Origin of the sequence: Shewanella sp. P1-14-1 (genome assembly GCF_001401775.1) — a bacterium.
Lineage (GTDB): Bacteria > Pseudomonadota > Gammaproteobacteria > Enterobacterales > Shewanellaceae > Shewanella > Shewanella japonica.
In genome coordinates this window covers 1-86,311 of record NZ_LKTL01000024.1, presented here as the reverse complement: position 1 = coordinate 86,311, position 86,311 = coordinate 1, and the positions used below count along the sequence as shown (strand labels likewise).

Sequence of the window (86,311 nt, the reverse complement as noted above, 5' to 3'; positions counted from 1 at the left end):
GCGCAGCGAACTCAATCACTCGATACGTAGAAGACGTTTGAGCAGCTACGCTGCAATGTCGCTACGCTCCATTATCTTGATTGCTTGATACATTCCAATAAACGTAATGATGCGCAGCATCGTGAGCGCAGCGAACTCAATCACTCGATACGTAGAAGACGTTTGAGCAGCTACGCTGCAATGTCGCTACGCTCCATTAATTATTTAATAGATTTAAACGTGAATAGCCACTGAGTTACTTAAAGTATTGTATCTCGACCAGCATGACCACTGCGTTTCAAGAGTCAAAGTGTCGTAAAAAGAGACCAAAGTGTCGCAAAACAATAATTGTTTTACTCTTGTTTTTGAATGTACTAAATAGAGATATGTAAGAAATTCAGTTTGTTTATAAGGCTATTTTATTGTGTTAAAATAGACTTGTAGCAAACACCTCAAGACGCTTTATAAGCGCTACTACCATCGTGTAGTAAATCCCCTGCAAATAAACTTTCGTATACTTTGAGTTGAGTTCTCTCAACACTGAATCTGTATTCAGAGCACATGTTTGGCAACAGTGCTCAACTCAAAGTATACGACCGCATGCCAAGGCGGAATAGTTTCCAATACAGATTTTTAAAATGAAAACCCTTTTTATAAACATAGGTAAGGTCAATGAAGACTATTGCCTTATTCGCTCGTTTGTCATTAAAAACGAGAAGACAAATCAAAACTTTCAAATCACAGAAAGTACTTTAAAGCAGCAGCTAAAAGATATTGGTTTTACTGCTAAAAACGGACTTAAAAACCGTCGCGATTCTCTCATGCGACAAACCAACAAATACATAGCCAAGTGGCATATCAACTTAGAAGATTATCTGTGTCATGCGAACATTACTGGTGGGCTTGTGAGTATCTATTTGGTAGAGCATAAGCGTGAATTTATTCGAGGGCATTATGGTGTGGTCGGCTCTGTAATACACATACAGGAAGTGAAGAAAGCTAAACAGTTCGAGTACCACATCAAGACAGATAATTTTCAGAAAGAGATTTTTACTATGAATAACAAAAACAGCCTAGTTCATAAAATTGACTTCGAGCGCATTGAGAATCGTGGTGGTTTGCGAGCAAGCGTTGGTCAGAAAGTTAAGGCTATCACTGTTGATACTGACCAGAATGTAAAAGATAGTTTGATGGAGATAGCGACCGTTACAGATATACAGGAAATGGTGATTCAAACTCAGCAAGATGAACTACAAGAACTAAAGGCGAGACTGGAAAAGCTTGAAGGTCGAGCAGCGGCTTGATTGGTGAGGTTAATTAGCGCTTTGAGGGGTATGATTACAGTCGATTATAAAAAAATATGTCTTTTCCCGGCTGGTAGCCCTCTTAATAAGTGGCGGTAATAAGTGACCTGTTTTATTGGTAGTTAATGCATTGAGGTCTATTTAATTTGGTTGATATTGTTTACGCCTTAATGTACTCGGTCGTAATATTCGAAAAGGCTGGCTATCTATGTCAATGATTTGGTGGTATTTATTTGTAATTCTGTTTGCTGTTTATTGGGTGCGTTATGAGTGGAACTGAAAAGGCTGATGTCACAGAAAAAATAAAGCGCTCAATAGAGCTTGTTAGCCCTGATGAGTTAACGAGCGAAATTGTGGGTTTTAATGAGCTTCTTGCTGCTCAACATCAATCTTATGGAGGTTGGGAGCTACCTACTATTTTTAGTGGTGTTTTCGACTCGGATGTTGATATTGGAGTCATTAGAAATCTGGAAGAGAAGTTAGAGGTTGCTAACTATTCACTTCATTCGCTCGACGGCGAGAATCTCATTTTTTTTTGAAGAGCCAGTTTTATTATCTAAACAGGAACTAATTAGACAAAGCACTAAGGGCGTCCGATGAAGTAATAGACTTAAAACGAAATATTAAGATTGAACTGTTGATGAAAGTGTTTAATCCGAAAGAAACTTCTGCGGCTGTCGACGAAAGTAAGCAAATAGATTTAATAGCTAAGATAGTCGATATTATCAAGCCGAAGTAATAAGCACTTGGTGTACTTTAAGGCGCTCATAATGAGCGCCTTTTGTTAGATAGTATACTTGTGAGTAATAGACTCTGTACTTATAAAGGGAGATTTTCGTCCTTTTTCATCAACCATTCAGCAAACGCTTTTTCATCATCAGCAACACTTTGCTTTAATCGCTTTAACTCCAAGCTCCATTTCTCAGTATCAGACTCACTAAGTATAAAGTCATTACCAAATCCACGTTGCTGCTCCACAATAAAAAGCTTCTGATGTCCATTGATTTGCGAAACTCGAATAACCCATTTGTTTCCTTTTTTCATGGGTTTGTGCTCAACAATAATTTTCTTTAGTAACAATCTGAGCTTTGCATTCTGTTCGGGTATTGGTAAATCAAATACGTTTTTGAAATCAAACGACGGTCTTTTTATTCCGTCCTTCGCTTTCTCTGCCGCAAGCTCTGTTTCAAGTGATGCTCTACGGCTGTATAAGTGCACCAGTCCTTCAATATTACCAGACTTATACATTGATTCTTCAATTGCATAATTCATGTCTATTTGCGCTTGTATAGCTGGTGCGCCGCTGATTCTGGTACTTTCTGAATAAACTAGCGTCCTGAGCAGTCCTGAAATTATTTTGTCAGCATCACGCATGGCGTGCTTTTGAGTGCATCGACCTTCGATTGATGCAATGCACTTGCGATACACCATTTTCCGTTCTTTGTAGGTGGTGGTCTTTTGAACCATGCCTCCGCCGCATTCATGGCATTTAAGTAGATTGCTGAACGGTGATATTTGAGAAACACGACCTGATGATTTCTGCTGAACGCTGTTAAAATCTGATTCAGTCACTATTGCTGGAAACTTGTTAGCAACGACTTTTTCCAGATTCATTTTTTTACCATTAGTAGTGTAATAAGCTTTTGCACCGTAAATTGCATGATTCTGGTAAACGATTCTGATTGCGGATGCATTCCACTGGCGGCCAGTTGCTGAAGGAATGCTGTCGTTGTTCAGTCCACGAGCAATGCTCTGATTGCTGATTCCTTTCTGTTTTTGCTCAACAACACGACTTACAATAAAAGCTTTATCATTGAGTATTATTCCATTGTCCTCTCGAGACAACCAGAATGGTAGCTTGCCTGTTAAGGTTTCTTCATCGCGTCTGCGTTTTCGGCTTGCACGTATTAATTCAGATTTTCGTTCGGACTCCATGTAAGCGCGGTCGGCATCGAGTAAGAGCGGAAGCATTGGAGCAAGGCTCATGTTAGTCGAATGTTCAATAACCTGACCAGTCGATATAATCACAAGTTTTACACCTAGACCGATAATTTCTTTCACAAGACTATTTGCATGGTCGTACCCACGGCGAGTGATGCGGTCGGTGTTCTCAAATAGTATATATGAATTCTTGGCTATTTTACCGTCTCGAATAGCGTTGATTAAGTCGGCAAGTGCGGGACGTTTACCGCCTTCAACAAAAGCAGACACGCCTAAATCTTGGAAAGTATCACTACTTAGTTCCACATTGTTTTGCTCAGCCCACCGGCGAGCAGCTGACTCTTGGCGTCTTATACTATCGCCTTGCTCTTGCGGCCGACTGCTGAAACGTATATAAGCAAATGCTGTTATTGTCATATTTAAACTTATTAGATTCGATAGAGAACTTTTATGACATGCCAACCAAATTTGGTTTTAACAAGGTGAGGTGTGATGAGTTCACCTGTAAAGCACACTTTATCAAACTGAGGTACCATTTGACCTTTTTTGAACTCACCTAAGTTACCGCCATTTTTACCCGATGGACACGAAGAGTGTTTTTTGGCGAGCACATCAAACTTGGCGCCTTTCTCGAGTTGTTTGATTAAATCTTCTGCTTGTTGCTTATGTTTAACGAGAATGTGCAAAGCAGCCGCTGTTCTGGCCATGATAAATACTCATTTTGACGGGGTGGAGATGAATGACGGGATTATAGCGTGATTTGCCTATGAGCGGCTACAAATGGCGTTACACTTTAACCTTGTCCGTTATGTTGTAGATAGAGCAAGGATATTTTAAGCTCGAGAACTATCCCTTATAAACTGATAATTAAGCGTGTTTTATGACTTCTGATACCACAAAACTTAAATATGTGTACGACCCTATGTGTAGTTGGTGCTGGGGGTATCGACCCGCTTGGATAGCACTCAAACAGTTAATCGCAGAGAATGGTAACGATATCGACATTGAGTATTGTCTAGGGGGATTAGCAGCAGATTCTGACGTACCCATGCCTGATGAGATGCAGGGCTTTTTGAGCCAAACTTGGCATAAAATTGCAGCGCAATTAGGCACTGAGTTCAATCACGATTTTTGGCAAGTGTGTCGCCCTAGACGTTCAACCTATCCTGCATGTCGCGCCTGTATCGTTGCCAGAGACTATGGCCTTGAGCAGCAAATGATACTGGCAATTCAAACAGCCTATTATTTAGAAGCAAAAAATCCATCAGATATTGATACTTTAGTGGAGGCTGCGGTCAGTATTGGCATTGAAAGCGCAGCCTTTAGCAAAGCAATCATGTCAGATGAAGTAAATCAAAGGTTGATGGTAGAGCTCACCGCAGTGCATCAACTGCCAATAAGAGGCTTTCCATCATTAGTGCTCGAATATAAAGGGCGAAATTACCCTATTGCGCTCGATTATCGGGAAGCGCAAGTGACCTTTAATGAAATTAAGGCATTGATGGCCTAGACAAGGGGGGAGCTTGATGTACTGGTTAAGGCCTGCTTAAATTGGGGATATAAAAAAACCAGCTGAGCAATCAACTGGTTTTTATTCTCTTACAGAGATAACACTTGATTTAGTGAACGAGCAACGTCAAATCTGGTAAAAGACAGTTGCTGTAAATCAAGGTTTATACGAGATTAAAGCTCGTGACAATCAGCACATTCAGTGATTGTTAGGTCAGGAGTGTGCAAGTCTGCATCTAACTCATGAGCGTCAGCAAAGCTGTGACAATCATTACAAGTTTCGATGTTTGCTTCCATCTCAGCATGCTCTTCAACGTTGATTTTTTCGTGACAATCTACACAATCAACAGCAAAAGCAGAACTAGCGAAAACTAGTGTAGCGATCATAGCTAAATATTTCATAGTAACTCCATCATCAGTTAAGGGGCTTTATCGCCCGTGCTAAGTGCCAAATTCGGCCTTAACAAATCGCGCATAATCAATGTACAACTATCTTAATGAAAATAAATCCGTTACTTCAAAACTAAGAACACTGAAAATTGGTTAGCACATTTTAATTTATTGTTTAAAGCAATCTAATAAAATGAAAAAAGGCTGATTTCTGTCCAGAATCTTAAGCGCTTTCTTAAATTCCAAGTACTTTACTCAGCTACCATCTTATTGATTTAACTTAATTGAAACTTAAAATGGCCTGCAAAGCCAGTATTTTGCATTTTCTAGCATACTTATTTCTCAAGGTTGTGATCTGCTTAATAAAATTCTACATTTTTTAAATGTGTTTTGAGTAATGGTTGGGCTTCAAATTTGTGTTGAATCAGTGATTTTAATCCAATGTTCAGGCAATGGATTGATGAGTTCAGATAGATTGTCGACTGGCTGAGTTAGCCAATGATTTATCTGAGTTGAGGCGATAAATAAGGGCATTCTGTGGTGATACTGAGCACACTTAGTATTGGGTTTAATCGTTAACGTTACGACTTGTTGCTGATCGGGATACATCACGCCAGCCATGAATAATGGCTTATTTCCCGCATGAGAAAAGCGGTATTTGTGCTTTTGTTGCTGACTTGAAATAGGGGGAGTATCAGCGCCGTTTGCCAGTTCTTGGTCAAGACTCAATAAGTCTGTTGTCGGTTCTTGTCGCCACTCAAACCAACCACTGCAAGGAATAATGCAGCGATGCTGAGCAAATGCGCTAGAAAACGTTGGCTTTTGTGAAACGGTTTCAGCTTGAGCATTGATAATCAGTTTTTTCGTCCAGTCAGGCTGTATTCCCCATCGCTGCTGGCTAGAAATGATTTTACCTTGTTGGTGACTAAGTGTCGTAATGGGATCGGTGGGACGTAAATCAAGGTTATCTTGAATCGTCAGCGGCTGCTCGAATAGATTGTCTAAGGTCGACTGCATTCCACTTAGTAACACTTCAATTCTACCGCACATTGGCTGTCTCCTTAGTCCCCATACTTTGGCATGCTATCACTGTAAGCTGCTGTTGGTTATTTTTCCAATCAATTTCGGCGATGTATGCAAGGTTTGCGTTAATCTCATCGACAGGGCTCATTGCGTATTGTTCAAATTTAATCGCGTCATTGAGTCAATAATTCTTCCTATTTTTGACTCGCTATTTTGAAATGTCTCAGCCTAAATAGCATCGTTTTTGCTTAAAAAATGCAAAAATTCAAACGAGCGTATAAATTTTTTAATTTTTTTTCATTTCAGCGTACATGTGTAAGTCTATGAAAAGTTGGTAATTATTTTTGTTAGCTGCTTTGTTACTGTAAATAAAGGCTTTATTTTTGAATTAGAATATTTGATCTAATTTGTTTTTTGTGACGTAATGCACACTATTATTCTGGTCTGATGAGTATGAACTATGAGCATAAGAACAACATTTAAAAAAGTACTGCCGAGTATTTCAACGACTGAACAAGAAGCGTTAGATGCTGGTGACGTGTGGCTTGAAGGCTCTATCTATCAAGGTATTCCTGATTTTGCTGCATTGCGTGACATTCCTAATGCGACCCTGTCGGCGGAAGAGCAAGCTTTCTTAGATGGCCCTGTGCAAACCTTAATTGAAATGGTCGATGATTTCGATATTCAAAACGGGAAGCATTTGCCTGAAGACGTACTCACTTTCCTAAAAGAAAATAAATTCTTCTCTCTGATTATTCCAAAATCATACGGTGGACTTGAGTTTAGTCCATATGCTAACTCAACCATTGTTGCGACAATAGCGGCGAAAAGCTCGGCTGTTGCAGTAACAGTAATGGTACCTAACTCCCTAGGCCCAGGTGAGTTGTTAATGCATTACGGTTTAGATAGCCAACGTGACTTTTGGTTGCCTCGTTTAGCTAACGGGCAAGAAATCCCTTGTTTTGCATTAACAAGTCCAGAAGCAGGTTCTGATGCCGGTGGTATACCAGATATAGGTACTGTCACTATGGGCGAGTACGAAGGTAAAGAAGTACTTGGCTTATCGGTAACTTGGGACAAACGTTATATTACCCTAGCACCCATTGCGACAGTATTAGGCTTAGCATTTAAAGTTGAAGATCCTCAAGGTCTATTAGGCGGTAAAGAGCAACTTGGTATTACTTGTGCGTTGATCCCAAAGGCACATCCAGGTGTGCAATTAGGTAATCGTCACGATCCAATGGGTTGTCGTTTTTATAACGGTACGACACGTGGTGAAAATGTATTCATTCCAATGGACTTTATTATTGGCGGCCAAGACAATATTGGTCGTGGCTGGCAGATGCTTGTGAGCTGTTTAGGTGCGGGCCGTGGTATTTCGTTGCCTGCATTAGGTGTATCAGTGAGCCAATGTTCATTTAAATCGTCTGCTGAATATGCTGCGGTACGTGAACAATTCGGTTTATCAATCGGTAAGTTTGAAGGTATTCAAGAAAAGCTTGCTGATATTGCTGGTAAAACATACTTGCAAGAAGCGATGCGAGTGCTGACAACGGAAGGCTTAGGTCTTGGATTAAAGCCATCTGTAGTCACCGCGATTGCGAAATACCATATGACTGAGTTAGGCCGTGATATTTTAGATTCAGCGATGGACATTCAAGCGGGTAAAGCGATTCAACGTGGCCCTCAAAATACGCTAGCATCTGGTTATGTTGCACAACCAATTGCGATTACGGTCGAAGGCGCTAACATCCTAACCCGTAATTTGATGATTTTTGGTCAAGGTGTGATGCGTTGTCATCCTCATTTACAAAGCATGGTTGAGTCTATTCACAGTGATGCAAGCGATGCGGATAAAACCTTTAATCGTATCTTCAGACAAACCATTGGTTACAGTGTTGGAAACAGCCTACGTGCATTTAAATTAGGTTTATTACCATTTACTGCGCCAGCTCAATCAACGCTTCCTGAGGTTGTTGGTTACGAAAAGTCGGTACATAAGCTGGCATCTAAACTCGCTGTATATGCCGATTTCTCGTTACTTGTATTAGGCGGTAAGCTGAAACAAGCTGAAATGCTGTCAGCACGCTTAGGCGATGTGATGAGTTATTTATACGCTGCAATGGCATCAATTCGTTTTTACGAGCAAAAAGTGACAACTGATGAACGTAACGAAGCAAAGCCTTACTTTGAATACGCAACGCGTTGGGCATTATGCAAAGCGGAAGAAGCATTATTGTCTTTCCTTGAGAACTTCCCATCGAAGCCAACACGCCAGTTTATGCGTTTAATTACCATGACTTACTCTGGCAAAATGGTTAAAGTGAACGATGATTTAGTACGCGAATTAGCTGAACAAGCTCAACTAGATACTGCTTTCAAAAAGCAGCTGACGCATCTTGTTAAACCAGTTGCTGGTGATGGTAATTATATTAATGAGCAAGCTTACCTTGCTAAAATGACCTGTTTACCATTGCTTGCTAAAGTCAAAAAAGCACTTAAACAACGTGTATTTAAAGCGGGTGTTCGTTTTTCAATTACCCTTGATAATGCATTAGATGCCAAAGTCATTAGTGCAGACGAGCATAAGTTGCTGCAAGATTACAACTTAAAACGTGAACGTGCGATCCGTGTTGACGAGTTTGATTTTGATTTAAATCTTATCTCTGATAAAGCGGATTTAAAAATCGCTAATTAATTGTTCGTTTCATTACGTTGAAATAAAAAGCCGCTAATTAGCGGCTTTTTTGTTGGCTCCAACTGTGCGCTGAATGAGTTTGTTGTTGATATTTATTTGTTTGTTTTTTAACCTGATCACAGTTTGGATATCTAGTTTCTCTATTTTAAAAACAAGCTTACAAAGTTTGATCTAGCTTACGTTCCCATTACCAATAATAAGTGATGATTAATTAAGGTATCACTGAAATGGGAGGGCGTATGGCGGCAAAAAAGCTCATTAAAAGTCTGGCTATATTGTCTTTATTCCCGCAGTTTTCTTATGGTGCTGATAAGATTATTGGTGGGGTTGTCGGTTATCATTATGCAGAGTTGTCAACATTTTCAGCCTTGCCGTCTAATGTAAATGATATCCAATTAGGTGGGATTAACTACCAGTTACGAAACGGTGTCGCCTTTGACCAAGCGAGTCGGCTATACGGCACTTACTCATTTAGTTCTGATGATTTAAGTCATCATCAAGGGGTTTTAGTTTCCTATGATTGGTTATTTCCCTTTGATAATGCCGGGCTGGTTAGTTTATTTGTTGGGGCTTCTGCAGGGTTAAGTAGTCAAGAGACCCAATACACAGATAGTGAACAAAGCTATTTTGATACTCGTAGTAGCTATGTTTTTGGCGGACAAACTGGTGTTGTCTTTGAGCTGAGTGATCAGTTTACATCAGAGGTGGGTTTTAGGTATTTGATGCATAACTTTACTTCGTCAGGGGACAATGTGTCATCTCTGTCGGTAAATGATGCTGAACAAGTTTATTTGGGCATTGATTATATGTTCTAACGCGTAAAAGCGAGTTTCAAGATCGTTTCGTTCATAAAAAGCCACGTTAATTAACGTGGCTTTTGAGTCTTTACGGATAAAACAAGATTAGCTTGCTTTAATCGCACGACCTTGTGAGTCTTTAAAGTTACCAACTGCAATAATAATGAAGTCGATTAACGTCCAAATACCTAAACCGCCAAGGGTTAACAGCATCAAGATCCCAGTACCAATTTTACCTGTGTAAAAACGGTGCACACCTAGAGAGCCTAGGAAAAAACACAACAGAAGAGTAGGTACAAAACCTTTCTCACTTAGTTCTACTGGTGTTTCAGCTGTTTGTACTTCTGACATAATTAAAATCCCTTAGTTATAATTTTTGTCCCGGATAGGTGATTAACTTACCTTGTCCGTCTCTGTAGCTTCCAACTAGAAGCATAAATGTCACTACGACTGTATGAATGACATCAATAAAAATAAGACCTGCACCGATCAGGGTGAGCGTAACGTCTTCAAACTGCAATAACGTAATGCCAACAATGGCTAGTGTTAAATCAAAAAAACCATGCAAAACTCGGCCACAATAGAAATGGTGAACTCCAAAAATCCCGAAAATTCCCGATAAAATAACTGCAGTCGCATAATTTTTGTCAGATTTGACAGATTCAGTCACTTTCAACCTCCCTGATGAAAATCTTAAATCTTTTATATAGCAAAGGCTTAGGTTAATCAAATACAAATGTTAAATTTACCTATGTAATGTGCTCGAGATCTAGCGAATTGGGTTAACTTGGTTTGCAATTGAGTAAGGTTTGGTCGATGCGTTAGTGCTGGGTTAGTTTGAGGTTATAGCTTGTTGCGGAGCTTGATGGTAAATAAAAGTTGTTAAGCAAGATTGTAAAGCGCCCTTAAGTTAGGCATGTTAATAGCTTAGGACAATGAAACACATTCAGGGATTAATATGCCTCAAACAACGCGTAACGCTTCTATTTTAACGAGCTTGAAATCAACGCTTAAGGGTTATAAAAAAGCGACTAGCAAGGCAACTATGTTGCTATTGACCATAGGGATGTCTTCAGCAGCTTTTGCTGCCGACTACAAAGTGATTCATGCCGGTGAACTATTAACTGTAGCTGGTAAATCCACACTGAAAGCACATTCGGTTGTGGTTAAAGATGGCAAAATCTCTACCGTCGAAAAAGGCTTTATACAAATAAACGACAATGAATTAACAGCAGCTGACACGATTGAGTATGTCGATTTAAAGCAGCAATTTGTAATGGCTGGCTTGATGGATATGCATGTGCATCTTCAAGGTGAACTTGGACCCAATAATGACAGTGAATCTTTAAGGATGTCTGATGCCGACGTGGCGATGAGAAGTGCTTATTTTGCTAATAAAACCTTGATGGCTGGATTTACCACCGTACGAGATTTAGGTGCAAAACCTGAACAGATTTATGCGCTTAGAGATGCCATTAATAAAGGATGGTTAGCAGGACCTCGTATTATTGCTTCTGGTGGTGTTTCGGTGACTGGCGGCCATGGTGATGTAGATGGTAAAAGTCCTGATCTGTTGGATATGCTGACATCTAAAACCATTTGTGATGGCCCATTTGATTGTCGCCGAGCAACTCGTCGGGCAATTAAATATGGCGCAGATGTCATTAAAATCACCTCTACTGGCGGCGTTCTTTCCGATACCAATACAGGTACAGGTCAGCAGATGGCAAATGATGAACTAAAAGAAGTCATCGATGCGGCTCATGCTCTGGGAAGAAAGGTTGCCAGCCACGCCCATGCTGCAGAAGGGATTAATGCTGCTCTACGTGCTGGTGTAGACAGTATTGAACACGGCAGTTACGCCAATAAAGAATCAATTAAGCTGTTTAAGAAGTCTGGTGCATATTTGGTTCCCACTTTATTAGCTGGTGATACGGTCGTACAAATGGCTAACTCCAGCGGTAACTTTATGTCGGAAGCAATTAAAGCCAAAGCTATTCGTGTGGGCAATGACATGCAAAACAACTTCGGAAATGCTTACAAAGCGGGTGTTAATATCGCTTTTGGTACTGATAGTGGCGTATCAAAGCATGGCCAGAATGCCAAAGAAGCCATACTGATGCATCAAGCTGGCATGTCTAATCAAGATATTCTTATTTCAGCCACGATTAATGCGGCTGACCTTTTGGGAATGTCAGATGATATAGGCACGTTAGAGCCAGGTAAACAAGCAGATATTATTGCACTTAACACCAGTCCAGTAGAGCAAATAGACGCCTTACTGGATGTACCTTTTGTGATGAAGTCTGGAGTCATTCATAAACGCTAACCCCCGTTGATACAGATAAACGAATGGCTAACCTTGTAATGAGAGTTAGCCATTTTTATTCTGAGCTGTTGTTTATGTTTTGGCTTAGCTTAATGGCTTAGATTAAAGGCTTAGAGCAGGTAAAGATAAGGTCGCAATGCAGCCTCTTGGGTCGTTTGATTTTAGGGTAAATTGCCAGTTATATCGATGGCATAAAGTATCAATAATTACTAAACCTAAACCGTGGCCTGACATATCGCTTTGTTGCTGACCTTTCTCAATATTAGATAAACCCTGTCCGTTATCTTCTATCACTATTTGATTGTCTAAAATGGTAATCTTAATCCAGCTCGTTTCATCGTCAGGCAAATTATCACCGCGAGCATTAATTGCGTTATTCAGCAAATTGCTAAGTAACATTTTAATCACGGCTGAATTGGGCTGCACATATGGGTTACCTTGCCAGTTAACCGTCACTTCAATGTGCTGTTTTTTAGCTAAGTTCACTGCTGTTTCAATGGTTTGGTTGAGCTCTTGTTCAGTCAATTGACGTGGTGGATTACTATTGTCAGACTTTTCCTGCTTAACAATATTCAATAAGGCGTCTACTGTATTTTGCATGTCTTGGGCTGCACGAGTGATGCGCTCTTGCTGGCGCAACTGAAAATCAGCATCGGGCTTTTTAGAAAGCAATTTAGCCGCGCCAACAACGATACTCAATGGGGTGCGTAACTCATGACTGGCATACCTGGCAAAGGCTTGTTCTTGTTTGATTAAGGTTTCATTTTGCTGACGATAACTATTTAAGCTATCGGTTAGAATACCAAACTCTTTGGCTGCACTCGTATTGACGCTAAATGTGGTTGGCAAAGGTTGCTTCGCGAGCTGTTTGCTTAAGTCATTGATGGGTTCAATTAAGCGTTTTGATAATTTGATCAGCGCATAACCAAGTAAAATTAATAGTCCTAATGTGAATAGCAATGAGAAGGTACTAATACTTTTCCATTGGGCGTTAGAAAGTTCAACATTGTCAGCTGGCATAGTCAGGTATAACTGAACGACTTCTCCATCCAGTAAAAACTCATCTCGATGCAAAAACAGCTCATGAGAATCATCATTAATTTCACCATTAAAGCCAAGTGGATAGTTTTGGAGCTGGCCATACTTTTTCGGAATAAAATTGGTACTGTAAAAGGCGGTAATATTAGGCGGCAATACCAAAGGTTCTGGGGTACCTGATTGAAATTGCTTTACCACATACGGGGCGCTTTCTCTGAGGTTATTTAAGCTTACTTCATCCTCAACCCATTGCAGTATGAAAATCATCGTGACATAAATGATCCCAGCAGCCAAAACACCAATGAATGCAAAGTAGACGCTTAGCCTACCAACAAAAGATCGCGCAGTGGTATTACTTGTGCTGGTACGACTTACTTTGGGTTGATTTAGCATACTTGTATTCACTCGGTTAAATTCGTATCAGTAGAACCTTGGTCGAGGCGTAGACCGACTTTGGGGACTGTCACTAGCATAGGTTGACCAAACGGCTTATCGAGTTGATTACGAAGCTGATATACATGACTGCGCAAAATATCTTTTCCTGGTGGGTGTTGGCCCCAAAGCTCGTCGATAAGTTGCTCCCTTGTGACAACATTTGGTGCATTCTTAATGAGCAAACGCAGTATTTGATAGGTGGTGGGAGTGAGTGGCAATATCATACCTTGGCGTGTGACTTGGTGACGTGCCGTGTCAACTTCAAGATCGCCAAAGCGCAGCTTAGCTTGAGCCACATTTCCACGGTGGCGTTTAATCAACGCCTTGATTCGTACATCCAGCTCATCTAAATCAAAGGGTTTACCTAAGTAGTCGTCAGCACCACTGTCAAATCCGGTCATTAAATCCGCTTTATTGTCTAAGGCTGTTAGCATAAGTACTGGTGTAGAGCACCCTTGTTCTCGCAGGGCTTTACACAGAGTGAGTCCATCCATTTTAGGCAGCATTAAATCTAAAATAATAGCGTCAAAATCGTCAGCGAGAGCCAGAGATAGCCCAAGCTCACCATTCGTTGCAAAGTCAATTTCAGCATCTTGAGCTTCAAAGAAATCGCCTAAGATCCCTGCCACATCGTGGTTGTCTTCAATGATAAGTAGTTTCATTTGTTGCTCGTTGCCTTCGAAATGGAGGCTTATTATCAGTCATTTTTTGTCGAAAAAATGTCAATGACATTTCTTACACTCGCTATCATTCAAGATGTTGGCATATTTTGATTCACAGGAATAGTCCATGCGTCATCAATCCTCAGCCAGCCAGCAATCGGAAGTCTGCTTATCGATCATTATCCCAATGTTTAATGAGGCGCAAAGCCTTGATGTGTTGATGCAGCGCCTTGACAGAGTGCTCTCAACCATGCCCGAGCATTGCGAGTTAGTGTTTATTGATGACGGAAGTACCGACAACACTTGGGCGCTATTACAGCAATTACGCATGAGTCATGGTGAGCATCAATGCATTAAACTCAGCAGAAACTTTGGTAAAGAGGCTGCGCTTTCTGCGGGCCTTGCTCAAGCAAGAGGCCTTGCGGTTATTTTGCTTGATGCAGATTTGCAAGACCCACCAGAGCTTATTCCACAGATGTTAGCCACTTGGCGTGAAGGCTATGAAGTGGTGAATATGCGCCGAAAAAAACGGTTGGGCGAAACCTGGTTTAAGCGCTTTTCAGCAGGCTGTTTTTATCGATTAATGAATGTGATGTCAGACTCTCCTGTGCCTGAAAATGTTGGCGATTTTAGGTTGCTAAGTCGTCAGGTGGTTGATCATATTAATGCAATGCCAGAACGTAATCGCTTTATGAAAGGCATTTTAAGCTGGCCAGGCTTTACCCAAACTACGATTGAGTTTGATCGAGATCCTCGCAGTGTAGGGGAAACCAAATGGAATTACGGCAAGCTGATTGGTTTAGCGATGGATGGAATTACCTCGTTTAGTTTTAAACCCCTTCGTTTAGCCACCTGGTTTGGAGTCACCATTGGTTTAAGTTCGTTGATTTATGGTGTGTGGGTGGTATTGAAAACCTTGGTATTTGGTGAAGCTGTCGCGGGATATGCATCAATGATGGTGGTGCAATTATTTTTAGCGGGAATTCAGTTACTGGCGATTGGTTTAATTGGCGAGTATCTGGGACGGGTGTTTATGGAGGTGAAGCAGCGCCCAGTATTTATTGTAGAAGAGGTATATCACCAACAAAGTATTCCTAATACGGTTGTGAGTTTTAAAAAGCCGCTCACGTCAATGACCAAAGCAACGACTCATAGCAAGCAAGCGCTAAAGCGTGCTAAGTCGACATCTATAAACCATGTAAATCAATTCAGTAACTGTGATTTGCAAGCGAGTGTTCTGCAAGGGAGCCATTTGCAACAAGCATTTTTTGTACAACCAACAAGTTACAAGCAAACCTACAATTATGGTGGAAATGTCTAAATGAATGCGCTGCAATTACCTTCACATAAATCTAACTCATTGGGAACGAACCTATTATGGCTTTTAATGGGTGTGTTATTAGTGCGATTAGTATCATTAGCTTTATACCCGTTAATGGATACGACAGAGGCTCGCTATGGTGAAATGGCAAGGCTTATGGCAGAAACAGGAAATTGGCTCACACCTCAATTTGATTATGGTGTTCCATTTTGGGGAAAACCGCCTTTGCAAAATTGGATGAGTGCCAGCTTTATCGAGCTGTTCGCCAATAATGAGTTCTTTTTACGTTTACCGCATTTCATTGTCGGTGTGCTGAGCCTAGCCTTGGTGGTTAAATTTGCGAAACGATTTTCAATCAATGGCTTAACCGTTGCCATCATCTATGCGACCACCACCGTTTTTTATGTGTGCTTAGGCACAGTTATGACGGATATGGGCTTATTACTCGGGTTAACGTTAGCATTTATTGGTTTTTATTTAGCATGGCAAGGTGAGTATTTTTGGGGATACGCAGGCTTCGCTGGATTGGCCATAGGCCTAATGGCCAAGGGCCCTGTTGTGATTGCGATATTTGGCATCGGTGTTTCTTTGTGGATGCTTTGGGCAGTAGGCCCTATCAACATGTGGCGCGAGTTATGGCAAAAAGTCCCCTTGTTATCAGGCCTGACTTTGATGCTGAGCTTAGTGTTACCTTGGTACGTGATGGCCGAGCAGGCTACCCCAGGCTTTATTCAATACTTTATTGTTGGCGAGCATTGGTCAAGGTTTGTTGATAGCGGCTGGAAAGGCGATTTATACGGCACTGCCCATGATGAAGCACGTGGTACGATTTGGATTTATTTTGCCGTAGCGTGTTTACCTTGGTCATTTTTCTTGCCACGTGGCCTCTATCGTTTATATCAAAATAACAGTGGGTCAAATACTGAGGTTAGCCAGCAAAACAAAGGGTTTGATTCTTTCACTAAATTTCTGATGTGCTGGATGATATCGCCTATGGTGTTATTCACTTTAGCGGGAAACATTCTACCTGCTTATGTGTTACCCGCAGCGCCAGCATTAGCATTACTTATTGCTTATGCTTGGAAAGATGATGTGATTAAACGGTTTGTGACGATCGCAACTTCTATTCCCTTATTGCTTATGGTTGTCGTTGGGGTACTTAATACTGGTGTCAGTAAAGAAAAAAGTGATAAGTGGTTGTTAGAACAACGCTTATATGACTTACCAGTGTATTACTGGCTACAGCAACCATTTTCGTCTCGTTATTACAGTGAGGGTAAAGCGGTCGTGGTCAATGATGAAGAACAGCTAATTCGTCTTCAAAATACTCCTTATTATATTGTTGTGACTCAAACACAACTGACAAAATACGATAGTTTTGCCACCTGTAAGTTAGAAGTCGAAAATAAGAAAAAAGTGCTAATGTTGTGTGGTGAAAGCTAATGCCGCGCACACTGATGTTATCCCAACCAGCCCAAGCTATGCCTGTGTTTAATCGGCAAAAACTTAAAACCGTGAGCTGCTTTTTACTGGTAGGTGGTGGGAGTTTTTTAGTCGACTTAATGCTCTTTTTAAGCCTATTACATTTAGCTAAATGGCCTGTTTTATTGGCGAGGTTTGCCGGATTTAGTATTGGATTAGGGCTAACTTGGTGGGGGCATAGGTGTGTGACATTTAGCCACCGCAAGCAGCTACAAACCCGTGCACAAATGAAATGGGTGGTTGCGGTAGCGATAGTCGCAGGAATGGCTAATTTACTGAGTTTTAGTCTCATCAGAACTTGGTTACCAACTTCGATTAGTTTTGAGGTATTTAGTGTTGCATTTGGGGTGCTGATTGGACTGATTGTTAATGGGTTAGGGGCTAATTATCTGACATATCGTTCACAACCCGATGGAGACTAATATGATTTATATTCAATATCGGCTTTATCTGGTTCAAGTGATCTTAAATACCGCGCTCTGGCAGTATTACGTCACTCATCGCTCGTGAGTATTGTTGCTCGTAAATAATGTAGCTCGTAAGTACCGTTGCTCGAGAGTACCGTTACTCGTGAGTATCTTGACTCTTGAATAAAATATAAAGCCTTAACTATTACAGTAAGGCTTTATGTTTAACTCGCTATTTTCCGCACTAGTCGACCCAATGTAATACATCCTTTATGACTGACCATCTTGGCTGCTTAGGCTGGGCGTTTTCTCCTAAAATCCAGTAACTATAGAGTGTGTCTACATAACCGGATGATTGCTGAATTGCCAACCAGCTATTTAAAAAGGTGTGCAATGAGGTATTCCCTTTTGCAACAGCGTAGGATGCTGGGAAAGATTTAATTTCTTCACGGTTATATAGGGTCGTGTATTCAGGGTATAAAATGGTCCAAGTTTGACCTGCTTCAAGGCTAATAAGCAGTCCGTCCCAGGTTTTGCCATCATCTTCAAAAAAGAGTTTGTCAGAGTCGATTGAAGTAAATTCAATGTTATCGAACTTCTCTTTTAGGTAAGGGATAATTGAATATTCTCCCACAGACGCAACTCTGATTTTATCGGCTTGATGTATAAGTTCATCAGTTTTAAATTCATCAGCACGGTAATCTTTAACAACAAAAGAATAGTGAAGATCGAGCACTGGGTTAGTGAAGTCGACTAAACCGATTCGAGTCGTGGTCATTTGTAAGCCTGAGACTGTGATATCAAACAAGCCACTGTTGATTGACTCTAAGGCATTTTCGCTTGAATAAGGGATAAATGCGATTTGTAAATCAAGTTCAGCAGCCAGCTTTTTCATCAATTCGATATCAAACCCGACAAGTTCATGCTCGGCATTAAAAAATGAAAAGGGGACTTGAACAGGATTATATCCGACTCTTAACGTCCCGCTTTGCTTAATTTGTTCCACAGAGCGGGGGCCATTAACAACTAATTCTTTTGACCAATTAAAGGTTGTCACATCTTCAGGTACTTCTGCAGCAGAGCTCATTTGTGCTACCACTTCATCCATATTGTATTCAGTATCAACAATACTATTAAGCAGCCAGCTGGTTCCCAGTAAAGTGATGCCAAAAACAATCGGTGTCAGGGCGCTGCACATTATCAGTTTTTTCATGCTGACTTTTGCGATACCAGCCAGCATCGCTGTACCGCCAATCGCTAAAATAAAGATATTCATTGCAGCGAGTAATGAGGTAAAACGGCTAGTGAATAAACTCGACACCATATACAGCTGGAATAAATCCGAAGACAGCTCTAACGAATCCAATAGCATAGGAATGGTTAAATAGACGCTGCCAAATAAACTGATTAAGCCATTAACAGACATCGGAAAATAACTAATAAAATCGAGCTCTTTGCCTGAAAACCAAGCGGCAAATAACACAAAAACGATGGTTAACAACTTGCCCAAATTAGGAAAGCTAAACACCACAGGAATAATAATATTGGCGTAATCATCGGTTTGCGCATTACCAATCTTGTATTTGTGGAATAGCTCCTTGGTGCGTTGAATAAGCAATGGCAAGATTATAAAAATATTACCGGCTGCAAATGCTGTAATCATGGCATCTTTCGCGATACCAGTAATGTCACGATAGGAGAATGGTGTGATCACCATAATGATGGCGGGTAAAACCCAGTAAGTGAGTAATATTGTCATCACCACATGAGCGATAAAATAAACCTGTAATTTTTGAAACTCATCAAAATCCATCGTGCCAGCTGTCGCCGCTGTCATGGCAAAAATACCAATTGGCATCAGCATGACAATACTTTGTGTGACCTTATTAAAGGAGGCGCCAAGTAACTGCAATGGGCGCATTAATGACTCTTTATCATCAATGGATATCAGCGCAATGCCCGTGGCAACACAAAAAAGTACAATTGCAGGAATATAACTATTAGACAGTGAGAAAAACGGGTTAGAAGGGATATATAAATCCAAAAGGTTGACCGAATTAGGATCTTGTAATGCCGTTAAACTAAAGAATTCACCTGCTTGCCACTCAGGGAAGGTGTACTTGATCAAGTACATACTTAACAGACCGAAAAGCCATATCACTAGCATCAATTTACCGACTTTTACACCTAATGACTTGGCTTGTTCTAAGGTTAAACTGCCTAAACTAGAGATTAACGATACGATAATGTAAGGAATGATGGTCATCTGTAATAACTTGATAAACGCATCGCCGATGACCGACATCCACGCCAGCATTTCACCGAAAAACAATCCTGCAATAATACCGCCTGCAAATGACAGTAATACCCAACTCGACATACTGATTTTTTTATCTTTCTTAACCGGTGCTGATTGATTTTGTTGTTCGGTGTCCGTTTGCGTGCTGGCATTAGCCATATGATTCCCTTTTACTTATTGTTTTTGTCGACTTTCATGGACGTTGCTGACATGAGTTAAGATGCCAGCATTACTGCTATAGCAATAACAAGCGTTAAATCGCTTAACTTGCGACAGCTGAGCGGCTAAATCTAGCTAAGGTCTGGCGGTAACAGTCAACGTATTGTTTGATTTTATTGTCGCAATTAAAGTGCGTTATGGCTCGCTCACGCCCAGCTTGACCGAGTCGTTGCTGTATTGAACTATCCGAGAGAATATGGCTAATTGCAGCTGCCATACTAGTTGAATTTTCAGGGGGAAATGAGTAACCCGTTACGCCTTCATCAACGACTTCGGGAATACCATCAACATTACTGCTAACTGTCGGAACCGCACACGACATGGCTTCTAAAATCACCATGCAGAATGATTCCCTAAAGCTAGGTTGGATAAGGCAGTCAGCATTGGCAATATAACGTTCAACCTTATTAACTGAACCGGTAAAAGTGACACGGTCGAGTATGTTTAATTGCTGGCATTGCTGTTTAATCTTTCCAATATCAGGGCCATCGCCCACTAATACTAACCTTACAGGCTCACTGCAGGTTAGTTGGCTAAAGGCGTCGACGACTGTTGAGGTGTTTTTAAGGGGTCTAAAATTAGAGACATGCATTAAGATTTTTTCGTCATCTTGAGCTAACGTCGCTCTTAACGTTTCATCTTGAAGTGCTGGGGTGAAATCGTCTGCATCAATAAAGTTATGCACTACGTTAATCGGTTGCTGAATATCGAACTCTTGCAGCATGTATTGACGCTGAAATTCAGAAACTGTCGTTAATAAGGCACTTTGATTCATGCTAAATGTATTTAAGCGCTTAATCGCATCGTCTTGGCCAACGATAGTGACATCCGTGCCATGAATTGTAGTGACAATTGGGAAGGGATAACGAGCAATATTACTGGCTAAATGGGCGCAAAGTGAGTGTGGAATAGCATAGTGAGCATGCACAATATCTAACTGGTATTCTTCCGCAACTTCAACAATTTTTGCCGTTAACGAATAGGTGTGTAGCGGGCCTTCAAATAAGGGATAGTTCACTTCATCTACGCAATGAAAGACAACATTCTCTATGTCTTCAGGTAATTTAAACGGGCGCTTGTGTGCAATGATATGCACTTCATGGCCAAATTTTGCCAAGCCTAATCCCAATTGGGTGGCAACCAAGCCTGAACCGCCAATACTGGGGTGACACACAATACCTATACGTAACTTATTCATCATTCTTCACTAGTATCCTTACTAATTGGAGCGCTAAATATCAACGAGGTGTTTAACAAAAATGCTACAGTTATTTTTAGGTTAACTTTACAAGGTTTGCAATATTTTTAATCGTTTTCAATCTATTGATTGTCAACTGATAGAAGGCAATAAATTCACAATTTATGGCAACCAGCATAGCGTTATACTGTAGTCGGTGAATATGACAGTTTTAGGTAGGCTTAATTGCCGTAAACTTAGTGACAAAATGAAGTGAATATAAACATAAAGCCTAACAAGCAGATTTGTTAGGCTTTATGTTTTTGGGATTGAGGCATATTATTCAAACTAAATAATACTCAAACTAAATAGTGTTAAATCACCAGCTTTGAGGTACTAAACGGGTTAATCAACCCAATGCAGTACATCACGAATGATTGACCATCGAGGCTGCGGTGTCGTGGCGCCTTTACCTAGCATCCAGTAATCATAAAACTCCTGTTGGTGACCATCGACTTTGCGAAGCTTTTGCCAGTTATTGATGTAATTCAATAATGATTGATTAGTTTGAGCAACAGCATAAGCAACTGGGTATCGATTTTTACCTTCTAAAATAGCGATACCGTAGCCAGGGAAGAACAATGTCCAAGCCGACCCCGCTTCAGCACTAATGACCACCGCATCATACTTATCGCCTTTCTGTCTAAAGAAGTCTTTGTAGCCATCGATTTTTACAAAGGTTAAGTGCGGTAACACCCGCTTTGCTTCTTTAATTTTGTCATCATGTTCGACGTAAGCAATGGTGGTATTTTCCATTTCTAAAATCGATTGATTCGTTTTAAAGCTATTAACTCTATGGTCTTTGGTGGCAATCGCAACGTTTAGCTCAAGTACAGGATCGCTATAGCTCAAGCTGTCCATTTGCTTAATATCCATTGCGAGTCCCGACATAGCAACATCAAAAAAGCCTGCATCTAGCGAGGCAGATAAGGTCTTTTTACGAAAAGGAATAAACTCTACTTCGACATTTAAATCTTCAGCCAGCTTCGTTGCCATAGCAGAGTCAAAGCCGACTAATTGGCCTGCGTTATTATAATAACTGAATGGCACATTGCTTGGAATGTAACCAACTCGAAGTACGCCACGCTTAATAATGTCTTGTACGCCAGCGATAGGTTGTGAAGGGGTTTTGCCGACTTCAGGAAACTGTCGTTTAACTTTTGTAGGAACCTTATCAGCCACTTGCATATTGGCAATCACGCCGCTGGTAATTTCAGGACTATGAATAAATAAGCCCATGCCGACTCGACATATCAATATCGTCACGACAGTGCTAATCAATAAACCCGCGGACATTTTAATTAATTGAGGGGGACGCAGTTTAAGACTGCCTTGGAATAAGCAAACGGTGAGCAAGGTTAAGGCAAATAGATTCATTACCGCAGCGATTGAGTTAAATTTACCGGTTATAAACCCAGACATCACAAACAGTTGAAATAGATCTGAAGGTAAATGAACCAACTCAAGCATAAACGGAATCGCCACATAAACACTGCCAAATAAAGACAATAAGCCACTGATAGATAATGACGGCATTGCACTCACTTCAACAGGCGTTCCATTAAACCAGCCTGCAAAATAAACAAATAAAATGACGGTCAGTTTGCCAATATTGGGGAAGGTGAAGGCGATTGGTACGAGGATTTCAATTAGAGTTAACCCATCTTCGCTTAGGTTATTATGCTCACGCATGATTTGCTTACATTCTTCAATGATCACAGGGATCACAATAAAGATGTTACCTGTGGCAAATGCAGTGACTAAGCTGGCTTTTGTTATACGCACTGTTTGGGCGTAAGTAATAGGCGTTAATGAGCACACAATCCAAGGTAAAATGACAAACGTGAGCAATAAACACAGTACAAAATAACTGATTAAGTACACCTGCATACTGGCAAATTCATCAACCCCCATCGTGCCTGCTGCTGCCGCTGACATAGCAAAAATACCAATAGGTAAAACTTTGACTAAACCTTGAGTAATACGAGAAAAGGTTTCTGTAATGGTATGCATGAATGACAACACTTGGGTCTTGTTGTCGCCTTCCATACCGATAAGCGCCAGCCCCATTGCAATACTGAACACCACCATTGCTGGTACATAGCCTGCAGCCATTGATTCGAATGGGTTTGAAGGAATATAGAGTTTGAAGTAGTTAATTGGCTCGACAGGTTCAACAATACTGGTACTAAAAAAGGAGGCCGATTCAATAAAGGGAAATGACAGTGGCATTAAAGCAGTAAGCACAATTCCGACGAGCCAAAGCAGCAGCATAATTAAGCCTGCTCGACTAAAAATAAGAATGGCGGTGCTTTTTTGGAGCTTACCTATACCGCCGATAAGTGAGACAACAATGTAAGGTAAGACGGTCATTTGCATTAACAAAATAACGCCATTGCCAATGGTGCTTAACCAGCCAACAGATTCACCAAAGAAAATCCCTACAGCAAAACCCACAAACATAGCGACCAGCATTTGGGTAGAACTGGTCATCGCAAGTAATTTTTTAAACACAATTAATATCCATTTATTCGATTATGCCTGCGGCGATTGAGTGCTATGACTCTGTATGATCTTTCAACCACTTTTGATGAGGTTGCTAAAAGTTTGCTAACCATTAATTGTTAAGTGGTGAAACTGTTAATTTTTATCAATATTAACAGTGTTATTATCGAATAGTCAGGTTTTATGGAATAAATTTATCGTGAACTGTAAGTTAGCAATTGCTAATTAAAAGGTGGGTTGATTGGGGATATGTTAACAAGCAATAGCCAGAACAAAAGCGAACTGGCTATTGCAAAAAATGCACGTTTAAGTCTAATACGACCAACTAAAGCGGTTTTAATTTCCCTTTAGCATCTGCAATGCATTGGTAGTTTTTCGACTTCATAAACTCAGCAAGCTCTGTTTCAATTCGTTCAAAACAGGCCTCGCCTTCTTTTTCAAAACAAGTGGCTATTTGCACCGCATCAGCACCAGCTAATAAGTATTCAAACGCATCAATCCCCGTTTTTATGCCGCCTACGCCAATGATTTGCACATTGTCATCAAGCAGTTCTCGAAAAGCTCTCACATTTGCAAGACCAACAGGTTTGATATAGTCACCGCATAAGCCGCCGAATCCGCCTTTGGGTTTGATTATTGGCTGCTCTGTATAAGGATCAATGATTAAAGTGTTACCGATTGAGTTGATGCAGGTAATAAATTTAACGGGGTATTTTTTAATTACATTTGCGGCGGCGACAAAGTGGGACATATCAAAATAGGGCGCTAACTTAATCCCTATAGGCTTATTTCCTAATGCGGTAATCGCTGCTAATGCCTTATCTGTTTGTTCAAAGTCATAGGCAACTTGTGCTTTACCCGGGATATTAGGGCAAGAAAAGTTCACTTCAATTAAATCAACATCACTTTGCTGAAAAGCCGTCACCATTTCGATGTTATCTTCAACACTAAAACCCGATACGCTTACAATCACAGGTTTTCCTAAGGCTTTCAGTGCTGGGATCATTTCTAGATAAGCTTTGTAGCCTAAGTTTGGTAAACCCATTGACTGAATTGAGCCAAGAGGTAAGTCTTGGTAACGAGGCTCTGGGTTGCCCTCTCTAGGGGCGATGGTACAAGATTTGGTGACCACAGCCGATGAATGAGATTGCGCTATGGTGTGTAATTCTTCCCAAGTGGTGCATTTAGGGCCAGAGGCATTCATCAAATAACTTTCTAGCTTAACGCCTGCAACGTGAGTGGATAAATCGATTTTCATTAATGCGTCCTCTTGACTAAATGAGTATGGATAAACATGACGACCGATTTGAGGAAATAACTGTAGGCTGCATTGTTGCGGTGTAGGGCGCATCTGGCTAGCTGTGAAATTAATCTCCGACAAATTGCGCCATAGTTTATGGAGCAAAACAATGGGGATATTGATTAGAAACAAGAAAACAGCAAAATAATGGTTAAATTGTCAATAGTGTTAAGCTGAGCAGACAAAAAGCGATCATGCTTAAGATGATCGCTGTTTAATATCACAGTGAACTGGCTAGTATTATTTTAAGCGATAAACCACTTCCACACGTTCTTCAACATTAACCTCCCCATATTGATAGCTTTCCATTGTGTCACTTTGCACAGCAGACATTCGCATCATTACAGGTTGTACAGGGTGTTGGGTTAAGTAACGGATCTCCCAAACACCATCTAGCTTACGGTCAAAACCCTGTGCCAAGGATTGGGCTTTTTGTTTAGCATCGTTAATTGCAGCTTGTCTTGCTTGTTCGATTGCTTTGGTTTCATCCGATGATTTAAGGGCAATATTTTGTACACGGTTTATGCCTTCTTCTAGTGCAGAGTCGAGAATGTCGTTGAGCTGGTTAAGCTTCATTACTGTCACTGTTAACTGACGGCTTGCATGATATCCGGTTAACTCTCTAGGCTGCTTTGAAGGATAATGATATTGCGGCTGAATTTGTAAATTAGCGCTTTGTATATCATCGGTGCTTACGCCAGCTTCTTTTAAGCGAGCAATAAATTTAACCACGGCTTCATCAACCGCCGACTTTGCCTCTTTCGCTGTTGTTTTAGTAAGGCTCACTTGCACAGAGATTTCAGCCATGTCTGGCGCTACCTGAACTTGGCTTATGCCGACAGTTTCAAGGTGAGGGAAATCATAATTTGCTGCTATAGCTGATTGACTACCGATACCAAATAATAAGGCTGTACATAATGCTGAGCCAAGAACTTGAGTATTGAATAAAGGTTTTTTAACAGAATAAGTCATGGTGTTCTCCAACAATAAAACAGAAAAATCAATCGGTGTTATTGCTATAAACGAGAACAAATTTGAAAAGGGTTATTTTTTTATTTTTCTTTTATTTTTCTTATTTTTTTCTTATTTTCTGTTACTTATTCTTCCTTGTTTAATGCACTTGTCTAAAGCACTTATTTAATGCACTTATTTAACATGGCGCTAGTTAACATACCTGATGGTTAACCAAACACTGGCTACGAAGATTTTATGGGCTTACTAAAAAAGCCCTTCAATGCTTAAACCAGCTAAAGGGCTCTTCTTAGTATGTGTAAACTTAGTATGTGTAATCTTGATTGATTAATTAATGAACTCGCTTGCCATTGACCCAAGTTTCGTTGACTGTGACTTTCCACATATCTTCATATGGGGTGGTAAAAATATCATTCTCAATCAAAATAAAGTCAGCCTTCATTCCAGGGCGTAGCTCACCAATCATTGATTCTTGATGCGCCGCATAGGCTGCATTAGAAGTAAAACTGGCTAAGGCTTCTGTTAGGTTCATTTTTTCCTTTCGATACCATCCATTAAACGGCTGGTTTTGATGATCTTGTCTGGTGACCGATGCATGTAAACCATAAAATGGATTTGGTGACTCAATAGGAAAGTCAGAACCTGCTGCAATAATCGCACCCGAAGTCATCAACTTTCGCCAAGCATAAGCACCTTGAATACGGGTGTTACCAATTCTATCGACAGCCATGTTTTTGTCGCTGGTGGCGTGGGTCGCTTGCATCGATGCAATCACATTAAGTTCTGCAAATCGAGGAATATCACTTAGCTGCAGTACCTGCGCATGCTCAATGCGGTGACGTAAATGACGTGACTGAGTTGTTGCTATGAGGCGCTGGTATTCATTTAATACAATGTGATTAGCAAGATCGCCAATGGCATGAGTATTGACCTGAAACCCAGATTTCATTGCAATTTCGATAGTATCGATTAAGGCGTCATTAGAATACAGCAGTAACCCTTTATGACCTTTTAAGTCGCTGTAATCTTCAATTAACGCTGCACCTCGGCTACCTAATGCGCCATCGGCTGAAATTTTAACACTATTGATTTGCAGCTTATCTGAACCTGCAGCGATGGGGCCAGCCGTCATTAACTGAGCAAAATTCGGATCTTCGGCATCAATCATCGCATTCACGCGGATAGGTAACTTATTAAAGTTTTCTAGTGTTTGGTATGCCTTGATTGTGTCGGAGCCAACGCCTGCATCATGCACGCTAGTTAACCCCATTGCAGCTAACGCATTTAGTGCTGTCAGCAATACTGTTTGTTGCTCATCACCCGACAAGCTTGGAATATTGTTGGTGATTAAGCTCATGGCATTATCAACAAACACCCCTGTAGGGCGGCCGTCACTGTGGCGTAAAATCTCTCCCCCTTCAGGGCTTATTGTCTTGGCATCTATTCCAGCAATTTGCATGGCTGCCGAGTTGGCCCATCCAGCATGTCCATCGACTCGTACAAGCCATACTGGTGTGTCAGGAAAGGCTTTATCTAACGATGCTGCTGTAGGGAAGGTGTTACTTGGCCATAAGACTTGATTCCAGCCTCTGCCTTGAATCCACTGCATATTGCTGTGTTGTTGACGAAATGCTTTGACCATATTCACCGCATCATTTTCTGATTGGCTAGTACGAAGTTGGGCACGCATTAAACTTAATCCATAGCTCAATACATGCCCATGCGCATCAATTAAACCAGGTAGTAGTGTTTGGCCTTTACCGTCTATTCGAACAATATTAGCTTGGGTGCTGTAAGGTAAAATGTCATGTTCGGTATACACTTCTTCAATGGTGTCGCCGTTAAATTGTAGCGCTTTAAATTGAACAAGTTGTCCATCTTTAATGGTATAGCCGTGGATATTACTTATTAACTGACTTTGTGCAAACAGCGAAAAGCTGCAAAAGCACAAACAAGTAATAACAATCTTTTTGCTGATATTAATCATGTTATTAATCGATCCGTGTTCTTATTATTTATTGTTTGATACTCAAAATGGGTAGTAGGTAAATCAACATCTTCCTGATTGATGTTGACATAATGTTAACTGCTTTTTAGGTGAAACACGAATTGGCTGATTTAAAGGCGAAAAAGTCGCTGACAGCCGCAAGTTAATGGATAACTGCTACACTAAATATGGAGGATTAATGGCACCTTTTTTCGATTTTTCCACTTTACTGTCTGGCACTTAGCTTTGTATTCAGTCAAAACGGCTAAGCATAAAACAAACAGCACTGATACCCACAGGAGTCCACATGGATTTTTTTGCACTTACAATGGTATTACTTGGGCTTGTTGGTCTAGCACTGTCTTTACGACCCGCTTACGACATCTGTGCTTACTCGCAATTTAGTAGTAAAGGTTGGTTGGCTTTACTGATGATGATTGTGCTATTTGTGATTGGTTATTTCAGTTATTTATCTTTATTGCTGCAGCATCAAGACCGCGTTAATTTTATTGAAGTGATTGTGGCAGGTATTTTTTTAGCTGGTGGATGGTTTGTGTTTTTAGTGACCAACTTAAGCAAGCAGACTATTGAGAATTTGGATGACATTTTGCAGCAAAAAGCCCATCAAGCGAGCCATGATATATTAACTGGGCTCCCTAATCGGCAGCAGTTTTATCAGCAACTCGATAGTGCCATTGCACGAAAGCCAGACTCGTTTTATTGCATGATGTTAGATATTGATAACTTCAAAATGATCAATAACACGTTTGGCCATGTCGAAGGTGATAAAGTGCTACAAGTGGTGGCAGACAGGATAAACCAAACCGTCCCTAGTGATGGCGTTATAGCCCGCATTGGTGGCGACCAATTTGCCCTTATCGTACCTGATGTTGAAGCACGAAATATCACTGTCGTTGCTAAAGAAATAGAGCAAGCACTATTGGTCGATATTCCTTGTTCAGGTCATATGATAGTGGTTGGCGTCAGTATCGGTATTTCAAAATACCCTGACAATGCTCAAGATAGAAAAACGCTCATGAAAACCGCAGATAATGCGATGTATCATGCTAAAGAGCATGACATTGCCCATCATTATTATCAGGCCGATATACAATCCTCTCAATATACGAGTTTTGCCGCAGATCCCCATGGCCGTCGCTTTTAGTTTTTGTTATGTATGTGACAAAAAGAGCTAATCGTATATCATGCCGTAACCTATTTAAATTACCGCTTTTATTGCCTTCACATTGTATTTTTTAGTGACTGCGTACATTTGCTATACAAGTGTTAACTCAGCTGTTATACAATGTGGCTAAAATTAATGATATGGGGGTATCATGACAACAGAACAACGTTTATTAAATGCAGCAAAAGACCTCATTCAAGAACATGGGTTAATCAATTTTTCTATGTCTGATGTACCTAGAGCATGTGGGTTATCTCGCGCATGTTGTTATCAAAATTTTAGAGATAAAAATGAAATCCTTGCAGCGCTTTGTATCGAAGAAGTTCAAGCCAATATTAAAGCGATTCAAGAGCAACGATTTTCTGATTTAATTGGCACATTTAGTATGGTGCTTCGCCCGCTTATTTTTAATCATTTAAAAGACAAAGATCGCTTAGCATTAGATCACGTTTTTGCAGAGCTGCTCGCGCTTATCCATGGGCTCCCAGAAAAAAATGAATTCCTCTTTTTAAAGCGTGGTTTCGAGTTCATTGAATTAGAAAGAACTCAAATTAAAGCCAATATCGCTTAACCTTTCATTTTATCTATTGATTCATAACGTTAATGTTGTAAAGAACCTTTAGGTTTTTACAACATTAACTGTTTGCCTATTTTCTACTCCCACTCCAACTCCCACTTTAGCCAAGCGTTAAACATCAGCCCTATATAGCCTTAGACTCGCTTTTCTCATCGGTTAAGGTGTCATTATGTTCATATTTGATGACAACTCTTAATGAGCTAAGTGTATTAAAAATAACCTAATAACCATCTAATGAGTGACAAAGGTCATCATGTTAATTTAAAGTAACGGTTCAAGGAGTCAGAAAGGCTCTTTTTAGATAATCTCTGTAAATTACCGAAAATCAGTAAAATACAAGCGATAGCATATTGAATAGTATCAATAGCAAGGAAGCAACACCTGCATGAGCAAGCAAGATCACAGCGATACTGAAACTTTAGATGAAGCAACAGTTGCACTAGAACAAGCAATAAACCAGCAAGCAGCGCAACAAGCCTCTGATGATGATCACCATCAACACCTACTAGGCCATTGCCATCATCATAATCAAATGCAGCAACATTTAGATGATCAAGCTAATCCTGAAAATGTTGATGATTATTGCTCTGAAAAACCATCTACAGCCAAGTTCACTGCCCAATCAATACAGCCTAGAACCGTAAAATTACCCCTAGTCAATGTGTATGCCAAAGGTGGTTACTGCGTACAAATGCGCCTTGGCAGTGAAGGTAGCTTGGCTAATTTAATTGTTGATACAGGTAGCAGTACGCTTGTAGTAAAAAAGCAGGTGTATCAGCCCCATGAAGACCAATATCTACAATCTAGTCCTTTTGCCCAACAGGTCATATATGGCGCGGGTGGCTGGGATGGCCCATTAGTGCATACCAAGGTGAGTGTGAGTGAAGATGGTCTCAAGCACGACCCATTAGCTCAAGATTCTTTGGATGAAAATACCTCAACCCACGTCCCACATTTAAACTTAGCGCATCAGCCTTTATCACTTAACGATTGTCCTGTCGCGATTGTACCTTCATTACAGCAACAAAAAACGTTCGCCGATGCAGACGGTATTTTAGGGCTGGCGTATTATGGGCTTAATAAAAGCTATGATTTAACAGCCTACATCGAAAAACATAAAATTAAACCCGCCTCGACCTTTCCATGGCCTTTTTCAGAGCCAAATTCTGTGTGCCCAGCCCATTGCGAGCATGATGAAAAGAGCTGTGATGAAGCAGACGAGTCAGAGCGTTTTAGTGGCGAGGATTTAAAGCGTTTCAGAAAATTCTTGAAAAAACAGCCACAGCAGACAGTCGTACCTTATTTTACTCGCCTTAACAAAAATGGCTTAACGCACAATAAATTTGGCTTTTATTCAAAACGCTCGAGCATCCATATTGCTAAACAAGAGTATACCCAAGAGCAAATTGCAGCTGACCCACTTAACAAAGGTTGGTTAATATTGGGTGGGGGCAAAGAGCATACCGAGCTGTATCAGGGAAAGTTCAAAACCATCGATGTGATTCATAATCGTTATTACAACGTCAAACTGTATTCAATGCGAGTGGGTGAACAAGCAGAAGTAGAGGCTCCAGCATTACAAAGTCAGTATGTCGCATCCCATAAAAGTAACGCCATTATTGATACTGGTGTTTCAGGGATTTTACTGACAGACTTGTTATACAAAGCCATGATGACTGGATTTAACAATGTTTCTAGTGACTTTGTAACGTTAGTCGAGCCATTCAAAGATATCAGTTTTCAAGAGAAAGGCATTGATATGGCCGAGCTATTTAAAGGCCGATATATGACAGGCCATCATCCTGATGATTTAAGCCACTGGCCGACACTGCATTTTACATTTGACGGTGAAATCACCAACGAATGCCCTGATTCAGAAAATGAAGTTATCGATAAAGCGATTACTATCAGTTGTAAACCAGAACATTATTGGCAACTCAACTCGCCAAGCCCAGGTAAAGCGTGTTTTAAAATATTGAGCCAGCTACCAAGGTGGCCAAATCAATGCTTATTGGGAACGCCATTATTGAATGATTATTATGTGATTTTTGACCGTTCAGCCCATGAAACGGGAGTGATTCGATTTGCAGAGCAAAGGGATTAGTATGGAAGTGAAAGGGCGACATTCACATGCATGAATTTGAAACTGAAAGATTAACAATGCGCTTACTCGAAGTAAGTGATGAATCGTTATATATCAGTTTGTACACTGATTTTAAGACGATGCGTTGTATTTCTTCTCCTTTTCAAATACAAAAGGCTTGCTCAACATTTAAAACGGCAATAAATTTAAATAATGCCGAGCAAAATACCCAATTAATTTGGTGTATTAGAGAAAAACCTGCTGATAAAGCTTTGGGTATCCAAAGTTTAACCATAAAAGGTGATGTCGCCGAAGTAGGGATCATTTTGTCTAGAGCTGCTCATGGTCGCGGAGTGCCTGAAGAAAGCGTGAAGGGATTGATAGAGTATGGATTTAAGGTGTTAAATCTATCTGTAATCGAAGCAAATAGTCATTATCAAAATTATGCTACTTTGCGAATCATACGAAAGTTGGGCTTTAAAGAAAGTCATTATAGCGACTCTTTTACTCGTCATTTCAGAATTAATCGAAATGGATACAAATTCTAACACTCCTCCTTCGAATCAATGCTTTTACAATTCCAAAACAGATTGATAACTGTTATCGTACGGTCAATTGTGAAAAAATTACAATAATTCAAAGAGAAGACATGACAGGAAGTTTAGCCTGCGTAGGCATTGGCATGACGCTAGGGGCGCACATTTGCCCTTTAAGTAAAAGTTATATTGAACAAGCAGACGTCGTATTTTCAGGTGTGTCGCACGGGATTACTGAAATATGGTTACAGGAAATGCACCCTGATGTGCGTAGCCTACAGAAATACTACCAAGAAGGTAAGAATCGCCAAATTACTTACAATGAAATGGTTGATGCGATGATGACTGAAGTGAGGGCGGGTAAACGAGTAGTTGGCGCTTTTTATGGCCACCCAGGGGTATTTGCCCAAGCGCCGCATAAGTCAATTGCAATGGCAAAAGCTGAAGGCTTTCCAGCACGGATGGTGCCAGGAATTTCAGCTGAAGATTGTTTAATCGCTGACTTAGGTATCGATCCTGGACGCTTTGGTTGCCAACAGTTTGAAGCCAGTCAGTTTATGTTTTATAAACGCCAGTATGATCCCTCTTGTTATCTTATTTTGTGGCAAATAGGTCTCGCGGGTGATAAGTCATTAGCAAAATTCTCAACAGGTGCTGCTCATAGACAAGTTTTGGTAGAACTATTGACTGAAAAGTATTCATTAGATCATCAAGTGATTTTATATGAAGCAGCAGTATTACCGATTGATTCAGTGCGAGAAGAGTGGATTTCTATTTCTGATTTAATTGATGCAGATATTCATATGCATACAACGTTAGTCATTCCACCAAGTCAAAAAATGAAGCCTAATAAAAAGGTTTTAGCTCGTTTGGCTGAAATTGAAAAAAATTTGTCAGCAGTTACGAAACAGTAAATAGTTTAAGTACATATTTTTTCAACATGATAATAAAAGCGCTTTTAAAGCGTAATATAATATAAGGAGATACGATGTCTAGTGTAATCAAACTTTTAGAACGTTTAGGGAAAGATGCAATTTTGTCTGAATCTGCAACAAGCTTTGAAAAAGCAATTTCTGAGTCAGGTTTAACTCCAGAACTTATAACAGCATTGAATAATAAGGATGTTAAGTCATTAGTTAATCAGCTTGATGTATGCCCTGAAATTGTTTGCGCATTACTGCCAGCAGATGAAGATGAAGATGAATCAGAACAAGAAGAAAGTAAAATTACTTCTTTGGCTCAATAAATTTATTGAAAGTAATGATTAAATTTATCAGCATCGCAGTATTTGCATTTCTCTTCATTGGCTCGGCTTGGGCTAATGAAGTAGTGACTAATGCTAGTTTATCCACAGAAGAAATGTTACGCGAAGCTGATAGTTTAAGAACAAAAAAACCTAAAAGGTTTAATACCTTAATTAATGCTTTAAAGGCTAGAGAAGTTGAACTTAACTTAGCACAAAAAGATTACTTCAATTACTTGAAAGGGTACCAGTTAGCATTTAATGGTGAGTACAAAAAGGCTGAGTCAATTTGGGTGGAGCTAAGTGAGTCAAACTCTTCGCTTGAGTTAAGGTTTAGGGCAAATTTATCTTTGATAAATATTTTTGCTTACACCAAAAGGTGGAATGAAGGATTGAAATACTTAGAACAAAATATCTCAAATCTTCATTTGATTAAAGACCAAACTATAAGCAATTTAGGAATATCGGCAGCTTCGATATTTTATAATCAAATAGGTCAGTATGATCTTGGGTTAAGTTATGCGCAAAAATTAGACTCTTTATCTTTACACGGAAGGGATTTATGTGTTGCAAAACATCAAATTGTTGAATCGAAGTATCACCTTGGTCAATTAGATGTAGATTCTGAAGATATTAAATTAGCTATCGAATCTTGTTTTATTAGTGATGAAATCGTATGGCTAAATTTAATAAATATATTTATAGCTAAACAACTCGTTGATGAACAGAAATTTAGGGAGGTAATTGATTTACTGGAATCAAATATTTCAGATATCAAAAGGCTAAAGTATGTGCCCAGTTTATTTCAGTTTTACGCTTTATTGTCTCAATCTTATTATGGAACAGGTCAATTCACTGAAGCTCAAAATTTTGCTAATAAGACTATCGAACTTAGTGTTGGTATGGAGAACACAGAATCGGAGATAGTTGCTTTCGAAGTTTTGTATAAAGTAGCAGTTAAAGAAAATAACTTTGAAGAAGCATTAAAATACTACATTAAGTTTGCTGAGGCAGACAAAGCTTTTTTCGATGACCTAAAAACCAAATATCTTGCCTTCCAGTTAGCACAACACAAAGCGGTTGAGCAAAAAGTCCAAATTGAATTGCTTAACAAACAGAACAAGCTATTACAAGCTAGCCAGCGCCTTGCTGAAAGTGAAACTGAAAATAATCGCTTGTTTATGGCCTTATTGATCATGGTCATAAGCTTATTAAGTTTAGCCTCGATTCGTGCCAAACAAACCCAGAAACGTTTAAAGCGTTTAGCGCAATATGATTCGCTGACTCAGATATTCAACCGTGGTCATTTTACCTCTGCTGCGCAAGAGGCGATTACGGCCTGTCAAAAGAATCAAGATACAATCAGCTGTATTCTATTTGATTTAGATAACTTTAAAGGTATTAACGATAAACATGGTCATGGTTGCGGTGACTGGGTGCTTAAACATGTTGCTAGTACTTGTGATGACTTAAAGCGTAAGCAAGATATATTTGCGCGCATAGGCGGCGAAGAGTTCTGTGTTGTTTTATCGAACTGTAATGCTGAAATGGCGATGAATATTGCTGAAGATTACCGTAAAGCGATAGCAGCATTAGACAGCTCGCCAAGCGGGTATGAGTTCCCAATTAGTGCAAGTTTTGGCGTTACAGATAGCCAGCAGTCTGATTACAGCCTAGAGGCGTTAACCAGCAATGCTGATAGTGCCATGTACCTTGCCAAGCATACTGGCCGTAACCGAGTTTGTAATTATGCCGATGTTGAGTCCGCAAAAGATGCTGACGGTGTGATGATATAAGGGGTTTTCATTATAAGTTGGCAGAAATTTAAAACTAATCATTGTTTATAGATAAAGCGATTGTGCTGAAAAGCATTAATCGCTTTATTTTTGGTTAACAAATTGATTAATGAACTGCTATTCTAGTCACTTATCAAGTTGTTTCGTTACCTCAACCTTTATGTCGCCTTTCGCTTAGGGAGTATTCTTTTGGAAAAATCAGCTTATTTAGATGCAATGGGGGTAACTCGTTGGCGCAGTGCTGATGCGAAAGGAAAACCATATTTAATCATTTATGACAGCGAGGCTGATAATAATGGGGCTGATATTAGCCTGCACCCATTAGTTACAGAGGTGCTATCTTTATTGAATATCGCACTTGCTGATTGTGATTTTGATACCGAAATGGTCAAGGGAATGCAGGTTGTCTGGGATATGCGTAAGTTAAAAGTGCGTCCCCGAGTGGCTTGGTTAGTGTCGTCCCCTTTAGATGAACTGCAGCAAGGTCATCAAGCCAAACGTGAACTGTGGCAGCAGATTTACCAACATTTATCAAAAGCAGCTTAGGTTTTAGCGGTTTTTAATACCTAAACTAAGTCATTCAATTCTCATCATTACCATATGAATCCAACATCTTATGTCTGATAACTCATCGCTACCTGAACATCAAAAAATACCTGCTTCTTTAACGATAACAATCCGTCTACTGGACGTTGAGAACGCTCCTGAGATGTTTAATATTGAACAGCAGGCTCACAGTCACCCTTGGAGCCTTGCAAACTTAGCAGACTGTTTTGGGCGTTTATATCGCGTTTATGGCGCTTATGATGGGCAGATATTAGTTGGGTTTGCCATAGTGCAGCAAATAGTTGATGAACTAACCTTGCTGGATATTTGTATTGTGCCAAATTATCAAGGATTAGGGTTAGGTAAGCAATTACTTGAGCATCTTATGATTGATGCTAGGCAGTATGACGCGGTAGTTGTGATGCTAGAAGTTCGGCAATCAAATCAAGCTGCGATCGGCTTGTATCATAAATTAGGATTCAGTGAGTCTGGTAGGCGTAAGGGCTATTATCCGTGTGATACTGGCCGAGAAGATGCCATATTAATGGATTACTCGATTGAAGCTGCCTGATATGACCTATCATGTTAGGTTGATTTAACTAAGCATTATTGACGTCATTATATAAGAGTAAGAAGTCGCTAGGCTTTTTGAAACACGCAACGGCGATGGCTGTAAGCATTAACTGAGTATGAGAATTAAGTGGATATGAGAGCATCACTAAGAGCCAAAATCATTGAAGTGTGTGATAAAAAAATTGCGGTGAAAGGGGATAATGTTGGCGTGTCATTTTATGCGTTTTTTGCTAATAAAAATGATGACCCTGAGTTGTTGATGGAAGCCGCAACTTGGTGGATTCAAACACATAAGCTCGACCATTTTGTTAAAGCCAAGATAATCAAAAACATGGTTCAACTAGGGCGGTAAAATCAGCTAATGCAAATGAGCTGCCGTTTGCGGGTAAGCTTGCCATTTGCCAGTTAGGTTAACTTATGGCTCATAAAAAACGGCGCGATGCGCCGTTTTTTTGTTTAAATCGACCAGCTTTAACTACTTACTTCACTTCTTTACCTTGAGCTTGTAAGTCTGCATGGTAGCTTGAGCGTACTAACGGACCACAGGCTGCATGGGTAAAGCCAAGTTCATCAGCGAGTGCTTTTAATTCGTCAAATTCAGCTGGCGGTACATAACGTTCAACAGGTAAATGGAACTTAGAAGGCTGTAAATATTGACCTAAAGTTAGCATTTCAACGTCATGAGCACGTAAGTCGCGCAGCACTTGAGCGATTTCTTCGTTAGTTTCACCGAGTCCCATCATTAAACCCGATTTAGTCGGTACATTAGGGTGGCGCTCTTTAAAACGTTTCAATAAATCGAGTGACCATTGATAGTTAGCACCAGGACGCGCTTTACGGTAATGCTTAGGCGCTGTTTCTAAGTTGTGGTTAAACACATCAGGTGGCTCAGTGGCAATGATGTCTAGTGCTGCATCAATACGACCACGGAAATCAGGCACTAAAATCTCAATTTTGATATGCGGATTTAAAATACGGATTTCACGGATACAATCAGCAAAGTGCTGTGCGCCGCCATCACGTAAATCATCACGGTCAACAGAGGTAATAACCACATACTTAAGCTTCATATCCTTGATGGTTTGCGCTAACTTTTTAGGCTCTTCAGCATCAGGTTTTAGCGGACGCCCATGGGCAACGTCACAGAAAGGGCAGCGACGAGTACAAATGGCACCTAAGATCATGAATGTAGCTGTACCATGGTTAAAACATTCAGCAAGGTTTGGGCATGATGCCTCTTCACAGACTGAATGTAAGCCATTTTTACGCAGTGCTGATTTAATTTCAGTAATACGTTGGTTCGATGCTGGTAGCTTCACGCGTAACCAATTAGGTTTGCGCAACATGGTTTCTTTTTCAGAAGGAACCACTTTTACTGGAATACGTGCGACTTTTTCGGCATCACGCAGTTTTACACCAGGTTGTAATCTTTCAGGCCTATTCATATTATTCTGCTAATCCTTGATGATGTACAAGTTCTTGGTAGCCCAATACTTTGCTTAATGTTTGAATCAGTTTTTCGCCAGCTTCAGTTACGGTTTGAGGGCCGCCTAATGCTTTGCATTGCACCATTTCAAGCCCTGCATAACCACACGGGTTGATGCGTTGAAACGGCGCTAAATCCATATCGACATTGAGGGCAAGGCCATGAAAAGAGCAGCCTTTACGAATTCTAAGCCCTAAAGAAGCCACTTTGCGTTCGTCAACGTAAACACCTGGAGCATCAGCTTTAGCGTATGCATTGACATCATAGATAGCCAACATATCGACAATACTTTGTTCGATGTTATTGACCAGTTGCCGTACACCTAGTTTACTGCGCTTGATGTCGATAAGAGGGTATACAACCAGTTGACCTGGACCGTGATAAGTCACTTGACCGCCGCGGTCGACTTGTATGACGGGAATGTCACCAGGGTTGAGGATGTGCTCGCTTTTGCCTGCTTGGCCTTGGGTGAATACGGGCGAGTGTTCAACAATCCATAATTCGTCATTGCTGTCGCTATCACGATTATCGGTATAGGCTTGCATTGCATGCCACACTGATTCGTAATCTTGGCGTCCAAGATGTCTGATATGTAACGCTTGAGTTTGCAAGGGCAACCTCTCCCCTCAAAAAAGATGGCTTATTATACGCACCTAACACTAAAAAGACATTAAAGTGTTAGGTTGATCACGTTTTAAACGCAATTAAAGTACGCGGTTAACGCCTTCAATTGCTGCAAGATCTGTATAAACTTTTTCGATGTGCTCTTTGCTCGTTACAGTAATACGAATAGAAATAGCGTAGTACGTACCTTTGCTTGACGATTTTACTGTTGGGGCGTAATCGCCTGGAGCAAGCTGTTGTGCAACGGCAACAACACGATCGGCTAGCGTATCATCTGCTGCGCCAATGACTTTGAATGGGCAAGAATTCGGGAATTCCATTAATTCGCCAAAGTTTGTATCTATCATGTGTGTGCTCTCTGCGGTTGTGTTTTGTGCTTTGTGTTCTATATGGGGTAATTATACTGTAATACAAGGCTAATGCGGTTAAATAAAGCGGTAAAAAATAAAGTCACCCTAAGGTGACTTTATTTATATGAAGCGAGGTTATGGTTTTTAGCTAGGTTTAGCCAAACCAACTTTCAAACATTTGCTTGAAGTAATCCATAAGTTTACTAAACCAGCTGCCTTCGTTCACTTCATTAAGAGTAACAAGTGGGAACTCAGCAATATCTTTTCCGTTAAGTTGGAAGAAGATACGGCCAACCGTCTCACCTTTAGCTAAAGGCGCAGATAAAGGCTTAGTTAACTCGAAGTTAGCTTGTAAGTTTTTAGCTTGACCACGATTAATGGTAATTGGGGTGTCAGTGACCACGCCTAAATCTACCGTTTCACGATCGCCATACCAGATTTTTTGAGTTACAAAGGTGTCACCCGCTTTATAAGGGGTAATCGTTTCAAAGAAACGGAAACCATAATTAAGTAACTTTTTGCTTTCCGCTTTACGAGCTGACTCACTGCCCGTACCCATCACAACAGTGATTAAACGCATGCCGTCATTGGTTGCTGAAGAGACTAGGTTATACCCAGCGCCTGAAGTGTGGCCTGTTTTAATACCATCAACATTTAAGCTGTTGTCCCATAGCAAGCCATTACGGTTGTACTGTTTAATACCGTTAAAGGTAAATGACTTTTCAGAGTAAACACGGTATTCATCTGGTACATCACGAATTAATGCAGCACCTAATAATGCCATGTCGTATGCAGTTGTTTTGTGGTTGTCAGAATCAAGACCGTGTGAGTTTTCAAAGTAACTTTGGGTCATACCAAGCTGTTTTGACCAAGAGTTCATTAAGTCGACAAAGCCGTCTTCTGTTCCGGCAATATGCTCAGCCATGGCGACACAAGCATCGTTACCCGATTGAATAATAATGCCTCGGTTTAGGTCTTCAACAGTGACTTTTTTACCTACTTCGATAAACATTTTCGACGAATCTGGGAAGTTTTTAGACCATGCTTTTTTACTGATGGTCACTTCGTCATCCAGCGAAATGTTGCCAACTTTAACTTCATGACCAATAACGTAGCTGGTCATCATTTTGGTTAAGCTAGCAGGGTTAAGTGACTCATAGGCATTATTTTCAGCAATAATGCGGCCAGAGTTGTAATCCATTAATACGTAAGCTTTAGCGGCTACCGTTGGCGCATTTGGCATAACCATAGGTGCGTTGGCTGCTTGAGAAGAAAAAGATACAGCGGAAAGCAGCAGCAAAGATTTAAGCGGTGTGTTTACAATTTTCATCATTGAGTTTGCACATCTCTGGTTAGTCATGAAAGAAGTCGAGTCGTTAATCAATATTTAATGATATTACAGCGAGTTAAACATAAAGTAGCTAACTACTTCAGTTGATTTACACACTAAAACGACACAATTAAAACAATTATATCATTAGTCGACCATAAATTGGCATTTAGGTTCATTAACAAGGGTTAATTTACAGTCGGTAATGACAGGTTATTATCGATTTATTTTTTTGTCGGTGTTCTCAGGTAACTTTGTGGGTAACCGTCTTGTTTTATCTGGGTTAATAACTTATTGGCTAGGTAGGTTTGGGCTATCGGTCCTAGCAGTAAGCGGTAAAAGCCATTTGCACTTTCTACTATTGCAGGCACCTTGTATTTGCGCTCAAACTCTTTCGCTAATACGTTAATTCTTATTTGGTCTTTAGAGGCCACAACTTGAATGATATGTACGCTGTCATCTTTTAGCTCATCTAGGGCCATAGATTCAGGTGACTCAATATGAATGGTTTCAATACTTACTTTGGCAGTACCGCTACCTAGCATGTCGAGTTTATAGGCCGCAGCATATGACAAATCAATAATACGCCCTTCGTGAAATGGGCCGCGATCATTGACTCGAACGATAACCTGTTTGTTATTGGCTTCATTGGTCACTTTAACATAGCTAGGTAAAGGCAAAGTCTTGTGCGCCGCAGACATTGAGTACATGTCATAGGTTTCGCCATTTGAGGTTAAATGACCATGAAACTTAGAGCCGTACCAAGAGGCGTAACCACTTTGTCTGAAGTCTTTTGCTGTCGGTAGTACAGTATATGACTTACCACGCACGGTATACGTTCGCTTATTGCCTTGTCGACTGTAGGGCTCATATTTGGGATGGGCATCTTCAACTTTACTGACATCTGGGGCACTTTTCGGAGCCCGATCATTTTTCATTTGATAACGATCATCTTGGCTTGAACCAGAGCTTGAACACGCGCTGAGCAAAGCACATAAACTCACGATGACAAGGCTTAAACGAGTGTTATTTTGCATGATAAGCTGCTTCTAACTGTTGGCTAAACTGGTATACGGCCATAGCATAAAGCGGGCTACGATTATAACGAGTGATGACGTAAAAATTATTTAAACCTAACCAATACTCGTTCATCTCAGGTTGTTCAAGCTTAATTAATAATGCAGCTTGTGATGCATCGATGTCTTTAGATTCTGCCAGACTTAAACTTGGCGCTAAAATGTCTGCAACGGTTTGTGTTGGCTTACCCTTAACCCAAACACTTGCAGCAGGCGCAGTGTCACTGGTGTGGTTTAATTTGAGTGTAACAGGAGCACCTTTTTTCCATCCGTGTTGATGAAAGTAGTTAGCAACACTGCCAATGGCGTCTTCTTTACTATTGAGTAAATCTCGACGTCCATCGCCACTGAAGTCAACAGAGTAATGGCGATAACTTGAAGGAATAAATTGACCATAACCCATTGCGCCAGCGTAAGAGCCTTTTAGATTATCGTTATCTAATTGTTCTTCTTTGATCAGTGACATCAAGTTGCCAAACTCGCTGCGGAAAAAGGTCGCTCTTGGCGGGTAATAAAATCCTAAGGTATATAAAGCATCTTGAACCTTATAGTTACCCATGTAACCGCCGTAGAAAGTTTCAATACCAATAATGGCCACGATAATTTGTGGGTCGACTTGAAATTTTTCAGCTGCCTTTTGAATGGTCTCAGCATTTTCTTGCCAAAATGCGAGGCCTTTTTCTAATCGCTTATCAGTTAAGAAAATGGGGTAATATTGATGCCAAGGTTTGGCTTCCCAAGGTTTTGAAATGGCATCTAATACAGCTTGATTGTGGTTAGCACTGGAAAGAAATTGCTGCACTTCTTGTTCAGTAAACCCTTTACTGACTTGGGTGGCGATAAATTCTTGTTTTAGGGCGAGGACTTCAGCGCTATCGGTCATCGTAGCGCTATCAGTCACTTGCGTATTCACCGTATCTTCAGCTTGAAGGCTGGTGCAGCTCAGTAGCAATGCTAATCCAGCTGCGAGTCTTGTTTTAAAGTGCATTAACAATCCTATTGTTTAATGTTTATTAGCGACTTATTGTAATGCGAGCCTTTGTGTTACGACTCTACGCATAATATACAGCGCAATACTTAACGGTCTATGAATCGTCGATGAGTATGAATACTCATTAAGATGCCAAATCCTATCATCAATGTCATCATCGATGTACCGCCATAGCTGACTAACGGCAGTGGTACGCCCACTACAGGTAAAATGCCGGAAACCATGCCAATATTCACGAAAATATAAACGAAGAAGGTCAGGGTAATACTGCCCGCGAGCAAGCGGGCAAAACTGGTTTGTGCTCGTGAGGCGATAACAAGGCCTCGGCCAATGATATACAAGTACAAGCCTAATAAAATTAAACTACCTATCAAACCAAACTCTTCGCCTATCACGGCAAAAATGAAATCAGTGTGGCGCTCAGGTAAGAATTCTAATTGTGATTGTGAGCCCTGTAGCCAGCCTTTACCCCATAGACCACCAGAACCAATGGCAATTTTGGATTGGATAATATGGTAGCCAGCACCTAGAGGATCACGTTCAGGATCGAATAGGGTCATCACACGTGTGCGTTGATAATCGTGCATTAAAAAGAACCACAGTATTGGCAGAAGCGCCAAAATTGCTGCGACACAACTGCCGACAATAACCCAGCTCATGCCTGATAAAAACAGGACAAATACACCTGATGCGGCAACAAGAATCGAGGTCCCTAAATCCGGTTGTTTGGCAATTAATAACGTTGGGATTAACAGTATGACTAAACCGCCCGCTAAGTGACGTTTTTTAGGCGGCAATGGAAACTTACTGATATACCAAGCCATCGTAATAGGGAAGGCTAATTTGATGAGTTCAGAGGGCTGAAACTCCATAAAACCGAGGTTTAACCAACGTTGTGCGCCTTTATTGATGGTGCCAAAAAAGTGCACTCCCAAGAGCAGTATTATGCCTGCAACGTAGATGGGCAAAGCCCAGCGCCTGAGGATTTCAGGGTTAATTTGTGCAAATACAAACATTACGCCTAGCGACAGTGTTAAGCGAACTAACTGACGCTCCATCATGGCTGCATCTTCGCCACTGGCTGAATAAATCACAAATAAGCCAAATAGCATTAATGCTAATAGGCCCAGTAATAGTGGCAAATCTATGTGAAGTTTTTGCCAGATATTTTTTTTATGTGGGTGGTGAGAAGCATTCATTCTTCTACCTTCCATTCGTCACGTAACATATATTCATCCAATAGAGCACGGGCAACTGGCCCTGCATTAACACCACCCCAGCCTGCATTTTCAAGTACAACTGCTAAGACTATTTTCGGGTTCTCATAAGGGGCATAGGCAATGATTAATGCGTTATCTCGTAAATGCTCTGCAACGGTTTCAGAATCGTATTTGGCATCTTGTGCGACACTGAATACTTGCGCCGTACCGGTTTTCATTGCTGCGGTATAAGTAGCATCGGTAAAGCGAGATTTGTGAGCTGTGCGGCGCATTGCTTCATTGATGATTTCCCAGTTGTTGTCATTATCGAGCACAATTGGGGCTTGCTCATCTATCGGTGTATCAATTTTTGATGTTTCATCTTTAAATGATTTTAACAAATGAGGTGTGAAGCGCTGTCCATGATTGGCTAATATGGTGGCAGCATTCGTTAGCTGTAATGGCGTGGTTGTCCAGTAACCTTGGCCAATTCCCACCGAAATAGTGTCACCAATATACCAAGGTTGGTTATAGCGCATGCGCTTCCAATCTTTCGAAGGCATGATGCCGTTGGCCTCTTCGTAAATATCGATGCCAGTGGATTCACCAAAACCAAATTGGGACATAAACTGGGCAATTTTATCGACACCGACTTTATAGGCGAGATCATAGAAAAACGTGTCGCAGGAATCCATGATTGAACTATACACATCTACCCAACCGTGACCCCAACGTTTCCAATCTCGGTACTTACGCTCAACATTCGGAATTTGCCAAAAGCCAGGATCCCAAATACGGGTTTTCTCGGTAATGGTTTTTTCTTCTAGCCCAAGCAGTGCGACATGGGGTTTAATCGTCGATGCCGGTGAATATTGACCTTGTGTTGCACGGTTAATCAGAGGTCTAGATTTATCATTAAGTAATGCGCTATAGGCTTTAGAACTAATGCCATGTACGAATAAATTAGGGTCGTAAGTTGGGCTAGAAACCATGGCGAGAACACCACCATCTTGCGGGTCAATAGCGACAACAGAGCCACGGCGACCATCGAGTAACTCCATGGCTTTTTGCTGCAGCTTTAAATCTAATGTTAAGTAGATATCTTGACCCGGTGTCGGCGGAGTGACTTTTAAGGTACGGATCACTCGACCACGGTTATTCACTTCTTCTTCTAAGTGGCCAGGTTTACCTAATAATAAGCTTTCGTAGAATTTTTCGATGCCTTGTTTGCCAATGTCATTGGTTGCGGCATAGTTTTTCCATTGTCCTGAGCTTTCAAGTGAAGCACGGTCACGGGCATTAATTTTTCCAACATAACCCAATACATGGGTCATTAAGCCTTCATATGGGTAATGACGTTTAAGACCTGCCTCTACTCTAAAGCCAGGAAATTGGTGTTGGTTAACACTAAATGTGGCAACTTGTTCTTCAGTGAGACGGGATTTAATTGTAAGTGGCTTAAATCGGCGATGGTAACGCAATCTTTCAGTGATGCTTTCTCGTTCATCTGGGGTGAGCGCAATGATCTCATTGAGTTTATCCAGCGACTCAGTTATTCCTTGGGCTTTTTCTGGGATCAGTTCTAACGTATAAAAAGGTTGGTTTTCAGCCAGTAACTGTCCGTGTCTGTCATAAATAAGACCACGACTAGGGGCAACAGGCACCACACGAATACGGTTATCATTGGAACGTGTTTCGTAATCTTGGAAAGAGACAACCTGCAATTGGTATAGATTAGACAGCAGGATACTGATTAGGACAAATACGCACAGGAAGGTAAACAAAGCACGACGTTTGAATAGCGACGCCTCGGCAGCGTGGTCGTGCATGGCAATGCGCTTTTTTGGCGACACTTAAGCTATCTCCGATAGGGGTAAGGCAGAAAAAATTCAGAATAGCTATATTAGCTGAATTAACTTCACTTTTACCAGCGCTTTACCAATTAGGTTTATTCTCTGTGGTAGGGGTGGTTGTTATTTATGCTCCATGCTCGATAAAGGCTTTCTGCCACCAAAACTCGAACTAATGGATGGGGTAAAGTCAGTGCAGATAAACACCAACTTTGGCTTGCTGCTGCTTTACAGTCAGGAGCAAGACCTTCAGGACCGCCAATCAATAAGCTGACATCGCGGCCATCAAGTTGCCATTTACTGAGTTGCTGAGCAAGTTGGGGCGTTTCCCAATTCTTGCCTGGCAAATCTAGGCTTACAATGTGATTGCCTTTGGGCACTGCTGCTAGCATAAGTTCGCCTTCTTTTTGAAGAATGCGTGCTATATCAGCATTTTTACCGCGCTTTCCTGCGGGGATTTCAATCAGTTCTAACGCCATATCGCGAGGAAAGCGACGTTGGTACTCTTCAAATCCGCGGGTGACCCAATCTGGCATCTTAGTGCCAACAGCAATCAGTTGTAACTTCATTATGCGTCGCTATCAGTCCATAGTTTTTCTAGGTCGTAGAATTCGCGTGTTGCTTGCTGCATCACGTGTAAAATTACGCCACCTAAATCAACCAGTACCCATTCGCTGCTGTCACGACCTTCAACACCTAATGGTTGCATGCCTGCAGTTTTAGCTTCGACGATCATATTCTCTGCGATTGCACGAACATGTGTTTTTGATGTACCAGAACAAATTACCATAAAATCAGTAATGTGCGATTGGTTTGCCACGTCTAATACCACAACGTCTTTGGCTTTTAGGTCATCGATCTTATCGACAACAAAATCTTTTAATTCCGTGCTCTGCACGTCACTTACCTCGATCTGTTAAAACAACGGGGCATTATACGCAAAATACCCCTGTTAGCGCAATTGAACTGGCGTGCAAATGAACAGCTTAATTAGCTTGATACAGACTATGTTGGCAAATGTATTGCTGAATGACCTCAGGGAGTAATGCATTTAGCTGTGCATTGTTTGAGTCTTGGCGTTCTTCGACTGTTAAATTGCTCAGCAATTGGCGTATTTGTGTCGAGGAGATATCTTGCGGCTGTACTTCGATAGGGTAGATTTTTCCTGTCAATGCACTGGTACTGACGAGTTGGTTATCTGCTAATACGATTGTCATTGGATGTTCAGCTGTTAACTGCCAACCTGGTCGCTGACACACGACGATATGGCATAAGTCGAATAATGATTGCCAGTGATACCAAGTGGGTAATTGGATAAACGAGTCGGTTCCCATAATGAAGTAAAACTGATGCTGGGGATATTGCTGTTTAAGTAATGCTAACGTTGCTACCGAATATGATGGCGTGTCACGATTAATTTCAATATCACAAAGTGCAAACTCATCATATAGCTCACAGACAGCTTGAGTCATTGCAAGACGATGTTGACTGTTGACTGTCGTTGATTGTTTGTGGGGCGGTATATGATTTGGCATTAACCAAATTTTATCGAGATTTAGCTGATGCAAGACTTCCAATGCGGGCTTGATGTGACCTAAATGAATTGGGTCAAAAGTGCCGCCTAGTAATCCTATTTTCATGTCTGTAGCTCAATATGGGAAAGGCGGCGATGTGCATTTGGATCAAATAGCAAACATAAATGACTCATAGCGGTCCAATCTTCAATACCGTGTTGTTTGAGATTCATTTCCATTTTTGAAGCAAAGGCAAGCATGTGTTCGATTTGGCTTAGGGTTAAGCGAGTTAATGCTGCTTGATAAAGCGGTTTGCGTTTATCCCATATACGGTGCTGCTGCCAAAGACTATTAAGCTGTGCGCCTTCTTCGACCGCCGTTTTTAAACTAAGCAGTACATTAAGTTCTTTAAACAGTGCCCACATTAAAATTGGCATGGCGGTGCCTTCACCATTTAATTGCACCAGCATGTGCTGTGCGTGCTTTTGATGGTTACCTAATAGGGCATCCGTAAGCTGAAATACGGTAAAGCGAGATTGATCTTCAAAATAATCAGTTAAATGATCACTATGAATCGGTTGTTCCGGACTGAGTAATTGCAGTAGCTGTAGTGCTTGCTCTGCTGCTAATAAGTTACCTTCAAACAAATTAAACAGCATGGCTTTGGCATCCATTTGCACTTGCAAATGATAATGATGGATTCGGTTATCTAGCCAGCGCTGAAATTGCTTCCCTTCTGGGGTGGTACAAGGTAAATAAATGCCAGATGCATCGAGGGTCTTAAACCATTTACTTTTAGTTTCAGCGGACAGCTTTGGTCCGTGAATAAGTAAAATAATGTCTGGATTAGGGCTTTGCATCATTGAAATTAATGCAGCTGAGCCTTCTGTGCCGGGTTTAGCTTGTGGCAGGGTTAATTCAATGATCCGTCGACTGGCAAATAAACTCATGGATTGCCATTCCTGAATCAAATCATTCCAGCTGAAACCTGTTTCTTGAGTTAAGTGAACACGTTCATCAAAGCCATGCTTTTTCGCTGCTGCTAAAATCTGTCCTTTGCAATTTTCGATGAGCCATGGGTCATCGCCAAATAACAGGTAGCAACCTTGCGGATTTTTTAAATGCTGGCTTATTTGATCTGGGTAAACCCGCATCAATTCACCTCGATTGAGGCCAACGTTTGAATAATGTTGTCAGCTGCTTGAATACGCATTTCTTTGACCAACATATCCATCTCGCGACTTTTAGCGAGAGCTGTACGAGGATCGTCTTGGTAATCGCGACGTACTTCAGCATGGAAAATTTGTGGTTCAGATTGTGGCAAAGTGACGGAATAATTCACTAAATAAATCAATTCGTATTCGGCAACGTTACCTGTTGGGTATAACGATAATGTCGCTCGCTCTAATGAGTCGTTAATTAACCTTAGTGTTGGCGTTGTATCTGATGCAGGTACTGTTGAGACTGCATGAATACGTAATCTGTCGCTTACCAGTCTTGATAGCTCACTGTATTGATCGCTGGTGCTTAAATGTAATTCTTCAAGCTCAGCTGGAATAGAATAACTGCGTTGTAATTTAAAGCCGCAACCTGCAGTGGTTAAGATAACCAGTGCGATTATTGCCAAGCTAATGCGTTGTATTAGCATCACTGTTATTGGCATCCTTTTAAACGTTGGAGTGGATATTTTGCTAAAGCAAAGTTGAATAATAGATTACAGGGAAATAAGTAAGGTTGCTAATCAATAGCAACCTTACTGTCAGAAAATGCATTATTTCACTGTAGTGAACAGCGTTAATTGTTGAAAATGATTATTTTGCAACAATGTTCAGCAGTTTACCTGGTACGTAAATCACTTTACGCACGGTGACACCGTCAGTGAACTTTTGTACGTTTTCATCCGCTAAGCCTAACGCTTCAACTTCCTCTTTTGATGCATCTGCAGCAACGGTGATTTTAGCGCGCAGTTTACCATTCACTTGAACGATAATAAGTTTGCTGTCTTCAACCAGTGCTGACTCATCAACTGTTGGCCATAAGCTATCTTCAATATCAGTTTGGTTACCTAAAGCAGTCCATAAGCTAAAGCTTGTATGTGGAATGATAGGGTAAAGCAAACGCGTTACTGCAGTTAATGCTTCTTGCATAAGTGCACGGTCTTGCTCGTTAGCAGACGGTGCTTTTTGCAATTTGTTCATTAGCTCCATGATAGCGGCAATAGCAGTGTTGAACATTTGACGACGCTCGATGTCATCACTGACTTTGGCGATAGTCTTATGCAGTTCACGACGAAGTGCTTTTTGATTGTTATCAAGCGCTTTAGGGTCAAGAGCAACAACGTCACCTTGAGCAACATGATCGTGTGCCGTTTTCCATAAACGCTTAATAAAGCGATGTGCACCTTCAACACTTGATTCTTGCCATTCAAGCGTTAGCTCAGGTGGTGCAGCAAACATCATGAATAAACGTACGGTGTCAGCACCGTATTTATCAACCATTTCTTGTGGGTCAATACCGTTATTCTTAGACTTCGACATTTTGCTCATACCGGTGTAAACCAGTTCATGGCCTTCTTTGTCGACAGCCTTAACTACACGGCCTTTGTCGTCAGTTTCTTGAACTGTTACATCAGCTGGTGAAACCCAAACTCGAGCGCCTTTCTCATTGGTGTAGTAGTACGCATCAGCAAGTACCATACCTTGAGTCAATAGACGTTTTGCAGGCTCGTTCGAATCCACTAATCCGATATCGCGAAGTAATTTGTGGAAGAAACGGAAGTAAAGTAAGTGCATACACGCATGTTCGATACCACCAATGTATTGATCCACTGGTAACCAGTAGTTCGCTTTAGCAGGGTCAAGCATTTGATCGGCATGCGGGCTACAGTAACGTGCGTAGTACCAAGATGACTCCATAAAGGTATCGAAGGTATCTGTTTCACGCAGTGCTGGCTGGCCGTTAACTTCAGTCTTAGCCCACTCTTTGTCTGCTTTAATTGGGCTTTGAATACCATCCATTACCACATCTTCAGGTAAGACAACGGGGAGTTGCTCTTCTGGCGTTGGCATGACAGTACCGTCTTCAAGGGTCACCATTGGAATTGGTGCGCCCCAGTAGCGTTGACGAGAAACACCCCAGTCACGTAGACGGAAGTTGACTTGACGCTTACCTTTACCTTCTGCGGCAAGTTTTGCATCAATCGCATCAAAAGCGGCTTGGAATTCAAGACCGTCGAACTCAGCTGAATTAAATAGTACGCCTTTTTCAGTGAAGGCTTCTTCACTAATATCTAGCTCACCATCAACTGGCTTAATTACAGCTTCAATGGCTAAACCATACTTTTTAGCAAATTCGTAATCACGTTGATCATGAGCAGGAACAGACATAACAGCGCCTGTGCCATAGTTCATTAATACAAAGTTTCCGACCCAAATTGGGACTTCTTTACCCGTTAATGGGTGAATGGCATTAAGACCCGTTGCAACGCCTTTTTTCTCCATTGCAGCCATAGCAGCTTCAGTGGTATCAACGTTTTTACATTCTTCAATGAATGCAGCTAACTCTGGGTTATTCAGCGCGGCTTTTTCTGCTAGCGGGTGACCGCTTGCAATCGCAACATACGTCACACCCATAACGGTATCAGGACGTGTTGTGTAGATATCGAACGTCTCGTCACTGTTAGCAACATTAAAGGTCATTTCGATACCTTCACTGCGGCCAATCCAGTTACGCTGCATTGACTTAACCTGTTCAGGCCATTCGTCTAGCTGATCAATATCATTTAATAGCTCTTCAGCGTAATCGGTAATTTTGATGAACCACTGAGGGATTTCTTTTTGAACCACTTCAGTGTCACAGCGCCAGCAGCAGCCGTCTTGTACTTGTTCATTGGCGAGTACGGTTTCATCGTTTGGACACCAGTTTACTGACGCAGTCTTTTTATAGACTAAGCCTTTTTCGTATAACTTGGTGAAGAACCATTGCTCCCACTGGTAGTACTCAGGAGTACAAGTCGCAATTTCACGACTCCAATCATAACCAAAACCTAATAATTTAAGCTGGTTTTTCATGTAGTCGATATTTTCGTATGTCCACGGTGCTGGGGCTGTCTTGTTGTTGATTGCCGCATTTTCAGCAGGTAGGCCGAATGAGTCCCAACCGATAGGTTGTAATACATTTTTACCTTGCAAACGTTGGTAACGAGCAACAACATCACCTATGGTGTAGTTACGGACGTGTCCCATGTGAAGTCGACCAGATGGATAAGGGAACATTGAGAGACAGTAAAATTTCTCTTTGTTTTCATCTTCTGTAACTTCGAAGGTTTTTTTGTCTTCCCAGTGCTTTTGCACTAGGGCTTCAATTTCTGAGGGATTATATTGCTCTTGCATCAATCTATTCCGGCCTATGCCGCCCATTGTTTGATCTAACGCTAAAAAGCGCGAGTGAGATCTGCATAGAATAAACTAGAAGTGATGCATTAAAAAGGTTCAGATGAAGGAGTATTTTTTATGAGTGGAAGAAGTTCAGCATTATTAGGGCTTTATCAGACGCTTTTTGAGCAAGTGAAACAGCGCTATGAAGAAGATAACTCATTGACTGCAAAGAGCCTTTTTGCATCAGTAACCCAGTGTAAAGATTATTTGCAATTGAAGTCAGAAGCTCAAGCAGAGGAGCTCGCTTTAGTAGAAGAATTTTTAAAGCGTGACATCGCAAGCTATGTAAAAGAGGAAAATGCTGAAAATCTCAGTTTTAGTCCTACAGTTATCACTTTAGAAAACACCCTTTGGCATTGGCTAGGTGAAATTACGGATAGAAGCCAAGTTGAATGGCATGAGATTGCCCAAGACTTCAAACACAAGGGCTTTTATATGTCGGGTGAGGTGATAAACCAAGGAAAGGTCATTTGTACTGAATGTAACCATGAAATGAGCATTGAGTTTCCAAGCTTAATTCCTGACTGCCCTCAGTGTGATAATGAAATGTTCACCCGAGAATCTTTAGCACCTTAATGTTTTAGCAAAGGTTAATTGGCTCAGCTGAGCCAATTAACGGTTTAACACCCAGACACCTCGTTGACATAGCCTGGTGGGGTGGTTGCATTAGCAGCTTGGCTATAGAGAAAATAGCATTGGTCATCTTGGACTTTGCCGTCTTGGTTTAGATCGTAACCGATAAAGGTATTTGCAATACCTTGGTACTCAATCACAAAACCATCATCAATAATGAGCCATTTTTCGATATCAGTATTATCTAGGTAACCCCATTTTAGGCGGGTATTAAAACTGCCATCACCTTCTAAATCAATATCTAACAAATCATCACGGCTTCCTACAGCTTGAGTAGAAAAGCTACTCATCTGCGAGCGGGCATAAACAAGATTATTTGCTGTTTTAGCACTGGCATTGAGCTGTGCAAGGCCACTGACTCTCGCTTCAGTAGAGACAGTGATAAATTTAGGTGCTGCCACGATGGCTAAAATAGCCAAAATGATAATGACAACAACGAGCTCAATTAAGGTAAACCCTGTTTGCTTTTGTTTTTGGTTCAATCAGTTTTGCTCTGTTTCCAGATCGACACTTGAATAGCGATGCCAACGAGTAATAGTAACCAGCACAATATCAATAATGGGGTCTGACCTAAATGTTTAAACCAAGTTTCACCGTCATATAAAGCGACATCGGCCACTAATACGCCTTCTTTAAATTGTGGTATTTGGTGGGTAATACGCCCGTGGACATCAACCACAGCTGTCACGCCATTATTGGTTGCTCGAACCAGTGGTCTACCAAGCTCAATTGAGCGCATTTGGGCAATTTCCATGTGCTGTAGGGGGCCAATTGAGTCACCAAACCATGCATCATTTGACACAGTAAGCAGTAAATCAGTATCAGCATGAGTATTGGCGCGAAGCTGTTCTGGAAATACGATTTCATAGCAAAGTGCTGGAGCAATTTGATACCCCATAGCGTTAAGGTTTTGCTGTTGAAAATTTCCCCTAGCAAATGATGACATTGGCAGATTAAAAAACGGTGCCAATGGTCTTAGTAGACTCTCAAACGGGACGAATTCACCGATAGGCAGTAAGTGGTGTTTTTTATAATCATTAGTGCCATTGCCTTGATAATCGCCCATAGGTTGAACGGCTTTATTAGCGTTACCTAGGACAATAAGAGAATTATAAAAATCATTCTTTTGCAGACTGATGATGCCAGTAATAATGGCACTGTCATTCATATTGGCGACTTTATCTGTGTTTCTTAAAAAATCACCCACCATTGATTCTGGTGCTGGAACAGCAGCCTCTGGCCATATGACAATATCAGCATCAAAATTTGGACGGCTTAAGTCCATGTATTTTAGCAGTGTAGGCCATAGTGCATCAGGCTCCCATTTCATGCTTTGTGCAATATTACCTTGCACCAAGGCAACTTTTACAGTCTCATTGCGAGGGGTAATGTCCGATATCATTGGTGCTGCGATTGTGGACGCCAATAGCACTGCAGAAATAATGATGGCACTCATAAAGCGCTTTTTCATGACTAATGCAATAGAGCCACAGAATAGGGCAATGATGTAACTTAATCCAAGTGCGCCAACAATGCTGGCTAACTCAGAAAGCGGCCCTTGGGTTTGGCTGTAGCCAGCCCATAACCACGGGAACCCAGTTAATACCCAGCCTCGCATCCACTCTGTAATAACCCAAAGAGCAGGAAACAAACCTAGATATTGGAAATAACAATGCCAATGCTTAAAGCGTGGGTGTTGACTAAGCTTAGCGGTGAGGTAGCCTGCCAGTGCAGGATAAAGTGCTAGGTAAAGAGCTAATAACCCCATTAATGTCATCGATACAAATAAGGGTAATCCCCCAAAGGTGTCGATGCTGACATGTACCCAGCTTATACCAAAGGCAAAACAGCCAAAGCCGAAACTTAACCAGTGAAAGAAGTTTTCTTTTGGGGGTAATTTACGGCTTTGCCAGAGGACAAATAACATCGCCGCTGGATAGAAGGCCCAAATGGAGTAGGGCGCAAAAGCGAGTGTGGTTGAAGCACCCGCAATAAAAGCGGTCATCATCTTAACTAAAGATGATGCAGAGATATTATTTTTTTTAAACACAGTGTTAGTCGTCGTTGTCTTCTTGAAGTTTAGGATCAGGTAACTTCACACTAAGCTGAATGAGTCGTCGAGTATCAGCGTTAGTGACTTTGAATTCAATGCCTTCGATTAACACGCTTTCATTACGCTCTGGTAAATGACCAAAGGCATGAGACACTAAACCACCGACAGTATCGAACTCTTCGTCGCTGAATTGGGTACCACAAGCTTCATTGAATTCATCAATGGGCGTGCGGGCTTTAATCATAAACGCTGTGTTACTGATCTTCTTGATTTCCGTATCTTCCACTGAGCTATGGTCAAATTCGTCTTCAATTTCGCCGACGATTTCTTCCAAGATATCTTCAATGGTGACTAGACCGGATACGCCACCGTACTCATCAACCACAATGGCCATATGATAACGTTGGGAGCGGAATTCTTTTAGCAGCACATCGACTCGTTTACTTTCTGGGACAACTACAGCAGGTCGAATGACTTGGTGTAATGAGAAAGGTTGGTCAGATTGCTTAAAACCATATTTGAGTAGATCTTTTGCTAACAAAATACCTTCAATATGATCTTTATCTTCGTTGACTACGGGAAAACGAGAGTGCGCTGATTCGATGACTGTTTCAAGTAACTCTTCAACAGTACTATCGATTTGTAATGTGACTATTTGGCTTCGAGGGATCATAATATCGCGAACGCGAAGACCCGATACTTCTAAAACACCATTCATCATTTCGCGAGTATCTTCGGTAATGAGATCACGCTCTTCAGCGCCTGCAATCACATCAACAAGATCTTCACGATTTTGAGGTTCGCCCTGAAACAACTGACCTATTTTGTCAATCCAGTTTTTTTTACGGGCGCTGGTACTCGGTGGGATGTCGTCACTCATAATATTTTACTAAATCGCTGGAGGGCACTTTCATGCAATCCTTTGACTTATTTATGCTTCCTTATACGGATTTGAAAAACCTAAACCTTCAATGAGTTGAGTCTCTAATGACTCCATTTCTTCGGCTTCACTGTCGATAATATGGTCATAACCTAGCAAATGCAAGCAGCCATGAATAACCATATGAGCCCAATGTGCAACAAGGGGCTTATTTTGTTGTTTTGCTTCGAGTTCTACGACCTCAGCAGCAATGATTAAATCACCTAAAAGTGGCAATTCTACCCCTGGTGGGGCATCGAAGGGAAAAGATAAAACATTTGTTGGTTTATCCTTGCCTCGATAAGTATGGTTAAGCTGCTGACTTTCAGTATTTTCGACAATACGAATCGTCAATTCAGCTTGTGCCATTGTGTTACCAATTGCGGTGCGAACCCATAATTCAAACTCTTCTTGTGTCGGAATAGCTTGTGGGTCATTTACCGCAATCTGTAAGTCTACATCTAGCTCCAGTTTCGTGCTTTTCTCAGAGCTCATTTTTAACGACCTCAGTAGCATGATTTTCTTGCGTCATTTGTTCGTTAAATGCTTCTTGTCGCTTTTTGTACTGGCGCTCTTTTTCCGCTTTTATTGCTAGCTCTTTACTGTCGAAGGCATCATAGGCTTCAACAATTCTAGCAACAATTGGGTGACGCACAACATCGTGTGACATGAAAAAGTTAAAGCTGATGTCATTCACTTCGCTGAGCACTTCGATAGCTTGGCGTAGACCAGACTTTTGGCTACGAGGCAAATCTATTTGAGTAATATCACCTGTGATAACAGCGCGAGAATTAAAGCCGATACGGGTTAGGAACATTTTCATTTGTTCAACCGTGGTATTTTGGCTTTCATCCAAAATAACAAACGCATCATTTAGGGTACGGCCTCGCATATAAGCAAGTGGCGCGATTTCAATAATGTTGCGCTCAATCAGTTTTTCAACTTTTTCAAATCCGAGCATTTCAAATAATGCATCATAAAGCGGGCGTAAGTAAGGGTCGACTTTCTGGCTTAAATCACCAGGCAAGAAACCTAACTTTTCACCTGCTTCAACCGCTGGTCGAGTTAGCAAAATACGGCGGACTTCTTGGCGCTCAAGGGCATCAACGGCTGCAGCCACGGCTAAGAAGGTTTTACCCGTACCAGCAGGACCAATACCAAAAGTAATATCATGCTTGGCAATATTGGCCACATAATTGGCTTGGTTTGGATTTCTTGGCTTGATAACACCGCGTTTAGTTTTGATGTGCAGGGCACTGTCTTCACCTGAGCTTTCAGCTTCAAGGTTGATGACTTCTTGTATGGCTAAATGCACGCGCTCAGGTTCAAGATCAGGGGTGCTGCCTTTAACCGTTTGCGTTTCAATATATAACTGCTTGAGCAAATTATTCGCATTAAATGCGTTGCGTGGTAGGCCTACAATCTTGAAATGATTGTTTTTGTGGGCAATCTCAACCCCTAAACGGCGCTCAAGTTGTTTAATGTTGTCATCATAAGGACCACATAATGAGGCCAACCTTCGAGTCTCTGAGGGCTCAAGGTACAAATTCATGGTTGTTACTTTAGTGGACAAAAATATTGCTCCAAAACGAGAGTTTATTAACAATCAATCTACGAGTGTAAACGCTAAAATACCACGCTATGATGGTAAAAGCATAATAAAGGCGGCTCAAGGCCGCCTTTATTAACAAAACATAATCTGATTAATGATTAGTTTGGAGTGAACTGAGTCACACCTAAATCATCATCGGTTTTATGTTTAGCCAAAATATCTGACGGGCGTAAACTACGACGTAAATCCATTTCGTCTTCACCACGGACAAATACGCCACGTAATGAATTCGTGTAAACGTCAACGATTTCAACATCAACAAAGCCACCAATGCACTTTGGATCGCCTTCAAAGTTAACGACACGATTATTTTCAGTACGACCACGAAGCTCCATTGGATTCTTTACAGATGGACCTTCTACCATAATACGTTGCACTGTACCTAGCATTTGACGGCTGTAACGCATCGCTTGTTGAGTAATACGGTCTTGTAAAATCGCTAGTCGCTGTTTTTTCTCTTCCATGGATACATCATCAGGCAAGTCCGCTGCTGGAGTACCAGGACGTGCACTGTAGATAAAGCTGAAGCTGTGATCAAAGCTCACATCTTCAATTAACTTCATGGTGTCTTCAAAGTCTGCTTGAGTTTCACCTGGGAAACCAATAATAAAGTCAGAACTGATGTGAATATCAGGACGGGCTTTACGTAAGCGACGGATGATTGACTTGTATTCAATCGCCATATGGCCACGTTTCATGTTAGTTAAGATGCGATCTGAACCTGACTGAACAGGTAAGTGCAAGAAGCTCACTAATTCAGGTGTATCTTCATAGACATCAATAATGTCTTGTGAAAACTCGATAGGGTGACTCGTGGTAAAGCGAATACGATCGATGCCATCAATAGATGCTACTAAGCGAATGAGCTCTGCAAAGGTGCAGATTTCATCATCGTGAGTTGGGCCACGGAAAGCATTAACGTTTTGGCCAAGTAGGTTTACTTCACGTACACCTTGCTCCGCGAGTTGTGCAACTTCTAAAATCACATCATCGACAGGGCGGCTGACTTCTTCACCACGTGTGTATGGCACAACACAGAAAGAACAATATTTACTGCAACCTTCCATAATGGACACGAACGCCGTTGGACCATCAGCTTTAGGCTCAGGTAAACGGTCAAACTTTTCGATTTCAGGGAAGCTCACATCAATAACGGCTTTATCACCGTTATTGATTTGGGTAATCATTTCAGGAAGACGGTGCAAGGTTTGTGGGCCAAAAATAATATCAACACACTGAGCACGTTCTTTAATTGCTTTACCTTCTTGCGACGCAACACAGCCGCCAACACCGATAATTAAATCAGGTTTTTTATCTTTTAAGGTTTTCCAGCGACCAAGCTGATGAAACACTTTTTCCTGTGCTTTTTCACGAATTGAACATGTGTTTAGTAGCAGTACGTCTGCTTCTTCAGCATCCTCAGTCAAGGTATAACCTTGATAATCGTCCAGCAAATCAGCCATTTTAGATGAATCGTACTCGTTCATCTGACAGCCCCAGGTTTTTATGTGTAGTTTTTTACTCATCAGTTACGCCGTTCTATTACCACAGAAAAATAGCCGAGTATTTTAACTGCACAAAGGCTCGCTGGCTAGCCTTTGTGCACATCTTGTTAGCATTATTCTGAAATGGCGAATACCCCTATTTTTTCAGGGTATTTATCTTGCTGTGCTAACTCATTTGATTGATTAGCAAAAAAGCCAAAATCTTCGGCCATCGCTAAATTATCTAAACGTGCTTGAAGCATGACCTTTTGATTTAAATCAGCATGCAATCTTGATGAATGGGTAAACTCTGCTGCTAAATTGACGAATTCTTGTTCGTCATCAGCAAAAAAACCGTATCTTTTTGCCAAGGTGACATTGTCTTGGCGAGCTTGGGCAATAATTTTCTGGCCTAGCTCTCGATTAAAGCCAGTGAGCATTTCCGTGGTTTGCTGATATAAGGCATAATCAAATGGCGTGCGATAGATGACAGTGACGGTTTCCATTGGTTGTATTTGCGCATGAGATGCAGCAGAAAATAACCCAGTGACGGCCAATATAGCGCTCACTAAAACGCGGGTTATTTTTTTTACATTAAACGCCAATGACGTTGTCGAAAGTTTGGTGCTAATTTTTGTAGAATGTACGTACGTGCTGTTAGTAGACATAGTATCCTCTCTTACCTTGGCATGACAGAAGTGGTGCAAGGTGTTTTCATTAGACAATTTGAGTATAAGAAGAGGTTTACTGGTTAATATGTCACCATTGTAAGCAGGTGTTGCTCAAAGATTGTCTAGCAACATATCGACACGATTAAGCGATTTTAGACACGTTTGCACATATTTAACTACAACAAGTGTGACGTGCGATGAGAAGGGTTTAGTAATGCAAGATGCAGTTCAAAATACGGTTGAAGGCAGTGACCAAAGTCAAGAGATTCAACATGATGTAGTGATTGTTGGTGGCGGGATGGTTGGAGCTGCTGTTGCTGTTGGCTTGGGGCAGTTAGGCTTAAATGTGGCAATGATTGAAGCTTATCAACCCAAGGCCTATGAACCAGAACAAGCGCTGGATCTTCGAGTGTCAGCAATTAGTGTCGCCTCTGAGCAATTGCTCGACCGTCTTGGTGTGATGGACACCTTATTATCATTACGTCATGTGGCATATAAAGGCTTAGAAACTTGGGAGGTGGATGATTGCATCACTCAGTTTCATGCGGACCAAATAGGTGAACCGCATTTAGGTTACTTTTTTGAAAATCGCTTAATTCAACTGTGTCTATGGCAACAAATTGAGACGATGGACAATATCACTTTATATTGCCCCAACAGTGTAAGTCGATTTGAACGAGTTAGCTCAAGTGAAGCTACACAAGTTAAAGTCAGTCTTGATTCTGGTGCTGAGCTGATGGCGACACTGGTTGTGGGGGCCGATGGGGCTAACTCACAAGTCCGTCAGTGGGCAGGTATTGGAATTACAGGTTGGGATTATGCACAATCAGCCATGTTGATTAATGTTGCCACAGCGACTGAGCAACAAGATGTTACATGGCAACAATTTACACCTCATGGCCCACGTTCGCTTTTACCTTTACCAGGTAAAAATGCGTCATTAGTTTGGTATGACAGTCGCAGCCGAATTAAGCAATTAATGCAACTTAACCCTGTGCAACTTGCCGAACAAATCAGACAGCATTTCCCTGAGCGGTTAGATAGTGACTTTACCGTTATCGACAGAGGCAGTTTTCCATTAACACGTCGACATGCGCAATCATATTATCAAGACAATGTGGTCATATTAGGTGATGCAGCACATACCATTAACCCACTTGCGGGGCAGGGGGTGAATATTGGTTTTAAAGATGTTGATGTATTGATTGCGACGATTGCTGATGCAATTGGCAACGATAAACCTTGGTGGACTGGAAGCGTGTTACAGCAATATCAGTGCAAACGTTATAACGATAATTTACTGATGATGTCTGCGATGGATGCATTTTATGCTGGTTTTAGTAATAATTTATTGCCGCTCAAATTATTAAGAAATGGCATGTTAAAGCTAGCAAACCATGACAACCCAATCAAAAAGAAAGTCCTTAAATATGCATTAGGCTTAGCATGACCTATATTGTGACTAGCCATACCCACAGATCTGAATCATTAATTAGATAATGTTGTCGAATGAAGTGCCTGAAAAGTTCAGGCGCTTCTAATTTTAAACATCTATCTTCTCGTTTTCTCCTGCTGTTTTTCTTCTTACTAGGCACAGCCTTTGCGCCAATAGCCAGTTTGTGGCAATAAAATTAAACGCGCTCGTCAGTAAAAGCAGCCGCTTAAAGCCAAGTTATTATCTTGAGTTTAGGTTAATTAGCACAGGGTATTTGTTGAGTTCTGTTTTGAGTGTTAAAATGCCGCGCTTTAGCGCAATCAGATCATTGTCAGTGTGTTTTTGTACTTTGATTTGTTGTTCGCGCGGTATTATTTTCGCTAAAAAATGAGTACTAATGAGTCAAATTAAACTAATTGTCGGCCTTGCAAATCCGGGCGCTGAATACGCGCAAACTCGTCATAATGCAGGTGCATGGTATGTGCAGGAACTCGCACGTTTATGTGGCGCTACTTTAGTACCTGATAGCAAATATTTTGGTTTAACCGCAAGAGTGACCATTGACGGGAAAGATGTCAGGTTATTAATTCCGACAACGTTTATGAATTTAAGCGGTAAGTCAGTGAGTGCATTAGCTAACTTTTTTAGAATTACCCCAGAGCAAATTTTAGTTGCACATGATGAGCTGGATATGGAGCCGGGAGTCGCTAAGTTCAAACTTGGTGGCGGTCACGGTGGCCATAACGGTCTAAAAGACATCATTGCGAAAATGGGCAACGATAAAGGCTTCCATCGTCTTCGTATCGGTATCGGCCATCCTGGTGATAAAAATCGTGTCAGTGGTTATGTGTTGGGTAAAGCACCCGCAGTAGATCAAGAAAAAATGAACGCAGTAATAGATGAAGCAGTGCGTTCAACAGAGATTTTATTTAAGCAAGATATGGCGAAAGCCATGAACAGATTACATACTTTTAAAGCTGAGTAAGGATTAATACCGTATCAACGGGCTAATCGTCATCGGTTTTAAGATGATTATTGATATTCACTGCATCAGTGTTGATGCAGTTCAACATAGATAAAGGTAACAAATATGGGTTTTAAATGCGGCATTGTTGGTTTGCCAAACGTTGGTAAGTCAACACTATTTAATGCGTTAACTAAAGCAGGAATTGAAGCAGCTAACTTCCCGTTTTGTACCATTGAGCCTAACACTGGTGTTGTACCAGTACCGGATTCTCGTTTAGATAAGCTTGCTGCTATTGTTAGCCCTGAGCGTATTTTACCAACGACAATGGAATTTGTTGATATTGCAGGTTTGGTTGCTGGTGCATCTAAAGGTGAAGGCTTAGGAAATAAATTCCTAGCTAACATTCGTGAAACTGATGCGATTGGTCATGTGGTTCGTTGTTTTGAAGACCCAAACATTGTTCACGTTGCTAATAAAGTTGATCCAGCTGGCGATATCGAAGTGATTAACACTGAATTAGCCTTAGCTGACTTAGATAGTTTAGAGCGTGCGATTACACGTCAACAAAAGCGTGCTAAAGGTGGCGATAAAGAGGCTAAGTTTGAAGTTGAAGTGCTTGAGAAAATGCGCCCAACGCTAGATGAAGGCCAAATGCTGCGTTCACTTGAGCTAAGTAAAGAAGAGTTAGCAGCTATTGCTTACCTTAACTTCTTAACACTTAAGCCTACTATGTATATTGCTAACGTGTCTGAAGATGGTTTTGAAAACAACCCACATTTAGATGCAGTAAAAGCGATTGCAGAAACAGAGAATGCTGTCGTTGTTGCTGTTTGTGCGGCGATTGAATCTGAGCTTGCAGAAATGGACGCTGAAGAGCGTGATGAGTTTATGGCAGATCTCGGTTTAGACGAGCCAGGCCTTGATCGCGTTATTCGTGCAGGTTACCAATTACTGGATTTACAAACTTACTTTACCGCTGGTGTAAAAGAAGTGCGTGCTTGGACTGTGCCAGTTGGCGCAAGTGCTCCACAGGCTGCTGGTGTTATTCATACTGACTTTGAGCGTGGCTTCATTCGTGCACAAGTGATGAGCTATGATGACTTCATTGAGTATAAAGGTGAAGCTGGTGCCAAAGATGCGGGTAAATTACGTGTCGAAGGTAAAGGTTATATCGTTAAAGATGGCGATGTAATGCATTTCTTATTCAACGTATAAAAGCGATTTTCAAACTATTATAGTGTGAAGATTGTTTAAAAAAGGGATTGAGGTTAACTTTACTAAGATATTTTGTCGATTTGACGCTCAGTTTGGTGAACTTATAGCCGAACAACAACAATTGATGAAAATAGCTAAAAAAAGCAGTTGACCTCGATACCCTGAATAAGCATAATACGCCCCGTCCTCACGACGAGGGCAAGTAAGAATAAAGTGGCAATGTAGCTCAGCTGGTTAGAGCACAGCACTCATAATGCTGGGGTCGCAGGTTCAAGTCCCGCCATTGCTACCATCTTCTCTAGATGTAAATTAAGAGATTGCTGGTTAGTTAAAGTATGACTTTAGAAATATGACCAGCTACCTTCTCAAGGTTAAATGAGCATCGTGTTCTGGATGATAAACAGAGTCTGTGCGGGAGTGGTGGAATTGGTAGACACGCCAGATTTAGGTTCTGGTGCCGCAAGGTGTGAGAGTTCAAGTCTCTCCTCCCGTACCATTATTAAGAAAATTGGCTAATAGCGAGTTTTCAAAAAGCTTTAGATTGGGATATCGCCAAGTGGTAAGGCACCGGGTTTTGATCTCGGCATTCCCAGGTTCGAATCCTGGTATCCCAGCCATTTTAAAGTAAGTAGTAAAGATTATTGGGATATCGCCAAGTGGTAAGGCACCGGGTTTTGATCTCGGCATTCCCAGGTTCGAATCCTGGTATCCCAGCCATCTTTGGCAATGTAGCTCAGCTGGTTAGAGCACAGCACTCATAATGCTGGGGTCGCAGGTTCAAGTCCCGCCATTGCTACCATATTTAAAAGGTAGAGTAGAGGGAAACCCTAAACTACTTAGTTAGAAAAGAGCAAGAAACAGCGTTTACTCATGATTTAAATGAGTTTACTCTGGTAAAAATTTGATGCGGGAGTGGTGGAATTGGTAGACACGCCAGATTTAGGTTCTGGTGCCGCAAGGTGTGAGAGTTCAAGTCTCTCCTCCCGTACCATCAAATTTTCTTCAATATGTACATCTTCCTAGTTTAAGAGTGACATATCCAAGTTTTTGGGATATCGCCAAGTGGTAAGGCACCGGGTTTTGATCTCGGCATTCCCAGGTTCGAATCCTGGTATCCCAGCCATATTTAACCTTACGGTTAGAGCAAAAGCCCGTCTTATGACGGGCTTTTTGTTGCCTGAAATTTAATATCAGCGTTATGCTTGAAGCACTCTAGTGCTTAACAATGGCGCTTTGATTATTCAGAACCCTAACGGCGTTTGTTATTAGCGAGCTATCTTTAGAGAATGTGATGCAGATAAACAAGATTGAACCATCAATGTGGCAAGCGATTTTTGAGTTACAGTGTGAGGTCTATACTGAGATTGAGCCAGAAAGTTTGCAGGTGTTAAGAGGCAAGTGGCTACATTCGCCTCACTGCTGTTTTGTACTGCAAGATAAAGCGGATAACATCCTTGCTTACTTGCTCGCTCACGAATGGCACGATGAAACGCCTCCTAAGCTTTATCAGCCTCTTTTAAATGAAAATAAAGGGGACAGACTGTTCTTACATGATTTAGCAGTTTCTAAAGCACTTAAAGGCAAAGGCGCTGGTAAAAAAATGGTAACCCAGTTAATTGATATTGCTAAAGCTGGCCATTACCAACACATTCAATTAGTCGCGATTCAACATTCAATGTCATTTTGGCAGAAAATGGGCTTTAGCATTGATGTAAATAATGTCGCCAGTGAGACTTATGGCGACAATGCGCAAGTGATGGTGCTAACCCTATAAAAAATACGGCCTATTGGCCGTATTTTTGTTTGTCGTTAATGCGATTAACTAGCTGGGTAAGAAGTCGATGGCCCAAATTGTCGTCATGGTCGCTACATCCTCAGCAGGAAAGCTGATTGAACGTAAAACAACCTTTAATTGGCGTTCTAATTTCGGGTTATTTAATTGGCTCGATTGAATATCGACACGACTAATGCTGCCGTTTGGTTGAATTTCAATTTCGAACATGACTTTACCTTTAAGAAAAGGATCTTTTCTCAAAGCACGGTTATACAGTGCATACAATCGTGCTTTGTTGGCCTCAAGGGTACGCCTTAACGCCGCTTCAGAACGTTGACCTGCAGAACTTGCCTCACGATCAATTTCTGCATTCGCCCCTGCGACTGCTAATACCTCTTCTTCAGCTAACCGTATTTGCTGGGTATTTTTAGTGCTAATCGCATCAGATACCACGGTTTGCTGCACGGTCGAAGTCGATAAGCTTTCACTTTGTGTATTAGCCGCTGCGGCAAGTAATTTGCGTTTTACTTTCACTTCTTGGGCTTGGTTTTGCTCAAGGTTACTTTGCGCTGCAGGTTTAACATCAAAAGCTTCACGCATCGAAAAAAGCTCATCTTTCATGGCTGCAAGGCCTGACTTTTGTGCTTTCTCTTTTGCTGCCTCTCGAGTTGTTGGTTGCATCTTTGGTGGTTCTTCCACTTTCTCGACAGGTTTTTCTTCGAGTTTTTCTGGTTCGGGTTCTGGGATAGGTTCCTCTTTTGGCTTTTCAGGTACTGGAAGTTGTTTTTCTTTCAGCATGATTTTGGCCAGTTGAGGTGGCAATTGCTCTTTGACTTCCCTTGGCACTTCCACTTGCTCTAAAAAAGGGACACCAATACCAAAGATGACATAAACCACCAGTAACAAAATTAAGATTTGTTTAAATAATCTATCTTGTCTACTTGGTTTAAACATATCACCGATATCAGAAAAGCTATTATCACTGCTATGAGTAAGGCTTGCTGTGGTCATATTAGCCCTCACTCTGTGTTTTACTGGCTTGTCGCTCAACAGCGAGTGACATATTGCGATAGCCTGTTTCAGCACATGCAGCCATAATTTGTTTCAACACTAGGTAAGGCGTGTCAGAGCCTCCTATGATGGTGACCGCTCGTCCTTTTTCCTTTTCGGACTCTGTTAATTCAACACGCTTGCTGGCTTGATAGGTCAGCTCTGTGGTGATAGCGGCAATAAATTGCGCATTTTCTTGTTCGCTAAAATTGGGTTTATCGTCAGAGTTTTGCCACACTGCACGCTCTTGAATGAGCACAGTGTCTGGCAATACAGTGATAACCAGGTTCTCAACAGGCAGTTCTTCGGCAATCGATACTGGCAATTCTATCTTTTCGATATTTTGCAATACCCGCACTTCTGATTGGTTCACAATCAAAAAGAAAACCAAGATTGTGAAAATATCCATTAATGCGACAAGATTAAGTTTACCGCCAGCTTTAAAGCGCTTGTGGTGCTTTGCAAGACGCTTAGCTCTTGAAGATTGCTTCATGGCTGGCCTCCTGCGGTTGTACTGCTTGCACTTTGCTCAAGGCTATTTTCTGGAGCGTCGCCTAATGAAATAAGCGGAAATAACTCAGCATCCACTAAATTGGCGGCAACCACAGCTTTATAAGATCTAACGGTATCCATTGTCGTGACGATGGTTTGGTAATCCACATTGGGTTCAAGCAACAACACGATATCTCTTTTCTCAATGGCTTGTTGTTGAAATGTCAGCTTCAAATCTTGTAAATATACAGATAATGCCTTGAAGTCATAGCCTTCGTCAGTTATTTCAAAACGTTTAAGTAAAATACCCGCTGGGTAGTTAAGGGTTAAGTGATTCGAGGTGATCACCAGCTCAAGTACCTTAGGTTCTTGATCTTCATCAGCTTGCTGAGATTCTGCAGACACAGGTAGTTGCAGATTTAAAATCCGCACTTGTGAAAACACTAAACTAAGCAGCAATACTGGCACTAACACGATCATCAAGTTCATAAACGAAGTGATATCGAGTTCAGCGTCTTCGGTATTGGGGCGACGACGGCGTCTCATAGTATTAGCCTCGATCAGAATCCGTATGCTTATTAAATGACAAAGAGTTAAGTAACTTAATGCCTGCCATTTCAATTGAATCTACAATCGTTGCTGTTTTCGTTTGCAGGGTTGAGTGGAATAAAATCAATGGGATAGCTGTGATCAAGCCAAATGCTGTGGTGTTCATTGCAACTGAGATACTTGATGATAGTAGATTGGCTTTTTCTGCTGGATCGGCACTTGCCACGGCAGAGAATGCCGCGATTAGGCCCATAATGGTACCGAGAAGACCGAGTAAGGTGGCGATATTGGCTAACGTTGCAATGAATGGTGTGCGCTTTTCTAGCCTCAGCATGTATTCCATGATGGTTTCTTCCATCGCATATTCCACATCTTCACGACGATCAGCTTGAGAGATACGAACAATCCCTGATTGGAGGACGTCAAATACTGGCGCTTTATTGTTTTGTGCATGTTGGCTGATGGTTGCAACGTCGCCTTTTTTTAATGCCTCTTTAATCAGTGCAAAGGCTTTTTGATTTGTGCGATGTGCTGAACTTAAATATAACCAGCGTTCAATCGTGATCGCTAAACCTACCACGAGCACTAATGCGATAGGGTAAATGAATGGGCCGCCATTTTGTAAAAATGCAATGATATGGTCGGTAAAACTCATGATATTTTCCTTTTTATTGAGTTGAACGAATAGTTCTTATTAACTCGTCCTAATTGTTTTGAATCGTTAGTTACGTGTTTTCGGGTAAATTTTTATTATTGATTAATCGTTATTGGTCTTACTCTTGTTAAGGCTGAACTCTCTTACTTGTTGCTGAAACTGCTTCGGATGTATCGGGTTAAATTCAGGTAAGGTGACTTGCATGTCAGTATCCTGAATCGCAACTGGATTTGTAATCCCTTGCCAAGGCATGATGTAGAGAACTTTGGGTTGCTCTTGCGTGCCGGTCACCTTGGTTTCAATCAGTACGGGGTTATTGGGCGAGCTAGCAGGTTCGGCCGCATGTGTTTGAATCGCTGATAGGCAAAAAATACAAAACAATCCACCATTACGCAGCATTGAGCTGACAAAGCGCTTGAGTGTTGCTGAAGGAATAAATGTCGACATATTAACTTTCTCCTTCAGGCAAGGTTAAACCTGCACGCTGAATTTTAATTTCTAAGCCTGCCAACCAACGCTGAGCAAGTTGATCATCTGGTTTTAAGCGTAAATAAGATTGGTAATAGTGGCGAGCATCTAGCAATTTGCCTCTATAAAGCTCCAGTAAAACCGCAAGGTTAACTTGCGCTTCTGGGTAATTAGGCCAAATTTCAAGTGCCGTTAAGTAACCTTGTTCAGCTTGTTCAAACTTGCCTTGGGTTTTGGCTATGTTAGCTTTGATTTGATGGGCATAAGGGTTAGTTGGGTTGGCACTAATGGCATTGGCTAAATGTCCGTTAGCTTTATCTAACTGGTTTTGATTGAGGGCAATAATAGCTTGGTTAACATAGGCACCTGACAGTTGTGGTTCTGCGTTAATGATTACAGAAAACATCGCATCCGCTTGTTGCCACTCTTGTTGCTTCATTAACGCTATCGCCTGCTGATATTGCTCTAATACAGAGGCTGGAACGTTTGCCAGCTTTTGCTTAGCCTCTGCTTCATAAGCATTCACTTGGCTTGTTGCTGAGCTTGTTTGTAATGATGACTCTATCGATGCTTGGGCACCATTTGTGGTGTCTACCAGCTCAACTAATGCTGCCGAATCACTTTCTAACTCAGTGATGTTGTCGTTTTGGCTTTCTGCAACTTGAGTGTTGCTACATCCTTGTATTAAAGCAAAAAAGCTTAACCATAGACTTTTTCTAGTCATACAAATAAGCGGCGCTTTAATGAATCGCTTCAATAACATCATGAGTTACCTCCGGTTTGTTATATAAGGCGGGGGATAATTCAGTGAGTGTGGCAAAGCTTTTACCTACCCATTGGTCGTATATATTTTGCCAAGCACGTTGCGAGTTACTGATGTGGATCTCAATCGCTTTTTCTTCAAATGGGTAGGCCAATTCTTCTAACAAGATTTCATATTCTTCTAGTGCCAGTTCATCTAAATCTGATGGGCGCTCAGAGTCCATAACATCGGCCGCCAGTTGACGATACATCTCTGCAAGTTCATAAGTGGCTTGGGGCACATATTGTGCTTGCTGGAAATCTAATACTTGCTGGTAATAGTTAATTGCAAGTTTCATTTCATCTTGTTTACGTTTTAACGTCTTGTTGAGCGGCGCTGTTAGCTTAATGGTTTTAAATGTTTGCTGATGAGCTTTGGCAAGCGAAATTGCAGCAATGGAAGCGATAACGACCTCACGATTGCCAATAGCTAAAGCTTGATGGCGCTGTTTTTTGTCGGCGCTGAGAATTTGGCGATACCAATAGTATTCTTTGTTCGGTTCATTGGATACTTGATAAAACCCACTCATTTTTAGGCGAACTTCTTGGGCTAAATCAAACGGCTCAGGGTAAGTTCTAGCGTAGGTTCTGAAGGTTAAACGGGCTTTTTCGGTATTGCCTGCCTTTAGGTAATACTCTGCAGCTGTGTACTGGGCTTCACGTTTTAATTCTGTTGAGGGCTGATTAGCAACGATAATCAGCAACTGCTCTGCGGCAAGCTCCCATTCTTCTAATGCTTCGTAAGATTGCGCCAATTTAGCGGGGATCGTGGCGCTAAATTCATGGTTTGGATATCGCTGCTGAAAGGGCACTAAGACCTCAATAGCTTGTTGCCATTTTTGTTGGGAAAGCAAAATATTGGCAGCCTCAAATTGGCCGTTTATCGCATATTGTGACTCTGGCACTCTGGTACTGATCCGTTTCAAATCCTTAACTGCTAAAGCTGGGTTTTCCGCCTTATTGGCTTGGGCTTGAAAGTAGATACTGGATGCCAATAAATTGCGCATTTCTGTTTTGGCTTTATGCTGCTGTGGCTTTAGATTTGTGCTGGCATTGAGGTAATTCAGGGCGATGTCGTAAGCCGATTCTGCCTGAATATAGTGTGATAGTTGGTACAAACTATGGGCATACAGTTGGCTGACAACTTGTACTTGTGTTAATGCAACACTTGATAAGGCTTGCCCGTGACGCAAGTGATTACTGACTTGCGAGTTATCGTAACGAATAAGCCTGCTCTCTGGCTCGCTTCCAGCTTGTTGATTTACCGCTAGCGCAGCATGCGCATTTTCTTCGCTGTCATTTTTGTTGCTGGTATTACTATTGCTATTTGCCTGATTAATCACTTTGTGGCGCAGTAATACAAATTGACTGAACTGGATTAAATCATCAAATTGCTTGGCGTTAAATGCATACTGTGCGCCATCGGTAGCAAGCTCTAACGCGCGTTTATCAAGTGGGTGGTTGGCAATAAATAGCTTATCTAAGCGGGTTCGCTCCGAGATGATGGATTGTCTTTTTGACTGACTTATTGGTGTTATTTCATCGCCTTTCACCACTGACTCATCATGTTGTGACAATATGGATCGGATGGTCAACGTGGTCGCAAATGCCGCTTTTTGCTGTAAGGCAAGTTGCTCTGCAGGTAGGGCGATCGCATCTTTTTGTGCATAAGCGATAGCCTCATAACTGATTAAGGCTTGTTTAAATTGCTGCGCTTCATAGTTTGCATCAGCAAATAGATACTCGTCACCGTGAATAGGTTTGGTCAGTAAAGATTGAGCTTGTGGCAACTTAGCAAGTTGTAAGTAAACACTTAAAGCACTTGCAGCGGTTTTAAATCCATCTATGCGAGCTTGCCCTGGTGGAAGTTGTTGTGCACTGGCATACAGGCGACGACTGTGCTCGTCACTGAAGGCTAATAAATGCGGTAACACTTCTTGCTGCTGTGCGGTATTAGCGTGAGTCCAAAATTGGCTAGATAAGCCATATTGTTCAACGTACTGATTTTTAAGACGGTGCATCGAGGCGAACTTGCCTTGCTGTTGATATAAATCCAGCAAAGCTAATGAGTAACGCGCAGCCCAAATGTTATTTTTGTCAAATTCAATATAAGTTTGATAAGTCAGCTCTGCGTCATGCTGTAGCTCTTTTTTAAGTAAAAATTTGGCCAAATTATCAAACAGTACATGTTGATATATCGTCAGGTAAGGGGATGACTTTTGTTGGTTTACCAAGTTAAGCAGTGAGCGAGATTGCTCTTGTTGAGACAATGAAATACTCAGTACGCGTTGCGCATCGATAGCCAGATTTTGGTAGCGGCTTGCTAACTTGTTAAATTCAAAACTGGTTTGGGTTAACTGTTCATTATCAGTACTAATTAATTCTTCGTTTGCCGCAATGATGTTATCAAACACCTGCAAAAATCTTGCATCCGCTTCGGGTAATCGATTGAGCTTAAATAGCGCCCAACCCGACATGTAAATACTATTGATGAGATATTTATCATTGTCGTTTGCCGACTCTACTTGCTGATAAGCTTGAATCGCAGCAGGGTAATCTTGCAAGTTGTAATAAATCTCACCACGGCGGAAGTTGAGTTCTGCTCGATATTGAGTATTAGGGTAGCGAGTCAGTAATGACTCCATTTCGATCAAGCTTGCATCTATCTCACCCTGCACATCGAGTGCTTTCGCAAGTTGGTACTGCAAGTGTTCATTCTCGTCTCGATCTGGGTAACGGTTCAGTAATACTTGGTATTCTGCAATAAGCTTATCGAGCTGTTGATCATTGTGTTTTAGCTGAGTTAACGCCAGCTGCTCAGCTTCTTGCGCCGACATGTCAGACTGCTGACTGGCAACATAATCAAAGGCTTCGCCAAACATTTGTTCTTCTAAATGTTCTGATTTGATTTGAACTAAGCGATATTCAACATGAGTTCGCACTTCTGGATCTGGCTCTAACGTCAGTAGTTGCTGGTAAATTAATGCTAACTTCGCTTTTCGCTGAGCTTGGCTTAATTGCTGTTTTTCATAGTTTACTTGAGGCTGGCTATTGGCTAAATCTGTCAATGTTGGTCGCTGTTGTTTGCTTGACGTTGGCGACTCATCGGTTAGTTGGCAACCCGCTAGACTGATTAACACTAAGCAACTTACCAATCGTGATACACCAAAGCGTTTAGGAAGAGTTAAGGCCACATTGCTACCAAGGCTTGAAACATTGCTAGTGTCAGAGTTGTTGGCTTGTAAAGCGAGTGGGTTAGTGCGCTGCATAATGCTTCTCCACTTGCTCGAAATGAGCAGTCAATGAACTCAATGGAGAATGCTCCTGTTGGGGCATGAGCTTAGTTGTGTTCAAGTTATCAGAGGTAATCGCATTGCTCGGTGTTATATCTTGCTGGCTCATTCTTTCCAGTACCGCTGCCATTTCATGGCGTGAAGTCAGCAATAACTGCGTTAGCTGTTGACGTTGATTTTGGGTAAATAGGCGCAGTTTTTGTTGAATCGTTAGCTGTGTTTTGTGACTTGCTTGCTTGATGTCACGCGTAATATCTTCGATTTGTTTGGCTAAATTCTGCTGACGGATAGCATACTCAGTGGCGCCTTGTTGAGATTGCGAGACTGATTTAAAACGAACATATTGAGCGTTTAATGTTTGTAATTGGGTGTCGATGTCTTTTAATAGTTTTTTGTGTTGCCATAAACGTGGAATAAAAGATTGTTGCAGCTGCCAATTCAGCGCACCTTCTACTCGTGTTAGTCGCAGAAAATCATCTTCTGTGTCACGTGCTGAGGCAATGTTAGTAAGTGCTTGTTTGCTTGATTCAATCCGCTGTAACCATGCTTGTTCGGTACTATTGGCAAATAGTTGCATTTGCTGGAAGGTAATTTCATCGACAGGAACATCAACAGCTTGGATCTGTTTGCTAAGTTGCTGCTTGCGTTCGGTTAGTTGACTAATAAGGTTTTCATAATCGCTTAATTGCTGTTGAGCTAACCTTTTTTCTCTACGCTGCTTATTTAAATCGATAGTCTCAGCGAGCCAGTCACTTTTACGTTGTTGCTGAGTAAGGTTCTGTTCCAATAGGGATAAACTGGCTAATGTCGTAAAGTCATTTTTCAATGCATTGTCTGTTAGCGCTTTTTCAAGCCAAGGGTGCTTTTCGAGTGTTTCAGGACTTAACCCTTGCGGGGTTAATGCGGTTTGCATTATTTGGCTTGTGTTAAAGCGAGTTTCTAGTGCTGCTTCAAAAGCGTCTAATTGTGCTAATTGTTCAAGATAAAGTGTTTCTGCTTCTTGGTAGCTTGTTAGACTTTGTTCAAGGCTTTGTTGCTCACGAACCTGAGCGGCCAGTAATATTGCCGATTGCCAACCCATTAAAGAATAAGGATATTGGCGTTTTAGGAGATCCAATAGCGCTAATGAAATGGGATATTGCTGCAATTGCTGTGCTGAAAATGCATATAAAAATAACGCTGATTCGGTATAAGGACTCTGTTGGGGAAAGTCTTTTAATTGTGTAAATGCTGCTTGATATTGGCCTTGTTTGACATACGTTTGCGCTAATAACAGTTGCGCATAATCATTGATCGCTTGTTGCTGTACTTGCTGATCAGATTCTTGGTCTGTAACGCTTTTTTGGTTGTTTTCGTTATTTTCAGCTGTCATTGGAGCGGTAAGTTCTGAAGGCGTTTTTTCAGTGAACAAGCTTTGCCAAAAGCCCGTTTCAGTTTCAGCCAAAGGCATATTTTTTATTGTAATGAGCAGGGTTTCAGCTTGTTGGTACTGCTTTTGTTCAATGAAATGCAGTGCTTGGTTTAGCATAACGTAAGCCGATAACGATGAAGAAGCTAACTGGTTATCAGCTGGGTTATCGTGATTGATAGAAGCAGATGCATTAACACCACCCGCAATCTTTGCCATTATGGCAGGCTCGTTAGGCCAATAAGCCAGTTGGTTAAGAATATGGTATTGCTCAATATAGCTGTTAGGGACTTGGGTAATACGCTGCAACGTTTGCTGCGCTTGGTATGGCTGACCTTGCTCTATTTGCTGCTCTGATAATTGCAATAATGCAACTAACTTGAGTTCAGCGGGTGAAGTATTTTTTTGAGACTGAGAAGACGTTTGATTGGCTTGGTTTTTGTTGCCAGTTAACGCTTGCTCAATTGCCAATGTTTGCTCAAATGAAGATAAGGTGCGAGTCGCTTTTTGATGAAGACCAACTGATACTTGCAGCCCAGCTTCAAACAATTGACTTTTAGCAGTATCGGCATCAAATCGTTGTCGGTTAATGCTGACTTGCTTTAACGCTGCTTGATAATCGCCTTCAAAGTAGTAATACAAGGCTTGGCGATAAAGTTTATTGCGCAGTACTTGGTTTGCTTGAGTCGTGACTTCAGTATTAGCAGTGGTCACCGTGCTTACTTCAGTTGCTGAAACACTGTTGCTGCAGCCAATAGCGAATGTCATCAGAGACAGTAGCGACAAAAACTTCGTTTTAGCTGGTTTATCTCGCTCTGGATGACGATATTGTTTACTGATATCGGCGGCTTGGGTTCGTTGAAGCACTGGTATCATCTGTTATAAAACCCATTCTTCAACGCTAATATCAGCTCGGTAACTTGATTCGCTGTCTTCAAGCTTTAATTCAACCATGATGGTTTCATCTGTCTTTTCAAAAGGGTGGTTGACTGCTCTTTGTATCGTGCGTCCTTCTGCATCAATGCCGGTGAATATTGCTGTTAATTGATGCTGGCCAGTTTTTAAATTGCCCATATATAATTTTTGAATGCCGCCTTTTTCAAGGGCGCGGCGCTGACGCTGGGTATATAAAAATCCAGCCACATCTTGGTTATTTATTTTTAGCTCGACGCTATCTAAGGTAAAAAAACGTCCAACATCCACGGAGACAAAGACTGCTATTTGCGTGCTGGCAGGGAAAAGTAAATCTTCTTCTAAAATAAACAAATCACGATTGAGTTGAATGACCTGGCTTTTAATATCTTCAAGTTCGCTACCAATACTGCTTTGCGCTTGTGAGGCATCAGCCGCGACGACTGGCGATACTGAGATACATAAGCTCAAAAAGAGCGCGTACAGTGCTCGTTGAGATAAGCTGAAAAGTTGTTGTGTTCGTTTCATATTATTGCCTTGGACGCAGCGTTGAGTTGCGTACTACTAAAAATAAATACTGTAAAAAGCACGAATGACATTGGCTGAAAAGCTATAGAATGGCTCATTACCGACACCACCTTCAGCGGTAGGATCTCTGAAGTTGCTATAGTCAAAGGTAATGTAATCCCATTGCAGGCTGGCCTCTGAGCGGTTATCTCCAAAGGACAGGCTTTCAGGCATTAAATAAGTCACGCCTAAACCTAAGGTTAAGTCATTAAAATCACTAAGCTCTTTATCTCGAGCGAGATAATTCTGGGCATCTTGATAAGGGAACAGATCACTATAAAACTCAGCTTGAGTTTGTTGGTAATAGCGCACTTTAAACTCCAGCTCTAAGTAGTCACCAATCGGGTGACGATAGCCAAGCTCCACATCATTGGCATTGATTTCCCAGCTATCATTAAAGTATCGGTAGTGAAAAAATAGCGCTGCACGATAGGGAAGAAAGTAACTGGCTGACAATTTACTCGAAAAGGAGTTACGGGTTTCAGGGTACACTTCGGATTGATAGCCTACCCCTGAAGGGCTGGTAGTATCGATAAAACGTACTGTTCTATATGGGTTATTAAGGTAGCCTTCATCGGCAATTGCTTCAAAATTAAGTTGTGCAGTTAAGTTACGGGTTAAAATCTGACTGATGCCCGCACGAATTCGATATTGTTGGCTTTGCTCTTCAAATAGGTCATCACCGTTTCGGCGAATTTCATTGTCACCGTATGACACACCGAGACTAAGATTGGTTAAGTCGCCAAAGGTATCTTGCGAAACGTTAATACTAAAAGACTGGGCAAGGTAATCGTCTTCGTCACTTTGCCTAGCATTAAACGTCATTAGGGTTTTGTCATTTAGGTATTCAACACCAATTTGACCTTCATGACGTTTTTCAGTGTAAGGGCTGGCAGTACTGAGTACATCCACTGACGCAGAAGAAATACTGTCTAGATAATAATAACCTGTGAAAGCTAATGACTCGGAGGCCTTCTTTCGCAGCAGCACAGAAGGGCCGTCAATTTTCATCCCGCCGCCTTCGTAACTATGATAAAGCGCATCGGCTCTATCTGGCTCTAAAATAGCTGCCCATGATAAAGGGACATTTATGCTAACGAGCAGCAATGTGATTAGCTTACATACTGTATGGTTCATTATTCTAGTTACAGCCACAACCACCGCCTCCCGTACCTTCAGCGCCTCTTGCTGATTCACGCGCTTCAAGCACATGAGCTACATGCATATTGGCAATTGGGTGGCGACCAAAACGCATAATAGGGTCGGCTAAGTTTTGGCGCTCGTAAGGTTTTACCCAAGGCTCTATATCAAGACTAGAGCAAGCTGAGAGCGTTAATAATGAGCTTAATCCTGCACTTAACATGATGAGCTTTGTCATAGAAGACTTCATAGCGTTACTCTCTGATTAGTTTCTTGATAGCTGCGGCGTACTTTTTCTCATAGCCGTCTTGATAACCTAAGAAGACGTATCGTACGACACCATCACGATCGACCATCACAGTGGTTGGCATAGCTTTCACGTCATAGGTTTCTGAAAGGGAGTTAGTTTCATCAAAAAAGATAGCAAAGCTTAAATCTAAGTCTGCTAGGAAGTCTTTACCGGCTTGGTTTTCTTGCTCGACATTAATCCCCCAAACTGCGACACCTAAGTCTTGGTACTTATCTTGTAATTTTTGCAGTACGGGCATTTCTTTACGGCAAGGTCCACACCAAGAAGCCCAGAAATTAATTAAGATAATATTGCCACGCTGCTCAGACAGCTTTTGGTTTTCACCTTGCATATTTTTAAGGGTGAAATCTGGTGCAACTTGCCCGGTTGTCACCGCATTTGCTTGCGCGGTAAGTCCTAGCGTCGCAGCCAATACTAAGCTTTTTAGGCTTTGATTTAATTTAAACATTAATAATCCTTTATTGTTTTTATTCTGTCTTTCACTGCTTGTTATTGTTCGTTACTCAGTTGCTTATTGCGCTATGTAAACAATAACCTCAGGTTAAAAGTAAACGGCTATGCCGGTTGCAAAGGTCAAGTTATGAGTCGTTTTACTTGAGCCAGTGATTTGGGTGTCAAAAATGTAGTCACTCATGGCCAGATCCCAAGCAACCCAATCAGTTAAAAATACTCGATAGTTAGCAGTTAAGTTGACAGTAAACTGTTCATCACCAGCAAACTCAGTGCTGCCGCCACCTAATTCAAATGAAAAGACACTGTTGAACACTAAGTCTTCACTGAAAAAGATTTCGCCAGGTAAAAAGTTATACCCAATATTCAGCCCGTAATAGCGCATTTCACGTTCTTCATCTGTCAACAGTGGGGCTGTATTAGCTAGCTTTTCAAAACTGGTATCACCGCCTTCAGCTATGGCGTAACGGGCTTTGACATAAAAGTGTTCACTGATGTGGTAGCCTAAATGTGCACTAATCCAAGGGCTATTTTCGAAGTCTTCAATCGACATTAAGCCACCTTGTAAACCGATCTCGAAATTTTCGGTATCTAATACATCGTCCAACACTTCACGACGCTCAACATCGGCTTTAACACCAACACTGTTTGGGTTTTCTTGAGCTAAGGCTCCAGCGCTGAAACTGAGCCCTAGTGCCAGCATGCAATAAGTGAATCGGCTTTTCAAAGCGGTTTTAGCACGGCTTGTTATTGTTGTTTTCATTGCTACCTTCATGACGACTTTGATGTTAATTAATATGTTTAGAAAAATACGCTAAAACCGAGTTGCCAAGATTGCAGTTGCTCATTTTCATCTCGGTCGGTTAATGCCAGAGAAAACTTATATTCAGCCCGTAAAATAAAGTTACGGCCTAAGTGATATTTAAGGCCTGCTGCCGCACTCATTAAGGTGTTTTCACGTGATTGTGAATCTGCAATAACACTGTGAGGGCTAGTTTTAATAATGCCACCGCCAACACCAATATATGGACTAACTACCCATTCAGGAAAAGGATGGCTAATTAACATGGCTTCGAATAAATCACTGTCAGATATACTGCCAAGTGCTTTACCTGCTGATATTTCAGCGCTAAATACAGGGGTAAATACATAGCCGAGTTGGATGGTGTAAAGGTTTGCACCTTCAAAATCGCCGTACATTACCCCGGCTTCCCAATCTCGATTAAGGTATGCATCAGTCCCGAGTTGAGTTTGTTCAACGGCTTGTCCATGTTGACTAAAACCGAACAAATCATCTTCGTGAAACCAACCTTCAACCCCACGTTTGTCACGCACTTTTATCCAAGCCGTTCGCTTGACTAACACGGTCACTTTTTCACTTTGTTCTACCACATGCACTACAGGGTAGCCTGCGCTTGGGCCTGAATGTAGCTCGATAAAAGGCACGTCTATGGTCAATGTTGCCGCTGTATTTGTGTCTTGGTATGAATCGACTGTGGTGTCACGTTCAGGAATGGAAGTAGGCTCAGCCGCAAGGGCATAGCAAGGAAGCATCATTGCCATAGACAATAATATTGGGCTTAACCACTTCATGGTAAATGGATAATTAAACATGGTTTCCTTGTTGTAACATCATCATTCCTTTATGTGCTGTTGTCAGTGTTTACTACTCTTGTGTATAAAAAGGGGTGTTGTAATATTGCGCCCCAATATCTATCCACTCAGCGATTAATTTGAGTTCGTCGGCAGACAGCATGTTTTGATGAGTGACATCATTCATGGTGTCAAAAAAGTTGCTGCTAGCGCTTGCGCCGTTAGTTGACATGATGGCTGGCACATTTACTGTCGTCATAACCGGAATTGGGTTACCTTCAGCATCAAGAATAAGCTCACCTTCGCTATCAACTTGATAGACAATATTGCCATCAGCGTCGAGAACCACGACTAAGCGATCGACGATAATGCCATCAATGTCTTCTTGTTCGACATCATTGAAAAACAATTCTCGATAGCTAGTAAAGTGTGCAGGTTGGTCAGTGGACGGCGTTGCTACTAATTCAAGCTGCCCAGCTGGTACTTGGGCAAGGTTATTGTCATCAACAATGCTATGGCAGCTAGTGCAGGTGTTATCAGCAAGAACTGCTAAAGTCGTTTCATCTATTGCAAGACGCTGCAAATCCCACAATGGCTGTATATGTTCTTCATAGTTAATCTGAATTCGGCAATAAGCATTCCAATTGTTAAAGCATTCACTACCATTTGGCGCTGGTGTAGCAAGGTTTTGGTAGGAATAATCTGTACTGGGATTAACCGTAGATAATGCGGGGTTGGTCCAACGATCTTCGTAGGTTAAGTTAGCCGATAACTCGGCGATACCATTAACCATCGCATCAGCTTGAGCCATGGTTTGTCCTTGAGTGGGAATGATGTTTTGTGTGGCGTTTGTAAAAGCTGCCCCGCCCGTTGCTCCGGGGTTAATGGATTCAGCTTGCGCATCATAACGGCCGTGGGGTAATTGACTGTTTGCAGTATGACAGCCTTTACATTGCAGTGTTTCACCCGGCTTTAAACTAATCCATTGGCTATGACGGCCACCAATACGTTGACCAGATGCATCCAATACGCTGATAGCCAAAGGAACATTAGCTGGGACTTTAATTTTTACAGAGCCATCAGATTGTATTGGCGTGTAACCAATAATTTCACGCATTAGCTGATTGCGACTACGACCAAAATCTGTATTAGGAATATCTCTGACTTCATCTGATGGCATAGGCACGCCACGAACTACTTTCAAAAAACGTGCAGGTAGCTCAGTTGCACGTGTTTGGGTTGGATCGCTGAGTTGGCTAATCCCGCCTAAATTAGCACTACTGTCTTGACCGTCAAAGTCATACACACTGCGAATATCAATGGCTGCTGCCAGCTCTTCGTGTAGTTGCGCATCAAGTTCATTACCGATCACTTTATTGGCTATAAATGTTTTTGGCTGTGAACTCGGTTGCATGACTAAGGCTTCAGTAATCACTTTTCCTTCTTCACTATCAGCGACTAATTGCTGAGTTCCATCGGCATCATTTAATAGCCAAAGCTCGTACAAGGGATCGGCAAGTTCTAGTGTGGGATCCAATAACTGTTCATCAGTTAGCTGCCCGCAAGCACGAATTTGCTCTTCAATCACGACACGACATAAATCCCAACTTAATAAATAGCGCTGACTATTATCAGGTAGTGGCGTTAAATGGGTTAATCGTCCAGAAGGAGAAAGGTTATCTGAGAAGTTAAAATTAAACTCGAAACTGAATGCTAAATCGTTAATGGCACTATCGTTAGCACCAGACGCAAAGGTTGGCTGTTGGTTATCAGTAAACTCTTCGATATTAATCACCACAGGGCGCTTTTGGTAGCTGGTTTCGTCTTGTGAAGAGAGTAAAAGTAAGATCTCACCATTCGGCAGCTGTTGTGGTTTAACAAATTCGATGAGTTCATCTTGCTGATCGAAGGCTATTTGATGTGAATGCCAGCCAAACATCAACTTATTATCGGTGCCATCAGGATTCATTTCATACAGGTTTATGCCCTTATTACCGCCCATATTATCCCAGCGGCTGTACAAAATTTTACCGCTTTGCAGCACTAATGGGTGTGTGTCGTGGCTTAAATTAAAACTCAATTGCTCTATACCGCTACCATCGGCATTCATCACATGAATATTGAAGGTTTCATTATCTCGGCTTTCATCTAGGGCGGTGTATTGGGGCTTACCTTCATCTAATAAAATCGCTCTAGATAAACGCTGGCGAGTCGAAGCAAAAATGATGCGGCCGTCAGGTAAAAACGATGCCATGAGATCGTCACCTTGCTCAGCAGTGGTATCGCTGACAATCACTCGTTCAAGAGTTTGTGTTGCAAGTTGATAACGCCAAATATTCCAACTCGGTTGGTCCATTTCATCCGCATCTTCAATTTCAGGCGCTCGAATTGACACTAAAAATTGTTGGCCATCATCTGAAACTGACAAATCTCGAATATCAATAGCCTGAATGGTGTCAGCAGGTGCATCTTCTGGCAGTAAATCAGCAAATAACTGGGCTGATATGTTAGTAACAGGGGAGTCGCTAAAGGCATTTCGTTTGACGAAAAGCTGAGCGCCGGGATTAAACTGAGCGGGGTGACGAGAATCAAAACTGGCAGGTTGAGCACCTTCATCGCCATCTAAAGCGATAAGATCACGCTGAATATAAATAACAGGGTATTCAACTAAAACAGGATCAGCTTGCTCATCCTTAATGGCTGTATCGGTATTACATCCTGTAAGATAAAAGAAGGCCAGAATGATATAGACGCACTTCCCTGCATAGCCCCAAATTGGCCTCATTTATTACCCTTAATACGCAATTGTTATTATTGTTATTGTTACATAGTAAAAATGTAATAATTCTTGACATTATTGCCGCCTAGTCTCAGTGTTTCAATACTTTTTAGCAAAAATTATTTTGCCAAGTAAAAAATAAAGTTAACAAAATAAAAACAACAAGCTTTATGATTTTAGAATACTCGATCATTGTCTGCGTTTTTATCTTATTGCTACTAAAGCAATTGTTAGCTAAGAACAATGACAAGGAGACAGTATGAAGTTGCAACTTTATACGCTTAAAAGTCGGCATTTTTTGAATGGAATTGATGTATCCCAGCTTAAAGTTCAACAAGGTATTACTCTGCTTTTGTTGTCATGCTTGACTATTTTTTCAGCAAACACCTCTGCTGGTACATTAGAGCAAGCCAAACAGTTACATGACAGAATCGCTGGTGTCCCAGCATCAGAGCAAACACTCAATGAGATGTCTGTATTGCTTAGTGACAGTAAGCCAATTGAAGCGGCTTATTTAGCAATGGAAAACCCCGCTTTTTATTCGACTACGCTTAAATTATTTGCTACTCCATGGACCAATATTGATCAAGATAGCTTTGCACCATTAAATGATTACAGCGCTACTGTGATTGGTGCGGTTCGAGATGATGTGGATTTTAGGCAGTTACTTCAAGCTGATATGGTTTATGTAGGCGATAACAGTCTAAACCTTCCCGCTTATAGCACCCGTGATAATGCTCATTATCAGGCACTTGAAGATCAATTTATTGATTTAAAGTCAGGCCTAGAGCGAACCACTCAATCCAGTGTTAACGGCTTACCTAGCGATGCAACAGCTGGAGTGCTTACAAGTCGCGCCGCGGCAAAAGCATTTTTCTATTTAGGCACTAACAGAGCGATGGTGCGGTTTACCTTGATGAATCACCTTTGTACTGATTTAGAGCCTTTAAAAGATAATACTCGCTCACCTGACAGAATTCGCCAAGATGTGAGCCGCAGCCCTGGTGGTGATAGCCGGTTATTTATCAATAACTGTTTGGCTTGCCATAGTGGAATGGACCCCCTTGCTCAAGGGTTCGCATATTATCAATATGACTTTGATGTTGAGAGCGACCCTGATGGTGATAGTGGGGCCATTACCTATAACCAAAGTGGTCAAATAGATCCTGACACTGGCACCAGAGTACAGGGGAAATACCATATTAACTCCACCAGTTTCCCTTATGGTTACGTAACAGAAGACGATGAATGGCAAAATTATTGGCGTGAAGGTGTTAACCAAAAGCTTGGGTGGGACGAATCACTCAATGGTAAAGGTTTTGGGGCTAAATCATTAGGCCAAGAGTTTGCTAACAGCCAAGCATTTGCCCAATGCCAAGTTAAAAAAGTATTTAAAACCGTATGTTTAAGAGATGCAGAGTCAACTGAAGACATTAATCAGATTGCTGCTACAACTGCATCTTTTCAACAAAACTCATATCAACTCAAGCGTGTGTTTGCTGAAGTTGGCAATTATTGTATGGGAGAATAACGGTGATATTACCTCATAAAAACCTAACCTTACTCTCTGCTATTTGTTTGCTATTAACTTTATCCGCTTGTGGTGGGGGAGATGTCGAAAGCAATCCACCTCAACAGCAAGATCCTGGCTCTGATGTCTACACAGGTCCTGCGCCCGCTACAGAAGACATTCAAAAATATAAAGTGTCGCTGTGGGATAATATTTCAGGGCAAAATCGATGCGGAGCATGTCATACTGAAAGTAATCAAGCGCCGTATTTCGCTAGTCGAGAAAACGTCAATGACGCGTACGCTGCGACTAACCCATTAGTAGACTTAACAGATCCTGCAGCATCTCGTTTAGTTGAAAAAGTCGCTGGTGGCCATAATTGCTGGTTAGACAGTGATAGTGCCTGTGGTGAAACCATGACTTCATGGATCAAGCTGTGGGCTGATGAGCGAGTCAGCAGCGCCAATACCATTGAGCTGACATCACCAGTCATACGAGAACCAGGAGCCAGTAAAAGCTTTCCCGATGATAGCGGCTTATTTAGTCAGCATGTCTACCCTATCGTAAGCCAGTATTGCAGTGACTGTCATAATGAATCAGCAACGTTTGCCCAGTCGCCATTTTTTGCCAGCAATGACATTAATCAAGCTTATGAATCAGCCAAAAATGTCATTAATATTGATGAGCCAACCCAATCACGTTTAGTGGTTCGTTTGGGTAGCGAGTTTCATAATTGCTGGACTAACTGTCAGGAAAATAGCAATGAAATGCTTGCTGGGATTACAGCAATGAGTGATGCCATTGAAGTCGATGAAATTTCACCAGACATGGTGGTATCAAAGTCATTACGTTTAACCGACGGTATTACCGCATCCAGTGGTGGCCGTTTTGAAACTGATGTGATTGCGCTTTATCAATTTAAGACGGGTGAAGGTGCCATTGCTTATGACACATCAGGCATAGCACCAGAAGCCAATTTATCACTAACAGGTGATGTTGAGTGGCTAGGCAGCTGGGGATTATCTTTTACTAACGGCAAAGCGCAAGCCAGTACCGCTAATAGTAAGAAACTGCATGACCTTATTACCTCAACGGGTGAGTTTTCTATCGAGGCTTGGGTGACTCCAAACAACGTTACCCAAGAAGGCCCAGCAAGAATCGTCACCTATTCTGCAGGTGATGATGCGCGTAACTTCACGTTAGGTCAGACACAATATAACTATGACTTTATGTTGCGCACAGAAAGCTCAACAGTAAACGGTGAGCCTGCGTTAAGTACGCCTGATGCTGATGAAGTGCTACAAGCAACATTGCAGCATGTGGTATTGACCTACAATGCAACTCAAGGGCGACGTATTTATGTTAATGGCAACCTTATTGACGCCGTTGACGAAGATATTTCGCCGCTTGCATCATGGGATGACAGCTTTGCATTAATACTAGGTCGCGAAGCCTCAAACCAGCATGTATGGCAAGGGGATATTCGTTTATTAGCGATTTATAACCGTGTACTCGAGCAAGAACAAATTAGCCAAAACTACGATGTTGGAGTTGGTGAGAAATTTTTCTTACTGTTTTCAGTCAGTCATTTAATTGATTTACCCGAAACCTACGTCATGTTCGAAGTCAGTCAATTTGATAATTATAGTTACTTATTTACTGGCGCATCACTGGTGAATATTAATGGCACGCCTGTGGCGGACAACTTTGATATGCGCGGGATCCGCCTTGGCATTAACGGCAAAGAAAGCGCTCAGGGCCAGGCATACTCCAATGTCGATTTAACCATAGACAGTGGTCAAGAAATTGCTGAACCAATGCCAATTTCGGCACTCGGCACGATTATTGGCCTTGAAAAAGGTGCCAGCCAAGATGAGTTTTTCTTAACTTTCGAGCAAATAGGTGAGCACGAAAATGTTCGCGTACCGGGTGTTGTCATTACACCAGAAGAACTCCCAGCCAGCACAGAAACATCGCATATTGGTCTACGTAATTTTGCCGAAATTAACCATACCATGAGCGAATTAACCGGTGTGGCACAACAAAATACAAAAGTCTTTGATACCTATGAGTTAGTGAAGCGGCAACTGCCCAGTGTTGAAAATATTGATACCTTTATTTCAGCGCAGCAAATGGGGGTAACGCAACTGGCCATTGCCTATTGTGATGTTGCTATTGACGACAACACGATTCGCACAACTTGGTTTCCTGATGTCGACTTTAGCCTTGCACCTGCTGACGCATTAAATGCAGCGCAACGCCCAGCATTGCTTAATCCGCTTATTAATCAATTAATGCCGTTGAGTCTTGCAACCCAGCCAGATGCAACTGCTGTGTATGATGAACTGGACTCTTTGGTAAGCCACTTATCAGTTTGTGGTACAAACTGTAATGCAGAACGCACCCAAACGATTGCTAAAGCCTCTTGTGCTGCAGTGCTCGCTAGTGCTGTTATGTTGATTCAATAGGAGAGTAATAATGATAAAACAGCAACTGAATATTACTTCTCGTTCAAAATTGAAACTGGTCAATGTGGCAAGTGTATTAGCCTGTTCAAAAGGATTTCAACATGACTAAACCAAAGCATCTTCATCCGGACACGCCATTATTGTTTTCTGATCATCGCAAGCCGATGACTCGACGTGAGTTTATCTCAACAGGCTTAGCAAAAGGTGGCCAAGCGATAGCAGGCTTATCGTTAATGAGTATGTTTGCTAACCCAAACCAAGCTAATGCAGCATTGTCTTCTGACTTAGAAGCACTGCGGGACTCTTGCGGTATTAGTGTTCAAGGCGCAGGCAAAATTCCTTTTATTAGTTTTGACTTGGCTGGCGGTGCAAATATCGCAGGTTCAAATGTATTGGTGGGCGGTGCAGGTGGCCAGCAAGATTTCTTATCAACCGCTGGCTATAACAAACTGGGATTACCTGGTGATATGGCGCCATCAATTGCTAACCCTGATGTGGGCATGTCTGATTTTATTAATACAGACTTAGGCTTAGCATTTCATTCTGATTCTGCTTTTTTACGTGGCATTCTAGAAAAAGTCTCAGCAGATACGGCATCACGTATAAATGGTGCCGTTATCCCATGTCGCTCTGACAATGACACCGGTAATAACCCGCATAATCCAATGTATGCCATTGCTGCAGCTGGTGCGAATGGTTCACTGATGCCGTTGGTTGGCTCTCGCAGCACAGATTCTGGTGGCAACTCTATGGCGCCGAATAACTTTATTGATTTAAGTATGCGCCCGACTAAGATTGATCGTCCATCAGATGTGACGGGCTTAGTCGATGTGGGTGACTTATTTAGCTTATTGTCGCAGCGCGATGCCGTCACTGTGATGGAAAGTATTCAGCGTATAAGTGCTCAGAAAATGGCTTCAGTGAATACTCAAGTCACCCGTGACGATGTGATTAAAGATTTAGTCAATTGTGGTTATGTAAAAAGTGCGGATTTAGCAGATAGATTTGGCGATCCTTCAACCTTAAACCCGGTACTCGATCCGGATATTGTTGGCCCTGCGGGCATATTCACGATTAACGAATTTGATTCTGAATCAGAGTTTCAAAAAACCGCATCGATTATGAAACTAGTCGTAAATGGTTTCTCTGGAGCGGGTACCGTCACCATGGGCGGCTTTGACTATCACACAGGTGAGCGTGGCACAGGTGAGTTACGAGATTTACGAGCGGGTCGTTGTATGGGGGCATGTTTAGAGTACGCAGCCAGGCGCAACCAACCATTGATGATGTATGTGTTCAGTGATGGCTCCGTTGCCAGTAACGGCCGCATTGATGAATCAATGGAAGGGCGAGGTAAAGGTGAATGGACTGGTGATAACTCATCAACAGGCGCTTCGTTTTTCTTAGTCTATAACCCAACGGGTAAGCCACAATTAATGGGTGCAAATGCGGATCAAATGGCACAAAACCAACAGATTGGTTTTATGCGCTCAGACGCCTCAGTGGATACCGCATCAGCGCCATCGGCGAATAACGTTAACTTATTGGTTGATACTGTATTGCTAAACTACATGGCACTACATGGTGAACAAGGTCAGTTTAATACGGTAGCCCCAAGACAAGGTTTGGGGAACAGCACAATGCTGGATTCGCTGACAGCGTTTCAACCGATTGTTTGATTGAAATGTAGGTTTATTTTGCTGATCAAATTGAAAAGCTTAGAGGTTTTCCTCTGAGCTTTTTTGTTTTTAAGTTTAAGTTAAAGGTAAAATCAGAATCAACGTCGTGGCGCTTCGCCCACACCCGACGAAAGGGAAACAACAGCATTTCCCTTTTCGATATCCCTTGCCGCCCCTACGAAATTGCTCTGAAA

77 protein-coding genes and 7 tRNA genes are annotated in these 86,311 nt (G+C 41.5%); 34 read left to right on the top strand and 50 right to left on the bottom strand.

Going from position 1 to position 86,311, the window contains the following annotated elements; genetic code table 11:
• Nucleotides 1-617 precede the first annotated feature (617 nt).
• Nucleotides 618-1,283 carry a hypothetical protein gene (locus AN944_RS16840; RefSeq protein ID WP_055025801.1) on the top strand — a complete coding sequence of 222 codons (666 nt, stop codon included), beginning with the start codon at nt 618-620 and terminating at the stop codon, nt 1,281-1,283.
• A gap of 266 nt (nt 1,284-1,549) precedes the next feature.
• A complete protein-coding gene (locus AN944_RS16835) occupies nt 1,550-1,822 on the top strand; it encodes a hypothetical protein (protein ID WP_055025800.1) in 273 nt (90 codons plus the stop codon).
• A gap of 280 nt (nt 1,823-2,102) precedes the next feature.
• Here the strand turns inward: AN944_RS16835 and AN944_RS16830 are convergent, their stop codons facing one another.
• The gene (locus AN944_RS16830) at nt 2,103-3,641 is read right to left on the bottom strand and encodes a recombinase family protein (protein WP_055025799.1); all 1,539 of its coding nucleotides are present in this window, start codon (nt 3,639-3,641) and stop codon (nt 2,103-2,105) included.
• Nucleotides 3,642-3,652: 11 nt separating this feature from the next.
• A complete protein-coding gene (ppiC, locus tag AN944_RS16825) occupies nt 3,653-3,931 on the bottom strand; it encodes a peptidylprolyl isomerase PpiC (protein ID WP_055025798.1) in 279 nt (92 codons plus the stop codon).
• Nucleotides 3,932-4,104: 173 nt separating this feature from the next.
• Here ppiC and AN944_RS16820 point away from each other — a divergent pair, with 173 nt between their 5' ends.
• A complete protein-coding gene (locus tag AN944_RS16820; protein ID WP_055025797.1) occupies nt 4,105-4,734 on the top strand; it encodes a DsbA family protein in 630 nt (209 codons plus the stop codon).
• Nucleotides 4,735-4,907: 173 nt separating this feature from the next.
• On the opposite strand, the gene AN944_RS16815 is transcribed toward AN944_RS16820, so the two are convergent.
• Nucleotides 4,908-5,135 carry a cytochrome c3 family protein gene (locus AN944_RS16815; RefSeq protein WP_055025796.1) on the bottom strand — a complete coding sequence of 76 codons (228 nt, stop codon included), beginning with the start codon at nt 5,133-5,135 and terminating at the stop codon, nt 4,908-4,910.
• A gap of 396 nt (nt 5,136-5,531) precedes the next feature.
• Nucleotides 5,532-6,173 (bottom strand): SOS response-associated peptidase, encoded by a 642-nt coding sequence (locus tag AN944_RS16810; RefSeq protein WP_055025795.1) that lies wholly within the window; start codon nt 6,171-6,173, stop codon nt 5,532-5,534.
• Between the two features lie 433 nt (nt 6,174-6,606).
• Here AN944_RS16810 and AN944_RS16805 point away from each other — a divergent pair, with 433 nt between their 5' ends.
• Both AN944_RS16805 and AN944_RS16800 read left to right on the top strand, forming a co-directional pair.
• Nucleotides 6,607-8,844, top strand: coding sequence for an acyl-CoA dehydrogenase (locus tag AN944_RS16805; protein WP_055025794.1), 2,238 nt, complete (start codon nt 6,607-6,609; stop codon nt 8,842-8,844).
• 239 nt (nt 8,845-9,083) lie between these two features.
• Nucleotides 9,084-9,659, top strand: a complete 576-nt coding sequence (locus tag AN944_RS16800) for a hypothetical protein (RefSeq protein WP_055025793.1) — start codon at nt 9,084-9,086, stop codon at nt 9,657-9,659.
• 87 nt (nt 9,660-9,746) lie between these two features.
• Here the strand turns inward: AN944_RS16800 and AN944_RS16795 are convergent, their stop codons facing one another.
• Nucleotides 9,747-9,992 (bottom strand): NINE protein, encoded by a 246-nt coding sequence (locus AN944_RS16795; protein ID WP_055025792.1) that lies wholly within the window; start codon nt 9,990-9,992, stop codon nt 9,747-9,749.
• 16 nt (nt 9,993-10,008) lie between these two features.
• Nucleotides 10,009-10,311, bottom strand: a complete 303-nt coding sequence (locus tag AN944_RS16790) for an NINE protein (RefSeq protein WP_055025791.1) — start codon at nt 10,309-10,311, stop codon at nt 10,009-10,011.
• Between the two features lie 375 nt (nt 10,312-10,686).
• On the opposite strand from AN944_RS16790, the gene AN944_RS16785 reads away from it, so the two are divergent.
• Nucleotides 10,687-11,970 (top strand): amidohydrolase family protein, encoded by a 1,284-nt coding sequence (locus tag AN944_RS16785; RefSeq protein ID WP_055025810.1) that lies wholly within the window; start codon nt 10,687-10,689, stop codon nt 11,968-11,970.
• Nucleotides 11,971-12,072: 102 nt separating this feature from the next.
• Here the strand turns inward: AN944_RS16785 and AN944_RS16780 are convergent, their stop codons facing one another.
• Together AN944_RS16780 and AN944_RS16775 are read right to left on the bottom strand one after the other, a co-directional pair.
• On the bottom strand, nt 12,073-13,401 hold the full coding sequence (locus AN944_RS16780; RefSeq protein WP_055025790.1) for a HAMP domain-containing sensor histidine kinase: 1,329 nt from the start codon (nt 13,399-13,401) through the stop codon (nt 12,073-12,075).
• Between the two features lie 8 nt (nt 13,402-13,409).
• Nucleotides 13,410-14,105 (bottom strand): response regulator transcription factor, encoded by a 696-nt coding sequence (locus AN944_RS16775; protein ID WP_055025789.1) that lies wholly within the window; start codon nt 14,103-14,105, stop codon nt 13,410-13,412.
• 127 nt (nt 14,106-14,232) lie between these two features.
• On the opposite strand from AN944_RS16775, the gene AN944_RS16770 reads away from it, so the two are divergent.
• Genes AN944_RS16770 through AN944_RS16760 form a run of 3 tightly spaced genes read left to right on the top strand, consistent with a single transcriptional unit; the run spans nt 14,233 to nt 17,330 of the window.
• Nucleotides 14,233-15,426: a glycosyltransferase family 2 protein gene (locus AN944_RS16770; RefSeq protein WP_082420043.1), complete on the top strand. Its 1,194-nt coding sequence runs from the start codon at nt 14,233-14,235 to the stop codon at nt 15,424-15,426.
• A complete protein-coding gene (locus AN944_RS16765) occupies nt 15,427-16,869 on the top strand; it encodes a glycosyltransferase family 39 protein (RefSeq protein WP_055025788.1) in 1,443 nt (480 codons plus the stop codon). It abuts the gene before it with no gap.
• Nucleotides 16,869-17,330, top strand: coding sequence for a GtrA family protein (locus tag AN944_RS16760; RefSeq protein ID WP_055025787.1), 462 nt, complete (start codon nt 16,869-16,871; stop codon nt 17,328-17,330). The genes AN944_RS16765 and AN944_RS16760 overlap by 1 nt, the downstream gene beginning before the upstream one ends.
• Nucleotides 17,331-17,559: 229 nt before the next feature.
• On the opposite strand, the gene AN944_RS16755 is transcribed toward AN944_RS16760, so the two are convergent.
• The 6 genes from AN944_RS16755 to AN944_RS16730 form a co-directional block, all read right to left on the bottom strand.
• Nucleotides 17,560-19,773 carry a cation:dicarboxylate symporter family transporter gene (locus AN944_RS16755; RefSeq protein WP_055025786.1) on the bottom strand — a complete coding sequence of 738 codons (2,214 nt, stop codon included), beginning with the start codon at nt 19,771-19,773 and terminating at the stop codon, nt 17,560-17,562.
• A 103-nt stretch (nt 19,774-19,876) separates the two neighbouring features.
• On the bottom strand, nt 19,877-21,034 hold the full coding sequence (bshA, locus tag AN944_RS16750) for an N-acetyl-alpha-D-glucosaminyl L-malate synthase BshA (protein ID WP_235530971.1): 1,158 nt from the start codon (nt 21,032-21,034) through the stop codon (nt 19,877-19,879).
• Nucleotides 21,035-21,415: 381 nt separating this feature from the next.
• Entirely contained in the window at nt 21,416-23,584 is a 2,169-nt protein-coding gene (locus tag AN944_RS16745; RefSeq protein ID WP_055025785.1) for a cation:dicarboxylate symporter family transporter, read from the bottom strand.
• Between the two features lie 316 nt (nt 23,585-23,900).
• Nucleotides 23,901-24,956 carry a dihydroorotate oxidase gene (locus AN944_RS16740; protein WP_235530966.1) on the bottom strand — a complete coding sequence of 352 codons (1,056 nt, stop codon included), beginning with the start codon at nt 24,954-24,956 and terminating at the stop codon, nt 23,901-23,903.
• Nucleotides 24,957-25,115: 159 nt separating this feature from the next.
• Nucleotides 25,116-25,847: an oxidative stress defense protein gene (locus AN944_RS16735; protein ID WP_082420042.1), complete on the bottom strand. Its 732-nt coding sequence runs from the start codon at nt 25,845-25,847 to the stop codon at nt 25,116-25,118.
• 331 nt (nt 25,848-26,178) lie between these two features.
• Nucleotides 26,179-27,834: an amidohydrolase gene (locus AN944_RS16730; RefSeq protein ID WP_055025784.1), complete on the bottom strand. Its 1,656-nt coding sequence runs from the start codon at nt 27,832-27,834 to the stop codon at nt 26,179-26,181.
• A gap of 307 nt (nt 27,835-28,141) precedes the next feature.
• Here AN944_RS16730 and AN944_RS16725 point away from each other — a divergent pair, with 307 nt between their 5' ends.
• The 10 genes from AN944_RS16725 (at nt 28,142) to AN944_RS16680 (ending at nt 36,726) form a co-directional block, all read left to right on the top strand.
• Complete coding sequence (locus tag AN944_RS16725; RefSeq protein WP_055025783.1) at nt 28,142-28,999, top strand: GGDEF domain-containing protein; 858 nt, start codon at nt 28,142-28,144, stop codon at nt 28,997-28,999.
• Between the two features lie 172 nt (nt 29,000-29,171).
• The gene (locus AN944_RS16720) at nt 29,172-29,591 is read left to right on the top strand and encodes a TetR/AcrR family transcriptional regulator (protein ID WP_055025782.1); all 420 of its coding nucleotides are present in this window, start codon (nt 29,172-29,174) and stop codon (nt 29,589-29,591) included.
• 391 nt (nt 29,592-29,982) lie between these two features.
• The gene (locus tag AN944_RS16715; protein WP_055025781.1) at nt 29,983-31,701 is read left to right on the top strand and encodes a pepsin-like aspartyl protease; all 1,719 of its coding nucleotides are present in this window, start codon (nt 29,983-29,985) and stop codon (nt 31,699-31,701) included.
• Between the two features lie 26 nt (nt 31,702-31,727).
• Nucleotides 31,728-32,228: a GNAT family N-acetyltransferase gene (locus AN944_RS16710; RefSeq protein WP_055025780.1), complete on the top strand. Its 501-nt coding sequence runs from the start codon at nt 31,728-31,730 to the stop codon at nt 32,226-32,228.
• A 101-nt stretch (nt 32,229-32,329) separates the two neighbouring features.
• Nucleotides 32,330-33,130 carry an SAM-dependent methyltransferase gene (locus AN944_RS16705; RefSeq protein WP_055025779.1) on the top strand — a complete coding sequence of 267 codons (801 nt, stop codon included), beginning with the start codon at nt 32,330-32,332 and terminating at the stop codon, nt 33,128-33,130.
• Between the two features lie 74 nt (nt 33,131-33,204).
• A complete protein-coding gene (locus AN944_RS16700; RefSeq protein WP_055025778.1) occupies nt 33,205-33,462 on the top strand; it encodes a hypothetical protein in 258 nt (85 codons plus the stop codon).
• Between the two features lie 14 nt (nt 33,463-33,476).
• Nucleotides 33,477-35,255 (top strand): GGDEF domain-containing protein, encoded by a 1,779-nt coding sequence (locus AN944_RS16695; protein ID WP_055025777.1) that lies wholly within the window; start codon nt 33,477-33,479, stop codon nt 35,253-35,255.
• 189 nt (nt 35,256-35,444) lie between these two features.
• Nucleotides 35,445-35,801 carry a DNA polymerase III subunit psi gene (locus AN944_RS16690; protein WP_055025776.1) on the top strand — a complete coding sequence of 119 codons (357 nt, stop codon included), beginning with the start codon at nt 35,445-35,447 and terminating at the stop codon, nt 35,799-35,801.
• A 70-nt stretch (nt 35,802-35,871) separates the two neighbouring features.
• Nucleotides 35,872-36,372 (top strand): ribosomal protein S18-alanine N-acetyltransferase, encoded by a 501-nt coding sequence (gene rimI / locus AN944_RS16685; protein ID WP_082420041.1) that lies wholly within the window; start codon nt 35,872-35,874, stop codon nt 36,370-36,372.
• Between the two features lie 135 nt (nt 36,373-36,507).
• Nucleotides 36,508-36,726, top strand: coding sequence for a DUF6500 family protein (locus AN944_RS16680; RefSeq protein ID WP_055025805.1), 219 nt, complete (start codon nt 36,508-36,510; stop codon nt 36,724-36,726).
• Between the two features lie 127 nt (nt 36,727-36,853).
• On the opposite strand, the gene lipA is transcribed toward AN944_RS16680, so the two are convergent.
• The 14 genes from lipA to leuS all read right to left on the bottom strand — a co-directional run bounded on the left by lipA (nt 36,854) and on the right by leuS (nt 51,185).
• Nucleotides 36,854-37,819, bottom strand: coding sequence for a lipoyl synthase (gene lipA, locus AN944_RS16675; RefSeq protein ID WP_055025775.1), 966 nt, complete (start codon nt 37,817-37,819; stop codon nt 36,854-36,856).
• Nucleotide 37,820: 1 nt separating this feature from the next.
• On the bottom strand, nt 37,821-38,471 hold the full coding sequence (gene lipB / locus AN944_RS16670; protein ID WP_055025774.1) for a lipoyl(octanoyl) transferase LipB: 651 nt from the start codon (nt 38,469-38,471) through the stop codon (nt 37,821-37,823).
• Between the two features lie 93 nt (nt 38,472-38,564).
• Nucleotides 38,565-38,831, bottom strand: coding sequence for a DUF493 family protein YbeD (ybeD, locus tag AN944_RS16665; protein WP_055025773.1), 267 nt, complete (start codon nt 38,829-38,831; stop codon nt 38,565-38,567).
• 157 nt (nt 38,832-38,988) lie between these two features.
• Nucleotides 38,989-40,164, bottom strand: a complete 1,176-nt coding sequence (locus AN944_RS16660) for a serine hydrolase (RefSeq protein WP_082420044.1) — start codon at nt 40,162-40,164, stop codon at nt 38,989-38,991.
• A gap of 224 nt (nt 40,165-40,388) precedes the next feature.
• Complete coding sequence (locus AN944_RS16655; protein ID WP_197495555.1) at nt 40,389-41,201, bottom strand: septal ring lytic transglycosylase RlpA family protein; 813 nt, start codon at nt 41,199-41,201, stop codon at nt 40,389-40,391.
• Nucleotides 41,191-42,228 carry a lytic murein transglycosylase B gene (gene mltB, locus AN944_RS16650; RefSeq protein WP_055025770.1) on the bottom strand — a complete coding sequence of 346 codons (1,038 nt, stop codon included), beginning with the start codon at nt 42,226-42,228 and terminating at the stop codon, nt 41,191-41,193. The genes AN944_RS16655 and mltB overlap by 11 nt, the downstream gene beginning before the upstream one ends.
• An 89-nt stretch (nt 42,229-42,317) precedes the next feature.
• Nucleotides 42,318-43,430 (bottom strand): rod shape-determining protein RodA, encoded by a 1,113-nt coding sequence (gene rodA, locus AN944_RS16645; protein ID WP_055025769.1) that lies wholly within the window; start codon nt 43,428-43,430, stop codon nt 42,318-42,320.
• Nucleotides 43,427-45,283, bottom strand: a complete 1,857-nt coding sequence (mrdA, locus tag AN944_RS16640) for a penicillin-binding protein 2 (RefSeq protein WP_055025768.1) — start codon at nt 45,281-45,283, stop codon at nt 43,427-43,429. The genes rodA and mrdA overlap by 4 nt, the downstream gene beginning before the upstream one ends.
• A gap of 95 nt (nt 45,284-45,378) precedes the next feature.
• Nucleotides 45,379-45,849 (bottom strand): 23S rRNA (pseudouridine(1915)-N(3))-methyltransferase RlmH, encoded by a 471-nt coding sequence (rlmH, locus tag AN944_RS16635; RefSeq protein ID WP_055025767.1) that lies wholly within the window; start codon nt 45,847-45,849, stop codon nt 45,379-45,381.
• Entirely contained in the window at nt 45,849-46,178 is a 330-nt protein-coding gene (rsfS, locus tag AN944_RS16630) for a ribosome silencing factor (RefSeq protein ID WP_055025766.1), read from the bottom strand. The genes rlmH and rsfS overlap by 1 nt, the downstream gene beginning before the upstream one ends.
• An 88-nt stretch (nt 46,179-46,266) precedes the next feature.
• Nucleotides 46,267-46,920, bottom strand: coding sequence for a nicotinate-nucleotide adenylyltransferase (nadD, locus tag AN944_RS16625; protein WP_055025765.1), 654 nt, complete (start codon nt 46,918-46,920; stop codon nt 46,267-46,269).
• The gene (holA, locus tag AN944_RS16620) at nt 46,917-47,948 is read right to left on the bottom strand and encodes a DNA polymerase III subunit delta (RefSeq protein WP_055025764.1); all 1,032 of its coding nucleotides are present in this window, start codon (nt 47,946-47,948) and stop codon (nt 46,917-46,919) included. Before holA ends, nadD begins: the two co-directional genes overlap by 4 nt.
• Entirely contained in the window at nt 47,948-48,442 is a 495-nt protein-coding gene (gene lptE / locus AN944_RS16615) for an LPS assembly lipoprotein LptE (RefSeq protein ID WP_055025763.1), read from the bottom strand. The genes holA and lptE overlap by 1 nt, the downstream gene beginning before the upstream one ends.
• A gap of 163 nt (nt 48,443-48,605) precedes the next feature.
• On the bottom strand, nt 48,606-51,185 hold the full coding sequence (gene leuS / locus AN944_RS16610; RefSeq protein ID WP_055025762.1) for a leucine--tRNA ligase: 2,580 nt from the start codon (nt 51,183-51,185) through the stop codon (nt 48,606-48,608).
• 120 nt (nt 51,186-51,305) lie between these two features.
• On the opposite strand from leuS, the gene AN944_RS16605 reads away from it, so the two are divergent.
• Entirely contained in the window at nt 51,306-51,806 is a 501-nt protein-coding gene (locus AN944_RS16605) for a zinc ribbon-containing protein (RefSeq protein WP_055025761.1), read from the top strand.
• A gap of 44 nt (nt 51,807-51,850) precedes the next feature.
• Here AN944_RS16605 and AN944_RS16600 read toward each other — a convergent pair whose 3' ends face one another.
• From AN944_RS16600 to AN944_RS16570, 7 genes are all read right to left on the bottom strand, one after another.
• Nucleotides 51,851-52,345 (bottom strand): prepilin-type N-terminal cleavage/methylation domain-containing protein, encoded by a 495-nt coding sequence (locus tag AN944_RS16600; protein WP_055025760.1) that lies wholly within the window; start codon nt 52,343-52,345, stop codon nt 51,851-51,853.
• Nucleotides 52,342-53,871: an apolipoprotein N-acyltransferase gene (gene lnt / locus AN944_RS16595; protein ID WP_055025804.1), complete on the bottom strand. Its 1,530-nt coding sequence runs from the start codon at nt 53,869-53,871 to the stop codon at nt 52,342-52,344. The genes AN944_RS16600 and lnt overlap by 4 nt, the downstream gene beginning before the upstream one ends.
• A 46-nt stretch (nt 53,872-53,917) precedes the next feature.
• Entirely contained in the window at nt 53,918-54,796 is an 879-nt protein-coding gene (corC, locus tag AN944_RS16590; RefSeq protein WP_055025759.1) for a CNNM family magnesium/cobalt transport protein CorC, read from the bottom strand.
• A 51-nt stretch (nt 54,797-54,847) separates the two neighbouring features.
• Nucleotides 54,848-55,330, bottom strand: coding sequence for an rRNA maturation RNase YbeY (gene ybeY, locus AN944_RS16585; RefSeq protein ID WP_055025758.1), 483 nt, complete (start codon nt 55,328-55,330; stop codon nt 54,848-54,850).
• Entirely contained in the window at nt 55,320-56,408 is a 1,089-nt protein-coding gene (locus AN944_RS16580) for a PhoH family protein (protein ID WP_055025757.1), read from the bottom strand. Before AN944_RS16580 ends, ybeY begins: the two co-directional genes overlap by 11 nt.
• Before the next feature lie 137 nt (nt 56,409-56,545).
• Nucleotides 56,546-57,973: a tRNA (N6-isopentenyl adenosine(37)-C2)-methylthiotransferase MiaB gene (miaB, locus tag AN944_RS16575; protein WP_055025756.1), complete on the bottom strand. Its 1,428-nt coding sequence runs from the start codon at nt 57,971-57,973 to the stop codon at nt 56,546-56,548.
• A gap of 92 nt (nt 57,974-58,065) precedes the next feature.
• The gene (locus tag AN944_RS16570; RefSeq protein ID WP_055025755.1) at nt 58,066-58,599 is read right to left on the bottom strand and encodes a hypothetical protein; all 534 of its coding nucleotides are present in this window, start codon (nt 58,597-58,599) and stop codon (nt 58,066-58,068) included.
• 217 nt (nt 58,600-58,816) lie between these two features.
• Here AN944_RS16570 and AN944_RS16565 point away from each other — a divergent pair, with 217 nt between their 5' ends.
• The 11 genes from AN944_RS16565 (at nt 58,817) to AN944_RS16515 (ending at nt 63,993) form a co-directional block, all read left to right on the top strand.
• Entirely contained in the window at nt 58,817-60,052 is a 1,236-nt protein-coding gene (locus AN944_RS16565; RefSeq protein ID WP_055025754.1) for an FAD-dependent monooxygenase, read from the top strand.
• A gap of 382 nt (nt 60,053-60,434) precedes the next feature.
• The gene (pth, locus tag AN944_RS16560) at nt 60,435-61,022 is read left to right on the top strand and encodes an aminoacyl-tRNA hydrolase (protein ID WP_055025753.1); all 588 of its coding nucleotides are present in this window, start codon (nt 60,435-60,437) and stop codon (nt 61,020-61,022) included.
• Nucleotides 61,023-61,127: 105 nt separating this feature from the next.
• Nucleotides 61,128-62,219 (top strand): redox-regulated ATPase YchF, encoded by a 1,092-nt coding sequence (ychF, locus tag AN944_RS16555; RefSeq protein WP_055025752.1) that lies wholly within the window; start codon nt 61,128-61,130, stop codon nt 62,217-62,219.
• 215 nt (nt 62,220-62,434) lie between these two features.
• Nucleotides 62,435-62,511: transfer RNA gene (locus AN944_RS16550), tRNA-Met, on the top strand.
• 119 nt (nt 62,512-62,630) lie between these two features.
• Nucleotides 62,631-62,715 (top strand) — tRNA-Leu (locus tag AN944_RS16545).
• A gap of 46 nt (nt 62,716-62,761) precedes the next feature.
• Nucleotides 62,762-62,836 (top strand) — tRNA-Gln (locus AN944_RS16540).
• A 25-nt stretch (nt 62,837-62,861) separates the two neighbouring features.
• Nucleotides 62,862-62,936: transfer RNA gene (locus tag AN944_RS16535), tRNA-Gln, on the top strand.
• Between the two features lie 5 nt (nt 62,937-62,941).
• Nucleotides 62,942-63,018, top strand: a tRNA-Met gene (locus tag AN944_RS16530).
• A 107-nt stretch (nt 63,019-63,125) separates the two neighbouring features.
• Nucleotides 63,126-63,210: transfer RNA gene (locus AN944_RS16525), tRNA-Leu, on the top strand.
• 57 nt (nt 63,211-63,267) lie between these two features.
• A tRNA-Gln gene (locus AN944_RS16520) sits at nt 63,268-63,342 on the top strand.
• 168 nt (nt 63,343-63,510) lie between these two features.
• Nucleotides 63,511-63,993, top strand: coding sequence for a GNAT family N-acetyltransferase (locus AN944_RS16515; protein ID WP_055025751.1), 483 nt, complete (start codon nt 63,511-63,513; stop codon nt 63,991-63,993).
• A gap of 48 nt (nt 63,994-64,041) precedes the next feature.
• Here AN944_RS16515 and AN944_RS16510 read toward each other — a convergent pair whose 3' ends face one another.
• The 15 genes from AN944_RS16510 to AN944_RS16440 all read right to left on the bottom strand — a co-directional run bounded on the left by AN944_RS16510 (nt 64,042) and on the right by AN944_RS16440 (nt 80,466).
• Complete coding sequence (locus AN944_RS16510; protein WP_055025750.1) at nt 64,042-65,004, bottom strand: AgmX/PglI C-terminal domain-containing protein; 963 nt, start codon at nt 65,002-65,004, stop codon at nt 64,042-64,044.
• Nucleotide 65,005: 1 nt separating this feature from the next.
• Nucleotides 65,006-65,536, bottom strand: a complete 531-nt coding sequence (locus AN944_RS16505; RefSeq protein ID WP_055025749.1) for a biopolymer transporter ExbD — start codon at nt 65,534-65,536, stop codon at nt 65,006-65,008.
• Nucleotides 65,533-66,081, bottom strand: a complete 549-nt coding sequence (locus AN944_RS16500; RefSeq protein ID WP_055025748.1) for a biopolymer transporter ExbD — start codon at nt 66,079-66,081, stop codon at nt 65,533-65,535. The genes AN944_RS16505 and AN944_RS16500 overlap by 4 nt, the downstream gene beginning before the upstream one ends.
• Nucleotides 66,082-66,085: 4 nt before the next feature.
• Entirely contained in the window at nt 66,086-66,739 is a 654-nt protein-coding gene (locus AN944_RS16495) for a MotA/TolQ/ExbB proton channel family protein (RefSeq protein WP_055025747.1), read from the bottom strand.
• 102 nt (nt 66,740-66,841) lie between these two features.
• Complete coding sequence (locus AN944_RS16490) at nt 66,842-67,186, bottom strand: hypothetical protein (RefSeq protein ID WP_055025746.1); 345 nt, start codon at nt 67,184-67,186, stop codon at nt 66,842-66,844.
• A gap of 1 nt (nt 67,187) precedes the next feature.
• Entirely contained in the window at nt 67,188-67,973 is a 786-nt protein-coding gene (locus tag AN944_RS16485) for a tetratricopeptide repeat protein (protein ID WP_082420040.1), read from the bottom strand.
• Nucleotides 67,948-71,277, bottom strand: coding sequence for a tetratricopeptide repeat protein (locus AN944_RS16480; RefSeq protein WP_055025744.1), 3,330 nt, complete (start codon nt 71,275-71,277; stop codon nt 67,948-67,950). The genes AN944_RS16485 and AN944_RS16480 overlap by 26 nt, the downstream gene beginning before the upstream one ends.
• On the bottom strand, nt 71,264-73,585 hold the full coding sequence (locus tag AN944_RS16475) for a CDC27 family protein (protein WP_055025743.1): 2,322 nt from the start codon (nt 73,583-73,585) through the stop codon (nt 71,264-71,266). Before AN944_RS16475 ends, AN944_RS16480 begins: the two co-directional genes overlap by 14 nt.
• A gap of 3 nt (nt 73,586-73,588) precedes the next feature.
• Nucleotides 73,589-74,149 (bottom strand): AraC family transcriptional regulator, encoded by a 561-nt coding sequence (locus AN944_RS16470; RefSeq protein WP_200913382.1) that lies wholly within the window; start codon nt 74,147-74,149, stop codon nt 73,589-73,591.
• Between the two features lie 36 nt (nt 74,150-74,185).
• Nucleotides 74,186-75,343 carry a DUF3570 domain-containing protein gene (locus AN944_RS16465; protein ID WP_235530957.1) on the bottom strand — a complete coding sequence of 386 codons (1,158 nt, stop codon included), beginning with the start codon at nt 75,341-75,343 and terminating at the stop codon, nt 74,186-74,188.
• Nucleotides 75,330-75,566: a DUF4266 domain-containing protein gene (locus tag AN944_RS16460; RefSeq protein ID WP_197495523.1), complete on the bottom strand. Its 237-nt coding sequence runs from the start codon at nt 75,564-75,566 to the stop codon at nt 75,330-75,332. The genes AN944_RS16465 and AN944_RS16460 overlap by 14 nt, the downstream gene beginning before the upstream one ends.
• Nucleotides 75,567-75,582: 16 nt before the next feature.
• Nucleotides 75,583-76,086 carry a TlpA disulfide reductase family protein gene (locus AN944_RS16455; protein ID WP_055025740.1) on the bottom strand — a complete coding sequence of 168 codons (504 nt, stop codon included), beginning with the start codon at nt 76,084-76,086 and terminating at the stop codon, nt 75,583-75,585.
• A gap of 93 nt (nt 76,087-76,179) precedes the next feature.
• Complete coding sequence (locus AN944_RS16450) at nt 76,180-76,851, bottom strand: outer membrane beta-barrel domain-containing protein (RefSeq protein WP_055025739.1); 672 nt, start codon at nt 76,849-76,851, stop codon at nt 76,180-76,182.
• Between the two features lie 38 nt (nt 76,852-76,889).
• Entirely contained in the window at nt 76,890-77,702 is an 813-nt protein-coding gene (locus AN944_RS16445; RefSeq protein ID WP_055025738.1) for an SH3 domain-containing protein, read from the bottom strand.
• A 52-nt stretch (nt 77,703-77,754) separates the two neighbouring features.
• Complete coding sequence (locus AN944_RS16440) at nt 77,755-80,466, bottom strand: hypothetical protein (RefSeq protein WP_055025737.1); 2,712 nt, start codon at nt 80,464-80,466, stop codon at nt 77,755-77,757.
• A 253-nt stretch (nt 80,467-80,719) separates the two neighbouring features.
• Between AN944_RS16440 and AN944_RS16435 the strand changes: the two genes are divergently transcribed.
• The 3 genes from AN944_RS16435 (at nt 80,720) to AN944_RS16425 (ending at nt 86,117) form a co-directional block, all read left to right on the top strand.
• Entirely contained in the window at nt 80,720-81,991 is a 1,272-nt protein-coding gene (locus AN944_RS16435) for a hypothetical protein (protein WP_055025736.1), read from the top strand.
• A 2-nt stretch (nt 81,992-81,993) separates the two neighbouring features.
• Nucleotides 81,994-84,438, top strand: a complete 2,445-nt coding sequence (locus AN944_RS16430) for a LamG domain-containing protein (RefSeq protein ID WP_235530954.1) — start codon at nt 81,994-81,996, stop codon at nt 84,436-84,438.
• Nucleotides 84,439-84,539: 101 nt separating this feature from the next.
• On the top strand, nt 84,540-86,117 hold the full coding sequence (locus AN944_RS16425) for a hypothetical protein (protein WP_055025735.1): 1,578 nt from the start codon (nt 84,540-84,542) through the stop codon (nt 86,115-86,117).
• Nucleotides 86,118-86,311: the final 194 nt, after the last annotated feature.

Bases quoted from the DNA above. Each gene is read 5' to 3' on its own strand.
- AN944_RS16500 (WP_055025748.1), bottom strand. From the start codon at position 66,081: ATGAGACGCCGTCGTCGCCCCAATACCGAAGACGCTGAACTCGATATC.
- AN944_RS16795 (WP_055025792.1), bottom strand. From the start codon at position 9,992: ATGTCAGAAGTACAAACAGCTGAAACACCAGTAGAACTAAGTGAGAAA.
- AN944_RS16705 (WP_055025779.1), top strand. From the start codon at position 32,330: ATGACAGGAAGTTTAGCCTGCGTAGGCATTGGCATGACGCTAGGGGCG.
- AN944_RS16505 (WP_055025749.1), bottom strand. From the start codon at position 65,536: ATGAAGCAATCTTCAAGAGCTAAGCGTCTTGCAAAGCACCACAAGCGC.
- ychF (WP_055025752.1), top strand. From the start codon at position 61,128: ATGGGTTTTAAATGCGGCATTGTTGGTTTGCCAAACGTTGGTAAGTCA.
- bshA (WP_235530971.1), bottom strand. From the start codon at position 21,034: ATGATGAATAAGTTACGTATAGGTATTGTGTGTCACCCCAGTATTGGC.
- AN944_RS16765 (WP_055025788.1), top strand. From the start codon at position 15,427: ATGAATGCGCTGCAATTACCTTCACATAAATCTAACTCATTGGGAACG.
- lnt (WP_055025804.1), bottom strand. From the start codon at position 53,871: ATGATGACCGCTTTTATTGCGGGTGCTTCAACCACACTCGCTTTTGCG.
- AN944_RS16680 (WP_055025805.1), top strand. From the start codon at position 36,508: ATGAGAGCATCACTAAGAGCCAAAATCATTGAAGTGTGTGATAAAAAA.
- leuS (WP_055025762.1), bottom strand. From the start codon at position 51,185: ATGCAAGAGCAATATAATCCCTCAGAAATTGAAGCCCTAGTGCAAAAG.
- AN944_RS16710 (WP_055025780.1), top strand. From the start codon at position 31,728: ATGCATGAATTTGAAACTGAAAGATTAACAATGCGCTTACTCGAAGTA.
- AN944_RS16490 (WP_055025746.1), bottom strand. From the start codon at position 67,186: ATGTCGACATTTATTCCTTCAGCAACACTCAAGCGCTTTGTCAGCTCA.
- AN944_RS16720 (WP_055025782.1), top strand. From the start codon at position 29,172: ATGACAACAGAACAACGTTTATTAAATGCAGCAAAAGACCTCATTCAA.
- AN944_RS16755 (WP_055025786.1), bottom strand. From the start codon at position 19,773: ATGGCTAATGCCAGCACGCAAACGGACACCGAACAACAAAATCAATCA.
- mltB (WP_055025770.1), bottom strand. From the start codon at position 42,228: ATGCACTTTAAAACAAGACTCGCAGCTGGATTAGCATTGCTACTGAGC.
- AN944_RS16480 (WP_055025744.1), bottom strand. From the start codon at position 71,277: ATGCAGCGCACTAACCCACTCGCTTTACAAGCCAACAACTCTGACACT.
- AN944_RS16495 (WP_055025747.1), bottom strand. From the start codon at position 66,739: ATGAGTTTTACCGACCATATCATTGCATTTTTACAAAATGGCGGCCCA.
- AN944_RS16425 (WP_055025735.1), top strand. From the start codon at position 84,540: ATGACTAAACCAAAGCATCTTCATCCGGACACGCCATTATTGTTTTCT.
- AN944_RS16460 (WP_197495523.1), bottom strand. From the start codon at position 75,566: ATGACAAAGCTCATCATGTTAAGTGCAGGATTAAGCTCATTATTAACG.
- AN944_RS16485 (WP_082420040.1), bottom strand. From the start codon at position 67,973: ATGATGTTATTGAAGCGATTCATTAAAGCGCCGCTTATTTGTATGACT.
- AN944_RS16510 (WP_055025750.1), bottom strand. From the start codon at position 65,004: ATGACCACAGCAAGCCTTACTCATAGCAGTGATAATAGCTTTTCTGAT.
- AN944_RS16805 (WP_055025794.1), top strand. From the start codon at position 6,607: ATGAGCATAAGAACAACATTTAAAAAAGTACTGCCGAGTATTTCAACG.
- ybeY (WP_055025758.1), bottom strand. From the start codon at position 55,330: ATGAGCTCTGAGAAAAGCACGAAACTGGAGCTAGATGTAGACTTACAG.
- rlmH (WP_055025767.1), bottom strand. From the start codon at position 45,849: ATGAAGTTACAACTGATTGCTGTTGGCACTAAGATGCCAGATTGGGTC.
- AN944_RS16475 (WP_055025743.1), bottom strand. From the start codon at position 73,585: ATGATACCAGTGCTTCAACGAACCCAAGCCGCCGATATCAGTAAACAA.
- AN944_RS16445 (WP_055025738.1), bottom strand. From the start codon at position 77,702: ATGTTTAATTATCCATTTACCATGAAGTGGTTAAGCCCAATATTATTG.
- AN944_RS16455 (WP_055025740.1), bottom strand. From the start codon at position 76,086: ATGTTTAAATTAAATCAAAGCCTAAAAAGCTTAGTATTGGCTGCGACG.
- AN944_RS16515 (WP_055025751.1), top strand. From the start codon at position 63,511: ATGCAGATAAACAAGATTGAACCATCAATGTGGCAAGCGATTTTTGAG.
- AN944_RS16565 (WP_055025754.1), top strand. From the start codon at position 58,817: ATGCAAGATGCAGTTCAAAATACGGTTGAAGGCAGTGACCAAAGTCAA.
- holA (WP_055025764.1), bottom strand. From the start codon at position 47,948: ATGCGGGTTTACCCAGATCAAATAAGCCAGCATTTAAAAAATCCGCAA.
- AN944_RS16830 (WP_055025799.1), bottom strand. From the start codon at position 3,641: ATGACAATAACAGCATTTGCTTATATACGTTTCAGCAGTCGGCCGCAA.
- AN944_RS16730 (WP_055025784.1), bottom strand. From the start codon at position 27,834: ATGATTAATATCAGCAAAAAGATTGTTATTACTTGTTTGTGCTTTTGC.
- AN944_RS16470 (WP_200913382.1), bottom strand. From the start codon at position 74,149: ATGAAACGAACACAACAACTTTTCAGCTTATCTCAACGAGCACTGTAC.
- AN944_RS16820 (WP_055025797.1), top strand. From the start codon at position 4,105: ATGACTTCTGATACCACAAAACTTAAATATGTGTACGACCCTATGTGT.
- AN944_RS16810 (WP_055025795.1), bottom strand. From the start codon at position 6,173: ATGTGCGGTAGAATTGAAGTGTTACTAAGTGGAATGCAGTCGACCTTA.
- ybeD (WP_055025773.1), bottom strand. From the start codon at position 38,831: ATGATAGATACAAACTTTGGCGAATTAATGGAATTCCCGAATTCTTGC.
- AN944_RS16760 (WP_055025787.1), top strand. From the start codon at position 16,869: ATGCCGCGCACACTGATGTTATCCCAACCAGCCCAAGCTATGCCTGTG.
- AN944_RS16735 (WP_082420042.1), bottom strand. From the start codon at position 25,847: ATGACTTATTCTGTTAAAAAACCTTTATTCAATACTCAAGTTCTTGGC.
- AN944_RS16450 (WP_055025739.1), bottom strand. From the start codon at position 76,851: ATGAAAACAACAATAACAAGCCGTGCTAAAACCGCTTTGAAAAGCCGA.
- rodA (WP_055025769.1), bottom strand. From the start codon at position 43,430: ATGAATGCTTCTCACCACCCACATAAAAAAAATATCTGGCAAAAACTT.
- AN944_RS16775 (WP_055025789.1), bottom strand. From the start codon at position 14,105: ATGAAACTACTTATCATTGAAGACAACCACGATGTGGCAGGGATCTTA.
- lptE (WP_055025763.1), bottom strand. From the start codon at position 48,442: ATGCTAATACAACGCATTAGCTTGGCAATAATCGCACTGGTTATCTTA.
- AN944_RS16725 (WP_055025783.1), top strand. From the start codon at position 28,142: ATGGATTTTTTTGCACTTACAATGGTATTACTTGGGCTTGTTGGTCTA.
- AN944_RS16785 (WP_055025810.1), top strand. From the start codon at position 10,687: ATGTTGCTATTGACCATAGGGATGTCTTCAGCAGCTTTTGCTGCCGAC.
- AN944_RS16815 (WP_055025796.1), bottom strand. From the start codon at position 5,135: ATGAAATATTTAGCTATGATCGCTACACTAGTTTTCGCTAGTTCTGCT.
- AN944_RS16715 (WP_055025781.1), top strand. From the start codon at position 29,983: ATGAGCAAGCAAGATCACAGCGATACTGAAACTTTAGATGAAGCAACA.
- nadD (WP_055025765.1), bottom strand. From the start codon at position 46,920: ATGAAAATAGGATTACTAGGCGGCACTTTTGACCCAATTCATTTAGGT.
- AN944_RS16695 (WP_055025777.1), top strand. From the start codon at position 33,477: ATGATTAAATTTATCAGCATCGCAGTATTTGCATTTCTCTTCATTGGC.
- pth (WP_055025753.1), top strand. From the start codon at position 60,435: ATGAGTCAAATTAAACTAATTGTCGGCCTTGCAAATCCGGGCGCTGAA.
- rimI (WP_082420041.1), top strand. From the start codon at position 35,872: ATGTCTGATAACTCATCGCTACCTGAACATCAAAAAATACCTGCTTCT.
- ppiC (WP_055025798.1), bottom strand. From the start codon at position 3,931: ATGGCCAGAACAGCGGCTGCTTTGCACATTCTCGTTAAACATAAGCAA.
- lipA (WP_055025775.1), bottom strand. From the start codon at position 37,819: ATGAATAGGCCTGAAAGATTACAACCTGGTGTAAAACTGCGTGATGCC.
- miaB (WP_055025756.1), bottom strand. From the start codon at position 57,973: ATGAGTAAAAAACTACACATAAAAACCTGGGGCTGTCAGATGAACGAG.
- AN944_RS16655 (WP_197495555.1), bottom strand. From the start codon at position 41,201: ATGCAAAATAACACTCGTTTAAGCCTTGTCATCGTGAGTTTATGTGCT.
- AN944_RS16435 (WP_055025736.1), top strand. From the start codon at position 80,720: ATGAAGTTGCAACTTTATACGCTTAAAAGTCGGCATTTTTTGAATGGA.
- AN944_RS16780 (WP_055025790.1), bottom strand. From the start codon at position 13,401: ATGCTAAATCAACCCAAAGTAAGTCGTACCAGCACAAGTAATACCACT.
- AN944_RS16770 (WP_082420043.1), top strand. From the start codon at position 14,233: ATGCGTCATCAATCCTCAGCCAGCCAGCAATCGGAAGTCTGCTTATCG.
- AN944_RS16570 (WP_055025755.1), bottom strand. From the start codon at position 58,599: ATGTCTACTAACAGCACGTACGTACATTCTACAAAAATTAGCACCAAA.
- AN944_RS16660 (WP_082420044.1), bottom strand. From the start codon at position 40,164: ATGAAAATTGTAAACACACCGCTTAAATCTTTGCTGCTGCTTTCCGCT.
- AN944_RS16605 (WP_055025761.1), top strand. From the start codon at position 51,306: ATGAGTGGAAGAAGTTCAGCATTATTAGGGCTTTATCAGACGCTTTTT.
- AN944_RS16800 (WP_055025793.1), top strand. From the start codon at position 9,084: ATGGCGGCAAAAAAGCTCATTAAAAGTCTGGCTATATTGTCTTTATTC.
- AN944_RS16835 (WP_055025800.1), top strand. From the start codon at position 1,550: ATGAGTGGAACTGAAAAGGCTGATGTCACAGAAAAAATAAAGCGCTCA.
- AN944_RS16440 (WP_055025737.1), bottom strand. From the start codon at position 80,466: ATGAGGCCAATTTGGGGCTATGCAGGGAAGTGCGTCTATATCATTCTG.
- AN944_RS16840 (WP_055025801.1), top strand. From the start codon at position 618: ATGAAAACCCTTTTTATAAACATAGGTAAGGTCAATGAAGACTATTGC.
- corC (WP_055025759.1), bottom strand. From the start codon at position 54,796: ATGAGTGACGACATCCCACCGAGTACCAGCGCCCGTAAAAAAAACTGG.
- AN944_RS16700 (WP_055025778.1), top strand. From the start codon at position 33,205: ATGTCTAGTGTAATCAAACTTTTAGAACGTTTAGGGAAAGATGCAATT.